Origin of the sequence: Rugamonas rubra, assembly GCF_900114705.1 — a bacterium.
Taxonomy (GTDB): Bacteria; Pseudomonadota; Gammaproteobacteria; order Burkholderiales; family Burkholderiaceae_D; genus Rugamonas; species Rugamonas rubra.
In genome coordinates this window covers 113252-224921 of the sequence record NZ_FOTW01000006.1, presented here as the reverse complement: position 1 = coordinate 224921, position 111670 = coordinate 113252, and the positions used below count along the sequence as shown (strand labels likewise).

The 111670-nt window shown below is 67.2% G+C and carries 101 protein-coding genes and 3 tRNA genes (1 of these 104 only partly in view); 55 read left to right on the top strand and 49 right to left on the bottom strand.

Annotation, left to right across the window (positions count from 1 at the left end):
- Positions 1–30: 30 nt before the first annotated feature.
- Positions 31–705, bottom strand: a complete 675-nt coding sequence (gene radC, locus BM252_RS05480) for a RadC family protein (protein WP_093384729.1) — start codon at positions 703–705, stop codon at positions 31–33.
- 104 nt (positions 706–809) lie between these two features.
- On the opposite strand from radC, the gene BM252_RS05475 reads away from it, so the two are divergent.
- From BM252_RS05475 to BM252_RS05450, 6 genes are all read left to right on the top strand, one after another.
- Positions 810–1265: an FKBP-type peptidyl-prolyl cis-trans isomerase gene (locus BM252_RS05475; RefSeq protein WP_093384726.1), complete on the top strand. Its 456-nt coding sequence runs from the start codon at positions 810–812 to the stop codon at positions 1263–1265.
- A gap of 9 nt (positions 1266–1274) precedes the next feature.
- Positions 1275–2222 carry a 4-hydroxy-3-methylbut-2-enyl diphosphate reductase gene (ispH, locus tag BM252_RS05470; protein ID WP_093384724.1) on the top strand — a complete coding sequence of 316 codons (948 nt, stop codon included), beginning with the start codon at positions 1275–1277 and terminating at the stop codon, positions 2220–2222.
- A gap of 368 nt (positions 2223–2590) precedes the next feature.
- Positions 2591–3520, top strand: coding sequence for a branched-chain amino acid ABC transporter permease (locus BM252_RS05465; protein WP_093384721.1), 930 nt, complete (start codon positions 2591–2593; stop codon positions 3518–3520).
- A gap of 31 nt (positions 3521–3551) precedes the next feature.
- Positions 3552–4769 (top strand): ABC transporter permease subunit, encoded by a 1218-nt coding sequence (locus BM252_RS05460; protein ID WP_093384718.1) that lies wholly within the window; start codon positions 3552–3554, stop codon positions 4767–4769.
- Between the two features lie 20 nt (positions 4770–4789).
- Entirely contained in the window at positions 4790–5560 is a 771-nt protein-coding gene (locus tag BM252_RS05455; RefSeq protein WP_093385157.1) for an ABC transporter ATP-binding protein, read from the top strand.
- Entirely contained in the window at positions 5560–6282 is a 723-nt protein-coding gene (locus BM252_RS05450; RefSeq protein WP_093384716.1) for an ABC transporter ATP-binding protein, read from the top strand. Before BM252_RS05455 ends, BM252_RS05450 begins: the two co-directional genes overlap by 1 nt.
- Before the next feature lie 233 nt (positions 6283–6515).
- On the opposite strand, the gene BM252_RS05445 is transcribed toward BM252_RS05450, so the two are convergent.
- Positions 6516–7076: a phasin family protein gene (locus tag BM252_RS05445; protein WP_093384714.1), complete on the bottom strand. Its 561-nt coding sequence runs from the start codon at positions 7074–7076 to the stop codon at positions 6516–6518.
- Between the two features lie 371 nt (positions 7077–7447).
- Here BM252_RS05445 and BM252_RS05440 point away from each other — a divergent pair, with 371 nt between their 5' ends.
- The 3 genes from BM252_RS05440 to pbpG all read left to right on the top strand — a co-directional run bounded on the left by BM252_RS05440 (position 7448) and on the right by pbpG (position 10313).
- Positions 7448–8374: a DMT family transporter gene (locus tag BM252_RS05440; protein WP_093384712.1), complete on the top strand. Its 927-nt coding sequence runs from the start codon at positions 7448–7450 to the stop codon at positions 8372–8374.
- Positions 8375–8380: 6 nt separating this feature from the next.
- Positions 8381–9076 (top strand): nitroreductase, encoded by a 696-nt coding sequence (locus BM252_RS05435; RefSeq protein WP_093384709.1) that lies wholly within the window; start codon positions 8381–8383, stop codon positions 9074–9076.
- A 172-nt stretch (positions 9077–9248) separates the two neighbouring features.
- Complete coding sequence (gene pbpG / locus BM252_RS05430) at positions 9249–10313, top strand: D-alanyl-D-alanine endopeptidase (RefSeq protein WP_093384707.1); 1065 nt, start codon at positions 9249–9251, stop codon at positions 10311–10313.
- On the opposite strand, the gene BM252_RS05425 is transcribed toward pbpG, so the two are convergent.
- Complete coding sequence (locus tag BM252_RS05425; protein ID WP_093384704.1) at positions 10295–11074, bottom strand: IclR family transcriptional regulator; 780 nt, start codon at positions 11072–11074, stop codon at positions 10295–10297. The two genes, pbpG and BM252_RS05425, sit on opposite strands and share 19 nt — an antisense overlap.
- Positions 11075–11222: 148 nt before the next feature.
- Between BM252_RS05425 and BM252_RS05420 the strand changes: the two genes are divergently transcribed.
- The 8 genes from BM252_RS05420 (at position 11223) to BM252_RS05385 (ending at position 18278) form a co-directional block, all read left to right on the top strand.
- Positions 11223–11606, top strand: a complete 384-nt coding sequence (locus BM252_RS05420) for a diacylglycerol kinase (RefSeq protein WP_093384702.1) — start codon at positions 11223–11225, stop codon at positions 11604–11606.
- 139 nt (positions 11607–11745) lie between these two features.
- Complete coding sequence (locus BM252_RS05415; RefSeq protein WP_093384699.1) at positions 11746–12753, top strand: sulfate ABC transporter substrate-binding protein; 1008 nt, start codon at positions 11746–11748, stop codon at positions 12751–12753.
- Positions 12754–12779: 26 nt separating this feature from the next.
- Positions 12780–13346, top strand: a complete 567-nt coding sequence (locus tag BM252_RS05410; protein WP_093384697.1) for an RBBP9/YdeN family alpha/beta hydrolase — start codon at positions 12780–12782, stop codon at positions 13344–13346.
- 116 nt (positions 13347–13462) lie between these two features.
- Positions 13463–14101 carry a peroxiredoxin gene (locus BM252_RS05405; protein WP_093384694.1) on the top strand — a complete coding sequence of 213 codons (639 nt, stop codon included), beginning with the start codon at positions 13463–13465 and terminating at the stop codon, positions 14099–14101.
- A 263-nt stretch (positions 14102–14364) separates the two neighbouring features.
- On the top strand, positions 14365–15171 hold the full coding sequence (gene cysT / locus BM252_RS05400; RefSeq protein ID WP_245774101.1) for a sulfate ABC transporter permease subunit CysT: 807 nt from the start codon (positions 14365–14367) through the stop codon (positions 15169–15171).
- Positions 15172–15175: 4 nt separating this feature from the next.
- Positions 15176–16093: a sulfate ABC transporter permease subunit CysW gene (cysW, locus tag BM252_RS05395; protein WP_093384690.1), complete on the top strand. Its 918-nt coding sequence runs from the start codon at positions 15176–15178 to the stop codon at positions 16091–16093.
- Between the two features lie 2 nt (positions 16094–16095).
- A complete protein-coding gene (locus tag BM252_RS05390) occupies positions 16096–17166 on the top strand; it encodes a sulfate/molybdate ABC transporter ATP-binding protein (RefSeq protein WP_093384688.1) in 1071 nt (356 codons plus the stop codon).
- A gap of 179 nt (positions 17167–17345) precedes the next feature.
- The gene (locus BM252_RS05385; protein ID WP_093384685.1) at positions 17346–18278 is read left to right on the top strand and encodes a CysB family HTH-type transcriptional regulator; all 933 of its coding nucleotides are present in this window, start codon (positions 17346–17348) and stop codon (positions 18276–18278) included.
- 10 nt (positions 18279–18288) lie between these two features.
- On the opposite strand, the gene BM252_RS05380 is transcribed toward BM252_RS05385, so the two are convergent.
- The 7 genes from BM252_RS05380 to BM252_RS05350 form a co-directional block, all read right to left on the bottom strand.
- On the bottom strand, positions 18289–19083 hold the full coding sequence (locus BM252_RS05380; RefSeq protein ID WP_093384683.1) for a substrate-binding periplasmic protein: 795 nt from the start codon (positions 19081–19083) through the stop codon (positions 18289–18291).
- A 232-nt stretch (positions 19084–19315) separates the two neighbouring features.
- Complete coding sequence (locus tag BM252_RS05375) at positions 19316–21700, bottom strand: TonB-dependent receptor plug domain-containing protein (protein WP_093384680.1); 2385 nt, start codon at positions 21698–21700, stop codon at positions 19316–19318.
- A 276-nt stretch (positions 21701–21976) separates the two neighbouring features.
- The gene (locus BM252_RS05370) at positions 21977–23023 is read right to left on the bottom strand and encodes an aldo/keto reductase (protein ID WP_093384677.1); all 1047 of its coding nucleotides are present in this window, start codon (positions 23021–23023) and stop codon (positions 21977–21979) included.
- 47 nt (positions 23024–23070) lie between these two features.
- Positions 23071–24111, bottom strand: coding sequence for a quinone-dependent dihydroorotate dehydrogenase (locus BM252_RS05365; protein WP_093384675.1), 1041 nt, complete (start codon positions 24109–24111; stop codon positions 23071–23073).
- 84 nt (positions 24112–24195) lie between these two features.
- The gene (locus tag BM252_RS05360) at positions 24196–24918 is read right to left on the bottom strand and encodes an arginyltransferase (RefSeq protein WP_093384672.1); all 723 of its coding nucleotides are present in this window, start codon (positions 24916–24918) and stop codon (positions 24196–24198) included.
- Positions 24919–25035: 117 nt separating this feature from the next.
- On the bottom strand, positions 25036–25764 hold the full coding sequence (gene aat, locus BM252_RS05355) for a leucyl/phenylalanyl-tRNA--protein transferase (RefSeq protein WP_093384670.1): 729 nt from the start codon (positions 25762–25764) through the stop codon (positions 25036–25038).
- Between the two features lie 7 nt (positions 25765–25771).
- Positions 25772–26344 carry an NUDIX hydrolase gene (locus BM252_RS05350; protein ID WP_093384667.1) on the bottom strand — a complete coding sequence of 191 codons (573 nt, stop codon included), beginning with the start codon at positions 26342–26344 and terminating at the stop codon, positions 25772–25774.
- A 178-nt stretch (positions 26345–26522) separates the two neighbouring features.
- Here BM252_RS05350 and BM252_RS05345 point away from each other — a divergent pair.
- The 3 genes from BM252_RS05345 (at position 26523) to BM252_RS05335 (ending at position 26995) form a co-directional block, all read left to right on the top strand.
- Positions 26523–26599 (top strand) — tRNA-Met (locus BM252_RS05345).
- 121 nt (positions 26600–26720) lie between these two features.
- A tRNA-Met gene (locus BM252_RS05340) sits at positions 26721–26797 on the top strand.
- A gap of 121 nt (positions 26798–26918) precedes the next feature.
- A tRNA-Met gene (locus BM252_RS05335) sits at positions 26919–26995 on the top strand.
- Between the two features lie 107 nt (positions 26996–27102).
- Here BM252_RS05335 and BM252_RS05330 read toward each other — a convergent pair.
- On the bottom strand, positions 27103–27312 hold the full coding sequence (locus BM252_RS05330; protein WP_093384664.1) for a hypothetical protein: 210 nt from the start codon (positions 27310–27312) through the stop codon (positions 27103–27105).
- Positions 27309–27737, bottom strand: coding sequence for a hypothetical protein (locus tag BM252_RS05325; protein ID WP_093384662.1), 429 nt, complete (start codon positions 27735–27737; stop codon positions 27309–27311). The genes BM252_RS05330 and BM252_RS05325 overlap by 4 nt, the downstream gene beginning before the upstream one ends.
- 177 nt (positions 27738–27914) lie before the next feature.
- Here BM252_RS05325 and BM252_RS05320 point away from each other — a divergent pair, with 177 nt between their 5' ends.
- A complete protein-coding gene (locus tag BM252_RS05320) occupies positions 27915–28220 on the top strand; it encodes an NIPSNAP family protein (protein ID WP_093384659.1) in 306 nt (101 codons plus the stop codon).
- A 74-nt stretch (positions 28221–28294) separates the two neighbouring features.
- Here BM252_RS05320 and BM252_RS05315 read toward each other — a convergent pair whose 3' ends face one another.
- The 4 genes from BM252_RS05315 to BM252_RS05300 form a co-directional block, all read right to left on the bottom strand.
- Complete coding sequence (locus tag BM252_RS05315; RefSeq protein ID WP_093384656.1) at positions 28295–29326, bottom strand: MerR family transcriptional regulator; 1032 nt, start codon at positions 29324–29326, stop codon at positions 28295–28297.
- Positions 29327–29406: 80 nt separating this feature from the next.
- Positions 29407–30327 (bottom strand): DNA-3-methyladenine glycosylase 2, encoded by a 921-nt coding sequence (locus tag BM252_RS05310; RefSeq protein WP_093384654.1) that lies wholly within the window; start codon positions 30325–30327, stop codon positions 29407–29409.
- Positions 30324–31229: a DMT family transporter gene (locus BM252_RS05305; RefSeq protein ID WP_093384651.1), complete on the bottom strand. Its 906-nt coding sequence runs from the start codon at positions 31227–31229 to the stop codon at positions 30324–30326. The genes BM252_RS05310 and BM252_RS05305 overlap by 4 nt, the downstream gene beginning before the upstream one ends.
- A 109-nt stretch (positions 31230–31338) precedes the next feature.
- A complete protein-coding gene (locus BM252_RS05300; RefSeq protein ID WP_093384649.1) occupies positions 31339–32355 on the bottom strand; it encodes an XdhC family protein in 1017 nt (338 codons plus the stop codon).
- A 75-nt stretch (positions 32356–32430) separates the two neighbouring features.
- On the opposite strand from BM252_RS05300, the gene BM252_RS30865 reads away from it, so the two are divergent.
- Positions 32431–32574, top strand: coding sequence for a hypothetical protein (locus BM252_RS30865; protein ID WP_174900426.1), 144 nt, complete (start codon positions 32431–32433; stop codon positions 32572–32574).
- A 21-nt stretch (positions 32575–32595) separates the two neighbouring features.
- Here the strand turns inward: BM252_RS30865 and BM252_RS05295 are convergent, their stop codons facing one another.
- The 16 genes from BM252_RS05295 to BM252_RS29930 form a co-directional block, all read right to left on the bottom strand.
- The gene (locus tag BM252_RS05295; protein ID WP_093384646.1) at positions 32596–32997 is read right to left on the bottom strand and encodes a surface-adhesin E family protein; all 402 of its coding nucleotides are present in this window, start codon (positions 32995–32997) and stop codon (positions 32596–32598) included.
- A gap of 40 nt (positions 32998–33037) precedes the next feature.
- Positions 33038–34177 carry a M48 family metallopeptidase gene (locus BM252_RS05290; RefSeq protein ID WP_245774100.1) on the bottom strand — a complete coding sequence of 380 codons (1140 nt, stop codon included), beginning with the start codon at positions 34175–34177 and terminating at the stop codon, positions 33038–33040.
- 8 nt (positions 34178–34185) lie between these two features.
- The gene (gene dut, locus BM252_RS05285) at positions 34186–34635 is read right to left on the bottom strand and encodes a dUTP diphosphatase (protein ID WP_093384641.1); all 450 of its coding nucleotides are present in this window, start codon (positions 34633–34635) and stop codon (positions 34186–34188) included.
- Positions 34636–34707: 72 nt separating this feature from the next.
- Positions 34708–35928, bottom strand: a complete 1221-nt coding sequence (gene coaBC, locus BM252_RS05280) for a bifunctional phosphopantothenoylcysteine decarboxylase/phosphopantothenate--cysteine ligase CoaBC (RefSeq protein ID WP_093384638.1) — start codon at positions 35926–35928, stop codon at positions 34708–34710.
- 50 nt (positions 35929–35978) lie between these two features.
- Positions 35979–36482 carry a signal peptidase II gene (gene lspA, locus BM252_RS05275; RefSeq protein ID WP_093384636.1) on the bottom strand — a complete coding sequence of 168 codons (504 nt, stop codon included), beginning with the start codon at positions 36480–36482 and terminating at the stop codon, positions 35979–35981.
- Positions 36483–36551: 69 nt separating this feature from the next.
- On the bottom strand, positions 36552–39446 hold the full coding sequence (gene ileS / locus BM252_RS05270) for an isoleucine--tRNA ligase (RefSeq protein ID WP_093384633.1): 2895 nt from the start codon (positions 39444–39446) through the stop codon (positions 36552–36554).
- Positions 39447–39528: 82 nt separating this feature from the next.
- Positions 39529–40500, bottom strand: a complete 972-nt coding sequence (locus BM252_RS05265) for a bifunctional riboflavin kinase/FAD synthetase (protein ID WP_093384631.1) — start codon at positions 40498–40500, stop codon at positions 39529–39531.
- Positions 40501–40703: 203 nt separating this feature from the next.
- Positions 40704–41921 (bottom strand): tetratricopeptide repeat protein, encoded by a 1218-nt coding sequence (locus BM252_RS05260; RefSeq protein WP_245774099.1) that lies wholly within the window; start codon positions 41919–41921, stop codon positions 40704–40706.
- Positions 41922–42002: 81 nt separating this feature from the next.
- Positions 42003–42431, bottom strand: a complete 429-nt coding sequence (locus tag BM252_RS05255) for an ExbD/TolR family protein (protein ID WP_174900425.1) — start codon at positions 42429–42431, stop codon at positions 42003–42005.
- A gap of 69 nt (positions 42432–42500) precedes the next feature.
- A complete protein-coding gene (locus BM252_RS05250; RefSeq protein WP_093384623.1) occupies positions 42501–42929 on the bottom strand; it encodes an ExbD/TolR family protein in 429 nt (142 codons plus the stop codon).
- 5 nt (positions 42930–42934) lie between these two features.
- A complete protein-coding gene (locus BM252_RS05245; protein WP_245774098.1) occupies positions 42935–43837 on the bottom strand; it encodes a MotA/TolQ/ExbB proton channel family protein in 903 nt (300 codons plus the stop codon).
- Positions 43838–43918: 81 nt separating this feature from the next.
- Positions 43919–44578: an energy transducer TonB gene (locus tag BM252_RS05240; RefSeq protein ID WP_093385152.1), complete on the bottom strand. Its 660-nt coding sequence runs from the start codon at positions 44576–44578 to the stop codon at positions 43919–43921.
- Between the two features lie 520 nt (positions 44579–45098).
- Entirely contained in the window at positions 45099–46637 is a 1539-nt protein-coding gene (locus BM252_RS05235; protein WP_425442260.1) for a SpoVR family protein, read from the bottom strand.
- Positions 46638–46689: 52 nt separating this feature from the next.
- The gene (locus tag BM252_RS05230) at positions 46690–47958 is read right to left on the bottom strand and encodes a YeaH/YhbH family protein (RefSeq protein ID WP_093384620.1); all 1269 of its coding nucleotides are present in this window, start codon (positions 47956–47958) and stop codon (positions 46690–46692) included.
- Between the two features lie 129 nt (positions 47959–48087).
- Entirely contained in the window at positions 48088–50010 is a 1923-nt protein-coding gene (locus BM252_RS05225; RefSeq protein WP_093384617.1) for a PrkA family serine protein kinase, read from the bottom strand.
- A gap of 333 nt (positions 50011–50343) precedes the next feature.
- Positions 50344–50598, bottom strand: coding sequence for a hypothetical protein (locus BM252_RS29930; protein ID WP_139236304.1), 255 nt, complete (start codon positions 50596–50598; stop codon positions 50344–50346).
- Here BM252_RS29930 and BM252_RS05220 point away from each other — a divergent pair.
- Both BM252_RS05220 and BM252_RS05215 read left to right on the top strand, forming a co-directional pair.
- Positions 50597–51604 carry an adenosine deaminase gene (locus BM252_RS05220; protein WP_093384614.1) on the top strand — a complete coding sequence of 336 codons (1008 nt, stop codon included), beginning with the start codon at positions 50597–50599 and terminating at the stop codon, positions 51602–51604. The genes BM252_RS29930 and BM252_RS05220 overlap by 2 nt on opposite strands.
- 174 nt (positions 51605–51778) lie before the next feature.
- Positions 51779–54358, top strand: coding sequence for an ABC transporter permease (locus BM252_RS05215; protein WP_093384612.1), 2580 nt, complete (start codon positions 51779–51781; stop codon positions 54356–54358).
- A gap of 34 nt (positions 54359–54392) precedes the next feature.
- Here the strand turns inward: BM252_RS05215 and BM252_RS05210 are convergent, their stop codons facing one another.
- Positions 54393–55403, bottom strand: coding sequence for a response regulator (locus tag BM252_RS05210; RefSeq protein WP_093384609.1), 1011 nt, complete (start codon positions 55401–55403; stop codon positions 54393–54395).
- A 7-nt stretch (positions 55404–55410) separates the two neighbouring features.
- Positions 55411–56694, bottom strand: coding sequence for a sensor histidine kinase (locus BM252_RS05205; RefSeq protein WP_093384606.1), 1284 nt, complete (start codon positions 56692–56694; stop codon positions 55411–55413).
- A gap of 161 nt (positions 56695–56855) precedes the next feature.
- Here BM252_RS05205 and cqsA point away from each other — a divergent pair, with 161 nt between their 5' ends.
- From cqsA to BM252_RS05185, 4 genes are all read left to right on the top strand, one after another.
- The gene (cqsA, locus tag BM252_RS05200) at positions 56856–58103 is read left to right on the top strand and encodes an alpha-hydroxyketone-type quorum-sensing autoinducer synthase (protein WP_093384604.1); all 1248 of its coding nucleotides are present in this window, start codon (positions 56856–56858) and stop codon (positions 58101–58103) included.
- Between the two features lie 85 nt (positions 58104–58188).
- On the top strand, positions 58189–58587 hold the full coding sequence (locus BM252_RS05195; RefSeq protein ID WP_093385149.1) for a group II truncated hemoglobin: 399 nt from the start codon (positions 58189–58191) through the stop codon (positions 58585–58587).
- 15 nt (positions 58588–58602) lie between these two features.
- On the top strand, positions 58603–59946 hold the full coding sequence (locus BM252_RS05190) for a DNA recombination protein RmuC (protein WP_093384601.1): 1344 nt from the start codon (positions 58603–58605) through the stop codon (positions 59944–59946).
- A 130-nt stretch (positions 59947–60076) separates the two neighbouring features.
- Positions 60077–62107 (top strand): acyl CoA:acetate/3-ketoacid CoA transferase, encoded by a 2031-nt coding sequence (locus BM252_RS05185; RefSeq protein ID WP_093384598.1) that lies wholly within the window; start codon positions 60077–60079, stop codon positions 62105–62107.
- Between the two features lie 19 nt (positions 62108–62126).
- Here BM252_RS05185 and moeA read toward each other — a convergent pair whose 3' ends face one another.
- The 4 genes from moeA to BM252_RS05165 form a co-directional block, all read right to left on the bottom strand.
- The gene (moeA, locus tag BM252_RS05180) at positions 62127–64025 is read right to left on the bottom strand and encodes a molybdopterin molybdotransferase MoeA (protein WP_093384595.1); all 1899 of its coding nucleotides are present in this window, start codon (positions 64023–64025) and stop codon (positions 62127–62129) included.
- A gap of 1 nt (position 64026) precedes the next feature.
- Positions 64027–65136: a GTP 3',8-cyclase MoaA gene (moaA, locus tag BM252_RS05175; RefSeq protein ID WP_093384593.1), complete on the bottom strand. Its 1110-nt coding sequence runs from the start codon at positions 65134–65136 to the stop codon at positions 64027–64029.
- 54 nt (positions 65137–65190) lie between these two features.
- Positions 65191–66531, bottom strand: coding sequence for a chromate efflux transporter (gene chrA, locus BM252_RS05170; RefSeq protein WP_093384590.1), 1341 nt, complete (start codon positions 66529–66531; stop codon positions 65191–65193).
- Between the two features lie 258 nt (positions 66532–66789).
- Complete coding sequence (locus BM252_RS05165; protein WP_093384586.1) at positions 66790–69864, bottom strand: Rne/Rng family ribonuclease; 3075 nt, start codon at positions 69862–69864, stop codon at positions 66790–66792.
- Between the two features lie 150 nt (positions 69865–70014).
- Here BM252_RS05165 and BM252_RS29925 point away from each other — a divergent pair, with 150 nt between their 5' ends.
- The 5 genes from BM252_RS29925 to BM252_RS05145 all read left to right on the top strand — a co-directional run bounded on the left by BM252_RS29925 (position 70015) and on the right by BM252_RS05145 (position 73734).
- A complete protein-coding gene (locus tag BM252_RS29925) occupies positions 70015–70386 on the top strand; it encodes a hypothetical protein (RefSeq protein WP_139236302.1) in 372 nt (123 codons plus the stop codon).
- Between the two features lie 104 nt (positions 70387–70490).
- Positions 70491–71510 (top strand): RluA family pseudouridine synthase, encoded by a 1020-nt coding sequence (locus tag BM252_RS05160; RefSeq protein ID WP_409567770.1) that lies wholly within the window; start codon positions 70491–70493, stop codon positions 71508–71510.
- Positions 71511–71621: 111 nt separating this feature from the next.
- Positions 71622–72281 carry an HAD-IIIA family hydrolase gene (locus BM252_RS05155; protein WP_093384581.1) on the top strand — a complete coding sequence of 220 codons (660 nt, stop codon included), beginning with the start codon at positions 71622–71624 and terminating at the stop codon, positions 72279–72281.
- Complete coding sequence (locus BM252_RS05150) at positions 72281–72658, top strand: Rieske (2Fe-2S) protein (RefSeq protein WP_093384578.1); 378 nt, start codon at positions 72281–72283, stop codon at positions 72656–72658. The genes BM252_RS05155 and BM252_RS05150 overlap by 1 nt, the downstream gene beginning before the upstream one ends.
- A gap of 41 nt (positions 72659–72699) precedes the next feature.
- Positions 72700–73734: a S49 family peptidase gene (locus tag BM252_RS05145; RefSeq protein ID WP_093384576.1), complete on the top strand. Its 1035-nt coding sequence runs from the start codon at positions 72700–72702 to the stop codon at positions 73732–73734.
- A 410-nt stretch (positions 73735–74144) separates the two neighbouring features.
- On the opposite strand, the gene BM252_RS05140 is transcribed toward BM252_RS05145, so the two are convergent.
- Positions 74145–74567 carry a hypothetical protein gene (locus tag BM252_RS05140; RefSeq protein ID WP_093384573.1) on the bottom strand — a complete coding sequence of 141 codons (423 nt, stop codon included), beginning with the start codon at positions 74565–74567 and terminating at the stop codon, positions 74145–74147.
- 230 nt (positions 74568–74797) lie between these two features.
- Between BM252_RS05140 and BM252_RS05135 the strand changes: the two genes are divergently transcribed.
- The 10 genes from BM252_RS05135 (at position 74798) to motD (ending at position 85500) form a co-directional block, all read left to right on the top strand.
- On the top strand, positions 74798–75520 hold the full coding sequence (locus BM252_RS05135) for a pseudouridine synthase (RefSeq protein WP_093385147.1): 723 nt from the start codon (positions 74798–74800) through the stop codon (positions 75518–75520).
- A 74-nt stretch (positions 75521–75594) separates the two neighbouring features.
- A complete protein-coding gene (locus tag BM252_RS05130) occupies positions 75595–76602 on the top strand; it encodes a fumarylacetoacetate hydrolase family protein (protein ID WP_093384571.1) in 1008 nt (335 codons plus the stop codon).
- 150 nt (positions 76603–76752) lie between these two features.
- Positions 76753–77937 carry a flagellar biosynthesis protein FlhB gene (gene flhB / locus BM252_RS05125; protein WP_093384569.1) on the top strand — a complete coding sequence of 395 codons (1185 nt, stop codon included), beginning with the start codon at positions 76753–76755 and terminating at the stop codon, positions 77935–77937.
- An 8-nt stretch (positions 77938–77945) separates the two neighbouring features.
- Positions 77946–80051: a flagellar biosynthesis protein FlhA gene (flhA, locus tag BM252_RS05120; protein ID WP_281249344.1), complete on the top strand. Its 2106-nt coding sequence runs from the start codon at positions 77946–77948 to the stop codon at positions 80049–80051.
- A gap of 116 nt (positions 80052–80167) precedes the next feature.
- Positions 80168–80824: a DUF4351 domain-containing protein gene (locus BM252_RS05115; protein ID WP_093384564.1), complete on the top strand. Its 657-nt coding sequence runs from the start codon at positions 80168–80170 to the stop codon at positions 80822–80824.
- Between the two features lie 238 nt (positions 80825–81062).
- Positions 81063–82427 (top strand): flagellar biosynthesis GTPase FlhF, encoded by a 1365-nt coding sequence (gene flhF / locus BM252_RS05110; RefSeq protein WP_093384560.1) that lies wholly within the window; start codon positions 81063–81065, stop codon positions 82425–82427.
- The gene (locus BM252_RS05105; protein ID WP_093384557.1) at positions 82420–83244 is read left to right on the top strand and encodes a MinD/ParA family ATP-binding protein; all 825 of its coding nucleotides are present in this window, start codon (positions 82420–82422) and stop codon (positions 83242–83244) included. The genes flhF and BM252_RS05105 overlap by 8 nt, the downstream gene beginning before the upstream one ends.
- 15 nt (positions 83245–83259) lie before the next feature.
- Positions 83260–83991 carry an RNA polymerase sigma factor FliA gene (locus BM252_RS05100; protein ID WP_093384554.1) on the top strand — a complete coding sequence of 244 codons (732 nt, stop codon included), beginning with the start codon at positions 83260–83262 and terminating at the stop codon, positions 83989–83991.
- Positions 83973–84719, top strand: coding sequence for a flagellar motor protein (locus tag BM252_RS05095; protein WP_093384551.1), 747 nt, complete (start codon positions 83973–83975; stop codon positions 84717–84719). The genes BM252_RS05100 and BM252_RS05095 overlap by 19 nt, the downstream gene beginning before the upstream one ends.
- Position 84720: 1 nt before the next feature.
- The gene (gene motD, locus BM252_RS05090) at positions 84721–85500 is read left to right on the top strand and encodes a flagellar motor protein MotD (protein ID WP_093384548.1); all 780 of its coding nucleotides are present in this window, start codon (positions 84721–84723) and stop codon (positions 85498–85500) included.
- A 25-nt stretch (positions 85501–85525) separates the two neighbouring features.
- On the opposite strand, the gene BM252_RS05085 is transcribed toward motD, so the two are convergent.
- Positions 85526–86161, bottom strand: coding sequence for an FMN-dependent NADH-azoreductase (locus BM252_RS05085; RefSeq protein WP_093384546.1), 636 nt, complete (start codon positions 86159–86161; stop codon positions 85526–85528).
- Between the two features lie 100 nt (positions 86162–86261).
- Here BM252_RS05085 and BM252_RS05080 point away from each other — a divergent pair, with 100 nt between their 5' ends.
- A complete protein-coding gene (locus BM252_RS05080) occupies positions 86262–87140 on the top strand; it encodes a LysR family transcriptional regulator (RefSeq protein ID WP_093384543.1) in 879 nt (292 codons plus the stop codon).
- A 102-nt stretch (positions 87141–87242) separates the two neighbouring features.
- Here BM252_RS05080 and BM252_RS05075 read toward each other — a convergent pair whose 3' ends face one another.
- The 3 genes from BM252_RS05075 to flgA all read right to left on the bottom strand — a co-directional run bounded on the left by BM252_RS05075 (position 87243) and on the right by flgA (position 88837).
- Entirely contained in the window at positions 87243–87692 is a 450-nt protein-coding gene (locus BM252_RS05075; RefSeq protein ID WP_281249343.1) for a flagella synthesis protein FlgN, read from the bottom strand.
- A gap of 25 nt (positions 87693–87717) precedes the next feature.
- Positions 87718–88023, bottom strand: coding sequence for a flagellar biosynthesis anti-sigma factor FlgM (flgM, locus tag BM252_RS05070; RefSeq protein WP_093384536.1), 306 nt, complete (start codon positions 88021–88023; stop codon positions 87718–87720).
- Positions 88024–88129: 106 nt separating this feature from the next.
- Positions 88130–88837, bottom strand: coding sequence for a flagellar basal body P-ring formation chaperone FlgA (gene flgA, locus BM252_RS05065; protein WP_093384533.1), 708 nt, complete (start codon positions 88835–88837; stop codon positions 88130–88132).
- Positions 88838–89016: 179 nt separating this feature from the next.
- On the opposite strand from flgA, the gene flgB reads away from it, so the two are divergent.
- The 11 genes from flgB (at position 89017) to flgL (ending at position 100096) form a co-directional block, all read left to right on the top strand.
- Positions 89017–89442 (top strand): flagellar basal body rod protein FlgB, encoded by a 426-nt coding sequence (gene flgB / locus BM252_RS05060; protein WP_093384531.1) that lies wholly within the window; start codon positions 89017–89019, stop codon positions 89440–89442.
- Positions 89443–89444: 2 nt separating this feature from the next.
- On the top strand, positions 89445–89852 hold the full coding sequence (gene flgC, locus BM252_RS05055; protein ID WP_093384528.1) for a flagellar basal body rod protein FlgC: 408 nt from the start codon (positions 89445–89447) through the stop codon (positions 89850–89852).
- Between the two features lie 29 nt (positions 89853–89881).
- Positions 89882–90565 carry a flagellar hook assembly protein FlgD gene (locus BM252_RS05050; RefSeq protein WP_093384525.1) on the top strand — a complete coding sequence of 228 codons (684 nt, stop codon included), beginning with the start codon at positions 89882–89884 and terminating at the stop codon, positions 90563–90565.
- Positions 90566–90616: 51 nt separating this feature from the next.
- Entirely contained in the window at positions 90617–92167 is a 1551-nt protein-coding gene (locus BM252_RS05045; RefSeq protein ID WP_093384523.1) for a flagellar hook protein FlgE, read from the top strand.
- Positions 92168–92235: 68 nt separating this feature from the next.
- Positions 92236–92976 carry a flagellar basal-body rod protein FlgF gene (gene flgF / locus BM252_RS05040; RefSeq protein WP_093384520.1) on the top strand — a complete coding sequence of 247 codons (741 nt, stop codon included), beginning with the start codon at positions 92236–92238 and terminating at the stop codon, positions 92974–92976.
- 82 nt (positions 92977–93058) lie between these two features.
- Complete coding sequence (gene flgG / locus BM252_RS05035; RefSeq protein ID WP_093384518.1) at positions 93059–93841, top strand: flagellar basal-body rod protein FlgG; 783 nt, start codon at positions 93059–93061, stop codon at positions 93839–93841.
- Between the two features lie 91 nt (positions 93842–93932).
- Complete coding sequence (locus BM252_RS05030; RefSeq protein WP_093385144.1) at positions 93933–94589, top strand: flagellar basal body L-ring protein FlgH; 657 nt, start codon at positions 93933–93935, stop codon at positions 94587–94589.
- A 65-nt stretch (positions 94590–94654) separates the two neighbouring features.
- A complete protein-coding gene (locus tag BM252_RS05025) occupies positions 94655–95752 on the top strand; it encodes a flagellar basal body P-ring protein FlgI (protein WP_093385142.1) in 1098 nt (365 codons plus the stop codon).
- 11 nt (positions 95753–95763) lie between these two features.
- Complete coding sequence (gene flgJ / locus BM252_RS05020) at positions 95764–96771, top strand: flagellar assembly peptidoglycan hydrolase FlgJ (protein WP_093384515.1); 1008 nt, start codon at positions 95764–95766, stop codon at positions 96769–96771.
- Positions 96772–96855: 84 nt separating this feature from the next.
- Positions 96856–98817, top strand: a complete 1962-nt coding sequence (flgK, locus tag BM252_RS05015; protein WP_093384512.1) for a flagellar hook-associated protein FlgK — start codon at positions 96856–96858, stop codon at positions 98815–98817.
- Positions 98818–98836: 19 nt separating this feature from the next.
- Complete coding sequence (gene flgL / locus BM252_RS05010; RefSeq protein ID WP_483880235.1) at positions 98837–100096, top strand: flagellar hook-associated protein FlgL; 1260 nt, start codon at positions 98837–98839, stop codon at positions 100094–100096.
- A 201-nt stretch (positions 100097–100297) separates the two neighbouring features.
- Here the strand turns inward: flgL and BM252_RS05005 are convergent, their stop codons facing one another.
- The 6 genes from BM252_RS05005 to fliN form a co-directional block, all read right to left on the bottom strand.
- Positions 100298–108757 carry a hypothetical protein gene (locus BM252_RS05005; protein ID WP_093384510.1) on the bottom strand — a complete coding sequence of 2820 codons (8460 nt, stop codon included), beginning with the start codon at positions 108755–108757 and terminating at the stop codon, positions 100298–100300.
- An 84-nt stretch (positions 108758–108841) separates the two neighbouring features.
- Positions 108842–109669, bottom strand: coding sequence for a flagellar biosynthetic protein FliR (gene fliR, locus BM252_RS05000; protein ID WP_093384507.1), 828 nt, complete (start codon positions 109667–109669; stop codon positions 108842–108844).
- 38 nt (positions 109670–109707) lie between these two features.
- Positions 109708–109977, bottom strand: coding sequence for a flagellar biosynthesis protein FliQ (gene fliQ, locus BM252_RS04995; protein WP_093384504.1), 270 nt, complete (start codon positions 109975–109977; stop codon positions 109708–109710).
- Between the two features lie 9 nt (positions 109978–109986).
- Positions 109987–110772 (bottom strand): flagellar type III secretion system pore protein FliP, encoded by a 786-nt coding sequence (gene fliP, locus BM252_RS04990; protein ID WP_093384502.1) that lies wholly within the window; start codon positions 110770–110772, stop codon positions 109987–109989.
- Positions 110762–111424 carry a flagellar biosynthetic protein FliO gene (gene fliO, locus BM252_RS04985; protein WP_093385137.1) on the bottom strand — a complete coding sequence of 221 codons (663 nt, stop codon included), beginning with the start codon at positions 111422–111424 and terminating at the stop codon, positions 110762–110764. Before fliO ends, fliP begins: the two co-directional genes overlap by 11 nt.
- Positions 111421–111670: the 3' portion of a flagellar motor switch protein FliN gene (fliN, locus tag BM252_RS04980; RefSeq protein ID WP_093384499.1), read on the bottom strand. 167 nt of this gene lie beyond the right edge of the window; the window shows 250 of its 417 coding nt (coding positions 168–417); its start codon lies off the right edge, out of view; its stop codon occupies positions 111421–111423. The genes fliO and fliN overlap by 4 nt, the downstream gene beginning before the upstream one ends.

Genomic DNA, 111670 nt, shown 5'->3' with positions numbered 1-111670 from the left:
TGGGCGCCCCCGGGAGCGGACGCCGGCTCGTCACAGTTGGCCGTGCTCGGCGAAGGAGTGCACCTGGTGGCCGGCGACGACAAAATGGTCGAGGATGCGCACGTCGACCAGGGCCAGGGCCTGCACCAGCGCCCGAGTCAGCAGCAAATCGGACTCGCTGGGCTCGGGCGTGCCGGACGGGTGGTTGTGCGCCAGCATGACGCTGGCGGCGTTGCAGGCCAGCGCCTCCTTGACCACCTCGCGCGGGTAGACGCTGGTGTGGGTGAGGGTGCCGCGAAACAATTCGCGCGCGGCGATCAGGCGGTTTTTGACGTCGAGGAACAAGACATGGAAGGATTCGCAGCCCTTGCCGCTGAAGGTCAGGCGCAGATACTCCTTGACCGCCTGCGGCGAACTGAGTGTGCGGCCGCTGCTGAGCTGCTCCTCGATGGCGCGGCGGGCCAGCTCCATCACCGCCTGCAGCTGGGCGAACTTGGCGGCGCCCAGGCCGGGCAGGGCGCAGAACTCGTCCAGGCCGGCGCCGAACAGGGCTTGCAGCGAGCCGAAGTGGCCGACCATGTCGCGCCCCAGCGCCACCGCGTCCTTGCCGCGCACGCCCACGCGCAGGAACACGGCGAGCAGCTCGGCGTCCGACAGCGCGGCGGCGCCGTGGCGGATCAGCCGCTCGCGCGGGCGCTGTTGCTCGGGCCAGTCGCGGATCGCCATCGCTCTCTCCTCGGGCCGCGCGGGCGGCGAATTGTTCGACAACAGGGGCGGCGGCGGCAAGGTGGCTTACAATAACGCTTTGCTCGCTCACCGAATCCCACGTCATGTCCAACGCAAACACACCCGTCGTCACCCCATCGGCTTACCTCACTCTGCATTATCGTCTGGCCACGCCGGACGGTGTTGATATCATCACAACCTTCGGCGGAAATCCGGCCACGCTGATGCTGGGCCAGGGCCAGCTGGCGCCGGTGCTGGAGGAACTGCTGATCGGCATGCCCGAGGGCACCCAGCGCACCTTCGACCTGGCCGCCGGCCAGGGCTTCGGCGAACGCAATCCGGACATGGTGCGGCACGTCACGCGCGCCACGCTGGACGAGAACTCGACGCCGGACGCCGACTACAAGATCGGCGACCTGGTCGACTTCGCCGCGCCGGGCGGCGGCCGCTTCGCCGGCGTGCTGCTCGAACTGGGCGAGGAAGCCGTGTTGTTCGACTTCAACCACCCCCTGGCCGGCAAGGCGCTGCGCTTCGAGGTGAACCTGATCTCCGTGCTGTAGGGGGCGACGATGGACAAGGAAATCCTGCTGGCCCAGCCGCGCGGCTTTTGCGCCGGCGTCGACCGGGCGATCGAGATCGTCGAACGCGCGCTGCAACAATTCGGCGCGCCCATCTATGTGCGCCACGAGATCGTCCACAACGCCTATGTGGTGGACGACCTGCGCAACAAGGGCGCGATCTTCATCGAGGAGCTCGACGACGTCCCGGCCGGCAACACCCTGGTGTTCTCCGCCCACGGCGTGTCGAAGGCGGTTCGGGCCGAGGCGGAGTCGCGCGGCCTGAGCATTTTCGACGCCACCTGTCCGCTGGTCACCAAGGTCCACATGGAGGTGGCCAAGATGCGCCGCCAGGGCTGCGAGATCGTCATGATCGGCCACGACGGCCATCCCGAGGTCGAGGGCACGATGGGCCAGACCGAGGAGGGCATGTATCTGGTGGAAACGGTGGCCGATGTCGCCACGCTGAACGTGAGCAAGCCGGACATGCTGGCCTATGTTTCCCAGACAACGTTGTCGGTTGACGACACCGCCGACATCATCGAGGCGCTGAAACTGAAATATCCGGCCATCATCGAGCCGAAGAAGGGCGACATCTGCTACGCCACCACCAACCGCCAGGAGGCCGTCAAATTCATGGCGCCGCAGGTGGAACTGGTGATCGTCGTCGGCAGCCCGAACAGCTCCAACTCCAACCGCCTGCGCGAGGTGGCCGAGAAGATGGGCACGCCGGCCTATATGGTCGACAACGCCGCGCAGATCGACCCGGCCTGGCTGGAGGGCAAGGTGCGCGTCGGTCTCACCGCCGGCGCCTCGGCACCCGAGGTGCTGGTGCAGGCCGTCATCGACCGCATAAAAGAATGCGGCGTGAAAAGCGTGCGCACCCTCGACGGCGTGCAGGAGGCGGTAACCTTCCCTTTACCTAAGGGATTGGACGGTGTCAAGCCTGCACCAAACTAGGGAGGGGCCGCTTCTACGATTTTGCAACATCTGAATTAAATTCGGCGCACCATTATTTTTTCCCCTATTAGTTTTTTCGGATACTCGGTATTATTGCCTCGCCCGAAAAAAGTTGTCGAATCTGCTTTCTTGTACCCGGGCATGAGACCCGGGGCGCGAATGGTGGCATGGCATGGGGTTTGCTTAATTGAATGCGCAGTAGATCGATGCAGAGTCGGCGGCGGGCAGATCGGGCCGGACCACAGGCGTCCAATCAACGGCGGCACTACGGGGAACTCCCCGGGTGCCGTTTTTGTTAGGGGCGCCGCCGGAGCCGGCCGGGCTGCCTGGCCGTTGCAGTACAACACAATAGAAGAGGCACAATCTCCATGGATACCCTAATCCAACAAATTATCAACGGTCTGGTGCTCGGCAGCATGTACGCGCTGGTCGCCCTCGGTTATACGATGGTGTACGGCGTGTTGAACCTGATTAACTTCGCCCACGGCGACGTGTTGATGATAGGCGCGATGGCCGGACTGACCATCCTGCGCCTGCTCAACGAGCACGCGCCCGATTTGCCCGGCTTCGTCAAGCTGGCCATCGCCATCGGCGGCGCCATTCCCGTCTGCATGCTGGTCAACGTCTTGATCGAGCGCGTCGCCTACCGCCGCCTGCGCAACGCGCCACGGCTGGCACCGCTGATCACGGCGATCGGCGTCTCCATCCTGCTGCAGACCTTCGCCATGATGATCTGGGGCCGCAACCCCTTGCCCTTCCCGACCCTGCTGTCGTCCGAGCCGATCACCATCGGCGGCGCGCTGATCTCGCAGACCCAGGTGCTGCTGCTGGTGCTGGCGGCCGCTTCGATGTTCGGCCTGGTGATGCTGGTGGAAAAAACCAAGATGGGCCGCGCCATGCGCGCCGTGGCGGAGAACCCGCGCGTCGCCGGCCTGATGGGGGTCGACTCCAACAAGGTCATCGTCGCCACCTTCGCCATCGGCGCCGCGCTGGCCGCCGTGGCCGGCGTGATGTGGGGCGCCAACTACGCCTCGATCCAGTTCGCCATGGGCTTCGTGCCCGGCCTGAAGGCCTTCTCGGCGGCGGTGCTGGGCGGCATCGGCAACATCTACGGCGCGATGATAGGCGGCATTTTGCTCGGCATCATCGAGAGCCTGGGCGCCGGCTATATCGGCGAGTTCACCGGCGGCTTCCTCGGCAGCCACTATCAGGACATCTTCGCCTTCGTTGTGCTGATCCTGGTGCTGACGGTGCGTCCGTCCGGCATCATGGGCGAGCGCGTGGCGGACCGCGCCTAAGCCGCGCCCGGATACGGATAAAGGAACAATCATGGCACTCTTCAATTTCGACGTCTCCCGCAACCCGCGCAAGGCCTACAGCAGCATGGCCGTGCTGCTGATCGGCTTGATGGTCTTCCCCTTCGTCGCCGCGCAGTTCGGCAACTCCTGGGTGCGCATCATCGACATGGCGCTGCTCTACATCATGCTGGCGCTGGGTCTGAACATCGTGGTCGGCTTCGCCGGCCTGCTCGACCTGGGCTACATCGCCTTCTACGCGGTGGGCGCCTACATGACCGGCCTGCTGGCCTCGCCGCAGTTCGCCACCCTGATCGAATCGGTGGTCAACCAGTATCCGGCGCTGGGCGACTTCCTGGTCGCCGTGCTGGGCGAGGACATCCGCGCCAACGGCATCCACCTGTCGGTCTGGCTGATCGTGCCGCTGGCCGGCGCGCTGGCCGGCCTGTTCGGCGCCCTGCTCGGCGCGCCGACCCTGAAGCTGCGCGGCGACTACCTGGCCATCGTCACGCTGGGCTTCGGCGAGATCATCCGCATCTTCATGAACAACCTGAACGAGCCGATCAATTTCACCAACGGTCCGCAGGGCATCAACCTGATCGACCCGATCCGCGTGTTCGGCGTCAACCTGGCCGGCGAGGCCGGCTCGCGCGCCAACGTGGTGGTGGGCGGCTTCTCCATGCCCTCGGTCAACGCCTACTATTTCCTCTTCCTGTTCCTGTGCATCGCCGTGGTGTTCATCACCTCGCGCCTGCAGCACTCGCGCCTGGGCCGCGCCTGGGTGGCCATCCGCGAGGACGAGATCGCCGCCAAGGCGATGGGCATCAACACCCGCAACGTCAAGCTGCTCGCCTTCACCATGGGCGCCTCCTTCGGCGGCGTGGCCGGCGCGATGTTCGCGTCCTTCCAGGGCTTCGTCTCGCCGGAATCGTTCTCGCTGACCGAGTCGATCGCCGTGCTGGCGATGGTGGTGCTGGGCGGCATCGGCCACATCCCCGGCGTGATCATGGGCGGCGCCCTGCTGGCCGCGCTGCCCGAGGTGCTGCGCCACGTCGTCGAGCCCCTGCAGGAGAAACTGTTCGGCCACGTCATCATCGAGGCCGAGGTGCTGCGCCAACTGCTGTACGGCCTGGCGATGGTGCTGATCATGCTGAACCGTCCGGCCGGCCTGTGGCCCGCGCCCAAGCATGAGGACCGCCCCGACAACGACACCGACAAACCCGAGCCGGCATCCGGCGTGATGGCGGCCTGAGGAGTAGCACCATGAGCACCATGAGCGAACAAGTTATTCTGAACATCGCCGGCGTCAACAAGCGCTTCGGCGGCCTGCAGGCGCTGACCGACGTCGGCATCAAGATCATGAAGGGCCAGATCTACGGCCTGATCGGCCCCAACGGCGCCGGCAAGACCACCTTCTTCAATGTCATCACCGGCCTCTACCAGCCGGACACCGGCACCTTCGAGCTGGCCGGCAAGCCGTATTCGCCGTCGGCGCCGCACGCGGTGGCCAAGGCCGGCATCGCCCGCACCTTCCAGAACATCCGCCTGTTCGGCGAGATGACGGCGCTGGAGAACGTCATGGTGGGGCGCCACGTGCGCTCGCACCAAGGCGTGTTCGGCGCGGTGTTCCGCCACAAGGCGGCGCGCGAGGAGGAGGCGTCGATCCGCCGCCGCTCGCAGGAGTTGCTCGACTTCGTCGGCATCGGCCAGTTCGCCAACCGCACCTCGCGCTTCCTGTCCTACGGCGACCAGCGCCGGCTGGAGATCGCCCGCGCCCTGGCCACCGACCCGCAACTGCTGGCCTTGGACGAGCCGGCCGCCGGCATGAACGCCACCGAGAAGCTGGCGCTGCGCGAGCTGCTGGTGAAGATCAAGAACGAGGGCAAGACCGTGCTGCTGATCGAGCACGACGTCAAACTGATGATGGGCCTGTGCGACCGCCTCACCGTGCTCGAGTACGGCAAGCCGATCGCCGAGGGCCTGCCGGCCGAAATTCAGAGCAACAAGGCGGTGATTGAAGCCTATCTGGGAGGATCGCACTAATGAGCGGCAATGTTCTAAAAGTATCGGGACTGAAAGTCGCGTACGGCGGCATCAAGGCCGTCAAGGGGATCGACCTGGAAGTGAACAAGGGCGAGTTGATCGCCCTGATCGGCGCCAACGGCGCCGGCAAGACCACCACCCTGAAGGCGATCACCGGCACCCTGCCGCCGTGCACGGTGGAGGGCAGCGTGTCCTACATGGGCGAATCGTTGAAGGGCAGCAAGTCTTTCCACCTGGTCGAGAAGAAGCTGGCCATGGTGCCGGAGGGGCGCGGCGTGTTCACCCGCATGTCGATCCAGGAAAACCTGATGATGGGCGCCTACACCCGCGACGACAAGGCCGGCATCGAGGCCGACATCGCGCGCTGGTTCGACGTCTTCCCGCGCCTGAAGGAGCGGGCGGCGCAAATGGCCGGCACCCTGTCCGGCGGCGAGCAGCAGATGCTGGCGATGGCGCGCGCGCTGATGTGCCACCCCAATCTGTTGCTGCTCGACGAGCCGTCGATGGGCCTGTCGCCGATCATGGTGGAGAAGATCTTCGAGGTGATCCGCAATGTGTCGAAGGAGGGCATCACCATCCTGCTGGTCGAGCAGAACGCCAAGCTGGCGCTGCAGGCGGCGGACCGAGGCTATGTGATGGACTCGGGCCTGATCACCATGACCGGCAACGCCAGCGACATGCTGGACGATCCGCGCGTCAAGGCCGCCTACCTCGGCGAGTAGGGCAGGGAATAGGTTTCACGTTGTTTGCGGGACGCTGGCCTTACCCCGCAAGCAAAGGGGTCTGACCCCGCATGGGGTCAGACCCCGGCTTCCGCGTCCCGGGGTGGGGGTAAAAAAAAGCCCCGGCGCATGGCCGGGGCTTGGAAGGACACCCGTCTGAGGAGAACACCACGGATGCCGAGGAGGTCTAAAACAGCGGGTGCTGGCGCCCGGGGGCGCCAGCGTTTCCTACATTACTTCTTCGCTGGAGCGGCCTTGGCGGCGGCTTGCGAGAACTGGTTCACGGCGCTGGCAACGTTGCTTTCGATCGACTCAACGGCTTGCTTGGCGGTTTTGCTGAACTGCTCGTAACCGGCGTTGGCGTTGCCGATTGCCGATTTCAGCAGGGCAACAGCGTTTTCGGTGCCGGCTGGGGCGTTCTTGCTGACTTCTTCCACCAGCGAGATGACTTTACGGTTGGTTTCGGCGATCTGGGTTTCGGCGGCTTTGTTGAATTCAGCCTGGGTGCCGGAAGCGATGGTGGCCAGGTGACGGCCGTAAGCGATGGCTTTCTCGGCGTTTGGCTGGGCTTGTGCGGCCGACAGCGAGAAGAATTCTTGTGGGTCTTTGGCCGACAGCAGTTGCTTAGTGGCGATCGACGACTCTTCCAGCGATGCTTTGGCAGCGGTCAGGTTCAGATCGACCAGTTTTTCAACGCCTTCGAAGGCCTTGGTGGTCAGTGCGGAGAAGATAGCGAACTGGGCTTCGAAGTTAGCCTTGGTCGCATTGGAAAATTGCTCAGGGATAGAAAACATATAACTCTCCAGAAAATTAAATAGTCGTTGATAAATACTGCTGTTAGTTACCGGTGGTACGAAGCAGATGAATCCATGTCTCAAACCGAACAACAATTGTGCAACGCAACAAACCCGATTTTACGGCCTTCAAAAATTAAGTCAAGCGATTTTTGTGCATTGCACCAAAGAAGCCAAAGTGGCCTTTGGGAACAATTTCTCATAGGCATTGGAAACCTTCCCGCCGGGCCCGTCGTGCCGTGCCGGCACTTGCCCTGCGGCCCTTGCGCCAGCTCAAAAACGCCTGCCGTGTTAGACTCGACAGGACTGGCCCGATGCGGTGCAGCAAGCCCGCGCCAGACGGCTCGATACTACTTTTGGTACTGATGCAAATGTCCAACACTCCAGCCGCCCCGGCAATCCCCCCGCTGCCCGCAGCCGCACCGGCCGCCTCCTTCCTGTCGCCGCTGCCCTTCTTTTTCGTGCTGCTGTGGAGCACCGGCTTCATCGTCGCCAAGTTCGGCCTGCCCTACGCGCCGCCGCTGACCTTCCTCTTGCTGCGCTTCGCCGGCGTGCTGCTGTTGCTGTTGCCGGCCGTGCTGTTGCTGAAGGCGCCCTGGCCGCGCGGCCAAATCCGCCAAATCGCGCTGGCCGGCCTGCTGGTGCAGGCCGGCTACCTGATCGGCGTCTGGTGCGCCATCAAGGCCGGCATGCCGGCCGGCCTGTCGGCGCTGATCGTCGGCATGCAACCCATCCTGACCGCCTTCGCCGCGCCGCTGATCGGCGAGTCGGTGCGGCCGCGCCAGTGGCTGGGCCTGCTGTTCGGCATCGTCGGCGTCGGCCTGGTGGTGGCCGCCAAGATCCGCCTGGTCGGCCTGTCGCTCGACAGCATCCTGCTGTGCCTGTTGGCGCTGCTCTCGATCACCGCCGGCACGCTGTATCAAAAACGCTACTGTCCGCAGTTCGACTTGCGCACCGGCACCGTCATCCAGTTCAGCGCCTCGCTTCTTGTCGTGTTACCGCTGGCGGTGGCGCTGGAAGGCTTGAGCTGGGACTTCGCCACGGTACAATGGACGGGTCGCTTCGTGTTTGCCCTGTTGTGGTCGGTTCTGGCCCTGTCGATAGGCGCGATCTTCCTGCTGTTCGCCCTGATCCGCCGCAGCGACGCGACCCAGGTGACCAGTCTGCTTTACCTGACGCCGCCCACCACCGCCGTCATGGCCTGGCTGGTGTTCGGCGAGGCCTTCAACGCGCTGGGCGTGGCCGGCATGGCGCTGGCGGTGCTCGGCGTGATCTTTGTAGTCAAGAAAGGCAAGTGAGGACGCATGAATTCCACGCCAGACCAACAGGCCGTTGACGCCGCCATCACCTCGCGCCGCTCGATCCGTGCCTACCTGCCCACGCCGGTGCCGCGCGCCGAGCTTGAGCAGCTGCTCGAGGTGGCGGCGCGGGCGCCGTCGGGCACCAACACGCAGCCGTGGAAGGTCTACGTGCTGAGCGGCGCCAAGCGCCGCGAGTTGTCCGAGCGCATACTCGCCGTGCACAGCGATCCGGCCCAGGCCGCCGGCTTCACCGAGGAGTACGCCTACTATCCACGGCAGTGGGTGTCGCCCTTCATCGAGCGGCGCCGCAAGGTCGGCTGGGACTTGTACGCGCTGCTCGGCCTGACGCGCGACAACAAGGCCGGCATGGCCGCCCAGCACGGCCGCAACTACGATTTCTTCGGCGCCCCGGTCGGCCTGATCTTCACCATCGACCGGGTGATGGAGCAGGGCTCCTGGCTGGACTACGGCATGTTCCTGCAAAACATCATGGTGGCGGCGCGCGGCAGGGGGCTCGACACCTGTCCGCAGGCGGCCTTCACGCAGTACCACAAGATCATCGCCGAGGTGCTCGGCCTGCCGGCCAACGAGGCGCTGGTGTGTGGCATGTCCCTCGGCTATGCCGACCATGGCAAGGTGGAAAATTCGCTGGTCACCGAGCGCGAGCCGGTGGCGAGCTTCGTCAACTTCGTCGATTGATGGACCCGGCGCGGCGCGGGTTGCGCCGCAACATGTGGAGGAGCTCAATGTTGCTTCAGACCTATTGCGATATCGCAATCAATAGTACCGGTGAAGTCAATAAGTCTTGCGCTTGCCCAGCGTTTTGCTACACTGCAACACATGCTGGCCGGTTTTTTTCCTGGGGAAATCTATGATTAAGTTAGCGTTAGGTGCGCTCATTTCGCTGTTGTTCGTGGCCGTGCCCGCCACCGCCGCGCAGGGACGGCAGGCGGCCGGAAAAACCGTGTTGGTCAAAAAGCACCACGTCAAGAAAAGCAAGGCGCTGCGCGTCAGCGTCGCCGCCACCGGCGAGCGCGTGGTCAAGCGCGTGGTCAGCGTGCGCGGCAAGCGCAAGGTGGTCTACCAGCGCATGCTGACGGCGGCGCCCGCCGTGCCGACCATGGGCGACCTGGCCGGCCTGAACCTGACGCGCGACCCGCTCGACCTGAAGTCCAGCGTCGCCCTGGTGCTCGACCAGGTCAATTCCGAAGTGTTGTTTGAAAAGAATTCCAACGTCGCCCTGCCGATCGCCTCGATCACCAAGATGATGACCGGCCTGGTTGTCGTCGAGGCGCAACAGGACATGAGCGAGATGCTGACGGTGAGCGAGGAGGACGTCGACCGCGCCAAGTTCAGCAGCTCGCGGCTGAAGGTCGGCTCGCAACTGACGCGCGCCGCCATGCTGCATATCGCGCTGATGAGTTCGGAGAACCGCGCCGCCTCCGCGCTGGGCCGCAACTATCCGGGCGGCCTGTCGGCCTTCGTCGAGGCGATGAACGCCAAGGCGCGCGGGCTGGGCATGCGCGACACCCACTATGTCGATTCGAGCGGCTTGTCGAAGATGAACGTGGCCAGCGCGCGCGATCTGGCCCGGCTGGCCCAGGCGGCCTACCAGCAGCCGCTGCTGCGCCAGTTCTCCACCGATCCGAAGGCGCAGGTCGAGGCCAACGGCCGCCTGCTGCAATTCGGCAACACCAACCACCTGGTGGCCAATCCCGGCTGGGACATCGGCCTGCAGAAGACCGGCTTCATCAACGAGGCCGGCCGTTGCCTGATGATGCAAACCATCATCGAGGGCCGTTCGGTGATCATGGTCTTCCTCGACTCCAAGGGCAAGCAGTCGCGCACCGCCGACGCCGGCCGCATGCGCAAGTGGCTGGAAGCCCTGCGGCCCGCCTCCTTGACGGGCAGCACGCCTTACTCCAACGGGATGTAACCCAGGGTGGCCGAGATCTGGTTGGCGGTCGCCACCAGATCGTCCAGCCACTCGTCCTGTAGACGGTCGGCCGGGGCGGAAATCGACAGCCCGGCGATCAGCTTGCCCGAGTCGTCGCGGATGCCGGCGGCCATGCAACGCACCCCCAGTTCCAACTCCTCGTTGTCGCGCGCGTAGCCGCGCGCCCGCACCAGGCTGAGCTCGCGCTCCAGCTTGGCCAGGTCGGTGATCGAATTCTTGTTGTGGCCGGCCAGCCCGGTGCGGGTGGCGTAGGCGCGGATCGCCTTCGGCTCGTCGACCGAGAGGAACAGCTTGCCGGTCGAGGTCAGGTGCAGCGGGCCGCGCCCGCCGATGGCGCGCACCACCTGCATGCCCGAGCGCTCGGAGAAGGCGCGGTCGATGTAGACGATCTCGTCGCCTTGGCGCACCGACAGGTTGATGGTCTGCTGGGTCTTCTTGTGCAGCGAGCGCATGAAGTCCAGCGCCGCCTCGCGCACCGACAGGCGGCTCTTCACCACGTTGCCCAGCTCCAGCAGGCGCATGCCGAGGCGGTAGGTGCCCGGTTCGATGCGGTCGACGAAGCGCGTCAGCACCATGTCGTTGAGGATGCGGTGGGCGGTCGAGGGATGCAGGCCGGACACCTTGGACAATTCCTTCAGGCTCACCGGGTCGGGATACTTGGCCAGCGCGTCGAGCAGCGCGACCATGCGCTCGATCACTTGGATCGTGGTTTTCTGCGCGGGGACGGGTTCGATTTTCATGATGTGGTTGGTGCGGTGCAGTATGCGGTGCTTCTTTATACCATAATGTGAAAAAATATGGAATTGTAGGGAGGACAAGCTCTAAAAGTGTGAACAAAGTGTCACTGAAGGGCATAATGATGCCTTGAAATACTATAAGCAGCCGGACATGGAACCAGTCAGTGAATTCAAGAGCAAGAGCGGCTTCAAGCGCATTCTTTCCGCCATGATGTACTCGATCGCCGGCCTGCAGGCCGCCTGGCGCCACGAACACGCCTTCCGCCAGGAAATGATCCTCTTGCTGGCCGGCAGCGCCGTCGCCTTGTTGCTGCGCATCTCGGCGTTTGAAAAACTGATGTTGATCGGCGTGTTGGTGCTGATCGTGATCGTCGAACTGATCAATTCCGCCATCGAGGCGGTGGTCGACCGTGTCTCGCTGGAGCGCCACCCGCTGTCAAAGAACGCCAAGGACTTCGGCAGCGCCGCCGTGTTCCTGGCCTGCCTGCTGGCCGCCGCCGCCTGGGCCGTGGTGTTGTTCAACCGCTTCTACTAGTGTCGCAACGGTAGACAGCGGCGGCGGACGGCGGTTCTATATAAGTTTTTGGTATATAAAACTGCTAAATGCTTAGTTCTCTTTCATATCAAGGCGCTTTACTCTGAAGCTTCTGAAGTGAACCACATGGGGAACCCTGATGCTGTCCAAGAAAATCATCGCCGCCGCACTCGCCGTCACCGCCTTCGCCGCCAGCGCGCCGGCCTTCGCCGCCGACATCTCGCTGCTCAACGTTTCCTACGATCCGACGCGCGAACTGTATCAGGACGTCAACACCGCCTTCGCCAAGGATTGGAAGGCGAAGACCGGCGATAACGTCAAGATCAAGCAATCGCACGGTGGTTCCGGCAAACAGGGGCGCGCCGTCATCGACGGCCTGGAGGCCGACGTGGTGACCCTGGCCCTGGCCTACGACATCGACGCCATCGGCGAACGGGGCCTGCTGAAGAAGGACTGGCAGAAACAGTTGCCGCACAATAGCTCGCCGTACACCTCGACCATCGTCTTCCTGGTGCGCAAGGGCAACCCCAAGGGCATCAAGGACTGGAACGACCTGGTCAAGCCGGGCGTGGCGGTGATCACACCGAATCCGAAGACCTCGGGCGGCGCCCGCTGGAACCACCTGGCCGCCTACGGCTACGCGCTGCGCCAGCCGGGCGGCAGCGAGGCCGGCGCGCGCGATTTCCTGAAAAAACTCTACAAGAACGTGCCGGTGCTCGATTCCGGCGCGCGCGGCGCCACCACCACCTTCGTCGAACGCGGCATCGGCGACGTGCTGATCGCCTGGGAGAACGAGGCCCTGCTGGCGATCAAGGAACTGGGCCCGGACAAGGTCGAGATCGTCGCGCCGTCGCTCAGCATTTTGGCCGAGCCGCCGGTGGCCGTGGTCGACAAGGTGGTCGACAAGCGCGGCACGCGCAAGGTGGCCGAGGCCTACCTGCGCTTCCTCTACACCGACGAGGGCCAGGAGTTGATCGCCAAGAACTACTACCGGCCGACGGTCGACAAGGCGGTGAAGAAATACGCCGCCCGGTTCCCCAACGTCAAACTGTTCACCCTGGCCCAGGTGGCCGGCGACTGGAGCACGGCGCAGAAGGCCCACTTCGCCGACGGCGGCGTGTTCGACCAGATCTACCAGCCGAAGTAAGCGCGGACCACGCAAGGGGAGGGCCTATGAGCGCCAGTTTGCTTTCGCAGTTCCGCGTGCTGGTCGCGCCCGGCCTGCACAACAGCGGCAAGGAGCATTGGCAGAGCCGCTGGCAACGCCTGTACTCCAGCTTCGAGCGGGTCGAGCAGGACGACTGGGAGCGGCCCGATCTGTTGCGCTGGTCGGCCCGGCTCGACCAGGTGCGCCGCGCCGACCGCCGCCCCACGCTGATCGTCGCGCACAGCTTCGGCAGCCTGGCCACGGCGCACAGCGTGGCGGCCGACCCGTCCGGGGTGGCCGGCGTGCTGCTGGTGGCGCCGGCCGACCCGGACAAGTTCGGCGTCGCCGCGCTGCTGCCGCAGGGGCCGCTGCCCTGTCCCTCGATCATGATCGGCAGCCGCGACGACCCGTGGATGACGGCCGAGCGTGCCGCGCTGTGGGCGGCGCGCTGGGGCAGCGACTTCATCGACGGCGGCGCCCTCGGCCACATCAACGCCGAGTCCGGTTTGGGCGACTGGCTAGACGGCCAGCGCCAGTTGCAATTGCTGGCGCAGCGCGCCCGGCAGGCGGGGAATGTTGTTCAATTTGCCTGAATTTTTCTGTTTTTGACGTTTTGCTGACGCGAGTGGCGCCCCGCCGGCCCGCTTGCGGCGATGATGACCTTGTCGGATGCGCAATACCGGCATTCTTAACCACCACGGAGCTAACGATGACCATACGCCTGGGCGACACCGCGCCCGATTTCGAGCAAGATTCCACCATTGGCAAGATCCACTTCCACGAGTGGGCCGGCAAGTCCTGGGTGGTGCTGTTTTCCCACCCGGCCGACTTCACGCCGGTCTGCACCACCGAGCTGGGCCTGACGGCCAAGCTCAAGCCCGAGTTCGACAAGCGCAACGTCAAGGTGATCGCGCTGTCGGTCGACCCGGCCGAGGCCCACCTGGAGTGGATCAAGGATATCGAGGCGACCCAGCACACGGTGGTCGGCTTCCCCATCATCGCCGACGCCGACCGCAAGGTCTCCGAGCTGTACGACATGATCCACCCGGCGCTGTCGGCCACCGCCACGGTGCGCTCGCTGTTCGTCATCGACCCGAGCAAGAAGGTGCGCCTGACCATCACCTACCCGATGAGCACCGGCCGCAACTTCGACGAGGTCCTGCGCGTCATCGACGCCTTGCAGCTGAGCGACGGCTACACCGTGGCCACGCCGGGCAACTGGCAGGACGGCGACGACGTCATCATTCCGCTGACCGTGCAGGACCCGGCGCTGATCGAGCAGAAGTATCCAAAAGGCTACAAGGCCGAGCGGCCGTATCTGCGCCTGACGCCGCAGCCGAACAAATAGACCGTTGCAGCGACACCGCCAACGCACTCCCCGGAGTGCGTTTTTTTTATGGGCGGCGCGGTCGCGGCCAAGCCCGCTTGCATGGACTAACTCTGCGGACTAGTCGATTTCAATCTAAGCAAATGACAAAAGGTTAGTTTGGTTTATAACGGCGGGATGCGAATATTCGGCCTTATAAGTCGAAAATGTAATAAGAGGGAGCATCCATGTCAGCAGCAGCACTTGCGGTTCCGGCCAAACCACGCGGCGCCCCGTTCCGGGTCATGCCGGGTTTCCGGCTGTCGCTGGGCTTCACCATCTTCTACCTGGCGCTGATCGTGCTCATCCCGCTGTCGGCGGTGTTCCTGAAGACCTTCACCATGACCTGGCCGGCCTTCTGGTCGGCCGTCACCTCGGAGCGCGTGATGGCCTCCTACCGGCTGACCTTCGGCGCCTCGCTGATCGGCGCCAGCATCAACGTGGTGTTCGGCGGCATCGTCGCCTGGGTGCTGGTGCGCTACGAATTCCCCGGCAAGCGCATCATCGACGCGCTGGTCGACCTGCCGTTCGCCCTGCCTACCGCCGTCGCCGGCATCACCCTGACGGCGCTGTACTCGTCGAACGGCTGGTTCGGCCGCTTCCTCGAGGGCACGCTGGGCCTGAAGGTGGCCTTCACCCCGCTCGGCGTGGTGGTGGCGCTGACCTTCATCGGCCTGCCCTTCGTGGTGCGCACCGTGCAACCGGTGCTCGAGGACGCCGAGCGCGAGCTCGAGGAGGCCGCCGCCAGCCTGGGCGCCAGCGCCCTGCAAACCTTCGTGCGGGTGGTGTTCCCGACCATCCTGCCGTCCTTGATGACCGGCTTCGCGCTGGCCTTCGCCCGCGCCACCGGCGAGTACGGCTCGGTGATCTTCATCGCCGGCAACATGCCGATGGTGTCGGAGATCACGCCGCTGTTCATCATCACCAAGCTCGAGCAGTACGACTACGCCGGCGCCACCGCCATCGCCGTGGTGATGTTGCTGGTGTCCTTCGTGCTGTTGTTGTCGATCAATCTGCTGCAGGCCTGGGCCCGTGGCAAGTCGGGGAAATAAGAAGATGAGTGCTGTCCTGAACCCTGTTGTCGCCGCCACGCCGCCGGCCCGCCGTGGCGAGCTGCCGTCCGCCCCTTCGGTGCTGGAGCCTTGGTGGGTGCGCGGCCTGCTGATCGGCGTCGCGCTGACCTTCCTGACGCTGTTCCTGTTCGTGCCCCTGGTGGCGGTCTTCGCCGAGGCCTTCAAGAAGGGCTGGGAGGCCTACCTGGCGTCGATCACCGAGGCCGACGCCATCTCGGCCATCAAGCTGACCCTGCTGACGGCCGTCATCGCCGTGCCGCTCAACCTAGTGTTCGGCGTCGCCGCCTCGTGGTGCATCGCCAAGTTCGAGTTCCGCGGCAAGAGCATCCTGTTGACCCTGATCGACCTGCCGTTCTCCGTCTCGCCGGTGATCTCCGGCCTGATCTACGTGCTGATGTTCGGCGCCCAGGGCTGGTTCGGCCCCTGGCTGCAGGAACACGACATCAAGATCCTGTTCGCCGTGCCGGGCATTGTGCTGGCGACGATTTTCATCACCTTCCCCTTCGTCGCGCGCGAGCTGATCCCGCTGATGCAGGCCCAGGGCAGCGAGGAGGAGGAGGCCGCCATCGTGCTGGGCGCCTCGGGCTGGAACACCTTCCGCCGCGTCACCCTGCCCAACATCAAATGGGGCCTGCTGTACGGCGTCATCCTGTGCAACGCCCGCGCCATGGGCGAGTTCGGCGCCGTCTCGGTGGTGTCCGGCCACATCCGTGGCGAGACCAACACCGTGCCGCTGCAGGTGGAAATCCTCTACAACGAATACAACTTCGCGGCCGCCTTCGCGGTGGCGTCGCTGCTGGCCCTGCTGGCCCTGGTGACGCTGGCGCTGAAGTCCTTTATCTCCTGGCGCCTGAATGAATCGATCGCCGTCGATTCCGCCTTACGTTCTACGGAGCACTGATCATGACCATCGAAGTCAGAAACATCCATAAACAGTTCGGCGATTTCACCGCCCTCAACAACGTCTCGCTGTCCTTCCCGGCCGGCGAACTGACGGCCCTGCTGGGGCCTTCCGGTTGCGGCAAGACAACGCTGCTGCGCATCATCGCCGGCCTCGAGCACCCGGACTCCGGCCAGGTGCTGCTCGACGCCCAGGACGCCTCGGCGCGCCACGTGCGCGAGCGCCAGGTCGGCTTCGTGTTCCAGCACTACGCGCTGTTCAAGCACATGACGGTGTTCGAGAACGTCGCCTTCGGCCTGCGCGTCAAGTCGCGCAGCGAGCGCCCCTCGGAAGACCAGATCCGCCGCAAGGTCAAGGACCTGCTCGAACTGGTCCAGCTCGACTGGCTGGCCGACCGCTACCCGCCGCAGCTGTCCGGCGGCCAGCGCCAGCGCATCGCCCTGGCGCGCGCGCTGGCGGTCGAGCCGCGCGTGCTGCTGCTCGACGAACCGTTCGGCGCGCTCGACGCCAAGGTGCGCAAGGAGCTGCGCCGCTGGCTGCGCCGCCTGCACGACGACCTGCACGTGACCAGCATCTTCGTCACCCACGACCAGGAGGAGGCGCTGGAGGTGGCCGACCAGGTGGTGCTGATGAACAAGGGCAACGTCGAACAGATCGGCTCGCCGGCCGAGGTCTACAACCACCCGGCCTCGCCCTTCGTCTACGGCTTCCTGGGCAACGTCAACATGTTCCACGGCCGCGTCCACGAGGGCGTGATGGCCACCGGCGACGTCAGCTTCGACGTGCCCGACCACGGCGGCGTGCAGGACAGCAAGGGCATCGCCTACGTCCGCCCGCACGACCTGGAGATCGACCGCTACACGCCGGGCGCCGAGGGCATCATCGTCAAGCTGCGCCGCGCCCACGCCATCGGCCCGCTGGCCCAGCTCGACCTGGAGCGCACCGACAACGCCGAGCTGATCGAGGCGGTGATGTCGAACGAGCGCTTCAGCCAACTGCACCTGAAGGAGGGCGAGACGCTGGTGGTGCGGCCGAAACGCCTGCACGTGTTCGTCGACCCGGCCGTGGCGTAAGGCCCCGCCGTAGGCACGCGGCGCCTGCGCGCCCACCTTAGCCGCTAGCGCTCCATCGCGTCGGCCGCCGGCCGCCCAGGCCGCCGGCGCGGGAGGGCTGCGCGCCAACGTTGCGCCGACACGCTGGCCGACGACGTCGCGTCAGCAACCTATTCGCCCTCGGGCAGCAAGGACCCACCATGAATTTCCAGCAACTGCGCTCCATCCGCGAAGCCGCCCGCCGGGGCTACAACCTGACCGAGGTGGCCAACGCCCTGTTCACCTCGCAGCCCGGGGTGAGCCGGCAGATCCGCGAGCTGGAGGACGAGCTCGGCGTCGTCATCTTCGAGCGCAACGGCAAGCGCCTGACCGGCCTGACCGACCCCGGCAAGGGCATCTTGAAGATCATCGACCGCCTGCTGATCGAGGCGGAGAACCTGCAGCAGGCCAGCCTGGAATACACCGGCCAGAACAGCGGCACGCTGAGCGTGGCGGCCACCCACACCCAGGCCCGCTACGCGCTGCCCAAGGTGGTGCAGTCCTTCCGCGCCGCCTTCCCCGAGGTGCGCATTGCGCTGCAGCAGAGCGCGCCCGAGCACATCGCCGAATGGGTCCTGTCGGGCAAGACCGACATCGGCATCGCCACCGAGGGCCTGTCGCAGTTCCCCGACCTGGTGTCCTTCCCCTGCTACCGCTGGAGCCACCTGATCGTGGTGCCGGACGGCCACCCGCTGCTGGCCCGTTCGCCGATCCGCCTGGAGGACCTGGCCGAGTTCCCCTTGATCACCTACGACATCGGCTTCACCGGACGCGGCCACATCGACGCCGCCTTCGCCAAGGCCGACGTCAAGCCCGACATCGTGCTGACGGCGATGGACTCGGACGTCATCAAGCAGTACGTCGCGCTGGGCATGGGCGTCGGCATCGTCGCCTCGATGGCCTTCGACCACGGCCGCGACAAGGGCCTGCGCGCGGTCGAGGCCTCGCACCTGTTCGCCGCCAACACCACCCGGCTGGCGGTGCGCAAGGGCGCCTACCTGCGCTCCTACGCCTACCACTTCATCCAGCAGTTCGCCCCCGAGCTGACGCGCGCCGAGATCGACGCGGCGCTGGCCGGCGGCGAACAATCCTGACGCGCCGCCGCTACGGCACCCGATCGGCCAGCGCCTTGTTCAGATAGCTCTCGAAGCGGCCGTCGGCGAATGCCTGGCGCGCCGCCTTGCGGTAGCGCTCGACCAGGCCGGCCGGCGCCAGCGGCGAGAAGACGCCGTGCAGTTCGACGCCCGGCACCGGCAACGGCAGCAGTTTCAGGCGCAGTGCGTCGCGCGCCGCGTAGTAGCGGGCGCTGGCGCAGTTGGAGAAGTAGACGCCGTCGACGCGGCCCAGTTTCAGTTTGCCCAAATTCTGCTTTTCCCAGTCGACCCCGCCCACCTCGACATAGTGGATGCGCGCATCGCGCATGAACGGCGGCAGCGCGGCGCCGACCACCCAACCTATCGTCATGTCGGCCAGGTCGGCGGCCGAGCGCAGCGCGTTCAGGCGGTGCCCCGGCTGCACCGCGACGCAGGGTTCGAACTTGATGTAGACGGCCTCGTCGAACTGGATGCCGGCGCGGTCGCGCTCGGCCGTATGGGCCAGGATGGGGCTGAACAGCACCTGGCCGGTGGCCAGGCTGTGCTCCAGCCGGGCCACGGTGAGCGGGCGCCGCCACTGGAAGCGCACGCCCATGCGCGGGGCGATCTCGCGGTCGAAGAAGTCGATCAGCGCGCCCTCCGGCCCGTCCTGGCCGGCAAACACATACGGCGCGACCGTGAACACGCCCGCAGTGACCAGTTCGCCCGCCGGCGCCTGCGCCGGCGCGGCCGCGAGCAGGGTCAGGCCGGCGAGCACGGCGGCACGAAACGGCGGCGACAGGGCGATGGTTGGCAGGCGATGCATCGGCGGCCTCGGGCGTGGCGCAATCCCTTGGGGAAATAGGCATTGCAAGCCATTGCAAGGCTAGCACAGCGGCGCGGCGGCGGCGTGGAGAATGCGCCGGCGGCGGGTATCTGTTGCGCCGGCGACGCACGCCGCCGCGCCGGACCCGGATGCGACGAGGGGCGGGCGGGATACGCTCCCGTCCGCCCCTCCCGTTGTGGCCGACCGCCGCCGTGCGGCGGCGGCGCGGCGCTTACCAGCTGTAACCGGCCTTGGCGTAGTAGTAGCGGCCGTTGAAGCCGTTCGGCGCGAAGCCGCTGTACGGCGTGGTGCCGTTGTTGTTCAGATTGCCGTTCGAGGTGATCTGGTCGGGGTAGCGGTTGGTCAGGTTGTCGATGCCGGCGCTGAGTTTCCAGTTCTTGCCCAGCTTGACGCTGCCCGACACGTCCAGCACCCATTGCGGATCATAGGTCTGGTCCAGCGTGGCGTTGTTTTGCGGCACGGTGAAGCTGCCGTAGCGGGTGACCACGGCGCGGCTGTTCCAGTTGCCGACGGTGTAGTCGCCCGACAGGCTGAACTTGTCCTTCGGCGAGCCGACGGTGAGGCGGTTGATGGTCTGGCGGTCGATCAGGGTCAGTCCGTTGGCGCTCAGCAGGGCCGGGTTGGCGGCGACGCGCTCGAGCGAGTTCTTGTTGTGGTTGTAGGCCGCCGTGAAGTCGACCTTGCCGGCCTCGGCCAGCTCCAGGCGGTAGGTGCTGACCACGTCGACGCCACGGGTGCTGGTGTCGATGGCGTTGGTGAAGTAGCGGCCGGCGCCGACCAGGATGCCCTGCTTGGCCAGCGCGTTCTTCAGGTCGGGCGACAGCGTCATGTTGGCCGACAGGGCGACACGGTCGTCGATGTCGATGCGGTAGACGTCGACCGTGGTGCTGAAGTTGCGGGTCGGTTGCAGTTGCAGGCCGAGGCTGTAGTTGCGCGCCTTCTCGGCCTTCAACTGGGTGGCGCCCAGTGCGCTGGCGGCGGCGCTGCCGACGGCGAAGGTGCCGGTCTCGATCGGCGTGTTGACGCCGTTCACCACCGAGAAGTTGGTCGTCGTGATGGTGTAGAACTGCTGCGCCAGCGACGGCGCGCGGAAGCCCGACGAGGCGGTGCCGCGCAGCGAGACGGCGTCGTTGAAGGCGTAGCGGGCCGAGCCCTTGGCCGAGGTGGTGTTGCCGAAGTCGCTATAGCGCTCGTGGCGCAAGGCCGCCGAGGCGGAGAACTTCTTGGTCAGCTCCGCTTCCAGGTTCAGGTAGATCGAGGTGTTGTGGCGGCTGTTGCTGCCGGCGTTGGCCGGACGGAAGCCGGAGAAACCCTGCGCGCCGCTGCCGGAGTAGGAGGCCAGGTCGCCTGCGCCGATTTCATACTTCTCGCGGCGCAGTTCCAGGCCGGTGGCGACCGTCAGCGGACCGCTGAAGGCGGCGAGCGGGAATTCGCGCGCCAGATCCAGGTTCAGCAGCTGCTGGTTGTTGATCAGCTTGCCGGCATGGAAATGGGTCGGGCTGGCCGCGCCCATGTCCTGGTTGACGGTGTTGTCGAGGTCGAGCTTGAACTCGTTGTTGCCGTAGTTAAAGCTGGCGTCCCAGCGCCAGCCGGCCGCTTCGCCGCGCAGGCCGGCCACCAGGGCCGAGTCGATCGAGGTGCTGTTTTCCAAGGGCAGGAAGCCCTCGGGGAACAGCGGGGTGCGCTGCGCCGTGCCGTTCAGCGCGGTGCGCCAGGTGGCGGCGGCCGAGGTGTTGCGCTGGCCGTAGTTGCCGAAGGCGTAGAAATCGATGTCGTCGTTGACGCGGTACTGGGTGTTGGCGAAGAAGGCGCGCGGATGGGTTTCCGGGTCGCCGAAGCGTTGGTTGACCTGGCCGTAGCGCGGCTCCTTCGGATTGCGGAAGTCGGCGCCGGCGCGGTTGGTGGCGTCGCGTTCGGCCACCTCCAGCGCCACACGAACCCAGCCGGCATCGCCCAGCGCGAAGCCGGTCGAGCCCTTGAAGGTCTTCTGGATGCCGTCGCGCTTCTGGTATTCGCCGAAGCCGACTTCGACGTCGCTGCCCTCGGCGCCTTTTTTCAGGATGATGTTGATGACGCCGGCGATGGCGTCCGAGCCGTACTGGGCGGCGGCGCCGTCGCGCAGCACCTCGACGTGGTCGATGGCCGACAGCGGGATGGCGTTCAGGTCGACCGGCGCCGAGCCGCGGCCCTGGGTGCCGTTGACGTTGACCACCGCCGAGGTGTGGCGGCGCTTGCCGTTGACCAGCACCAGCGTCTGGTCGGGCGACAGGCCGCGCAACTGGGCCGGACGCACGGCGTCGCTGGCGTCGGCGCCGGACGGACGGGGGAAGTTCACCGACGGCAGCAGCCGGCCCAGCACGGTGGCCAGCTCGGTCGAGCCGGTGGCCTGCAGTTCGCGCGCGCCGATGATGTCGATCGGCGACTCGGAGTCGACGGTGCGGCGGTTCTTGGCGTAGGTGCCGGTGACCACCACCGACTGCAGCTCGCCGTCCAGCGCGGCGGCTTGTTGCGCGTAGGCGGGCAGGGAGAGCGTGGCGATCAGGCTGGTGACGAGCAGGGCGCGGGCGGGATTCGGCTGGGTGTGGCGTGAACTCATGGGGGGGGCGATCTCGATGGTGGGGAATAGGAAAAAGCTTACCAGTCGGCAAGTGACTTAACCATAGACTTGTTTTTACTAATGATATATAAAAAAATGATATGGAAGCCACCAGCCCGTGATGGAACGCATATGGAACAGGGGCGCGCGCGACTTGTCTGTGGCAAGTGTCGCTAAAAAGAGACGTATGTCGAGGCGGGCATATTCGCGGGCGCCAGACGGCGGGGTCAGACCCTCAGGGTCTGACCCTCGCTTGCGCGGCAGGTGTTTTTACGGTTATTGGCCGGGGTTGGGCAGGCCGGCGTGGATCGCGTCGACCTGGGCCAGCACCTCGGGCGCCAGCTTGACGTCGAAGGCGTCGATGTTTTCCTTCAACTGGGCCAGGCTGGTGGCGCCGATGATGGTCGAGGCGACGAACCAGCGCGAATAGCACCAGGCCAGCGCCAACTGGGTCGGCGTCAGGCCGTTGGCGCGCGCCAGGGCGGCGTACTGCGCCACCGCCGCCAACACGCCGGGGCGCAGGTAGCGCGGGCTCCAGTTGGGCGGGAACAGGGTCAGCCGGCCGGCCGCCTTGGGATCGTCCAGGTACTTCGCCGTCAGCTGGCCGAAGGCCAGCGGGCTGTAGGCGAGCAGGCCGACCTGGGCGCGCAGGCAGGTTTCGTCGAGCAGGCTGGTCTCGAAGTGGCGCGCGGTCAGGTTGTACAGGTTCTGGATGCTGGCGATGCGCGGCAGGCCCTTCATCTCGGCCTGCTTGATGAACTCGCAGACGCCCCAGTTGGACTCGTTGGAGACGCCGATCTGGCCGATCTTGCCGGCCTCGACCAGCCGGCCCAGCGCGGCCAGGGTGTCCTCGATCGCCACCGAGGCCCGCTCGGCCTGCGGATTGAAGGCGTTGGCGCCGAAGATGGGCACGTTGCGGCTGGGCCAGTGCAACTGGTACAGGTCGATGCGCTCGGTTTGCAGACGGCGCAGGCTGTCCTCGACGGCGGCGCCGATGTTGGCCGCGTCGAGGTTGTTCTTGCCGCCGCGCAGCCAGTGCATGTGCGGGTTCGGCCCGGCCACCTTGGTCGCCAGCACCACCTGGTCGCGCCGGCCGCCGCGCTTGAGCCAGCTGCCGATGAAGCGCTCGGTGCTGCCCTGGGTGGCGGCGCGCGGCATCACCGGATACATCTCGGCGGTGTCGATGAAGTTGATGCCGCGTTCGAGCGCGTAGTCGAGCTGGCTGTGCGCCTCGGCCTCGCTGTTCTGCTCGCCGAAGGTCATGGTGCCCAGGCAGATCTTGCTGACGCTCAGGCCGCTGGTGCCCAGGGTGGTGTGTTGCATAGGTGGCTCTCGCGGTGGCGGTTGGCGGAAGGGGGCTGGGCTGGCGCCTAGCGGGCGCGCAGCGCGTCGGCGCAGTCGCGCACCAGGGACGGGCCGGCGTAGATCAGGCCGCTGTACAACTGCACCAGCTGGGCGCCCGCCTCGATTTTGACCTTGGCGTCGGCGCCGCGCATGATGCCGCCCACGCCGATGATCGGCAGGGCGTCGCCCAGCTCGGCCTTCAACAGGCGGATGACCGTGTTGGACAGCTCGAACACCGGCGCGCCGGACAGGCCGCCGGCCTCGCCGCCGTGCTGCATGCCCTCGACGGCGCTGCGGCTGAGCGTGGTGTTGGTGGCGATCACGCCGTCGATCTTGTGGCGCAGCAGGGCGTCGGCGATGTTCTTGACCTGCTCGCCGTCCATGTCCGGCGCGATCTTCAGCGCCAGCGGCACGTAGCGCTTGTGCTGGTCGGCCAGGCGCGACTGGGCGTCCTTGAGCTGGGCCAGCAGGCCGTCGAGCTCGGAGCCGCCCTGCAGCTGGCGCAGGTTCTTGGTGTTGGGCGAGGAGATGTTGACCGTCACGTAGCTGGCGTAGGGGTAGACCTTCTCCAGGCACTTCAGGTAGTCGTCGGCGGCGTTCTCGATCGGCGTGTCGGCGTTCTTGCCGATGTTCAGGCCCAGCACGCCCTCGCGGTTCTGGTAGAAGCGCGACGCCTGCACGTTGGCGACGAAGGCGTCGACGCCGCCGTTGTTGAAGCCCATGCGGTTGATGATGCCGTGCGCGGCCGGCAGGCGGAACATGCGCGGCTTGGGGTTGCCCGCTTGCGCGCGCGGCGTCACGGTGCCCACCTCGATCGAGCCGAAGCCCAGGTCGGCCAGCGCGTCGATGTAGGCGCCGTCCTTGTCCAGCCCGGCGGCCAGGCCGACCGGGTTCTTGAAGGTGATGCCCATCACGCTGCGCGGATCGGCGGCCGGCTGCTTGACCAGGCGGGTCAGGCCGAGGGCGGCGGCGCGCTTGAGCGCCGGCAGGGTCAGGTGGTGGGCCGCTTCGGCGTCCATCGCGAACAGCAGGGGACGGGCCAGGGAGTACAGGAAGTTTTCGGACATGGGGGCGCTCTTGAAAGGATGCGCTATTTTACCAGCGCCGGCCGCCCCCCCCGGCCGCCTCGGGCAAGATCCGGCCGGATCGCCCTAGAGCACGCTCCACTCGCCGCCGATGCGCGCCTCGAGCGGCTTGAAGTTGATCTTGTAGGACATCTTCGGGCTTTGCTCGATCCAGTAGCCCAGGTAGACATAGGGCAGCTTGAGCTCGCGCGCCTGCTCGATCTGCCACAGCACGTTGAAGGTGCCGTAGGAGGCGCCCTCGACGTCCGGGTCGAAGAAGGTGTAGACCGAGGACAGGCCGTCCGACAGCAGGTCGATGATGCTGACCATGCGCAGCACGCCGTCCGGCTGGCGGAACTCGACCAGCCGCGTGTTGACCCGGCTTTGCAGCAGGAACTGGGCGTACTGGTCGCGGCTGTCCTGGTCCATGCCGCCGCCGGCGTGGCGCTTGCTCTGGTAGCGCAGGTAGAGCTCGTAGTGCTCGTCGGAGAAGGACAGCGTGGCGACGCCGGCCTGCAGCTCGGCGTGCCTGGCCCAGGCGCGGCGCTGGCCCCGGCTGGGGCGGAAGGCGTCGGCCACCACGCGCACCGGGATGCAGGCCTGGCAGCCGTCGCAATACGGCCGGTAGGTGAAGATGCCGCTGCGGCGGAAGCCGTTCTTGACCAGCTCGGAATACACGTCGGCGTTGATCAGGTGCGACGGCGTGGCCACCTGCGAGCGGGCCTGGCGCGCGTCCAGGTAGCTGCACGGATAGGGCGCCGTGGTGTAGAACTGCAAGGTCGCGAAGGGAAGATCGTTCAGCTGCGTCATGCAGATCCTATCGGTACGGTTGCAAAGCTTGCCGGGGTTGCAAAGTTCGCGCGGCAGGCTGGCGTTCCTGCGCAAGCTGCGGCCGGGGCGCGCGCGGCGCCGGGGCTTACGCCTAGATTAATCGCCGGCGGGGAAAGGCGCAAGCGCTTCCCACGCGGTGATCTGGGGCAGCGCAATGCTGTGGCGTAGATGCGCCAGGAACTGCTGGCGCGAGATGGGCGCCGCGCCCAGCGAGGCCAGGTGGGCGGTCTCCTGTTGGCAGTCGATCATCGCCACGCCGTGGCGGCGCAGGAAGTGCACCAGGTAGGCCAGCGCGATCTTCGAGCCGTCGGTGACGCGGGCGAACATCGACTCGCCGTAGAACATGCGGCCGATCGAGACGCCGTAGGCGCCGCCGACCAGTTCGCCGTCCAGCCACAGCTCGGCCGAGTGGGCGTAGCCCATCCGGTGCAGCCCGCTGTAGCCGGCGATGATGTCCTCCGAGATCCAGGTGCCGGGGCCGTCCTTGCGCGGCGCCGCGCAGGCCCGCATGACGGCCTCGAAGTCGCCGTCGAAGCGCACCTGCCAGCGGCCGTCGCCGGCGGCGCTGCGCGCCACCTTGCGCAGCGTCTTTTGCAGGCTGGCGGAGACGCGGAACTGCTCGGTCATCAGCACCATGCGCGGGTCGGTGCTCCACCACAGGATCGGCTGGCCCTCGGAGAACCAGGGGAAGATGCCGCGCTGGTAGGCCGCCAGCAGGCGCTGCGGCGACAGGTCGGCGCCGGCCGCCAGCAGGCCGGGGGCGTCGCTGGTGAGCGCCTGGGCGACATCGGGGAAGGGGGTGTGCGCCTCGAGCCAGGGGATCATGGGGCGCTCAGAGGTCGCTGCGCATGGGCCGGTTGATGTCGAGCGTGTGGAAGCCGTACTCGCCGCCCTCGCGCACCCGCCGGTGGTCGGCCAGGAACAGCTCGAGCGTGGTGCGGGTGGTGGGGAAGGCCAGGTCGTCCCAGGGGATCTGCGCCTCGCTGAACATTTGCACGTCCAGGCTTTCCTCGCCGGGGGCGAAGTCGAGGTCGCGCAGCGTGGCCAGGTAGAACATGTGCACCTGGTGCACGCGCGCCACGTTGAGCAGGGAGAACAAGGGGCCGAGCACGATGTTGGCGCCGGCCTCCTCGACCGTTTCGCGGATGGCCGCCTCGGCCGTGGTTTCGTTGTTTTCCATGAAGCCGGCCGGCAAGGTCCAATAGCCGCGGCGCGGTTCGATGGCCCGCTTGCACAGCAATATTTTCAGTTCGCCATCGCTTTCCCAGACGGGCAGCGTGCCGAGCACCATTTTCGGGTTCTGGTAGTGGATGGTCGCGCAGCTGGCGCAGACATAGCGCGGACGGTTGTCGCCGGCCGGGACGGCCAGTTCGACGGGGTGGGCGCATTCGGAACAAAATTTCATAGGGGATAGCTCATTCGGTTTTTTCTTACTTTACACCGATTGGGCCGCTTGCGGCGTACCGGCGCGGGGAGTTTGCGCTGGCTATAGAGCGGCGTGGCGCATGCATGAATGCTATCACACGGCAAGTGGGGATTAAGTTTGCCTAAATTGCCGATCCACCCTATAATATTGGCACAGACGCGGGGTGGAGCAGTCTGGCAGCTCGTCGGGCTCATAACCCGAAGGTCACAGGTTCAAATCCTGTCCCCGCAACCAGATTTTAAGCCGTTGATTTCTTGAAAGAGAGTCGGCGGCTTTTTTGTTTTCGTTTGCATTGTTTTATCGGATTGTGAAATTAGGCATTGTGCGACGCAGCAGCCATGGGATATAATTCGGCTGCGGGGTGGAGCAGTCTGGCAGCTCGTCGGGCTCATAACCCGAAGGTCACAGGTTCAAATCCTGTCCCCGCAACCAATTTCAAGGCCGTTGATTTCCTGAAAAGGAATCAGCGGCTTTTTCGTTTCCGGCGGCATTGTTTTACCGGATTGTGAAATTAGGCATTGTGCGACGCAGCAGCCATGGGATATAATTCGTCTGCGGGGTGGAGCAGTCTGGCAGCTCGTCGGGCTCATAACCCGAAGGTCACAGGTTCAAATCCTGTCCCCGCAACCAGAATAGCAAGCCGCTGATTTTCGCAAGAGAATCAGCGGCTTTCGCTTTTTCCGGCCGCCGTTCTGGCGGCGCGGGCCGGCTGGCCCTTGCGGACGTCAAGAACGCGGTTACAGGAGTAGGTGTTCTTTGATTTGGTTCAACAATTTCACTCGCTCGGCCGTGGTTCTGTTTCGAAACTTGTCAATCTGCTTCAAGACATCGGTGTCGGCGCCGAAGCGTTGGCTCTCGGGAGCGCGAAGCAGCCAGCCAACCGCAAGCTTTGCCAGTAGCACGCCCACGAGCGGAAGGAGGGCAAGTACGATCAATGTCGTCATCATCGCAGAATCCTCGCTTTCATTTCCGTAAGTGCTATTCCAATTACATACAATCCGCAGGCCCATGTCAAGCTCGACGGGAATCCCTGTATCCCGATGTTTGGAATACTAGATTGGATGTCCGGTTTCATGGCCAATGCGGTCAATGTGAGCCACAGCAGCAGTCCAAGGAAGAAGAACAGCAAAGCAAACGTAGAAACCAGTCGCAGCGCTTTTTGTTGTACGAGAGTCAATGTCATCAAAATTCTTGTTGGCAGGTCATTGACAATGATCGCCACAAGGAAGCCAAGGCTGGCCGAAACGATGGCAATGGGCAGGAAATTGAACGGATCTTTTTGCCCCACAATATTTCGCAGCAAGTACTCTATCCCGCAAAGGATGAACGCGAGAAGGTAAAGCGGAAGTCGAAGAAGGGATTCCTGAGCCATTTGGTGGCGGCCTCATGCTTTACACGACGAAATGGCGTTCCGCAGACAAACGTAGATTTCTTGATCCATTGTGATGTTGGGGGACTAGAGCGCAGTTCGCCTTGTGGTACATCACGCGGATGCCAGTGAGATACACTTGCTGGTCGCCTATGGCCACGATGGAAAAGAGGAGAAACGATGGTAACGATTTACCTGCGCTATATGATCGATCCGTACAAGCTGGCCGAGTTCGAGCATTACGGAAAACTGTGGATACCGCTGGTCGAGCGCTTCGGCGGCCAGCACCACGGCTACTTCATGCCGTCCGAGGGCGCCAGCAACATCGCGCTGGCGCTGTTCAGCTTTGCCAGCCTGGCCGAGTACGAGCGCTACCGCGCCGCCAGCGTCGAGGACGCCGAATGCCAGGCGGCGTTCCTCTACGCCGAGCAGACGCGCTGCATCGTCAGCTACGAGCGCAGTTTCTTTCGGCCGGTGTTCGAGTAGACCACAGCATCAACAAAGTGCCGGCGGCGCCCGCCACGGCGTGCCGTCCGCCGCCGGCGGGAGCGCGCTGGTGACTATGCCTGGCCAGGCGCCCGCAGCGTGGCGGCCGACTGGCGAATGAAGGCAAGCATCTCGTCGCTCATCCAAGTACCCGTGCGCAGGATGGGCTCCTGCTCGGTGGCGTTGCGGATCTTCAGCATGGTGGCGGGATTGTCGCCGGCGAAGTCGCGGAACAGTTCGAACCATTGGCGCGTCAAGGCCTGCACGGCCGGTGCGTCGGGCGCGGCGCCGGCCTCCATTTGCTGCTGCACGGCGGCGATCAGCGGCGGCCACTCGGCGGCGCGCTTGCCGCTGTTCTCGCGCATGTGGCGCATCTCGTCCTCGTCCAGATACTTGGCGTAGACGCCTTGCCGGCGCGCCGAGAAGGCGCGCATCACGTACTGGCGCAACTCGGGCGTGATGCCGGTCTGCTGCTGCGCCGCCGCGTCCTGCGTTAGCAGCGCGTCGATGCGGCGGACGAAGTCGGGGTTGGCGGCGGTGTCGCGCTCGAGCATGATCATCCAGTGCTCGGCCAGCTTTTGCGCGTCGGCGTGGTCGGCGGCGAAGCCGCCGTCGATCAGCGCGCGCACCTGCGCCACCAGCGCGGCCCATTCGGCCTGGCTCTTGGCGCCGTTGCTGTAGAAGGGCAGGCGGTTCAGTTCTTCTTGCGTGAAGATTTTATCGTACATGGTCATCAACTCCAAAGTGGTTAGCCAATCGGCCAAGCCGGGCTCCTCGCCGTTCGCCAGTTGATGGTGCAGGGTGGCCAGCTGCGCGCGCAGTTGGCCGGCCTGCTCGATCTGGCGGCCCAGCGCCGCTATCTGCTGGGCCACGATGGACGAGAACGGGGTGTCCGGCTTGGCCAGGAAGGTGCCGATCTCGGTCAACGACATGCCAAAGCGACGCAAGGCCTGGATCTGCTGCAGGCGGGCGATGTCGTCGCGTTGGTAGAGCCGGTAACCGCTGTCGGAACGCGCCGAAGGCGAGAGCAGGCCGATGCTGTCGTAGTGGTGCAAGGTGCGCACGGTCAGGCCGGAACGCTTGGCCAGTTCTCCCACTTTCAACATATCGGTTTGCTCCTTTGTTCGAACGTGCGACCAGATTGCGGCCTCACGCCACGTTAGGGTCAAGCACTTTGGGGAGTTGTTTAGTCGTCGGCGCGCGGATGCAGGCTGGCCCACAAATGCGCCGCCGCCATCGTGCGGTGCGGCGCGTAGCGCGCCAGGATCTGCTCGGTGCGCGCCATGTCCGGCTTGCTGTCCTCGCCGAGCAGCGGCTGCAGCGCGGCGCGGACGGCGACGTCGCCGTGCAGCGAGCAGTCGGCGTAGCCGTAGCCGCGCAGCAGGCCGTAGTTGACTGTCCACGGGCCGATACCCTTGAGCGCCAGCAGCGCGGCCGACACCTGTTCGATGTCTTGGCCGGCCGACAGCTCCAGCTGCAGCGCGCCTTCGGCCACCCGGCGCGCCAGCAACAGCAGGGTCTCCGCCTTGGCGCGGGAGAATTTGCGGCTGGTCAGTTGTTCCGCGTTCAACGCCGCCACGTCGGCCGCCTCGGGGTAGCACCACAGGCCGCTGCTATGCTGGCGGCCGGCCTGCTGGATGAAGGTGCGGCGCAGCGCGATGGCGAACGACAGGTTGATCTGCTGGCCGATGACGGCCCAGGTCAGCGCCTCGAACACCGAGGCCGACTGCACCACGCGCAGGCCCGGTTGGGCGCGCACCAGCGCGCCGAGCAGGGCGTCGTCGCGGGCGAAGTCGATGAAGGGCTGCGGGTCGATGCGCAGGCCGAGGATGTTGAGCAGCGCCTCGTGCGCGCGCTGGCGCTGCGGCGCCGTCAGCGCGGCGTCGGCCAGCACGGCGCAGTCGGCGCGGGCGGTGCCGGGCGCTTGGCGGCGCGCACGGGCCAGGTCGACGTCGAGCAGCACCGGAACGCCGTCGATCAAGATACCCTTGCGCAGGCGCGCCTCGTCGACCTGCTCGGCGACGCTTTCCGTGTCGCGCCGGTGGAAGGCCAGCACGTCCTGCAGCCGGTAGTCGTCCGGCAGCGCTAGCGTCAGGCGCGGACTCATGCCGTGCCGGCGCCGCCGCGCGCCAGCCGCTTCAACCAGCCGATATCGGGCTTGAAGCCGGTCACCAGCGCGGTGCCGAGGATGACGATGGCGGCACCGGCGAAGGTGTACCAGCCGACGATCTCCTGGAGGAACAAGGTGCCCCAGAGGATGCCGAACAGGGGACTGATGAAGGTCACCGTTAGCGCCGAGGTGGCGCCGACGTCCTGGATCAGGCGGAAGTACAGCAGGTAGGCGATGCCGCTGCAGACCACGCCGAGCGCCAGCGCGGCGGCCATGATGCCGGCCGTGGCCTGGCCGGGCGCGGGGAAGAAGGCCAGCGCCGGAATCACCAGCAGGGTCGAGGCCCACATGCTGCCGTGGGCGTTGGCGAAGGGTTCGACCGGGACGGCCGTGCGGGTGTAGGTGCTGGCGATGCCGTAGCAGAAGGAGGCGCTGAGCACGGCGGCGATGGCCAGGCCGGCGCCGGGCCGCGCGCTGACGTGGTCGAAGCCGACCAGCAGCGCCACGCCGGAGACGCCCAGCAGCAGGCCGACGACGACGCGGGCCGACACCATGTGGCGGCTCCAGACGGCGCCGATCAGCGCGCCCCAGATCGGCGTGGTGGCGTTGAGCACGGCCAGCACCGAGGCCGACAAGGTGCGCGCGGCGAAGGCGAACAGCAGGAAGGGCAGGGCGGAGTTGAACAGGCCGAGTATCAGGTAGTGCTTCCAGTGGGCGCGCCAGTGCAGCGGCTTTTTCAGCAGCAGGGCGATGGCGCCGAGGAACAGGGCGGCGAACAGCACGCGGTACTGGATCAGCACGGCCGGCCCCAGCACCGGCGCGGCGATGCGCATGAACATGAAGGAGCCGCCCCAGATGGCGGCCAGCAGGAAAAGTCGGAGTAGGTTGGCGGTGCTCATGCGGTGTTCCTGTTTGCGGGCCTGTATGCTGCCACGGCGGTGTATGCCGCGCCAGCCGTTTCTTGCGCTTGAATGGTTGTGCTGGAAGCCGACCGCGCCGCGCCTGCGTTCACGACAGCTCGACCAGGCAGGCGTTGCCGCCCGGCGGCGTCAGCGCGGCGGCGTGCTGGATCTGCAGCTCGGCCGGCACGCCGTTCTTCACGGCGGTCATTTCGGCCAGGATGGAGATGGCGATTTCGGCCGGCGTTTTGCTGCCGATGTACAGGCCGATCGGGCCGTGCAGCCGGGCCAGTTGCGCCGCGCTGACGTCGAACTGCAGCAGGCGCTCGCGCCGCTTGCTGTTGTTGAGCCGCGAGCCGATGGCGCCGACGTAGAAGGCCTCCGATTTGAGCGCCTCCATCAGCGCCAGGTCGTCCAGCTTGGGGTCGTGGGTCAGCGCGACGACGGCGCTGCGGTGGTCCAGCTTGAGCTCCAACACCAGGTCGTCCGGCATGGCGTGCACCAGCTCGACGCCGTCGACCTGCCAGCCGGCGCGGTATTCCTCGCGCGGGTCGCAGACGACGACGTGGTAGTCCATGGCGATGGCGATCTGCGCCAGGAAGCGCGACAGCTGGCCGGCGCCGATGATCAGCAGGCGCCAGCGCGGGCCGTGCAGCGTGGTCATGCTGTGCTCGCCCACGCTGAGCACGGCGCCGGCCGGCGCCTTGGCCAGCGTGACGGCGCCGCTGCGCAGGTCGAGGCGGCGCTCGACCAGTTCGTGCTGTTCCAGCCGCTGCAGCAGCTCGGCGATGCGGCTGTGCGCGCCCAGCGGCTCGATGGCCAGTTCGATGGTGCCGCCGCAGGGCAGGCCGAAGCGGTGCGCCTCGTCGGCGCTGATGCCGTAGCTGACGATCTCGGGCGCGCTGCGCACGATGCCGTGGACGCGCACGCGCTCGATCAGGTCGTCCTCGATGCAGCCGCCGGAGACCGAGCCGACCACCCGGCCGTCGTCGCAGATGGCCAGCGTGGCGCCGATCGGGCGCGGGCTGGAGCCCCAGGTCTTGATGACGGTGACCAGTTCGCAGCGGTGGCCGGCGGCGATCCAGCCGGCGCTGGTCTTGAGTACTTCGAGGTCGATGCTGTCCATGGATTCCAGGCTGCGGCGTGAGGGGGAAGCGATAGAATATACTACGCGTTCCCAAAGTTTGCAGGACGACCCCACATGACCGACCCATCCAAGAACGAAGACGACGGCAATCCGAAGTTCGGCCGCCTGTTGATCGTGTTGTTCGCCGCCGTGCTGGTGTGTGTCGCCCTGACCTGGGTGATGGGAACCTGGTTCCCCAACTTCCCCAGCATAGGCTAGGCCGCCGCGCTCGGTGAGCCGCTAGGGCCGTTTGCACACCACCGTCAGCGCGCTGTCGTAGGCGCTGTCGGGCACGATGTCCTCGGGGGCGAAGCGCTCGTACTTGAAGTTGCCGACCGGCTCGCCCTTGCCCATCGCGTCCGGGTAGTAGACCTGCGACAGCAGGGTGGTGGTGCGGTCGTCGCAGGAGTACAGGTGCAGCTCCTTGAGCGAGCGGTAGGCCTTGCCGTCCGGCGTGCTCTGCTCCTTGCCGAAGGACTGCATGGTCCACACCTTGCGCAGGGTGTCGACCTTGGTGACGCTGCTCTTGTCGATGTAGAAGGTCTTGCCGGCGCCGCCGCTGAGGCGGGCCCATTGCGCCGCCTGGCCCAGCGCGGGCAGGGTCGCCAGGGCCAGCAGCAGGCAAAATCGAAACGGTTTCATGACGCTTCCTTTTTGCCAGACGGCTGGCGGCTGGCGACAATTACGGCAGTTGTGGCACCAGCGGCTTGTTGGCCGCCTGGCGGGCCTTGATTTCGACCACGGTGCGGTCGATCGCGGCCAGACGGTAGGCGAGGGCCGGGTGTGTCGCATTGTAGCCGTTTAGCACGGTGGCGGGATACTGCGTGGCCAGCCGCTGCCAAAAGGCGTGGACGTGCTCGATGTTGTAGTTGGCGCGCGCCAGCAGGTACAGCGCCAGCCGGTCGGCCGCCGCGTCGAGCTCCTGCGGCACCGGCTTGACGCCCGCGCTGCCGATCAGCATCGACAGGTCGGGCCGCACGCCGACCAGGTTGTCGATGATGCCGCCGATGGTGGCCGAGGAGCGCAGCGTGCCGGCGTGCCCCAGCACGTTGTGGGCGATGTCCTTGGCCAGCACGAAGGCGATCGCCTCGTCGCTCTGGGCGAAGTTGATCATGCCACGGGTGATCAGCACGCGCTGGCCGTCGGCGTAGGAATTGATGTTGTCGGCGTTGCCCAGGTCGACCTTGAAGGCGCAGGCGCGCGTCACCGGTATGTTGAGCACCTGGTTGGCGCCGCCGCGCCAGACCGTCAGGTTGAGCGTGGCGCGGCTGCCCACCAACGGGCCGAACATGGCGGCCGCCAGCGTCTCGGCGTTCTGCCCGACGGGCAGGTTCTTGCCTTCGATGGCCATCAGCGTGTCGCCCCGGCGCAGGCCGGCGCGCGCCGCGCCGCTGCCGGCCAGCACGCCGGAGACCTGCAGGCGGTCGCCGTAGCCCAGCACGGCCTGGGCCGCGTCGACGAATTCGCCGGGGTAGGAGTATTTGTTCTTGGCGGTGAAGCCGAGCAGGTTGCGCGCCTGCGTGCGGCACAGGTCGGCGTTGTTGATCAGCAGTGGCGCGGCAACGCGGTACAGGCGGTCCTGCAGTGTCACCATCTGGCCCAGCGCCTCCTGGGCGGCGATCATTTTCGCCGTCACCACCGGGGTCTCGTCAATTGGCGCGCCACGGGCGGGCGCCGGCGCCGGCGCGCTGGGCGCCGGGCTGAAGGTGGAACAGGCGGCCAGGGCCAGCAGCGCCGTCGCGGCGACGATGGTCTTGACTTTGGCCAGGGCCACGGCCTTGGCCTTGGCCTTGCGGGCGCACTGCATGACGATTGCTGGCATAGCCTTCCTTATTGTTTGCCGGTGCTGCCGAAACCGCCGGCACCGCGTTCGCTGCTGTCGAATTCCTCGACCACGTTAAAACCGACCTGCAGCACCGGAACGATGATCAGCTGCGCCAGGCGCTCCATCGGGTTGAGCGTGAAGGCGGCGTGGCCACGGTTCCAGGTCGAGACCATCAACTGGCCCTGGTAGTCGGAGTCGATCAAGCCTACCAGATTACCCAGCACGATGCCGTTCTTGTGGCCCATGCCGCTGCGCGGCAGGATCATCGCGGCGTAGCCGGGATCGGCCAGGTGGATCGCCAGGCCGGTCGGAATCAGCACGGTCTGGCCGGCTTCGATGACGATGGGCGCATCGATGCAGGCGCGCAGGTCGAGGCCGGCGCTGCCCGGCGTGGCGTAGGCCGGCAGTTGTTCCTTCATGCGCGGGTCGAGGATCTTGATGTCGATAGTTTTCATTGCGTCGTTTCTGTGTTGCGTAAGGCGCTTATTCGATATTGGACTTACTGGTGGTAATGCGGAGGGAGGCGCTCACTGGAACAGCGAGTACTTGTCGAGCCGCTTGGAGATTTCGCACACCAGCTGGCGCGCCAGGCTCAATTTGTCGGCGCGCGGCAGGATGGTGTGGCCGTTTTCGTCGAACAGGATGATGGTGTTGTCGTCCTGGCCGAAGGTGTGGTGGCCGATGTTGCCGACCAACAGGGGGATGCCCTTCTTCTCGCGCTTGGCGGCGCCGAAGGCCAGCAGGTTCTCCGACTCGGCGGCGAAGCCGACGCAGTAGGGATAGCCGGCCAGGCTGGTGCGCGCCGCCACGGTGGCGAGGATGTCCGGGTTTTGTTCGAACTTCAGGTCGGGCACCGAGCCGTCGTCCTTCTTTTTCATCTTCTGCTCGCTGGCGTTGGCGACGCGCCAGTCGGCCACCGCCGCCACGGCGATGAAGACGTGCTGGCCGTCGACGGCCGCCATGACGGCGTCGTGCATCTGCTGGGCGCTTTGCACGTTGATGCGCTGCACGCCGTGCGGCGCGGCCAGCGCGGTCGGGCCGGAGATCAGCAGCACCTCGGCGCCGGCCTCGCGGGCGGCGCGCGCGACGGCGTAGCCCATCTTGCCCGAGGAGAGGTTGGTGATGCCGCGCACCGGGTCGATCGCCTCGAAGGTGGGGCCGGCGGTGATCAAAATGCGCTTGCCGGCCAAGACCTTCGGCTGGAAGGCGGCGATCAGCTCCTCGAGCAGCTGCTGCGCTTCGAGCATGCGGCCCAGGCCGACCTCGCCGCAGGCCTGCGCGCCGGCGGCCGGGCCGAAGAACACCACGCCGTCCTCGCGCAGCTGGGCGACGTTGCGCTGGGTGGCCGGGTTCTGCCACATCTCCACGTTCATCGCCGGCGCCACCAACAGCGGCAGCATGCGCGGCTTGGCCAGGCACAGGGTCGACAGCAGGTCGTCGCAGGCGCCGTGCGCCAGCTTGCGCAGGAAGTCGGCCGAGCAGGGCGCGATGAGAATCGCGTCGGCCTGGCGGGTGATGTCGATGTGCGCCATGTTGTTGTCGACGCGCGGGTCCCACTGGCTGCTGAACACCGGCTGGCCGGACAGCGCCTGCATGGTGACGGCGGTGATGAAGTGGCTGGCGGCGTCGGTCATCACCACCTGCACCGAGGCGCCGGCCTTGCTCAGGGCGCGGCACAGTTCGGCCGCCTTGTAGCAGGCCACGCCGCCGGTCAGGCCGAGGACGATTTTTTTACCGGTCAGATCCATGTTGATACTCCAGCGTGCGGCAAGTTGGTCGGCAAATCAGCGAATGGCGCTCAGCGGTTGACGCGGCGCAGTTCGTCGATGATGAACAGGCCGGCGCCGATGCAGATGGCGGAGTCGGCGATGTTGAAGGCCGGGAAATGGCCGAAGGCCTTGATGTGGAAATCGAGGAAGTCGATGACGTGGCCGTAGGCCATGCGGTCGATGACGTTGCCGAGGGCGCCGCCGAGGATCAGCGCCAGGGCCCAGCAGAACATGCGCTGGCCGCCGTGCTTTTTGAGCAGCAGGACGATGTACAGCGCGACGCCGATGGCGAGGGCGCTGAGGAAGTAGCGCTGCCAGCCGCTCTCGTTCGACAGGAAGCTGAAGGCGGCGCCCTTGTTGTAGGCCAGCACCAGGTTGAAGAAGGAGGTGACGACCTTTTCCTCGCCCAGGTGGAACAGCTTGGTGATGGTGATCTTGGACAGTTGGTCGAACAGGATGACGATGGCGGCAATGCCCAGCCATGGCATCAGGTTGGAGCGGGGTTGCGTCGAGAAGCGGTTCTTAGTGGCCATGGAGTGTCGAAAGGGGTGGGTGGACGCCGCCGCGCCGGGGCGCGGCGGCGGATCGTGTACCTATGCGTATCAGGCGAACTTGCGCTTTTCGCCGGCGCCGAACAGATTGCTGTGGCAGCGGCCGCACAGGGTCGGATGGTCGGCGTGGCTGCCGACGTCGGCGCGGTAGTGCCAGCAGCGCTCGCACTTGGCGGCGGCCGAGGCGGCCACTTCGACGGCCTCGTCGGCTTCCGTTTCGACTTCGACGGCCTGCGCCTGCGAGGTGATGAAGACGAACTTCAGGTCCTCGTCCAGGCTGGCCAGCAGGCGGTACTTGTCGCCGGCCGCCTTGATGGTCAGTTCGGCCTGCAGCGAGGAGCCGATGGCGCCCGAGGTGCGCAGGTCTTCCAGCTGCTTGGTGACGCCGGTGCGCACGGCGCGCAGGGCGCCGTACTTCTCCATCAGCGCGGCGCTGTCGGCCGGCTGCGGCAGCTGCCACCAGGTTTGCGTGAAGATGGTCTCGTCGCTGGCCTTATACGCCTCGGCGCCGGCGAAGATGGCCCAGGCCTCCTCGGCGGTGAACGACAGCGCCGGCGCCATCAGGCGCAGCAGGCTTTGCGTGATGTGCCACAGCGCGGTCTGCGCCGAGCGGCGCGCCGGCGAACCGATGGCGCTGGTGTACAGGCGGTCCTTGAGGATGTCCAGGTAGAAGCCGCCCAGGTCCTCGGAGCAGAAGTTCTGCAGCTTCGACACCACCGGCTGGAACTCGTACTGGTCGTAGTGGGCCACCATGTCGGCCTGCAGCGCGGCCATGTTGGCCAGCGCGTAGCGGTCGATCTCGAACAGCTGGTCCACCGGCACGGCCTGGCTGGCGTGGTCGAAGTCGGAGATGTTGGCCAGCAGGAAGCGCAGCGTGTTGCGGATGCGGCGGTAGGCCTCGGTGACGCGCTTGAGGATCTCGTCGGAGATCGACAGCTCGCCGGTGTAGTCGGTCGAGGCGATCCACAGGCGCAGGATGTCGGCGCCCAGGGTGTCGGAGATCTTCTGCGGCGCCAGCGTGTTGCCCAGCGATTTGGACATCTTCTTGCCCTCGCCGTCGACGGTGAAGCCGTGCGTCAGCAGCGCCTTGTAGGGCGGCCGGCCGTTGAGCATCGAGGAGGTCAACAGGGACGAGTGGAACCAGCCGCGGTGTTGGTCGGAACCCTCCAGGTACAGGTCGGCCGGGAAGGCGGACTGCTCCTTGTGCGAACCGCGCAGCACGGTCTGGTGGGTGGTGCCGGAGTCGAACCAGACATCCAGCGTGTCCTTGTTCTTGAGGTACATGGCCGCCTCGTCGCCGAGCAGGTCCTGCAGGTCCAGCGCCAGCCAGGCGTCGATGCCGCTCTTCTCGATCAGCTGGGCGACTTGTTCCAGCAGCTCGGGCGTGCGCGGATGCAGCTCGCCGGTTTCCTTGTGGACGATGAAGGCCATCGGCACGCCCCATTGGCGTTGACGCGACAAGGTCCAGTCGGGACGGTTGGCGATCATGCCGTGCAGGCGGGCCTGGCCCCAGTCCGGGTAGAACTTGGTGTCGGCGATGCCTTGCAGGGCGCTCTGGCGCAGGGTCGGGCCGCCGTCCTTCGGCGTCACGTCCATGCCGGCGAACCACTGCGAGGTGGCGCGGTAGATGATCGGCGTCTTGTGGCGCCAGCAGTGCATATAGCTGTGGGCGAACATCTTCACCTCGAACAGGGCGCCGGCCTCGGTCAGCGCGCTGCAGATCGGCTTGGAGGCCTCCCAGATGGTCATGCCGCCGAACAGCGGCAGGGTCGAGACGAACTTACCGTCGCCCATCACCGGGGTCAGGATGGCGTCGTCCTGCATGCCGTGCGCCTTGCAGGAGATGAAGTCGTCCTGGCCGTAGGCGGGTGCCGAGTGGACCACGCCGGTGCCGCTCTCGGTGGTGACGTAGTCGGCCTGGTACATCGGCGACAGGCGGTCGTAGAAGGCGTCGCTGGCGTGCAGCGGGTGGCGGAAGCCGATGCCGGCCAGGGCGGCGCCGTCGCAGGTGGCGATGGTGCTGCCTTCGAGCTTGTAGCGGGCCAGGCAGGATTCGGCCAAATCCTGCGCCAGGATCAGCAGCAGCGGGGCGCCGTCGCGCTCGGTCTGCACCAGCGCGTACTTGATCTCCGGGTGGACGTTGAGCGCCTGGTTGGACGGGATGGTCCACGGCGTGGTGGTCCAGATGACGATGAAGCCGTTCTCCGTCGGCAGCGACGGCAGGCCGAAGGCGGCCGCCAGCTTGGCGTGCTCGGCGAACTTGAAGCCGACGTCGATCGCCGGGTCGCGCTTGTCCTGGTATTCCACTTCGGCCTCGGCCAGGGCGGAACCGCAGTCGAAGCACCAGTTGACCGGCTTCAGGCCGCGATACACATAGCCCTTTTCCAGCAGCTGGCCGAGGGCGCGCAGCTCGTCGGCCTCGTTCGAGTAGTTCATGGTCAAGTAGGGGTTTTCCCACTCGCCCAGCACGCCCAGGCGGATGAAGTCCTTGCGCTGGCGGTCGACCTGCTCGAGCGCGTAGGCGCGCGCCTTGGTCAGCACCTCGGCGGTCGGCAGGTTCTTGCCGTATTGTTTTTCGATCTGGATCTCGATCGGCATGCCGTGGCAGTCCCAGCCCGGCACGTAGGGCGCGTCGAAGCCGGCCAGGGTGCGCGACTTGACCACCATGTCCTTGAGGATCTTGTTGACGGCGTGGCCGAGGTGGATGTCGCCGTTGGCGTAGGGCGGGCCGTCGTGCAGGATGAATTTCGGCCGGCCGGCGGCGGCCTTGCGGATGCGCTGGTAGATCTTCTTCTCTTGCCAGTCCTTGACCCATTGCGGCTCGCGCTTGGCCATGTCGCCGCGCATCGGGAACGGGGTTTCGGTCATGTTGACCGGGTATTTGCTCTCGGGCTTCTTGCCCTGCTTGGCTTCTTTCGGCGCTGCTGGTTTGCTGGTATCGGACATGTTTATCTTTAAGGTGGATATGCTGTTTGGATCGTGTGTTCGGGGTGGTCGAAAATGGCCGGCGCGCGTGGCTGCTGCGCGGTCAAATTCGGTCGGTCGCGGTGACGGCGCCGGCGCGCTGTTCGAAGTACTCGCGCGCCATGTTCGAGTCGCGTTCGATGGCGGCGGTCAGCGTCGCCAGGTCGTGGTACTTCTCCTCGTCGCGCAGCTTGTGCAGGAATTCGACGCGCACCTGCTTGCCGTAGCAGTTGGCGTTGAAGTCGAACAGGTGCACCTCGAGCAGCACGCGGCCGCTGTCGTCGACGGTGGGGCGCACGCCCAGGCTGGCGACGGCCGCCAGCGGCGCGGCGGCCAGGCCGTGCACCTGGACGATGAAGATGCCGGCCAGGGCGGGGCGGTGCGGCACGCGCAGGTTGAGGGTCGGGAAGCCCAGCGTGCGGCCCAGTTTCTGGCCGTGGATCACATGGCCGGAGATGGCGTAGGGGTGGCCCAGCAGCTGCTCGGCGTGGCCGAAGTCGCCGGCCGCCAACGCGGCGCGCACGGCCGACGAGGAGACGCGGTCGCCGCCGTTCATCACGGTGGGCAGCGTCTCGACGTGGAAGCCGTAGTGGCGGCCGGCCTCCTGCAGCATGGCGACGTTGCCGGCGCGCCGGGCGCCGTAGCAGAAGTCGTCGCCGACCATCAGCCATTTGACGTGCAGGCCCTCGACCAGCACCTGCTCGGTGAACTGCTGCGGCGTCAGCGCGGCGAAGTGGGCCGAGAAGTGCTCGACGATGACGCGGTCGATGCCGTTGTCGGCCAGCGACTGCAGCTTGTCGCGCAGGTTGGCGATGCGCGGCGGCGCCTTCGACAGGTCGCCGGCGCGCTGGGCGAAGAATTCGCGCGGGTGCGGCTCGAAGGTCATCACGGCGGCCTCCAGGCCGAGCGCGTCGGCGGCGCCACGGACGCGGCCGAGCAGCGCCTGGTGGCCGAGATGGACACCGTCGAAGTTGCCGATGGTGAGCGCGCAGGGCGCGCGCGCCGCTGCATTGGGGAGACCGCGGAATACCTTCATGGGAATCTTGGGGGGAAACTGTCGCTAAATGGTGGATTATACGGTCTGTTCGGCCGGAGCACACCCGCAAAGGGGCCGGCGCGGCGTTTCGGGCCCCATTTGCGGCCCGAAAAGCTGAAAAAGCGCGGTCTGCGCTAGGCAGACCGCGCTTCGGCGGTGCGACGTCCCCGTGCCGGCGGGCCGGAGCGGGGGCGGGCGGACGCTTACATCGGGTGGTTGATTTGCAGCGTCCAGTAGCGCGCCAGGTCGGCCGCGCCGTCGCTGCCCTTGACGCTCTTCAGCGTCGCCAGGGCGGCCGGTTTCTTGCCGGCCTGCGCCTGGGCGATGCCCAGGTGCAGCTTCAAATCGTCCGGATGCTTGGCGCCGTCCATCTTGGTCGCCTGGGTCATCAGCTCCAGGCCCTTGTCGGTCTTGCCGGCGCTGGCCAGGGCGAAGCCCAGGTTGCTCAGGCCGTCGGCGTCCTTGTTTTTCAACAGTTCGGCTTCCAGCTTGGCGGCGTGGGCCTCGCCCTCGGCGGCGGTCTTCACGGCCAGGTCCTTCAGGCGCTGGTGGCGCGCGGCGTCCGAGCCGACGCCCAGGACGCCTTTTTTGTAGCCCTGGTCGATGATCTTCAGCGCCTCGGCGCCGTTGCCGGACTGCAGCGACAGCTGGCTCATCTCCATGTACTCGCCCGGCTTGCTGAGCAGGCCGTTGGCCAGTTTCAGGCGCAGCACGTCGAGCGACAGGGTGCCGGAGAAGCCCGGTTTGCCGGTGACGCGGTTGAGCAGGTCGGCCCAGTAGCTGGTCTTCGGATAGGAGCCGGCCAGTTTTTCCAGGGTCTGCACGTAGCCGGCCTTGTCGTTCTGTTTCAGCTGGATGTTGGCCAGCATTTGCAGCTGGGCCTCGCTGTTGCCCTTGCCCTGCAGTTCCTTGGCGGCCTCGGCGTACTTGCCGCTGATGTAGTAGGTCTGGATCAGCAGTTCGCGCATTTGCGGGTTCTCGCCGTCCTTCAGCGAGCGCTGGATCCAGGTGATGGCCTTCGGATAGTCCTTGGCGCGGTAGTAGATGCCGGCCAGGGCCTGGGTGAACTTCGGTGCCTCGGCGGCGGACAGCTTGCCGGAGTTGATCACCGCTTCGAAGGCGTGGGCGGCGGCGTCGTTGTCGCCGGCCGCGGCGGCGGCCGAGGCGCGGGTGCGCTCGATCAGGTAGACCTCGTTGGGCGACTTGCCGCCGACGGCGTCCGCTTCCTTCAGCTTGGCCAGCGCTTCCTTGTTCTTGCCTGCCTGTGCCAGTTTCTGTGCTTCCTGCAGTGGCTTGCCTACTTCGGCGCGCACCGCGTCGGCGGCGTGGGCGAGCGAACCCAGGCCGACCAGCGGGGCGGCGGCGGTGAAACCAATGGCGGCCATTACCAGGCCGAGATGAGCGAGACGAAACTTGGACATGGGGAAGTTTTCTTTCATCAAAATGCGAAATAGGCAGGACTATCCTGCCTATCGTTCAAATAAAGGGACGCAGCTGCGGTCTTATTGGAACTGTTCGTTGCCGACCAGGCCAATCTTGGTCACACCCAGGCGCTGGGCCGAAGCCATGACGCCCGCGACGACCTTGTACGACACCAGCTTGTTCGGACGCAGATGCACCTCCGGCTGGTCCGCTTGCGCGGCGACGTCGACCAGTTTGGCTTCCAGGGCGGCACGGCTAGGAATCACCGCGTTGTCCCACAGAATCGTACCGTCGAAGTCCACGTCGATGGTCACCACGACCGGATCCTTGGTCGGTGGCGGCGGGGTGCCGACCGGCATGTTCAAGTTCACCGAATGGTTGGCCTTAGGAATCGTAATGATCAACATGATAATCAGCACCAGCATCACGTCGATGAGGGGCGTCATATTCATTTCCATCATTGGTTCCGGATCGCCGCCTGCGGCGGGAGAACCGACATTCATACTCATGGTGTTTCCTTTTAAGAAGGGGGCTGGCTGCGCCCCCGGGCCGATGGCTTGGCCGGGGACGCACGGGGATCAACCCCGGTCAGGCGGTTCGGTGATGAAGCCGACCTTCTGGATGCCAGCGCGCTGGGTAGTGTAAATGACCTTGCCGATGGACTCGTAGCGTGTTTCCTGGTCGCCACGTACGTGCACTTCCGGCTGAGGCAACTTGACTGCTTCCACCTTCAGAAAATCGAACAACTCATTGGTGTCCTTCATTTTCTTCTGATTCCAGTAGATGTCGCCATCCTTGTTTACAACGATGTTGACATCTTCCGGTTTGGTCTGAATCACCTGGTTGGTCTCTTCCGGCAGCTTGATTTTCTGCAGTTTGAGAACGACCGGGCTCGTGATCAGGAAGATAATCAGCAGAACCAACATGATGTCGACGAGCGGCGTCGTGTTGATTTCCGACATGACTTGATCTTCGTCTCCGCTATCGGAGCCTACGGACATCGACATGGCAATTATCCGATCTTTTTAGCGCCGGCTGCACGGCCAGCTTCGCTGGTCGACATGGCGCCGGAGATCAGGACCGAGTGGACGTCGGCGCTGAAGGAGCGAACATCTTCCATCGCCGATTTGTTGCGACGCACCAGCCAGTTGTAACCCAGCACGGCAGGAACGGCGACGAACAGGCCGAAGGCGGTCATGATCAGCGCTTCGCCGACCGGGCCGGCGACCTTGTCGATCGAGGCGTTACCGGTCATGCCGATGTTGATCAGCGCGTTGTAGATACCCCAAACGGTACCGAACAGACCGATGAACGGTGCGGTCGAACCGACGGTGGCCAGGAAGGACAGGCCGTCTTGCAGACGCGACTGGACTTTGTCCACGGCGCGCTGGATCGACATGGTGACCCAGGTCGACAGGTCGATTTGTTCCAGCAGGGCGCCGTCGTGGTGCACGGTGGCCTTGGTGCCGCTTTCAGCGATGAAGCGGAAAGGCGAGCCTTCTTTCAGGGCTGCCGAACCGGCGGCGATCGACGGGGCTTTCCAGAACTTGGCCGAGGTTTCTTTCGACTGTTTGAAGATCTTCATCTGGTCGATCAGCTTGGTGACGATGATGTACCACGAACCCATCGACATCAGCGACAGGATGATCAGCGTGCCGCGCGAGACGAAACCACCGTTCCACACCGCTTCGAAGCCGAACGGGTTTTCCACTTCTTCTTTTTCCGTGTGGGCGGCTGGCGCCGACGCTTCCGGTGCTGCTGCTGCCGCATCCGCTGCCGGAGCGGCTGCTGGGGCCGAAGCGGCTGCCGCGGCTGGCGCGTCAGCGAAGGCTGGGGCGCTTACCAGGGCGGTGGCTGCGGTCACCGAAAACAGCACAGCGGCCAGTACAGCGGACAAACGGGTATTCTTAAACATGCTTCCTCCAAATTAATAAAATAATCAGATCGCTGAATGTAGGTTGACAACGAACTTAGGTGAGACGGGGTGTGCCTCGGTTTATTCCAGCGTCCAAACGTATTGCACTTGCGTAACCGACTGTTCTGCCTTGCCGTCGGTCATGCCCGGCTTGAATTTGCATTTGCTAATCCCTGCCGCTGCCGCCTTGTCCAGGTCGCGGAAGCCACTCGACTTCAGTACTTTGGATTCGAGCACGTGGCCGTCGACGCCGACCACGAATTGCAGGGTTACCGTACCGGTTTCTTCGTTGCGCAGCGATGACTTAGGCCATTCTGGTTTCGCGCAGGCGTTGAAATCGTACACCGCCGGAACGTGCACCGATTTGGCCGGGCCTGGAGGGGCTGCCGGCTGAGCTGGTGGCGTTTTCTGCAGTTCGTTCGACGCCGGTTTCACGTTGGTCGCGTTGGCGATCGTGTTTTGTGGCGGCGGCGGCTGCTGCACATTCACCTCAACTGGCGGGATGAACGGCGGCGGAGGTGCCTTCATCTCTGGCGGTGGCGGTGGCGGCGGCAACTCCTTCGGTGGAGGTGGTTTCACCTCCTCGATGATCTTGGTCTCAACCGGTTCGATCATCTTGCTGACCAAGCGTTTGCCCAAGCCTGTCACGATCCCATAAGCGACCAGGAGGTGCAACAAAACGACAATGGTAATGCCTGTAAAGTTCTTCCCGGTGCTTTTCTCGTTGTGCGTGAAATTCATGCCTGCTTTCTCCAATACCAACTCTTTTTTGTTGCTACTAAACCCCAAAATGGCGACGCAAAACAACAGCCGCATCCGGGACGTCGGCGAATTATACATACGAATTCTTGATTTTACATAGAATTTTAATCCCTAAAACCGGTTAAATTTCATGCGTTTAGCCCGTGTAAGACCAATTATTCTGCGGGCCATCTGCACCGTTCTAGAACAAAAAGCAAGACTAATCGGCACGTTTTTGGGGCGGCCTCGACGAGAGTGACGCTTAGTTTTCCGATATCGCAAAACGCGGAATTATGTCAATGTCATTTTGCAAAACGCAATGGAAAATTTGGTGCAAAGTGTTGCATTGGCGAAATTTCTACCGAACATACTGCGGCCTCCGGAGCCGAAAAAAGTTGACGCGGCGGGCCGAGCATGCATACCAGCGCGACGCCAAGCGGCGCCGCGGCGCCGACTTGCATATATATAGGATGTAAACGAGGGGGCGCCGCCGCGCGGCGGCGCCGGTGGCGGGGCCGGATCAGCCGTTGCGGTTGCGCTTTTCGCGCTTGCATTCGATGGTGCTGAGCACCTCGCCGTCCGGCGCCACCGTGTCGAGGTGGACGTCGAAGCCCCACAGCCGGGCGACGTGCTTGAGCACCTCGTTGGCCTGCTGGTTCAAGGGCCGGCGCTGGAACTGCGTGTGGCGCAGCGTCAGCGCGCGGTCGTCGCGGGTGTTGACCGACCAGACCTGGATGTTGGGCTCGCGATTGCCAAGGTTATACTGCTCGGCCAGTTGCTGGCGCACGTAACGATAACCGAGCTCGTCGTGGATGGCCGAGATGGTCAGCTTCTCGTTGTTGTCGTCGTCGAGCACGGCGAACAGGTGGAACTCGCGGATCAGCTTGGGCGACAGGTACTGGGCGATGAAGCTCTCGTCCTTGAAGTTGCGCATGGCGAAGTCGAGCGCCTTGCGCCAGTCGCTGCCGGCGATGGCGGGGAACCATTCGCGGTCCTCGTCGGTGGGGTGCTCGCAGATGCGGCGGATGTCCGTCATCATGGCGAAGCCCAGCGCGTAGGGGTTGATGCCGCTGTAGTGGGGGCTGTTGACGGGCGGCTGGTAGACCACGTTGGTGTGGCTCTTGAGGAACTCCATCATGAAGCCGTCGCCCACCACGCCCTCGTCGTACAGCTGGTTCAATATGGTGTAGTGCCAGAAGGTGGCCCAGCCCTCGTTCATCACCTGGGTCTGGCGCTGCGGGTAGAAGTACTGGCTGATCTTGCGCACGATGCGCACCATCTCGCGCTGCCAGGGCTCGAGCAGGGGCGCGTACTTCTCGATGAAGTACAGCAGGTTCTCCTCCGGCTCGGGCGGAAAGCGCGGTTGCAGGCGGTTGACCTCCTCCTCCTCGCGGCGCGGCAGGGTGCGCCACAGCTCGTTGATCTGCGACTGCATGTAGGCCTCGCGCTCCTTCTGCCGCGCGTTCTCCTGCGCCAGCGACAGCTTGGCCGGCCGCTTGTAGCGGTCGACGCCGTAGTTCTGGATGGCGTGGCAGGAGTCGAGCAGCAGCTCGACGGCGTCGATGCCGTGGCGCTGCTCGCATTCGCTGATGTAGTTCTTGGCGAACACCATGTAGTCGACGATGGCCTCGGCGTCGGTCCAGGTGCGGAACAGGTAGTTGCCCTTGAAGAAGGAGTTGTGGCCGTAGGCGGCGTGGGCGATCACCAGCGCCTGCATGGTCAGGCTGTTCTCCTCCATCAGGTAGGCGATGCAGGGGTTGGAGTTGATGACGATCTCGTAGGCCAGGCCCATCTGGCCGCGCTTGTAGCCCTTCTCGGTGGACAGGAAGTGCTTGCCGAACGACCAGTGGTTGTAGGACACCGGCATGCCGACCGAGGTGTAGGCGTCCATCATCTGCTCGGCGGTGATGATCTCGAGCTGGTTGGGGTAGGTGTCCAGGCCGAAGGCCTCGGCGACGCGGCGGATCTCCTCGTGGGCCTGCTCGATCAGTTCGAAGGTCCACTCGGACTGTTCCGGCAGGGCGCGCGGGTGGCGCGGCTTTTTGAGCATCTGGTTCATGGCGGGACTCGCTTATTGGATGCTGGGCGCGGGATGGTGGGGCCGGGCCGGGCTACTTCGGCTGCTTTTTGAACAGCTCGCGGAACACCGGGTAGATGTCGGCCGGCGTGACGATCTTCTGCATGGCGAAATGCGGGTGGTGCTCGCCCACCTGCGAATACTGCTCCCACAGGTTCTGCGGCGGGCCGTCGGTGATCTCGACATAGGTGTAGTACTGCACCTTGGGCATGATGGTGTTGATGAGCAACTGGCGGCACAGCACCGAGTCGTTGTCCCAGTTGTCGCCGTCGGAGGCCTGGGCGACGTAGCTGTTCCACTGGCCGGCGCCGTAGCGCTCCTCGATGATCTTGTCGAGCAGGTGCAGGGCCGAGGAGACCACGGTGCCGCCCGACTCGCGCGAATGGAAGAACTCCTCCTCGTTGACCTCGGCGGCGGCGGTGTGGTGGCGGATGAAGACCACCTCGATCTTGTCGTAGGCGCGCTTGAGGAACAGGTAGAGCAGGATGAAGAAGCGCTTGGCGGTGTCCTTGCGCGTCTCGTCCATCGAGCCCGAGACGTCCATGATGCAGAACATCACCGCCTGGGTCATCGGCTTGGGCACCTTGACGCGGTTGCTGTAGCGCAGGTCGAAGGGGTCGATGAAGGGGATCGCCAGCAGCCGCGTGTGCAGATGGTGGATCAGCTTTTTGAGCTCGATGACGCGCGGGTCCTCCAGCGGCGCGCCGGCCAGCAGCAGCACCTCCAGCTCGGTCTCGGCCTCGAGCACGCGCTTGCGCGAGCTGCCGCCGACGGCGATGCGGCGGCCCAGGGCGCCGCGCAGCGAGCGCAGCACGTGGATGTTGGACGGCGTGCCCGACATGTTGTAGCCGGCGCGCTGGTTCTTGAACTCGGTGGTGGCGGTCAGCTGCGTCTTGATCATGTGCGGCAGCTCGAGGTCCTCGAAGAAGTAGTTCATGAACTCTTCGCGCGACAGCTCGAAGATGAAGTCGTCCTCGCTCATCTGCTCGCTGTTGCCGGCCTTGCCGCGGCCGGCGCCGGCGCCGCCCTTGGGCCGGTTGATCAGGTCGCCCTTCTGGTATTCCTCGTTGCCCGGGTTGATGGTCTCCCACACGCCGCCGTGGGCGTGGCCGAAGGAGGGCTCGCCGACGTCCTTGACGGGGATCGAGACCTTCTCGCCGTTCTCGATGTCGGTGATCGAGCGGCCCTTGATGGCGCGGCCGACGGCGTCCTTGATCTGCGCCTTGTAGCGGCGCAGGAAACGCTCGCGGTTGACGGCAGACTTGTTTTTGCCCTGCAAACGACGGTCGATGAGGTAAGTCAAAAGATGCCTCCTGCTGCGATTGGTGCGGCGCCCGGGTTGGCCCGGCCGCGCCGCCGATGCGCTAGCGCCGCGCCCGCCGCGCCGCCCTGGCCGGGGCGGCGCGCGGCGGCGCCGGCGCGCGCTGCCTCCTCACGACGATTTGCGCACCCGCAGATACCATTCGCACAACAGGCGCACCTGCTTGGCCGTGTAGCCCTTCTCGACCATGCGGGCGACGAAGTCGGCGTGCTTGTTGGCGTCCTCGGCGCTGGCCTTGGCGTTGAACGAGATCACCGGCAGCAACTCCTCGGTGTTGGAGAACATCTTCTTCTCGATCACCGTGCGGAACTTCTCGTAGCTGGTCCAGGACGGGTTCTTGCCGCCGTTGTTGGCGCGCGCGCGCAGCCCGAAGTTGACGATCTCGTTGCGGAAGTCCTTCGGGTTGGAGATGCCGGCCGGCTTCTCGATCTTCTCGAGCTCGTTGTTGAGCGACTCGCGGTCGAAGCTCTCGCCGGTGTCCGGGTCGCGGAACTCCTGGTCCTGGATCCAGAAGTCGGCGAAGGTGACGTAGCGGTCGAAGATGTTCTGGCCGTACTCGGAATAGCTCTCCAGATACGCCGTCTGGATCTCCTTGCCGATGAACTCGACGTACTTCTGCGCCAGGTGCTCTTTTATATAGGAGAAGTATTTCTGCTCCGTCTCGGGCGGGAACTGCTCGCGCTCGACCTGCTGCTCGAGCACGTAGAGCAGGTGGACCGGGTTGGCGGCCACCTCGGTGTTGTCGAAGTTGAACACCTTGGACAGGATCTTGAAGGCGAAGCGGGTCGACAGCCCGTTCATGCCCTCGTCGACGCCGGCGTAGTCGACGTACTCGTGCATCGACTTGGCCTTGGGGTCGGTGTCCTTCAGGTTCTCGCCGTCGTACACCAGCATCTTGCTGAAGATGCTGGAGTTCTCCGGGTCCTTCAGGCGCGACAGGATGGCGAACTGGGCCATCATCTTCAGCGTGCCGGGGGCGCAGGGCGCCTGGTACAGCGAGGAGTTGGCCACCAGCTTGTCGTAGATCTTGATCTCGTCGGTGACGCGCAGGCAGTAGGGCACCTTGACGATGTAGATGCGGTCGAGGAAGGCCTCGTTGTTGCGGTTGTTCTTGAAGGTCTTCCACTCCGACTCGTTGGAGTGGGCCAGGATGATGCCGTCGAAGGGGATGGCGCCGAAGCCCTCGGTGCCCTTGTAGTTGCCCTCCTGGGTGGCGGTGAGCAGCGGGTGCAGCACCTTGATGGGCGCCTTGAACATCTCGACGAACTCCATCAGGCCCTGGTTGGCCAGGCACAGGCCGCCGGAATAGCTGTAGGCGTCCGGGTCGTCCTGCGAGTAGTCCTCGAGCTTGCGGATGTCGACCTTGCCGACCAGCGAGGAGATGTCCTGGTTGTTCTCGTCGCCCGGCTCGGTCTTGGAGATGGCGATCTGCTTGAGCACGGACGGATAGCGGCGCACCACGCGGAACTGGTTGATGTCGCCGTTGAACTCGTGCAGGCGCTTGACCGCCCAGGGGCTGGGGATGTTGCGCAGGTAGCGCCGCGGGATGCCGTAGTCTTCCTCCAGCAGCACGCCGTCCTCCTCCTCGTTGAACAGGCCGAGCGGCGACTCGTTGACCGGCGAGCCCTTCAGGCAATAGAAGGGCACGTGCTCCATCAGCGACTTGAGCTTCTCGGCGATCGAGGACTTGCCGCCGCCGACCGGGCCGAGCAGGTAGAGGATCTGCTTGCGCTCCTCCAGCCCCTGGGCGGCGTGGCGGAAGTAGGAGACCACCTGCTCGATCACCTCCTCGGTGCCGTAGAACTCGCGGAAGGCGGGGTAGATCTTGATGACCTTGTTGGCGAAGATGCGCGACAGCCGGGTGTCGTTGCGGGTGTCGACCAGGGTCGGTTCGCCGATCGCGGCGAGCATGCGCTCGGGGGCGCTGGCGTAGGTGAGATGGTCCTTCTTGCACAGGGCAAGATACTCGGACATGGACATCTCTTCTTCCTTGGTGCGTTCGTAACGGGCGGCGTAGTTGTCAAAAATGGTCATTTGAATGTCCTTTAATGTGAACCTACAAGTCACTGTATCGTTGGCAGTCCCGTACGCCGGCTTGCCTTGCCTCTAGTCTGTTGACCCTGCTGTCGCTGTTATTTTTATGGTGTTATTTGTATGCTGCCCGCTTCCCCGTGGTGGACCGGATTGCCCGGCCCGTGGAGCTGACATTTATGACCGGCGCTGGATGTTTGCCGGCTCTTTGTGTGTTCGTCGAAACGCATCTTACGTCAATGAAATTTATTATTGCTCTATTAGTTCAGGAAGTCAAAAGATATGTCGCAATATCGTTAATACTGTAATGTAAGTTATTGATTGTAAAGGGTAAATTTAGTATTTTTTGTGGAAAACACTGCTTGAATTCAAGCCCGTTCCGACGTCCATGCACCACATTAGCACGCCTGCCGCCGGCCTGCCGGAAAGGGCGCAAACGGCGCCGTTCGCCTGTGGCGAAAAAGTGCGCGGCGGCGCCGGCGGCAGCGCGCCGCGCGCTGGCGTCGATATGCCTTCATAATGGCGGCTACCAAGCGGCGCCGGCATGCCGGCGCCGCCACCAGATAAATAGATGAGGAAAGAGAAAACCATGCTGAACGATCAATTGCGCGCCGCGCTGCAACACATGCCCAAGGCCGAATTGCACATCCACATCGAGGGTTCGCTGGAGCCGGAACTGATCTTCGCGCTGGCCGAGCGCAACGGCGTGGCGCTCAACTACGCCTCGGTCGAGGAACTGCGCGCCGCCTACGCCTTCACCGACCTGCAATCCTTCCTCGACATCTACTACGCCGGCGCCAGCGTGCTGCTGCAGGAGCAGGACTTCTACGACATGACGGCGGCCTACCTGGCGCGCGCCGAGGCCGACAACGTGCGCCACTGCGAGATCTTCTTCGACCCGCAGACCCACACGGCGCGCGGCGTGCCGATGCGCACGGTGATCGACGGCATCCACCGCGCCTGCCAGGACAGCCCGGTCAGCGCCACGCTGATCCTCAGCTTTCTGCGCCACCTGTCGGAGGAGGACGCCTTCGCCACCCTGGAGGCGGCGCTGCCGCTGCGCGACAAGTACATCGGCATCGGCCTCGACTCGTCCGAGGTGGGCAACCCGCCGGAGAAGTTCGCCCGTGTCTTCGCCCGCTGCAAGGAGCTCGGCTTCCACCTGGTCGCCCACGCCGGCGAGGAGGGCCCGCCGGCCTACATCAGCACCGCGCTCGACGTGCTCAAGGTCGAGCGCATCGACCACGGCGTGCGCTGCCTGGAGGACGCCGCCTTGACCGCGCGGCTGGCGCGCGAGCAGATCGCGCTGACGGTGTGCCCGCTGTCGAACGTCAAGCTGCGCGTGTTCGACAAAATGGAACAGCACAACCTGCTGGCCCTGCTCGACGCCGGCCTGGCGGTGACCGTCAACTCGGACGACCCGGCCTACTTCGGCGGCTACATGAACGACAACTTCATCGCCACCTTCGAGGCGCTGCCGCTGGGCCTGTCGCACGCGCAGCGGCTGGCGCGCAACAGCTTCGCCGCCGCTTTTCTGCCGGCCGGGCAGAAGCAGAAGTACCTCGACGAGGTGGACGCCTTCTTCGCCGCGCTGTAAGGCGGCGCCGCTCGCCCAAGGTGCCGGCGGCGCCAACACCACCCAAAGGCGCAGAGCCAGGGTCAGACCCTAGGGTCTGACCCTAGATCTTCGCCCGTGGGCTTTCTTAATGTAGCTGCATTGCCGTAAGAGTAAGACGGCCGCGCGCCGGCCCGTCGATTTTTTGAGAGAGCCATGTTCAAACAAGCCGTGAGAATGACCGCGCGCGACTGGCGCGCCGGCCAGTTGCGTTTCCTGTTGGTGGCCTTGACGGTGGCGGTGGCCGCCCTGTCGGCCGCCGGCTTCTTCATCGACCGCCTGCGCACCGGGCTCGAGCGCGATGCCCACCAGCTGCTCGGCGCCGACCTGGTGGTCAACGCCGACCAGCCGCTGCCGGCCGCCTGGCGCGCCGAGGCGCTGCGCCGCGGCCTGCGCTTGACCGACACGGCGACCTTCCCCAGCATGGCGCAGGCCGGCGCGGGCGAGCGGTCGCACGGCCTGCTGGCCTCGGTCAAGGCGGTCGGCGAGGGCTATCCGCTGCGCGGCACGCTGAAGACCACGCGCGACGCCGGCCAGGCCGAGCAAAGCCTGGGCGAGGCGGCCGGCGGCATCCCCGCGCCGGGCACGGTGTGGGTCGACGCCGGCCTGCTGGGCGGCCTGCACATCGCGCTGGGCGAACAGCTGCGCCTGGGCGACGCCAGCTTCACGGTGACGCGGCTGATCGCCTCCGAGCCGGACCGTGGCGCCTCCTTCATGAACTTCGCGCCGCGCCTGATGCTGCCGCTGGCCGACCTGGCGTCGACCGGGCTGCTGCAGCCGGGCGCGCGGCTGACCTACCGCCTGCTGCTGGCGGCGCCCACCGAGCAGCTGGCCGGCCAGGTGGCGGCCTATGAACAGTGGCTGCAGGCGGCCATCCGCGCCGGCGCCGTCAAGGGCGTGCGGATCGACTCGCTGGAGTCGGGCCGGCCGGAGATGCGCGCCACGCTGGAGCGGGCCGACCGCTTCCTGTCGCTGGTCGGCCTGCTGTCGGCGCTGCTGGCGGCGGTGGCCGTGGCGATGGCGGCGCGCCGCTTCATGCTGCGCCACCTCGACGCCTGCGCCATGCTGCGCTGCCTGGGGCTGACGCAGAACCAGGTGGCGCGCATGTACCTGATCGAATTCACCCTGGTCGGGCTGGCCGGCAGCGTGCTCGGCGTGGCGCTCGGCTTCGCCGGCCACTACGTGCTGCTGGAGGTGCTGGGCAAGCTGGTCAGCGCCGAGCTGCCGGCGCCCAGCCTGCTGCCGGCGCTGCAGGGCGTGGCCACCGGCATGCTGCTGCTGGTCGGCTTCGCCCTGCCGCCGGTGCTGCAACTGCGCAACGTGCCGCACAACCGGGTGATCCGCCGCGAGCAGGACGCGCCGCGGCCGCTGGCGCTGGCCACCTACGGCCTGGGCCTGGCCAGCTTCGTCGCGCTGCTGTTGTGGCAGGCCGGCGACGTGCGCCTGGCGCTGGCCACCGCGCTCGGCTTCCTGGCCGCCTTCGGCCTGTTCGCGCTGGCCGGCCGGCTGGCGCTGGCGGCCTTGAAGCGTGCCCGTGGCGCCGTCGACAACCAGAGCTGGCGCTTCGCCGTCACCTCGCTGCAGCGCCGGCCCGGCGCCACGGTGGTGCAGATCGTCTCGCTGGCGCTGGGCCTGATGGCCCTGCTGCTGCTGACGGTGGTGCGCGGCGACCTGATGACGGCCTGGCGCAACGCCACGCCGGCCGACGCGCCGAACCGCTTCATCATCAACATCCAACCGGAGCAGAAGGCGGCCATCGCGGCGCGGCTGGAGCGCGCCGGCGCGCCGGGCGCGCCGCTGTATCCGATGATACGCGGCCGCCTGACGGCGCTGAACGGCGCCGCCGTCACCAGCGACACCTATGCCGACGAGCGCGCGCGCAACCTGGCCGAGCGCGAGTTCAACCTGTCGACCATGGCGACCATGCAGGCGGAGAACAAGATCGTCGCCGGGCGCTGGTTCGGCGCCGCCGCCGCGCCCGCATCGGCCGCTGCGGTGGCCGATGCGGCCAGCGCGGCCGAGCCGCTGGCCGAGGCCTCGGTGGAGGAGGGCATCGCCAAGACGCTGCGCCTGAAGCTGGGCGACACGATGCGCTTCGACATCGCCGGGCAGACGGTGGAGGCGCGCATCACCAGCCTGCGCAAGCTGGAGTGGGGTTCGATGCGGGTCAACTTCTTCGTCATCATCAGCCCGGCGGCGATGGCCGGCATGCCGCAGACCTGGATCACCGCCTTCCACCTGCCGCGCCAGCGCGGCGCGGAAATGGACGCCTTGACGCGCGACTATCCGAACCTGACCATCGTCGACGTCGGCGGCGTGCTGCGCCAGGTGCAGGCGGTGCTCGAGCAGGTGGTGACGGCGGTCGAGTTCCTGTTCGCCTTCACGCTGGTGTCCGGCCTGCTGGTGCTGTATGCGGCCTTGATGGGATCGCAGGACGAGCGCACCCGCGAGGCCGGCCTGCTGCGCGCGCTGGGGGCGACGCGGCGCCAGCTGTCGCGGGCGCAGTTGATCGAGTTCGCCCTGGTCGGCGCGTTGGCCGGACTGCTCGCCGCCAGCGGCGCTGCGGCCATGGGTTGGGCCTTGGCGACCTACCAATTCCAGTTCGCCTGGGCCTTCGCGCCGACGGTGTGGCTGGTCGGCCTGGCGGCCGGCGCGCTGTGCGCCATCGCCGGCGGCTGGCTGGGGCTGCGCAACGTGCTGCGCCAGCCACCGTTGCAAACGTTGCGGGAAGGTTGACGCGGCGCCGGCTGCGGACCACGGCGCCGCCGCGCTAGGCGGCGACTTCGCCCGCCACGTTGTGCTCCTGCAGGAACCGGGCGTAGGAGTGCAGCGGCGCGCCGAAGTAGTGCGCCGGCAGCTCGAACAGCGCCCAGAAGTACATCTCGCGGCCGTGGCAGACCTGCGGCGCGGCGCAGTAGCGGTGCCAGTTGTCGCCCACCGCGCGCGAGTACATGCCGTCGCCGTCGGCGTCGGAGAAGAACGGCAGCACGCGGCGCTCGAGCAGGGCGGCCAGCAGCGAGGGCGGGGCGTCGCTGTCGCGCGCGATCTCGTACTGGGCGCACATGCCCTGCTCGGTCTCGACCATCATCAGCATGGTCTTGCCGTGCTTGTCGATGAAGACGATGCCGGTCGGGTTGGGGAAGATGTAGTGCTCGACGAAGCCCATCTTGCGGCTCAGCTCCTGCACCACGGCGGCCAGCGCCGGGTCTTGCAGGAAGTGGTAGTTGTGCAGCACCACCAGGTCCCGCAGCGTCTCCGACTGCTCGGCGAAGTAGGCCTTTTGCAGGCAGGCGATCTCGCTTTCCAGCAGGTCCAGCGCCTGGTCGTCGCTCTTCTTGATGTAGCGGTCGATCAGGCCCCGGTTGAAGGCGGTGACGGCGATCTTCTCGTCGGCCGCGCCGGTGAACAGGATCTTTTTGCAGGGCAGGTGCTGCACCGCCTGGCAGAACTCCAGCCCGTTCATCTGCGGCATCGAGTAGTCGACCACCAGCACCGACGGCGTGGCGAAGCGCTGCGGCCGCTCGCTGATGCGGTAGATGCGCTCCAGGTCGAGCGCCACGTTGCACTGGTCGGGCGCCTCGTTCTGCGTGTCGAAGTTGACGTGCAGCGGCACCTCGTCGCGGCGCACGCTGTCGCGCAGCCAGGCCAGGGCGGCGCTGGTGTCGTGGAAGGTCTTGTTGGCCAACATCGGGTCGAGCTGGAAGGACATGCTGCGCAGGAAGGAGTCGCTGTCGTCGACCAGCACGGTCAGGGTCGGGTGGGAGTAGACGGGTAGTTGCATGGGGCACCTATGGCAAACGGGCTGAGGGCTGTGGAGGGAATTCGAGGACGAAGACGGCGTAGGCGTCCTCGCGCGAGACGCAGCGGATGCTGGCGTCCCAGGCCTGCATGATCTCCCGGCACAGGGCCAGGCCGATGCCGGTGCCGTTGTGCGCGGGGTAGGAGTAGAAGCGGCGGAAGATCAGCGGCAGGCGGCTGGGCGCGACGCCGCAGGCGGTGTCGATGAACAGCAGGCGCGGCGTGGCGCGGGCGCCGTCGACGACGATGCGCACGCGGCCCTTGCCGGCGCGGTGGATCGCCTTGAGGGCGTTGCGCAGCAGGTTGAGCAGGATCACCACCGACAGCTCGGCCTGGCCGGCGAAGGCGAAGTCGGCGCGCACCTCGACGGCCACGCTGCGCTGCTGGGCGGCGCCGGCGAAGGGGTAGCGCCGCAGCACCGATTCGACCACCGCCGCCATCGACACCGTCTCGGTCGGCCGCAGGTTGCGGTTGACCGCCGTCGCGCTGAGCAGGAACAGGTCGATCATGTGGTTCATGTGGCGCACCTCGAACTGGATGCGGGTGAGCGCGTCGAGCGTCTGCAGGCGGTCCTCGCGCTGGGCGCCGGCGGCGTCGTGGGCCAGGCGCAGCAGGCCGCGCACGTTGGCGTCGACGCTGGTGAGCGGGGTGCGCAGTTCGTGCGCCACGGTGGCCAGGCCGGCGCCCAGGCCGGCCAGCTTGGCCTGCGCCAGCACCTCGCGGCTGACCTTGGCCACCGACAGCGCGGCGATGGTGAACAGGTGGATCGGCAGCTGCTGCAGCACCTGCGGGCGCAGCAGCACGGCGGCCTCGCCCAGCACGGCGGCGGCGGCGCAGGCCAGCGCGGTGCCGATCAGGTAGGCGCGGCAGGCCAGGCCGGTGTCGAAGTGGAACAGCACCACCAGGCCGATCAGCAGCGACTCGCCCCACACGCCCGAGGCGTGGTTCATCAGGAACATGAAGGTGAAGAAGAAGGGGAAGGTGTAGCTCAGCGTGACGAGCAGGTACAGGTCGAGCACGGGCTTGCTGAAGCGCTCGGCGAACAGGCCGGCGCTGCACAGCACGATGCCGACCAGGCGCAGCGGCACCGACTCGTAGTCCTGCGGGAAGAAGTTGTGCCACACCACGTAGTACAGCGGCATGCCGACCGTGCCGATGGCCGCCAGCAGCAACACGCGGGCGGTGGCGTGGTCTTCGCGGCCATGGTAGTGCAGCAAGGATTGGAGCAGATCCTGCTGAAACCATTTCCAGCGTTCGGATAGTCCTTGGCTCATGGCTACTGTTGACAATTATCAAGGTGCCATGATCCCCTCAATTGCCGGGCTGTTGATTGCAATCGATAGCACTGTTGATCCGTATCAATCTCCCTTGTTTTTTTTGCCTCAAGGTCTTGGGCGTAGTTCTCTAAAAAACAACCACTCCTGAAGGGGGAATCATGTCCAACGCTATCGCCACCACCTTGCCGCGTCCGCGCGGTGCCGAACATGCCATGCCCGATTTCGTCGTCCGCCGCATGGATGAACACTATGTGACCCGGATCGAAAAACTGTTGGGCGGCGAGCATCCGCACGCCTGGCAGCCGACGCCGGCCGACGCGATTTTTCTAGCCGGCAACGACTACCTGTGCCTGGCCGGCGAGCCGGCGCTGGTGCAGGCGCAGCTGCGCGCGCTGCAAAACAGCCAGGGCGAGCTGCTGATGTCGGCCGTGTATCTGCAGGCGGGCAGCGCCCAGCACCGGCTGGAGCGCAAGTTCGCCGCCTTCATGGGCGCCGAGGACGCCATCCTGGCGCAGTCCGGCTGGGCCGCCAACGTCGGCCTGGTGCAGTGCCTGGCCGGCCCCGGCATTCCGGTCTACCTGGACATGCAGGCGCACGCCTCGTTGTGGGAGGGCGCGCAGTCGGCCGGCGCGCCGGCCGTCTCCTTCCTGCACAACGACATGGCGCACCTGCGGCGCCAGCTGGCCAAGCACGGCCGCGGCATCATCGTCGTCGATTCGCTCTACAGCACCAACGGCAGCCTGGCGCCGCTGGCCGAGCTGGCCGAGCTGGCCGAGCGCAGCGGCAGCATTCTGATCGTCGACGAGTCGCATTCGCTGGGCACGCACGGCCCGGGCGGCGCCGGCCTGGTGGCGCAGTGGGGGCTGGGCGAGCGGGTGCACTTCCGCACCGCCTCGCTGGCCAAGGCCTTCGCCGGGCGCGCCGGTATTATTAGTTGTTCGAGCAAGTTCAAGGGCTACTTCCTGTCCGAGTCGCGCCCGGCCATCTTCAGCTCCTGCCTGCTGAGCCACGAGCTGGCCTGGTTCGACGCCGCCCTCGACTTCGTCGCCGGCGCCGACGGCCGCCGCGCCGCGCTGCACCGGCAGACCCGCCTGATCCGCGACAGCCTGCGCCAGCTGGGCTACAACGTCGACGACGGCAGCGAGCAGATCATCGCGCTGGAGGCCGGGCCGGAGCCGAAGACGCTGGCGCTGCGCAAGGCGCTGGAGCGGCACGGCGTCTACGGCGCCATGTTCTGCGCGCCGGCCACGCCGAAGAACCGCTCGCTGGTGCGGCTGACGCTGAACGCCGGCCTCAAGCCGGCCCAGGTCAAGCAGTTGCTGGCGGCCTGCGCGGACATCCGCGACGAGGTCGGGCTGGAGGGCTGGTCGTCGACCCGGCGGCTGCGCCGGCTGGCGCTGGTCTAAGGGCAGGTCGGGCCGGCGCGGCGGCTCGACGCGGCGCGGCGCGGGCGCCGGATGGCGGCGACGGCCGGGCCGGCCTTGCGCTATGATGGCGGCTATGACAGAACCTCAATCCCTCTATGAAGTGATCGGCGGCGAGACGCGCGTGCGCGAGATGGTCGACCGTTTTTATGACCTGATGGAACTGGAGCCGGAGTTCGCGCTGCTGCGCTCGGCGCACCCGCCGACCCTGGACAACGCGCGCGACCGCCTGTTCTGGTTCCTCACCGGTTGGATGGGCGGGCCGGACGCCTACGTCGAGCGCTTCGGCCACCCGCGCCTGCGCGCCCGCCACATGCCCTTCGCCATCGGCACGCAGGAGCGCGACCAGTGGCTGCGCGCGATGGCCTGGGCGATGGAGGACGTCGGCGTGGCCGAGGACCTGCGGCTGCGTCTGATGGAGTCCTTCTACCAGACCGCCGACTGGATGCGCAACAAGCCGGACTAACCCTGCCCCCTCCATATGAACCAAATCGAATTCTATGTCCTGCTGACCGTGGCCGTGGTGGTGCTGGCGCTGCAGATCGTCGCGCTGCTGCGCGGGCGCCAGGGCGGCGGCGGCGCCGAGCTGTTCGAACGCATCGAGCGGGTCGAGCGCGAGGTGCGCATGCAGTTGCAGGCCACCGCCCAGGCGACCCGGCAGGAAATGGGGCAGAGCCTGGCGCAGGCCCACGCCGCCACCGTGCAGCAGCTCGACGGCATGCGCCGGCAGATCGAAACCCAGGGCCAGAGCGGCCGCGAGGAACAGGCCGCCAGCCTGAAGCGCTTCGGCGAGACCATGCGGCAGACCCTGGCCGGCCTGACCGAGTCCAACGCGGCGCGGCTGCTGGAGGTGCGCGCCACCCTTGAAACCAAGATCCGCGAGCTGCAGAGCGACAACGGCGCGCGGCTCGAGGAGATGCGCAAGACCGTCGACGAGAAGCTGCACGCGACCCTGGAGACGCGCTTGAGCGAATCGTTCAAACAGGTCTCCGAGCGGCTCGAGCGGGTGCACCAGGGCCTGGGCGAGATGCAGCAGCTGGCGCTCGGCGTCGGCGATTTGAAGCGGGTGCTGACCAATGTGAAGACGCGCGGCACCTGGGGCGAGGTGCAGCTGGAGATGCTGCTCGAGCAGGTGCTCACGCCCGAGCAGTACGGCAAGAATATCGAGACCATCGCCGGCAGCGGCGCGCGCGTCGAGTTCGCGCTCAAGCTGCCCGGCCATGTCGACGGCGGCGCGCCGGTGTGGATGCCGATCGACGCCAAGTTCCCCAAGGAGCAGTACGAGCGCCTGCTCGACGCCGCCGACCGGGCCGACGCCGACGGCGTGGCGCTGGCCGGCCGCGAGCTGGAACGCGCCGTGCGCGGCGAGGCCAAGACCATCGCCGAGAAGTATCTGTCGCCGCCGCACACCACCGATTTCGCCATCCTGTTCCTGCCCACCGAGGGCCTGTACGCCGAGGTGATGCGCCGGCCCGGCCTGGCCGACGACCTGCAGCGCGAACAGCGCGTCAGCATCGCCGGGCCGTCGACCCTGTCGGCGCTGCTCAACAGCCTGCAAATGGGCTTCCGCACGCTGGCGCTGGAAAAGCGCTCGTCGGAGGTGTGGCAGGTGCTGGGCGCGGTCAAGACCGAGTTTTCCAAGTTCGGCGACGTGCTGGCCGCCACCAAGACCACGCTGGAACGGGCCGCCAAGAACATCGAGTCGGCCGAGGTGCGCAGCCGGCAGATGGCGCGCAAGCTGAAGTCGGTGGAGGCGCTGCCGAGCGAGGCGGCGCAGCTGCTGCTGGGACCGGAGATGGACGCCGCCGACCTGGAACTGAACTAGACCGGCGCCGGCCGCTGCACGAACCGCTGCAGGAAGCACAGCAAGACACTGAACGAACTACCGCAAGACGCCGCACGAGTACCACGCACAAACAGAGCTGCATCAACGTAGCCATTTAGCGGAGACCATCATGCCCAGTCGTAGCTTCGATTTCTCGTCCAGCGGCATGCCCGCTGTCCAGCGCAACAAGATCGTCAGCGCGGCCGACGCGGTCGGCTTGATCCGCGACGGCGACACCATCGCCACCGGCGGCTTCGTCGGCGTCGGCTTCGCCGAGAACATCGCGGTGGCGCTGGAGCAGCGCTTCCTGGCGGCCGAGGGCGGCGGCCATCCGCGCGGGCTGACCCTGATCTACGCGGCCGGGCAGGGCGACGGCAAGCATCGCGGCCTGAACCACCTGGCCCACGCCGGCATGCTCAAGCGCGTCGTCGGCGGCCACTGGGGCCTGGTGCCGGGCCTGCAGAAGCTGGCCACGGCCAACCAGATCGAGGCCTACAACCTGCCGCAGGGCGTGATCAGCCAGCTGTTCCGCGACATCGCCGCCGGCAAGCCCGGCCTGCTGACCCACGTCGGCCTGGACACCTTCGTCGACCCGCGCCACGGCGGCGGCAAGGTCAACGCGCGCACCACCGAGGAGCTGGTCGAGCTGACCACGCTGGGCGGCCGCGAACAGCTGTTCTACAAGGCCCAGCCGATCCACGTCGGCATCGTCCGTGGCACCACGGCGGACGCCAACGGCAACGTGACCATGGAGCGCGAGGCGCTGACCCTGGAGGCGCTGGCCATCGCCATGGCGGCGCACAACTCGGGCGGCATCGTCATCGTCCAGGTCGAGCGCATCGCCGAACGGGGCACGCTCAATCCGCGCCAGGTGAAGATCCCCGGCATCCTGGTCGATTGCGTGGTGGTGGCGGAGAAGCCGGAGTACCACATGCAGACCTTCGCCGAGCCGTACAGCGCGGCCTTCGCCGGCGAGCTGCGCGTGCCGCTGCACGCGCTGGCGCCGATGGCGCTGAGCGAGCGCAAGATCATCGCCCGCCGCGCGCTGATGGAGCTGCGCCCCAACAGCGTGGTCAACCTGGGCATCGGCATGCCGGAGGGGATCGCGGCGGTGGCGGCCGAGGAGAAGCTGCTCGACCTGCTGACCCTGACGGCGGAGCCGGGCGTGATCGGCGGCCTGCCGGCCGGCGGCTTGAACTTCGGCGCCGCCAGCAACGCCGACGCCATCATCGACCAGCCCTCGCAGTTCGACTTCTACGACGGAGGCGGGCTCGACGTGGCCTTCCTCGGCCTGGCGCAGGCCGACCGGCACGGCAATCTGAACGTCAGCAAGTTCGGCGAGCGGCTGGCCGGCGCGGGCGGCTTCATCAACATCAGCCAGAACGCCAAGAAGGTGGTCTTCGTCGGCACCTTTACCGCCGGCGGCTTGAAGGTGGCGGTGCGCGGCGGCCAGTTGCGCATCGTGCAGGAGGGCCGCTCGATCAAGTTCGTCGACGAGGTCGAGCACCGCACCTACAGCGGCGCCTATGCGCTCAAGCGCGGCCAGAGCGCCTTGTACATCACCGAGCGCTGCGTGTTCCGCCTGATGGAGCAGGGGCTCGAGCTGGTCGAGGTGGCGCCGGGCGTCGACCTGGAGCGCGACATCTTCGCGCGGATGGGCTTCCGGCCGCTGCTCAGCGCGCAGTTGAAGACGATGGACGCGCGCATCTTCGCGCCGGCGCCGATGGGCTGGCGCGTCAACTTCCTGGCCCAGCCGCTGGCGCAGCGGCTGTTGTACGATCCGCGCCAGCAGGTCTTCTTCGTCAACTTCTCCGGCTTCGAGGTGGCCGACGTGGCCGCCATCGAGGCGATCCGGCAGAAGGTGGCGGCGCTGCTCGAGCCGCTCGGCCACAAGGTGCCGGCGGTGATCAACTACGACCACTTCTCGATCACGCCGGAGCTGATGGACGACTATGTGGCGATGGTCAACGGCCTGACCGAGCGCTTCTACAGCAAGGTGACGCGCTACACCCACAGCACCTTCATGCGCGCCTGCCTGGGCAACGCCTTCCGCCGCATCGAGAAGGACCCGGCGCTGTTCGCCAGCGCGGCCGAGGCGATGTCGCGCCTGCGCGGGCAGGCCGACGGCGAGGGCGGCGGGGCGGAGCGCGGCGACGGTTGAGGCGCGCCGCCGTCCGGCCTTAGACCAGGCCGTCGAACAGCACCACGTCGACCAGGTCGCCGGCGGCGACGTTGCCCTGCTCGTCGTGCAGCACCACCATGCAGTTGGCCTCCGACATCGAGCGCAAAATGCCCGAGCCCTGCGAGCCGGTGATGCCGACCTGCGGCCGGCCGTCGGCGTCGGTGCCGAGGATGCCGCGCTGGTACTCGGTGCGGCCGGGCTTCTTGCGGATCGCCGTGCTGGAACGCACGCGCAGCAGCGGCAGCGGCGCCTCGGCGCCCATCATGCGCAGCAGCGCGGCGCGGGCGAAGAAGTAGAACGACACCATCACCGCGACCGGGTTGCCGGGCAGGCCGAACAGGAAGGCGCTGTGCTGGTTCGAGTGGATCTTGCCGAAGGCCAGCGGGCGGCCGGGCCGCATGCCGATCTTCCAGAAGGTGACGTCGCCCAGCGCCGCCATGATCTGCTTGGTGTAGTCGGCGGCGCCGACCGAGACGCCGCCGGAGGTGACGATGGCGTCGGCGTTCTCGCAGGCGCTGCGCAACGCCGCCTCCAGCGCCGCCGGGTCGTCCTTGACGATGCCCATGTCGATCACCTCGCAGCCGAGGCGCTGCAGCATGCCGTAGATGGTGTAGCGGTTGCTGTCGTAGACGCAGCCGGCGGCTAGCGGCTGGCCGATCGAGCGCAGCTCGTCGCCGGTGGAGAAGAAGGCCACGCGCAGGCGGCGCCGCACGGCCACCTCGGCCAGGCCGAGCGAGGCGATCAGGCCCAGGTCGGCCGGGCGGATGATCTTGCCCCGTTTCAGCGCGGGCGTGCCGGCCATCAGGTCCTCGCCCTTGAAGCGGCGGTTGTCGCCGGCGCGGATCACGCCGGGCGCGATGGTCACGCCGGCGTCGTTGATCAGCGCGGCTAGTTCCTGCGGCAGCACGGTGTCGCAACCGTCCGGCATCACGCCGCCGGTCATGATGCGCACGCACTGGCCGGGGCCGACCGTCAGCGCGTGCGGCCGGCCGGCCAGGATGGTGCCGACCACGCTGTAGGTGACGGGCGCGTCGCCCGGCAGGTCGGCGCCGCGCAGGGCGTAGCCGTCCATCGCCGAGTTGTCGTGCGCCGGCACGCTGATCGGCGAGACGATGTCGGCCGCCAGCACGCGGTCGAGCGCGCTGCGCAGGGCCAGCTGCTCGACCGCCTCGATCGGCGTGATGAACTCGCCGATGATGCGTTGGGCGTGGCGCACCGGCAGCGCCTCCGGGTCGTAGTCGGCCAGGCAGCCGACCACCTGGGCCAGCGTCGGCGCGTTGGCCGGCGCGCCGTGCTCGTACTGCTGCAGCTCGCCCAAGGTGTTGATGTTGCGGAAGGCGGCGGCGTCGTCGAACAGCACCTCGGCGACGCGGATCGCGCCGTACCAGCCGTCCATGCGGCGGTTGCCGCTGTCGAGGTAGGCGCTGAGCTGGGGCAGCAGGCTGGTCTTGAGCAGGCTGAACACCGGATGCACCTGGCGCCGCAGCTGGCCGGACTCGTCCACCTCCATGGTGACGGCGACGGCCAGGTCGGCGTCCTGTTCGCTCAGCGCCTGGTGCAGCCGGGCCGCCAGGTCGTCGGGCAGGAAGGGCGAGTCGCAGGGCACGGTGAGCAGCAGCGGCGTGTCACAGTGGCGCAGGCCGGTCTGCAGGCCGGCCAGCGGGCCTTCGAAGCCGCTCAGCTCGTCCGGCCAGACGGGCGTGCAGTAGCTCTCGTAGGCCGGCAGGTTGCGGTTGGCGTTGATGGCCACGCCGGCCACCTGCGGCGCCAGCCGTTGCAGCACGTGGGCGACCATGGCCATGCCACGGAAGGGTTGCAGGCCTTTGTCGACGCGGCCCATGCGGGTGGCGCGGCCGCCGGCCAGGATCAGGCCGCTGACGGTGTGTTTGAATGACAAGCTATCCCCCGATGTAAGACATTTCGACTTTGTTGGCGCGGCCGGACAGGCCGCTGGTATTGATGGTGCGTAGTTCCGAATAGCGGTCGGCGCGGCCGCGCCACAGGCCGGCCAGCACGCTGCTGATTTCGGCGTCGTTGTTGCCGCCGCGCAGCAGGGCGCGCAGGTCGTGGCCGCGGCTGGCGAACAGGCAGGTGTACAGCTTGCCCTCGGTCGACAGGCGGGCGCGCGAGCAGTCCTTGCAGAAGGCCTGGGTGACGCTGGAGATCAGGCCGATCTCGCCGCCGCCGTCGAGGTAGCGCCAGCGCGCCGCCGTCTCGCCGGTGTAGTTGGCGCCCAGAGGTTCGAGCGGCAACTCGGCGTGGATGCGCCGCGCCACCTCGGCCGAGGGGACCACCTCGGCCATGTTCCAGCCGTTCGAGGCGCCGACGTCCATGTACTCGATGAAGCGCAGGATGTAGGGCGAGCCTTTGAAGTGGCGCGCCATCGGCACGATCTCCTGGTCGTTCATGCCGCCCTTGACCACCATGTTGATCTTGATCGGGCCGAGGCCGACCTGGTGGGCCATGTCTATGCCCTTGAGCACGTCGGCGACGGCGAAGTCGACGTCGTTCATGCGCTTGAAGGTGGCGTCGTCGAGCGAGTCGAGCGAGACGGTGACGCGGCGCAGGCCGGCGTCCTTGAGCGACTGCGCCTTTTGCGCCAGTAGCGAGGCGTTGGTGGTCAGGGTCAGGTCGAGCGGGCGGCCGTGCACGGTCTTCAGCTCGGCCAGCATGCCGACCAGCCTTTCGATGTTCTTGCGCAGCAGCGGCTCGCCGCCGGTCAGGCGGATCTTTTCGACGCCGTGGGCGATGAACAGGCGCGCCAGGCGGGTGATCTCCTCGAAGGACAGCAGGGCGCCGTGCGGCAGGTAGGCGTAGTCCTTGTCGAACAGCGCCTTGGGCATGCAATAGACGCAGCGGAAGTTGCAGCGGTCGGTGACGGAGATGCGCAGGTCGTGCAGCGGCCGGGCGAGCTGGTCCTCGACGCGTCCGGTCGGTGCCTCCAGGATCGCGGGAACGGCCGGCGCCAGGGCGCGGCCGTCGGACACTATGATGATTTTTTCAGCCATGAATTCGCAATGTTACCGCTTGGAACGTACAAATGGAAAGCCCGGATATCAAGCCTAAGTTGAATACGATAGCACGAGGCCAGCCAGCGCACAGGCCAGCAATAGTTTGATGGTGCCGACCTTGAAGCGCAACAGGGCGACGCAGGCGGCCGCGCCGATGGCGACGGCGGCGAGGTCCCAACGCGGCGCCGGGGTTTCCAGCCGGAACACGTGCTCGCCGAAGAACAGCGCCAGGCTGACGATGACGCCGACCACGGCGGCCGAGATGGCGGTCAGCGGCGCCGTCATGCGGATGTTGTCGCGGCTGGCCTCGACCAGCGGGCCGCCGGCCAAAATGAAGACGAAGGACGGCAGGAAGGTGAAGAAGGCGGCCACCGCCGCGCCGGCCGCGCCGGCCAGGCCGAGCACGGCGCCGGGCGCGGCCTGGCCCCAGGCGCCGACGAAGCCGACAAAGGCGACGATCATGATCAGCGGGCCGGGCGTGCTTTCGCCCAGCGCCAGGCCGTCGATCATCTGCGGCCCGCTCAGCCATTGGAAATGGTCGACCGCGCCCTGGTAGACGTAGGGCAGGACCGCGTAGGCGCCGCCGAAGGTCAGCAGGGCGGCCTTGGTGAAGAACCAGCCCATCTGCGCCAGCACCTGGCGCGGCCCGTACAGTCCGGCCAGCAGCAGCCAGGGGGCCAGCCCCAGCGCGGCGCCGGCCAAGGCGACGCGGACCAGGCCGGCCCAGGAAAAGCGGGCGTGGGCCGGCGTCGGCGTGTCGTCGTCGATGATGGCCGGGCCGTAGGAGGTCTTGCGCTCGGGATGCTGGCCGCCGATCTGGAAATAGCGCGGCCAGAACTTGCCGCCGACCAGGCCGAGCAGGGCGGCACCGAGCACGATGGCGGGAAATGGCAGGTGTAGCACGGCGATGGCGACGAACGAGGCCACGGCAATGCCGGCCAGGGCGGCGTTCCTCAGCGTGCGCGAGCCGATGCGCCAGGCCGCCGCCAGCACGATGGCGACCACCGCCGGCTTGATCCCGTAGAGGACTGCGGCGACGGCGGGAACGCTGCCGAATGCCATGTAGATCCACGACAAAGCGATCAGGATCAGCAGAGATGGCAGCACGAACAGCACGCCGGCAACAATCGCGCCGGGTGTGCGGTGGAGCAGCCAGCCGATGTAGACGGCCAACTGGGTCGCCTCCGGGCCGGGCAGCAGCATGCAGTAGTTGAGGGCGTGCAGGAAGCGTTGTTCGGAGATCCAGCGGCGCTTTTCCACCAGTTCGCTGTGCATCATGGCGATTTGGCCGGCCGGGCCGCCAAAGCTGATGAAGCCGAGTTTGAGCCAATACCAGAAGGCGGTGCGCAGGGAGACGGGGGCGGGGCGTTGCGGCGGCGGAGCCTGGCTCATGGTAGCTTGTTGTTGGAGGAAGAGCGCCGGTGGGCGGATGCGGCCAGTGTAGCGTGGATGCCCCGGCCTGACAAACGTTCGCCACCGGCTTGAGGTATGTTCCTATCCCGATGTTCGTTGGCGGAAAAACGGGGCGTTCAGTGACGCTTTGGCTGCGGGATGCGCGAAGTTTATGGCCGGAACGAAAAAAGGGGAAGCACCTGGCTTCCCCTTTTCATTGCGCCGGCCGGGACGGACCCGGCCGGCTAGTCCGCTGGCTTAATTGCGGGTGTTGATTTGCACCAAAGGCTCTTCCGCTTGCTGTGGCAGCGGCTTGCGTTCGCGTGGAACGCGGGCCGGTGCGACTGCCTTGGCGGCGGCTTCCTGCGCGGCGCGCAGTTTGGCCGGGTCGGTCGCCGCCAGGGTCAGGCCGGCGGAGCCGAGCACTGCCTGCAGGTCGATCGGTGCCGACGGCGCCACTGGGGCGGCAGTGGCGACTGGAGCGGCGACGGGGGCGGCAACCGGTGCTGCTGGTGCCGCGGCAACTGCGGGGGCCGGAGCTGCGACGACGGCTGCCACTGGGGCGGCTTCGACGACCACCGGGGCCGCCTCGGCAACGACTGCAGCCGCTTCCTCGACAACTACTGGGGCTTCGACCACGGCTTCGACCACGGCTTCGACCACAACCGGTGCCACCACCACGGCGGCAACTGGCTCGGCTACCGGGGCGGCGGCTTCGACTGCGGCCTCGACCACGGCCTCGACAAGCGGCGCGGCTTCCACTTTGGTTTCCGCAACGACTGCTGGCTTCTCGGCAACTACGGCTTCGACCGGCGCAGCGGCTTGCTCGGCGACGGCTTCCACCACCACGGCCGGTGCTTCGGCCGCTGCGGCTGGCGCGCTTGCCTCGTTGGCTTCCGTTGCGACGGCTTCGACGGCCGGGGCGACGGTGAAGCTGATCACGGGAGCGTTGTCGCCGGCTTCGCCAGCTTCATGCGCTTCACCGTTGACGCCGCCTTCTTGGCCTTCTTCGCCGCCTTCGCGTTCGCGACGGTTACGGTTGCGACCGCCACGACGACGACGACGGCGTGGCTCGTCGCCTTCGCCCGCTTCGCCATCTTCGCCTTCAGGGCCGACGTTGGCGGCCGGCTTCAGGGTCACTTCGATAGTCTCGCCGACCGCAGCGACGACAGGTGCGCTCGGCGCCACGTCGGCGCCGACGGCAACGGCAACGGCCGTCAATGCCAGCTCTTCGGTCTTGACTTCGCCTAGCGGCTTGTCGCCACGCGGTTCGCGCGGTGGGCGCGGCGTGCGTTCGGCGCGCTCGGGACGTTCAGGGCGCTCGGCGCGTTCGCGTGGTGCCTGGCCTTCGACGGCCTGGCCTTCACGTGGCTCGCGCGGTTCGCGCGGTGGGCGCGGCGGACGGGCCGGACGGCCGTTGGCGTCGACCGGCTTGGCGGCCTCGTCGGCGGCAGGGCGGACGGCGCCCGGTTCGCCTTCGCGACCCGGTTTGCCGTTGCGGCTGCGGCCGCGCGGGCCACGGCCGTTGCGGTCGCCACGGTCGGCGGCGGCGCCGGCTGGCGGCGCCTTGACCACGATGGTCGGGGCGGTCGGCATGGCCGGGCTGCTCGGCTTGGCGCGGAAGAAGCTGAACAGTTTCTCGATGAAACCTTGTTCGGCGACAACAGGCGCGGCGACCGGCGCGGCCTTGACCGTCTCGGCCGGCTTGCGCTCGACCAGCGGGGCCGGCTGGTCAGGGGTGATGGTCTTGACCATGGCTTCCTGGCGCGGCTTGGCTTCTTCCTTCTGGCGCTTGCTGTAAGCCATGTCGGTCTCGGCCTGCTCGGCCAGGGTGTAGCTGGCCTGGCTGTCTTCCAGACGCGGGTCGTCGTGCTTGATGCGTTCGAGTTTGTAATGCGGCGTGTCGAGGTGCTTGTTGGGGATCAGGATCACGCTGATGCGGTGGCGGTTCTCGATCTTCAGCACTTCGCCGCGCTTCTCGTTGAGCAGGAAGGCGGCCACGTCGACCGGTACTTGGACGTGGATGGTGGCCGAGTTTTCCTTCATCGCCTCTTCCTGGATGATGCGCAGGACTTGCAGGGCGGACGATTCGGTGTCGCGGATGTGGCCGGTGCCGGAGCAGCGCGGGCAGGTCACGTGCGAACCTTCGGACAGCGAAGGACGCAGGCGCTGGCGCGACAGTTCCATCAGGCCGAAGCGCGAGATCTTGCCCATTTGCACGCGGGCGCGGTCGTGGTGCAGCGCGTCCTTCAGGCGCTGTTCGACTTCGCGCTGGTTCTTCGCCACTTCCATGTCGATGAAGTCGATGACGATCAGGCCGCCCAAGTCGCGCAGGCGCAGCTGGCGCGCCACTTCCTCGGCGGCTTCACAGTTGGTGTTGAAGGCGGTGGTCTCGATGTCCGAGCCACGGGTGGCGCGCGCCGAGTTGACGTCGACCGAAACCAGGGCCTCGGTGTGGTCGATGACGATGGCGCCGCCCGATGGCAGCGGCACGGTGCGCGAGTAGGCCGTTTCGATCTGGTGTTCGATCTGGAAGCGCGAGAACAGCGGCACGTCGTCGCTGTAGCGTTTCACACGGTGCACCATGTCGGGCATCACGTGGCTCATGAACTGGTGAGCTTGTTCGTAGATGTCGTCGGTGTCGATCAGGATCTCGCCGATGTCGGGCTGGAAGTAATCGCGGATGGCGCGGATCACCAGCGACGATTCCTGGTAGATCAGGAAGGCGCCGGAGGCCGACTTGCCGGCACCCTCGATGGCGCGCCACAGTTGCATCAGGTAGTTCAAGTCCCACTGCAGCTCGTCGACGTTGCGGCCGATGCCGGCGGTGCGGGCGATCACGGACATGCCGGCGGGCAAGTCCAGCTTGTCCATGGTTTCGCGCAGTTCCTGGCGCTCCTCGCCCTCGACGCGGCGCGACACGCCGCCGCCGCGCGGGTTGTTCGGCATCAAGACCAGGTAGCGGCCGGCCAGCGAGACGAAGGAGGTCAGCGCCGCGCCCTTGTTGCCGCGCTCTTCCTTCTCGACCTGGACCATGATCTCCTGGCCTTCGCGCAGGGCTTCCTTGACGGAGGCGGTGCGCACGTCGACGCCTTCACGGAAGTACGTGCGGGCAACTTCTTTGAAGGGGAGGAAGCCGTGGCGGTCTTCGCCGTAGCTGACGAAGCAGGCTTCGAGGGAGGGTTCGATGCGGGTGATGACACCCTTGTAGATATTGGACTTGCGCTGTTCGCGTCCGGCGGTTTCGATGTCGATGTCGATCAATTTCTGACCGTCGACAATCGCTACGCGCAGTTCCTCTTGCTGCGTAGCATTAAACAACATGCGTTTCATTTTTTTAACTCCGCGACCCGGGGGCCATCTCAATGCCGCCCCCGTGGGAGCGGCGAAGTACAGGGATATACGCGAGAATTAAAATGGTTGCGGTGGGTATGCCCTGATGTGCGGCGCAGCGACGCGGAGGTCGCGGCCGCAACTGGGCGCATGAGGTCGATCGACATGCCGAGTGCACGCATCACCTGCGACTCATCCATGCAGCCCGAAAAGGTCGGGGCGGAGAATGCAGGCGGTGAGCAAATCGATGAGCCAAAACCTGGCCAGGCTTACATATTACAACTTCGACAACTAGGCTTGTTTCAGCCCTCCGTCATTAGCTTGCAACAAAGCATGGGGTTTGGCGAAAACGGCAAGCGTTATCAACTTCATCAACCAGCGAGCACGGCTCTTGACCGTGCTTGCCGGACTTATCCTTACAATCCAAACATTCTAATCCAGCACTCTTGCCCGCAATCCGATTACAACAACGGTGCAACCTTGATTCGCGCAGGGGTGGTGCGTATACATTTTTTCCTCTGAATTTGCAATTTGGCGAGGCCAGTGGAGACGCCCCTGTGTAAAATGTGCTTTTATTCTTACACTTGCCGCAGCTAGAACCGCAGCAAAACAATTATATATTCAAAATGAAGGACTTAGAGAGATTTTCTGGGAAGACAGAGCAAATGAAGATGCAAAACGATGTTGTTCCCCCTTCAACTGTAGTTCAGCCGCAAGCGCAGTTCGTCACTATCACTGAAGAAGAGGCCGGTCAGCGGATCGATAACTACCTGTTGCGTATATGCAAAGGCGTGCCGAAAAGCCACGTCTACCGCATCCTGCGCTCGGGCGAGGTGCGTGTCAACAAGGGCCGCATCGACCAATTGTACCGCTTGGTACAAGGCGATGTGGTGCGCATTCCGCCCGTGCGCATCGCCGAAAAGGCCGAGGTCAACGTGCCGGCCGCCGAATTCAAGATCATCTTCGAGGACAGCCACCTGCTGGTCATCGATAAGCCGGCCGGCGTCGCCGTGCACGGCGGTTCCGGCGTGTCCTTCGGCGTCATCGAGCAGCTGCGCGCCTCGCGGCCGGACGCCAAGTTCCTCGAGCTGGTGCACCGGCTCGACCGCGACACCTCCGGCCTGTTGTTGCTGGCCAAGAAACGCTCGGCCTTGACCAATCTGCACGAGCAGATGCGCGACGGTCTGACCGACAAGCGCTACCTGACCCTGGTGGCGGGCGACTGGAAGAACGCGCGCCAGCACGTCAAGCTGCCGCTGCACAAGTACACCACGGCCGAGGGCGAGCGCCGCGTCGCCGTGCAGGCCGACGGCCTGCCGTCGCACACGGTGTTCTCGCTGTTGCGCAAGTTCGCCCAGTTCGCCCTGCTCGAGGCCGAGCTGAAGACGGGGCGCACGCACCAGATCCGCGTCCACCTGTCCTCGTCCGGCTTCGCCATCGCCGGCGACGACAAGTACGGCGACTTCGCGCTCAACCGCGCCCTGCTCAAGGCCGACGCCACCCGCGGCGCGCTCAAGCGGATGTTCCTGCACGCCCACCAGATCACCTTCACCCACCCCGACACGGGCAAGAGCATGACGCTGAACGCGCCTTTGGCCGCCGAATGTGAGCGTTTCTTGTTAAGCTTGGGGAAACCGATCAATTAATACTATTGGACGGGCGGGCCGCCGCAGGCAGATTGTTGCCAAATGGAAAATCGCGCCCGCCCCGTCCAGCCCAGACAACTAAGGAGCCGGCGGCGCTAGCCGTCGGGAAACATGGCAAGAAAGCAATTCGATCTCATCGTTTTCGATTGGGACGGCACCCTGATGGACAGCACCTCGACCATCGTCAAATGCATCCAGGCGGCGGCCAAGGACCTCGGCCTGCCGATTCCGGCCGACCATGCGGCCGCCCACGTCATCGGCCTCGGCCTGGCCGAGGCGATGCAGGCGGTGATGCCCGACATCGATCCGAAGTACTATCCGCGCATGGTGGAGCGCTACCGCTACCACTATTTGTCGCGCGACCACGAGCTGACCCTGTTCGACGGCGTGCGCGAGATGCTCGACGAGCTGTCGCAGCAGGCCTATTTCCTCGCCGTGGCGACCGGCAAGAGCCGCGTCGGCCTGAACCGCGCGTTGAACGCGGCCAAGCTGCTGTCGATGTTCGACGCCACCCGCTGCGCCGACGAGACCTTCAGCAAGCCCCATCCGGCCATGCTGCAGGAGCTGACCCGCGAGCTGGGCCAGGACCTGAAGCGCACCGTGATGATCGGCGACACCAGCCACGACCTGCTGATGGCCAACAACGCCGGCGCCGCCGGCGTCGCCGTGCAGTACGGCGCCCATCCGGCCGAGCAGCTGGCGGCCTGCCAGCCGCTGTACTCGGCGGCCAGCGTGGCCGAGCTGCGCGCCTGGCTCAACGAGCACGCCTGATGGCCGACGCCGCCGACGCCATCCTGGTCTGCGCCGCCGACGCCGTGCTCGAGGGCGGACGCGGCGTGCGCTTCCCCGTCAGCGCCGGCGGCGAGGACGGCACCGGCTTCGTGGTGCGCTACGGCGGCCGGGTGTTCGGCTATTTGAACCGCTGCGCCCACGTGCCCATCGAACTCGACTGGGCCGAGGGCGAATTTTTCGAATCGAGCGGCCTGTATTTGATGTGTTCGACCCACGGCGCGATCTACGTGCCGGAGAGCGGCTTTTGCGCCGGCGGCCCCTGCAAGGGCGGCCGCCTGCGCCCGATCGCCGTCGAGGAGCGCGAACAGAACATATATTGGCAGCCCGACGACTATGTGCGGCCCGTGCGCGCCTGAGCGCCGGCCGTGCCGAACCGACCAACCACTAGAAGCGACTTATGAGTGATAACACGAGCGACAGCGCCGGCGCCAACCCGGCCAACGAACACCAGCCGGCCGCCGCCGGCGCGCCGGGCCAGCCGGCCAAGGCGGCCGCCGTCTGGGAGCGCGAGGTGCTGGAGAAGCTGGTGTTCGCCACCCTCAGCGAACAGCGCGCGCAGCGCCGCTGGGGCATCTTCTTCAAGGCGCTGACCCTGCTGGTGATCATGTTCGGCCTGGCCGCCTACTTCGACTTCAGCCTGAGCGGCACCGACGCCGAGGCGCTCGGCCGCCACACCGCGCTGATCGAGATCGACGGCGCCATCGAGGCCGAGGGCAGCGGCGCGGCCGCCGTGGTGATCCCGGCGCTGAACAAGGCCTTCTCCGACAGCGGCTCGGTGGCGGTGGTGCTGCATATTAATAGCCCGGGCGGCAGCCCGGTGCAGGCCGGCATGATCGTCGACGAGATGAACCGCCTGCGCAAGGGCTATCCGGGCAAGCCGCTGTACGTGGTGGTCGACGAGATCTGCGCCTCCGGCGGCTACTACATCGCCGCCGCCGCCGACCGCATCTACGTCAACCAGGCCAGCATCGTCGGCTCGATCGGCGTGTTGATGGACGGCTTCGGCTTCACCGGCATCATGGACAAGGTCGGCGTCGAGCGGCGCCTGTTGACGGCCGGCGAGAACAAGGGCTTCATGGACCCGTTCAGCCCGCAGTCGGACAAGCACAAGCAGCACGCCCAGGCGATGCTCAACGAGATCCACCAGCAGTTCATCCACGTCGTGCGCGCCGGTCGCGGCAAGCGTCTGAAGGAAACGCCGGAGATGTTCTCCGGCCTGTTCTGGAGCGGCGCCAAGGCGGTCGACATGGGCCTGGCCGACGCCTTCGGCAGCGTCGACAGCGTGGCGCGCGACATCGTCCACGCCGAGGACATCATCGACTACACCCAGCACGAGGGTCTGCCCGAGCGCGTGTTGAAGAAATTCGGCGCCGCCATGGGCGCCGGCGCCTTCAAGTCGGCCTACCAGGCCGCCAAGCCGCGCCTGCAGTAAGCGGCTGCGGCGGGCCGCGCCGGCCGCCACGGCGTCCGGCCGCGCGGGCGGCGCGTCACCGTCGCATTTATATTGCAATCGGCGCCGCGACGGCGGTGCGCGGCCGTCAATAGTGGCGGCGCCTTAACATTATCAGGATGGCCTCGATGGCCCTTGTATATTCCGCAGGGTGGACTATAGTGGTTTTGTAGTTCTTTCCAAGGGAGGCCGATATAAACAGTTTATCTTGTTGTCAGCACGATCTTGAAGTCAGTCAGACGGAACTACTCAACCTCATCATTGATGCGGAGTAGAGAGAATTTCGATTCCTCGTAATGCGTCCCGCAATGGGACGGAAGACAGCGGCCATGCCGCTGTCTTCCTTTGCGCGCGCGCTTTGCGCGGCGCGGCGGCGAGGAGGGCGGGGGCGTTCAGGCGCCGTCGACACAGCTCAGTTCGGGTGGCGCCGGCTTGCGCAGCAGGGCCTTGTTGGCTTGCGGCGCCGGCTTGGCGCCCGCCAAGTCCGCCGGATTCCCCGGGCCCGCCAGGTTCTCCAGGCCTTCCACGTGCTCGGGCGGGTGGGCGGCGAAGCCGCCGGCCGCCAGCCAGGCGCAAAAATTGCGCTGGGTGTTGGCATGCCATTGGGTTTGGCGCGGCGCCAGCGTGGTCGCCACGCTCAGTTCGACCGGGGTGTTGCCGGCGCGCCAACGCGCCAATGCCAGGCTGGCCAGATGCAGCGCCGCCTGTTCGGTGGCCAATTGCCGATGCTGGTCCTGCGCCTCGCGCGCCTCGTGCGACGGTGGTTCGCGGCCGTCCGCGCAGTCGGCGCAGCAGCTGTGTGGTTTGCTCTTCATACGGCACCCTTTGAAATCCAGCTTCAATGATTCCTATGCCCAACTTCATGTATTCCCAACGGGCGTTAGGCCGATTCCTAATGAAGTTTCAGTCTAACAATAAAAAACCTCAGGTACTTGATGTGCGTCAATGAAAAGCATGCATGCGGGGCGATCCCGGCGTCGCCCCGGCCCGCGCCGCGCCGCCGCTGCGCCTTCACGCTCGCGGCGCCATCTGTTACAGTCTCGCCATGAGTAAATTATCCCTAGACCGCATCCTGCAATCGCAGGGCTTTGGCACCCGCAAGTACTGCCGCGCCCTGATCGACGACGGCGAAGTGAGCATCGCCGGCGTCACGCAAACCAACTACCGCAGCACCGTCGACACCGAGGGCCTGGTGCTCAACGTCTTCGACGAGGACTGGGTGTACCGCGAACACCTGTACCTGGCGCTGAACAAACCGGCCAATTTCGAGTGCTCGCGCAAGCCCAGCCACCACCCCGGCGTGTTGACTCTGCTGCCCGAGCAATTCACCTGGCGCGAGGTGCAGCCGGTCGGCCGGCTCGACCACGACACCACCGGCATGCTGCTGATGTCCGACGACGGCCCCTTCATCCACGCCCAGTCCTCGCCCAAGCGCCACGTGCCCAAGGTCTACCAGGCCACCACCCAGGAGCCGGTGACGGCCGAGCTGGTGGCCAAGTTGCTGGCCGGCGTGCAGTTGCACGACGAGCCGGCGCCGCTGGCGGCGCTGGTCTGCGTGCCGCGCGGCGAGCACCAGCTGGAGATCGTGCTGGAGCAGGGCAAGTACCACCAGGTCAAGCGCATGCTGGCCGCCGCCGACAACCATTGCAGCGCGCTGCACCGCTCGGCCATCGGCGGCCTGACCCTGGAGTCGCTAGGCCTGGCCGAGGGCGAATGGTGCTACTTGACGCCGGAGCAACTGGCGCTGCTGGCGCCGGCAGCCGGCTAGCGGGCCACCGGCGCCTCAACTTGGCGGCATTGCCGCCGCCCGGCGCCGCGTTTCCTTTCTGAACTGAATCCCATATGAAACTTGCAACAATCAAGGACGGCAGCCGCGACGGCCAGCTGGCCGTGGTGTCACGCGACCTGAAAACGGCCCAGCTGGCCGACGGCATCGCGCCGACCCTGCGGCGCGCGCTGGACGACTGGGCCTTCATCGCGCCGCAGCTGGAACAGTTGTACCGCGAGCTGAACCAGGGGCGCGGCCGGCGCGTCTTCGACTTCGATCCGGCCCACTGCATGGCGCCGCTGCCGCGCCCCTGCCAGTGGGTCGAGGCCGCGGCCTATCCCAGCCACGTCGAGCTGGAGCGCAGCGGCCGTGGCGCCGCCTTGCCCGAGGCGCCGGGCGACGAGCCGCCGATGGGCCAGGGCGGCGGCGAGCCGCTCGGGCCGCGCGACGACATCGCCCTGCTGCACGAGGAATGGGGCATCGACTTCGGCGCCGGCCTCGCCGTCATCAGCGACGACCTCGGCATGGGTGCCACGGCGGACCAGGCGCACCAGCAGATCCGCCTGCTGATGCTGGTCAACCAGGTGGCGCTGCGCAATGTGCTGCCGGACGAGCTGGCCGGGGGCCTCGGTCCGCTGCAGTCCCGGCCGGCCGGCGCCTGCTCGCCGGTGGCGCTGACGCCCGACGAGCTGGGCGACGCCTGGCAGGGCGGCAAGGTGCACCTGGCGCTGCGCGCGAGCTGGAACGGCAAGCTGGTCGGCCAGGCCCAGGCCGGCGTCGACATGGCCTTCAACTTCGCGCAACTGCTGGCCCACCTGGCCAGGACGCGCCAGGTGCGCGCCGGCGCCGTGCTGGCCGGCGGCGTGGTGTCGAACCGGGGCGGCAAGCGCGGCTACTCCTGCATCGCCGAGCAGCGCGCCCTGGAGCTCGCCGCCAAGGGCCGCGCCGCCACGCCCTACCTGGCGTTCGGCGACAGCATCCGCATCGAGATGCTCGACGGCGACGGCAAGTCGCTGTTCGGCGCCATCGAGCAGAACGTGGCGCAGGCCGTGGCGCCGGTCGACGCGCGCCGCGGCCGTTGACGGCGCCGGCCGGCGCGCCCGACGGCCCCGGGCCGTTTGCCTTATTTCCAACAGGAAATTGCGAGCAGGCCGGGAAAAGGTCGCGTATTCGCCCGATGGCGGCGCGCCGCGCCGGCCGATAATGGCTGCTAACGAATCGAGGAGCAGTTGATGGCTGAAGACAGCGACGCCGAAAAGACCGAACCCGCGTCAGCGAAGCGCCTCGAGCAGGCGCGCGAAGAGGGCGACGTGCCGCGCTCGCGCGAGGTGGCCACCTTCACCGTGTTGATGACGGCCGGCGCCGGCCTGTGGATGACCGGCGGCGACATGGTGCGCCAGCTCAGCTCGGCCCTGGTGTCCGGCCTGGCGCTGGACCGCGAACAAGTCTTCAATTTCGACGTGCTGGGCACGCGCATCCTGACCGACGTCACCCGCGTTCTGCTGGCCTGCCTGCCGCTGGGCGCGGCCGTCATGCTGGTGGCGCTGGCCTCGCCGCTGCTGGTCGGCGGCTGGCTGTTCAGCGGCAAGGCGGTGGCCCCCAACCTGATGAAGCTGAACCCGATGCGCGGCCTGGGCAACATGGTCTCGACCAACGCCCTGGTCGAGTTGCTCAAGGCGATCGCCAAGACCCTGGTGGTCGGCCTGGTCGCCTGGCTGGTGGTGCTGGCGCAGAAGGAGGCCGTGCTGGGCCTGATGGTCGAGCCGCTCAAGCTGGGCACCGTGCACATCCTGGACATGATCGGCAGCAGCTTCCTGTTCATCGTCGGCGCGCTCGGCCTGATCGCCGCCATCGACGGCCCCTACCAGATGTGGCACTACGCCAACAAGTTGAAGATGACCCGCCAGGAGGTGATCCAGGAGTCCAAGGAGGCCGACGGCAATCCCCAGGTCAAGGCCAAGATCCGCCAGTTGCAGCGCGAGATGGCCAAGCGCCGCATGATGGCCGACGTGCCCACCGCCGACGTGGTGGTGACCAACCCGACCCACTACGCCGTCGCGCTGAAGTACGCCGACGGCGCGCGCGGCGCGCCGCGCGTGGTGGCCAAGGGCAGCGACGAGGTGGCCGCGAAGATCCGCGAGATCGCCAAGGAAAACAATGTCGCGCTGCTGGAGGCGCCGGCGCTGGCGCGGGCGCTGCACAAGCACACCGAGATCGGCGACGAGATCCCCGAGGCGTTGTACGCCGCCGTGGCCGAGGTGCTGGCCTACGTCTTCCAACTGCGCAGCTTCAGCAAGAACGGCGGCCACAAGCCCGACAAGCCGGCCAAACTCGAAGTGCCGCCCGAGCTCGATCCGCTCAACCCGGCCGCCCAAAAGGCGCGCGACGACATGAATAACCAGGGAACCAGACCATGAACAGCTTTATGAGCAGCATCCGCCTGCCGTCCTGGATGGGCGGCATGTCCGGCGCCGCCAGCAAGAGCGTGGCCGCGCCCATCCTGATCATCATGCTGCTGGCGATGATGGTGTTGCCGCTGCCGGCCTTCATCCTCGACATTTTCTTCAGCTTCAACATCGCGCTGGCCATCGTGGTGCTGCTGACCAGCCTGTACACGGTCAAGCCGCTCGACTTCATGGCCTTCCCGACCATCCTGCTGATCTCGACCATGCTGCGCCTGTCGCTCAACGTCGCCTCGACCCGCGTCGTGCTGACCGAGGGCCACAACGGCCCCGACGCGGCCGGCAAGGTGATCGAGGCCTTCGGCCACTTCCTCATCGGCGGCAACTACACGGTCGGTATCGTGGTGTTCATCATCCTGACCATCATCAACTTCACCGTCGTCACCAAGGGTGCCGGCCGGATCGCCGAGGTGGGCGCCCGCTTCGCCCTGGACGCCATGCCGGGCAAGCAGATGGCCATCGACGCCGACCTCAACGCCGGCCTGATCGGCGAGGCCGAGGCGCGCAAGCGGCGCAGCGAGACGGCGCAGGAGGCCGAGTTCTACGGCGCCATGGACGGTGCCAGCAAGTACGTGCGCGGCGACGCCGTGGCCGGCATTCTGGTCACCGTCATCAACGTCGTCGGCGGCCTGCTGGTCGGCCTGCTGCAGCACGACATGGCCTTCGCCGACGCGCTGAAGAACTACACCCTGCTGGCCATTGGCGACGGCCTGGTGGCGCAGATCCCCTCGCTGGTGATCTCGACGGCGGCCGGTATCGTCGTCTCGCGCGTGGCCAGCGAGCAGGACATCGGCACCCAGGTGATCGGCCAGCTGTTCGCCAAGCCGCAGGTGCTCTACATCACCGCCGCCATCGTCGGCGGCATGGGCCTGATCCCCGGCATGCCGAACCTGGTGTTCCTGCTGCTGGCCGGCGTGCTGGCCGGCTCGGCCTACCTGATGTCGCGCAAGGCGGGCAGCGCCGCCGCCGCCGCCGCCGATCCCGCCGCCGAGGCGCCGCCGGCGGCCGCGCCGGAGCAGGAGGAGGCCAGCTGGCAGGACATCATGCCGGTCGACACGCTGGGGCTGGAGGTCGGCTACCGCCTGATCCCGCTGGTCGACAAGACCCAGGGCGGCGAGCTGCTCAAGCGCATCAAGGGCATCCGCAAGAAGTTCGCCCAGGAGGTCGGCTTCCTGGCGCCGCCGGTGCACATCCGCGACAACCTGGAGTTGAAGCCGTCGGCCTACCGCATCACGCTCAAGGGCGTCGAGGTGGGCAACGGCGAGGCCTTCAACGGCCAGTTCCTCGCCATCAACCCGGGCATGGCCAGCGGCACGCTGCCCGGCCTGGTGACCACCGACCCGGCCTTCGGCCTGCCCGCCACCTGGATCGACGCCGCGCTGCGCGACCAGGCCCAGGGCATGGGTTACACCGTGGTCGACGCCGGCACCGTGGTGGCGACCCATTTGAACCACCTGATCACCAGCCACGCCTCCGAGCTGCTCGGCCGCGCCGAGGTGCAGTCGCTGCTCGACCACCTGGGCAAGGACGCGCCGAAACTGGTCGAGGACCTGGTGCCCAAGCTGGTGTCGCTGTCGACCCTGCAGAAGGTGCTGCAGAACCTGCTTGCCGAGGGCGTGCACATCCGCGACATGCGCTCGATCATCGAGACCCTGGCCGAGCACGCCGTGCACATCCAGGACCCCAACGAGCTGACCGCGCTGGTGCGCATCTCGCTCGGCCGGGCCATCGTGCAGCAGCTGTTCCCCGGCGCCGCCGAGTTGTCGGTGATGACCCTGGACAACCGCCTGGAGCGGCTGCTGATGCAGGCGCTGGCCGCCAGCGGCGCCGACGGCGCCGGCATCGAGCCGGGCCTGGCCGACACCATCGCCCAGCAGGCCCAGCAGGCCGCCGCGCAGCAGGAGGCGCTGGGCTTGACGCCGGTGCTGCTGGTGCCCGGTCCGCTGCGCGCCCTGCTGTCGCGCTTCCTGCGCCGTGCCCTGCCGCAGTTGAAGGTGCTGTCGCACGCCGAGATCCCGGAGAGCAAGACCATCCGCGTCACCGCGCTGGTCGGCGCCCAGCCGGCCTGATCCGGCCGGCCCGCCGCGCCGCCGCGCCCGGCCTTGCGCCAGGCCGGCGCGGGGCGGCCTTCGCCGAGCGCATCTTTTGCTACAACTACCGCGTCTACGACCGCTACCGGCGGCCGGTGGCCAGCCTGGTGCTGCTGGCCGACCAAGCGGCGCGCTGGCGGCCGGGTTCCTTTTCCTATCGCTTGTTCGGCTGCCGGGTGGGGATCGACTTTCCGGTGGTGAAGCTGATGGACTATGCGGATCGCATCGAGCAGCTGTTGTGCGATGCCAACCCCTTCGCCTTGCTCACGGCGGCCCATCTGTTGACGCGCCAAACCAAGGGGCAGGCGCATCGCCGGCGCGCGGCGAAATGGCGGCTGACCAAGCTGCTGTATCAGCGCCAGTGGGACAGGCAGCGTATCATCGACCTATATAGCGTGATTGACTGGTTGATGCGTCTGCCGCCGGACATGGAAGCGCGCTTGTGGCGGGGTATTGTTCAGATGGAGAGGAGAGAGGCCATGCCTTACATCACTTATGCTGAAAGAATCGGTCGCAAGATCGGTCTACAGGAAGGATTGCAGGAAGGGCGGCAGGAAGGACTGCAGGAAGGGTTGCAGCTGGGCCAGCGCCAAATGGTCGAACTGCTGGCGCGCCAACTGAACAAGCGCTTCGGCACCTTGCCGCCACAGTTAGGCGAGCGCCTGGTAGTGGCCGACAGTGAACAACTGGGCCGCTGGGCCATGGCCCTGCTCGACGCGGCCAGCCTCGACGAGGTCTTCGGCGACAAATAGTTCCCCGCCGCCGCGCCCTGTTCTGGCGGCCCCGGCGCCGGGGCGGCGAAATGCGGCCCCTTTCCGGTCCTGTTCCAGCGATCGTTTCCCACGTGCATCGTCAATAATCGAACCATCAGAGTGCACCGTGTCCCCATGTAGAGGGCGCGGCGCTCAAGTAACAGGAGTAGATGATGGCCACTTATTTCGATGCCGGCACGCCGGACACCTGCGCAACCCAGAGCCTGGGAGGCCGGCCATGAACGTCAAAAAATTCACCGCGCCGACCTCGCGCGAAGCGCTGCGCAAGGTGCGCGAGGCGCTCGGCCCGGACGCCGTGATCCTGTCGAACCGCCAGGCCGACGGCATCGTCGAGATCCTGGCGCTGGCCAACGACGACGCCGCCTCGCTGGCGATGCCATCGCCGAACTCGCCGATGGCCCAGCCGCGTCCGCAGCCGGACATGGCCGCCGCGTCGAGCTACAGCGCGCAGCAGCTGTCGGCGCCGCCGGGCGCCATGCCGGCCCAGCCGCGCCGCGCCGCCCAGCCGCAGGCCGCGGCGGCCCCGGCCCAGGCCGGACCGGCCGCCGGCGCGCTCGACCTGGCGCGCATTTCCGAACTGGTGGCCGCCGCCGTCGCCGGCGCCAAGCAGAGCGCCGCCGCCGAGATGAGCGGCATGATGAGCGAGATCCGCGCCATGCGCGGCATGATGGAGACCCAACTGGCCGAAATCGCCTGGGGCTCGACCCAGCAGCGCGAGCCGCAGAAGGCCGCCGTGCTGCGCGAGATGCTGGCGGCCGGCTTCTCGGCCAGCCTGGCGCGCTACCTGATCGACAAGCTGCCGGCCGGCCGCGACGCCGCCGAGTCGATGCGCTGGATCCGCACCGTCCTGACCCGCAACATCAGCGCGATGCGCGACGAGGACGCCCTGATCGACCAGGGCGGCGTGTTCGCCCTGGTCGGCCCGACCGGCGTCGGCAAGACCACCAGCACCGCCAAGCTGGCGGCGCGCTGCGTGATGCGCCACGGCCCGGACAAGCTGGCCCTGATCACCACCGACGCCTACCGCATCGGCGGCCACGAGCAGCTGCGCATCTACGGCAAGATCCTCGGCGTGATGGTGCACTCGGTGAAGGACGAGGCCGACCTGCGCATCGCCCTGAAGGAATTGAAGAACAAGCACACGGTGCTGATCGACACGGTCGGCGTCAGCCAGCGCGACCAGATGGTGACCGAGCAGGTGGCCATGCTGGCCGGCGCCGGCGCCGACGTCAAGCGCCTGCTCTGCCTGAATTCCACGGCGACCCAGGAGACGCTCAACGAGGTGGTGCGCGCCTACCAGGGCAGCGGCCTGGCCGGCTGCATCATGACCAAACTCGACGAGGCGGCCTCGATCGGCAACGTGCTCGACGTGGTGATCCGCCAAAAGCTCAACCTGTTCTACGTCTCCAACGGCCAGCGCGTGCCGGAGGACCTGCACCTGGCCGACCCGGCCTACCTGATCGACCGCGCCTTCAAGCTCAAACGCGACAGCGCCGCCAGCCAGTACCTCGACGCCGAGCTGCCGCTGCTGATGGCCGCCGCCGGCAACGACGCCAACCTGCGCGAGGTGCACCTTGGCTAACTTCGACTTCGACCAGGCCGAAGGCCTGCGCCGCATGCTGGCCGGCCCGGCGCCGCGCATCGTCACCTTCCTTTCCGCCACGCCGCAGGACGACAAGGGCGCCATGCTGGTCAACCTGGGCGCCTCGCTGGCGCGCGCCGGCGACGACGTGCTGCTGGTCGACGCCTGCGCCAGCGCGCACGGCGTGGCCAGCCGCCTCGGCCTGGACGGCGGCGACAGCCTGCTCGACGTGGCGCGCCAGGAGCGCGCCCTGAACCAGGTGGTGCACCAGGTGCCGCAGGGCTTCGCTGTGGCGTCGATGACACGCGGCGCGCCGCGCTGCGGCCCCGACGAGGCGCGCCGCCTGGCCAAGACCTTCGACGTGCTGGTCAAGCGCAGCGGCGTGGTCATCGTCGACGGCGAATTCGACGGCGAGGCCTTCCCGGTGCCGGTCATGGCCAGCTCGGAGATCGTGGTGCAGGTCTCGGCCAGCGCCACCTCGATCAAGGCCGCCTACAGCATGATCAAGCGCCTGAACCTGGAGTTGGGCCGGCGTCCGTTCGGAATTCTGGTCACCGGGGCTTCCGAATCGGAAGCAAAGGTGGTATACGATAATATGGCACAGGCGGCGAGCCGGTATTTGGCCGTCAACCTGGTTTCCATGGGGTCGGTGCCGGCCGACGAATACCTGCATCGTGCCGCGCGTCTGGGGCGCGCGGTGGTCGACGCGTTTCCGCTGGCCGGCGCCTCGGTCGCGTTTCGACAGCTGGCCGGGCGCTTCGCGCTGGCCGGAACGCCATCTTTGCACACGGGGAGTAGCAACCATTTTAGCGCTTAACGAACAATAGACTTTATGTATACGGTCAAAGGGAAAGCGGACAAGGACTCACTGCTGACGGAGCACATCCCGTTGGTCAAGCGTCTGGCGCATCACATGAAGGCCAAGCTGCCACCCAGCGTGGAGGTGGACGACCTGGTGCAGGCCGGCATGATCGGCCTGCTCGACGCCATCAGCCGCTACGAGGAAACCCACGGCGCGCAGTTCGAGACGTACGCGGTGCTGCGCATCCGCGGCGCCATGCTCGACGAGCTGCGCAACAGCGACTGGCTGCCGCGCAGCATGCGGCAGAACATGCGCAAGATCGAGACGGCGATGAGCACACTGCAGCAGCGCCTCGGCCATCCGCCGAGCGAATCGGAGGTCGCCAAGATGCTCAAGCTGTCGCTGGCCGACTACCAGGAGATGCTGTCGGACGGCGGCGGCCACCAGCTGGTCTACTACGAGGACTTCCACGACGACGACGGCAACGACAGCTTCCTCGACCGCTACTGCTCGGACGAGGAGAGCGACCCGTTGCGCTCGCTGCTCGACGGCGACTTCCGCCAGGCGGTGATCGACGCCATCGACGCGCTGCCGCCGCGCGAGAAGATGCTGATGGGCCTTTACTACGAAGAGGAACTCAACTTGAAAGAAATCGGCGCCGTGATGGGCGTGTCGGAATCGCGCGTGTCGCAGCTGCACACGCAGGCCGTGGCGCGCCTGCGCGCATCGTTACGGGAGCAGGCATGGACTGGGCCAGCGTAGCCGGGGTGCTGCTGGCGCTGGCCGGCATCATCGTCGGCCAGGGCATGGAGGGCGGCAAGCTCGGCTCGCTGCTGCAGCCGGCCGCCTTCGCCATCGTGGTGGTCGGCACGCTCGGCGCGGTGCTGCTGCAGACCCGCCTGCCGACCTTCCTGCGCGGCCTGCGCATGCTGCGCTGGGTGTTCGCGCCGCCCAAGGACTCGCGCGCCGCGCTGGCGCGCGACATCAACGCCTGGGCGCTGGCGGCGCGCCGCGACGGCCTGCTCTCGCTCGAGCGCCACATGCTCGCCTCGAAGGACAAGTTCAACACCAAGGGCCTGCGCCTGGTGGTCGACGGCATCAACCCGGACAAGCTGCGCCAGCTGCTCGACACCGAGATCACCGCCTACGAGACCGAGGAGCGGCAGGCCGTGCGCATCTGGGAATCGGCGGCCGGCTACTCGCCCACCATCGGCATCCTCGGCGCGGTGCTCGGCCTGATCCACGTGATGGAGAACCTGACCGACCCGAGCAAGCTCGGTTCCGGCATCGCCGTGGCCTTCGTCTCGACCATCTACGGCGTCGGCCTGGCCAACCTGTTCTTCTACCCGATCGCCAACAAGCTCAAGGCCATCGTGACGCAGGCCGTGCACCAGCAGGAGATCGCCGCCGCCGTGTTCTACGACATCGCCAGCGGCGACCACTCGCGCGTCATCGACGAGCGGGTCGCCACGCTGCTGCGGGAGCACTGACATGCAGTACCGCCGCGCGCGCAGGAAGTTCGACGACGAGGTCGAGAACCACGAGCGCTGGCTGATCTCCTACGCCGACTTCATCACCCTGCTGTTCGCCTTCTTCGTGGTGATGTACGCCATCTCCTCGGTCAACATCGGCAAGTACAAGGTGTTCTCCGACGCCCTCGGCGACGCCTTCGGCGGCGCCGGCGCGGCCCAGCCGATCAACACCCAGGTGCCCAACCTGCCGATCCCCAATCCCGGCCTGCGCCGCCGCACCGAGCTGCTGCGCAAGGAGAAGGAGCACATGACCAAGCTGGCGCAGGACCTGTTGTCGACGCTGGCGCCGCTGGTCAAGGAGGGCAAGGTGAGGGTGACGCAGAACAGCCGCGGCGTCAGCGTCGAGATCAACGCCAGCGTGCTGTTCGACCCGGGCGAGGCGCGCCTGACCAGCGAGTCGACCGAGGCGCTGAGCGCCGTGGCCGTGCTGCTCAAGGACGACAGCCACGAGGTGCAGGTCGAGGGCCACACCGACAACCAGCCGATCCGCAACGTGCTGTTCCCGTCCAACTGGGAACTGTCGGCGGTGCGCGCCAGCAGCGTGGTGCGCCTGTTCATCGGCGCCGGCGTGGCGCCCGAGCGGCTCACCGCCGTGGGCAAGAGCTCCAACGTGCCGGTGGCCTCCAACGAGCAGCCCGAGGGGCGGGCGCGCAACCGCCGCGTCGCCGTCACCATCCTGTCCGGCCTGCCCGACAAGGTCACCGAGCTGCCGTCGCCGCAACTGCCGCCGCCGCAATAGCCGCCGCAATAGCCGCCGCGCGGCCCTACATCGCCGCCGCCAAGCGGCGCGCCTCGGCCTTGGCCGCGTCGCGCGCGGCGGTGTCGACCTCGCTTCCCATCAGGGTCTTCTCGACCACCAGCGCGTGCACCTCCTCGACGCCGACAAAGCGCAGCCACGCCTCGACATACGGCTTCTGGAAATCGAAGTCGCGCGCCGGCGTGCCCGACGCGGCGGAAAAGTCCAGGCCGCGGGCGTAGGCGACGACAGCGCGCTTGTCGCGCAGCAGGCCGCTCAGGCCGCTCTCCGGATCGAAGGAGAACAGGATGTCCTTTTGCGACACCAGGTCGATGAACTGCTTGAGCTTGTACGGAATGCTGAAATTCCACAGCGGCACCGACAACACCAGCACGTCGGCCCGGTGCATGCGCTCGGCCAGCGCGCGCAGCGTGGCCCAGGCGCTTTCCTGTTGCGGGCTCAGCGGCGTGCCGTTCAAGCCGGCGTACTTCGCCGCCATCGCGTGGGCGTCGAACTCGGGCAGCGCGCCGTCCCACAGCTCGAGCGTGTCCACTCGTGCGCCCGGCTGGGCCGTGCGGTAGGCGTCGATGTAGGCGAGGGCGACTTCGCGCGAGGCGGAACGCTCTTGGCGCGGCGAGCAGGCGATGTGGAGCAATGTGGTCATGCTGAGTCCTTGGTGGCGTGGTTGAAGACGCCATTTGAACATATATCATTTCAAAGTATAAATTGAGTTATTATTGATAATTCAGTTCATTTCGCGATATATGTTCGATACGCTCCTGCTCAACACCTTTGTCGCCGTGGTCGACGAGGGCGGCTTCGGCCGCGCCGCCGCGCGCCTGCACCTGACCCAATCGGCCGTCAGCGGCCACCTGCGCCGGCTCGAGGAGCAGGTCGGCAAGCCGCTGCTCAAGCGCACCACCCGTTCGCTCGAACTGAGCGCCGACGGCGCGCGCCTGATCGGTTACGCCCGCGCCATCCTGGCGCTGAACCGCGACGCCGCCGCGCAGCTGGCCGGCAGCCACTACCGGGGCCGGGCGCGCATCGGCATCGCCGAGGATTTCGCCGAAACGGCCCTGCTGCGCGCGCTGCGCGGCTTCGCCGACGCCTACCCCGGCATCGAGCTCGAGGTGCAGGTCGGCATACCCGGCGACTTGTTGCGGCAAATGAAGGAGGGCGCGCTCGACATCGTGGTCGGTTCGCAATGCGGCGGGCCGGCGCGCGGCCGCCTGCTGTGGCGCGAGCCGCTGGTGTGGGCGCGCGCGGCGCAGGCCAGCGTGACGCTGCCGTCGCCGCTGCCGCTGGCGCTGTTCCCGGAACCGTGCCCCTACCGCGAGGCGGCGCTGGCCAGCCTGGCCCGCTGCGGCATGGCCCAGCGCACCGTGATGGTCTGCAACAGCAGCGCCGGCCTGCGCGCGGCGGCGCTGTCCGGTTTCGCGCTGGTGCCGCTGCCCGCCAGCCGCCTGGGCGACGGCCTGGTGGCGACGGCGCAGGGCTTGCCGCCGCTGCCCGACGCCGAGTTCATGCTGTTCCTCGCGGCGGGTGGCGACCAGGCGATGCTGGCGGCGCTGGCCGAACGCATCGTCGACAGTTGCCGCGGCCTTGGCGCGACGTCGCACGAAGGCGAGGCAATGCCGCGCTGATGGACTTGGGCGCGCCGCCGCGTGCCGGCGCAATCGGCGGACGCGGCTCGGCGTCCGGCAAAACCTGGCCGGCGGCGGGCGTGCAGAAAAATGCGGGGAAACTTAGCCGACGATGAAGCCGCGGCTGGGACTGATGCTGGTGGCGTGGCCGCTCGGGCCGTAGAAATTGGTGGCCTGCGACTGCGGCCGCAAAATGTTCAGCGCGCCCTGGGTGCGGCTCATGTGTTTGTTGATCAGTATGCCGTTGACGCGGTTCAGCTCCTTGGCCTCGTGCGTCATCTCCAGCAACTGCTGCCACAGCGTGCTCGCCTGCGCTTCGCCGCTGGCGGCGATCCAGCCGTCCATGGCGCTGTCCTGGGTGCCGAAGCCGGCGGCGCCGAGGGCGCCGTGGCGCTGGCTGGCCAGCACGGCCATCTGGTTGACCAGGGTCGATTTCTCCGTCGTCAGCGCCACCAGGGCGTCGATATCGGCCGCCACCAGGTGCTGCTGCTCTTGTTTGAGCAGGTCGAGCAGGGTGGTCATGGCTTGCTGCTCTTGAAGCAGACTCGACATTGGCGTGACGGCGGGCATGGTGATCCTATCGTTTTCTGGAGTGCAGCAGATCCTTGACCGTGTCTAACAGTCCGTCCGCCACTTTTTCCGAGTTGACTTGGAACTGGCCATCGGCGATGGCCAGCTTGATGCGCTCGACTTTTTTCGTGTCGAACACGGCGTTGCCGCCGCCGGCGGCGCTGGCGGCGAGCGCCTGGCCTTGCGGCGACAGGCGCACATTGTCGGTCTGCACCGGCGTCGCCACCGTCTTCTCGGCGCCGCGCGCGGTCGAAGTGGTGGTGGGCGAGGTCGGCAAGCCGGGGTTGCTCTTGATTGTATCGTTGATTTTCACAGCATCATCCTCGTCTGTTTGGAGCCTGGCACTCCGGGATATAAGTCATTAACGGCGCGGCCGGCGCAAACTTTAGCACCGCCCCGCCGAAGACCCGCGTTCCCGCTCAAAACGCCACCTCCACCAGACCTCCCGCCTTGGCCACGCCGTTGACCTGTTGGCCGCCGGCCGTCCTGACCTGCACCACCTGGCCCTCGGTGGCGTTGCCGAGCGCGCGCGCCTCGGCCGAGACGCTGAAGCCGGCGCCGGCCGAGACCAGCCGCACCAGCTGGCCCTGCGCCACCACGGTCTTGCCGCGCAGCGTGTCGAGGCGCATCGGCGTGCCGGGCGGCAGCGACGCCGTGGTGCTGCGGCCGACCACCTGGGCCATGTCGGTGGCTATCCCCGCCGGCAATGTTGTCAGATCGCCCTGCAGGATCGCCAGCTGGCTCGCCTCGATGGCCTGGCCCTGGGCCAGCGGCACCGCGCTGGCGACGTAGCCGGCGCGCACCGAGACGGTGGCCTGGATGTAGATGGTCCACGGCGTCGGCGCGGTGCAGCGCAGGCCCACCGTGGTGCGGCCCCAGGCGCGCGCGCCGGGCATCAGGAAGGCCTCCGGCGCGGCGCAGGCGTTGAGTTGCAGGCGCGGGTCGATCGCCCCGACCTTCACCGTGACCTGGCCGGGCAGGCCGGCCGTCTGCACCTGGAGGAACTGTTCGACGCTCTGGCGCAGCGCGGCGGCGTCCTGCCGCGCCGGCTGGGCCGGCGGCGGGAGGGACTGGGCCAGCGCCGCCTGGGACAGGCAGAGCAGGGCGAGGAGGGGGCGCAGGGTCATGGTGTCAGAGTCCTTGGAATGTTGCCATGATAGCGGGCGCGGGGCGGGCTGAAGCGTCGAATAGGACGCGAAAGCGCGTTCTTCTCAGCCGATCGGCGCGCCGGGGGCGGCCGTATCATCGCTGCTGTGATAACCAGTTCGTCCGCCCATCCGGGAGCGGACGGCGCCAGGAGCTAGCTATGTTAGGGAAACTCGACGATTACCTGCGCTTCAACGAGGCCGCGCTGAGCCTGCGCTCGCAGCGCCAGACCGTGCTCGCCTCGAACATCGCCAACGCCGACACGCCCAACTACAAGGCCCGCGACATCGATTTCTCCAGCGCGCTGCAGGGCGCGTTGGCGCGCAGCAGCGGCAGCGCCACCGGCCCGCTGCGCACCACCGCCGCCAAGCATTTCCCCACCCCCCCGCAACCAGGTGGCACGCTGCCCGACGGCACGGCGCTGCTGTACCGCGGCGTGGTACAGGGCGCGGTCGACGGCAACACGGTCGACATGGATGTCGAACGCAACCAATTCGCCGACAACGCCTTGCGCTACGAGGCCGGCATCACCCTGATCAACGCCCAGATCAAAAGCATGATGGCGGCGATCCAAGGAGGTAGTTAACCATGTCCCTATTCAATATCTTCAACGTCTCGGGCTCGGCCATGAGCGCCCAGGCGCAGCGCCTCAACGTGGTGGCCAGCAACCTGGCCAACGCCGACAGCGCCACCTCGGCCAGCGGCGAGGCCTACCGTGCCAAGCAGGTGGTGTTCGAGGCCACCCCGGCCAAGGACGGCGGCGCCTCGACCGGGGTGCGGGTCAAGCAGGTGGTGGAGGACCCGTCGCCGCTCAAGCAGGTGTACGACCCCAAGCACCCGATGGCCGACGACAAGGGCTATGTGGCCATGCCCAACGTTAACGTGGTCGACGAGATGGTCAACATGCTGTCGGCCTCGCGCTCCTACCAGACCAACGTCGAGACCATGAACGCAGCCAAGACCATGCTGCTCAAAACCCTGACCCTGGGCCAGTAAGCGCCCAGCCGACCCGATAAGAGGCCACCATGTCCACCACCGTAGATACCAGCAGCACCTCGCCCTCCGCCGCGCTGCTCAACACCGTCAACAGCAAGCCGAAGGTCGCCACCGACAGCGTCAAGGCCGACACCGACAAGTTCATGACCCTGCTGGTGACCCAGCTTAAGAACCAGGACCCGCTGAACCCGCTCGACAACGCGCAGATCACCAGCCAGCTGGCGCAGTTGTCGACGGTGACCGGCGTCAACAAGCTGAACACCACGCTGGAGTCGCTGAAGGCCAGCTACCAGTCGAGCGAGTCGATGGCCGCGACCAACCTGATCAACCACGGCGTGCTGGCCAAGGGCAACACGTTGGCGCTGACCGGCGGCAAGGGCATCTTCGGCGTCAACCTGGCCTCGCCGGCCGACAAGGTGCAGGTCGACCTGAAGAACGAGAGCGGCAAGGTGGTGCACAGCATCAGCATGCAGGGTGTCGACGCCGGTACCCTGCCGCTGGTGTGGGACGGCAAGGACGCCGACGGCAAGGTTCTGCCGGACGGCAAGTACACCGTCGCCGTCAGCGCCACCCTGGCCGGCAAGGAGCTGAAGGACGCCATCCCGCTGACCTTCGGCACCGTGGCCAGCGTGTCGACCGGCGCCGGCGGCGTGAAAATGAATGTACCGACCATCGGCCAACTGACCATGGCCGACCTGTATCAAGTGCTGTAACCCAGCTCCACGAACGCAATTTGTAGTCACCTCAATCGATAGGGGAATACCATGTTCCAACAAGGACTTAGCGGCCTGAACGGCGCGGCGAAATCGCTCGACATCATCGGCAACAACATTGCCAACGCCAGCACGGTCGGCTTCAAGGGATCGCAAGCCCAGTTCGCCGACCTGTACGCCAACTCGCTCAACGGCGTCAGCGGCAACAACGCCGGCATCGGCGTGTCGGTGGCGCGCATCGCCCAGCAGTTCACGCAAGGCAACATCGAGACCAGCGCCAACCCGCTCGACATTTCGATCAACGGCGGCGGCTTCTTCCGCACCGTGGTCAACGGCGCCACCCAGTACTCGCGCAACGGCCAGTTCCAGCTCGACAAGACCGGCGGCCTGATCAACGCCCAGGGCGCCCAGCTGACCGGCTACCTGACCAACACCGACGGCGTCATCCTGCAGGGTTCGCCGGTGCCCATCGTCATCGACTCGTCCGACCTGAAGCCGATCGAGACCACCAAGGCGGGCTTCAAGCTGAACCTGTCGTCGACCTCGGTGGCGCCGACCAAGATTCCGTTCAACGCCATGGACCCGACCACCTACAACAAGCAGACCGTGCTGGAGGTGTTCGACAGCCTGGGTGGTTCGCACACGATGGGCATGTACTACGTCAAGACCACCGGCGGCACGTGGGACGTTTACGCCTCCAACGACGGCATCGCGATCGAGGCGAAGGCAGCGGCGCAGGTCATGTTGAACGACGCCGGCGTCAAGACCGCGCGCGCCGACTATTTGGCCAAGATTCATGAGTCGCCGGCACCGCTGCCGGCCGACGTGGTGGCGGTGCAGCAGGCGTATTCGGCCGCCGCCGGCCAGGCGCTGTATGACGCGGCAGTGGCCGCCGGCGCTAGTCAGGAGCAATTGGACCATCTGGCGACGCTGTACGGGCCAGTTCCGGGCGATGTCGGCGCGATCGCCGGCAATAGTCCCGACCTGATCGACGCCGCGCTGACCGCCGGCCTGACCCTGCCTGCCGTCAAGGTCGGCACGCTGGTGTTCAACACCAGCGGCGAGCTGAGCGTGGCCGACATGGCGGCGCTGGTGCCGACGCAAACGCTGCCGTTCAACATCACGCTGCCCATCTTCCCGGACAACGGCTCCAAGCTGAACCTGAACATTGCCACCGACTTCACCGGCTCGACCCAGTACACCGGCACCACCAGCGAGCGGCCGTCGAGCCAGAACGGCCAGTCGTCCGGCCACCTGGAGCGTTTCGCCGCCGGTTCCGACGGCGTCATCCTGGGCCAGTACAGCAACGGCAAGTCGCGGCCGCTGGCGCAGATTGTGCTGGCCAACTTCGCCAGCGTCGACGGCCTGACCCCGCTGGGCAACAACGCCTGGGCCGAGAGCGCGGACTCGGGGCCGCCGCAAATCGGCGCGCCCGGCGACGGCAAGATGGGCAAGCTGCGCTCGCAGTCGGTCGAGGTGTCCAACGTCGACCTGACGGCCGAGCTGGTCAACATGATCACCGCGCAGCGGGTCTACCAGGCCAACGCGCAGACTATCAAGACCCAGGACTCGGTGATGCAGACCCTGGTCAACCTGCGCTAAGCGCGGCAAGCACGCCCTGAGCCGGGCCGGCGTTCGCGCCGGCCCGCTGCGCGGGGCAGGAGAACACGATGGATCGTTTAGTCTATACCGCCATGACCGGCGCGCGGCATATCCTGGAGCAGCAGGCCAGCACCGCCAACAACCTGGCCAACGCCACCACCACCGGCTTTCGCGCCCAGCTCGACTCGTTTCGCGCCGTGCCGGTGGTGTCCGAGGGCCTGCCGACGCGCACCTTCGTGGTCGACTCGACCGTCGGCGCCGACCTGCGCGCCGGCCCGATCCAGACCACCGGGCGCAACCTCGACGTCGCCCTGCGCGGCGAGGGCTGGATCGCCGTGCAGTCGGCCGACGGCTCGGAGGCCTACACCCGCAACGGCAGCCTGCGGGTCAACCAGAACGGCCTGCTGGAAACCACCAGCGGCCAGACGCTGCAGGGCGACGGCGGGCCGATCGCCATCCCGCCCGAGAGCAACGTCACCATCGGCGGCGACGGCACCGTCTCGGTCATCTCGACCGACACCAAGCCGGGGCCGTCGAACGTGCTCGGCCGCATCAAGCTGGTCAACCCGGACGGCAAGTCGCTGGTGCGCGGCGACGACGGCCTGTTCCGCCTGAAAAGCGGCGTGGCGGCCGAGAACGACCCGGCCGTGCGCCTGGTCGACGGCGCGCTCGAGGGCAGCAACGTCAACCCGGTCGACGCCATGGTCAACATGATCAGCCTGGCGCGCTCCTTCGAAACGCAAATGAGCCTGCTCAAGAACGCCGAGAACAACGCGGCAAAGGCCAGCCAGATCCTCGCTTTGAATTGATGCCCGCTCCAGCATAATGATCGTGTGGGAGGTGCCGTGGCCGTGTTGGCCGGCGCCGCCGTCGCGATAAGGGAGAGGCAGCATGATACGTTCACTTTGGATCGCCAAGACTGGCATGGAAGCGCAGCAGACGCAGATGGACGTGGTGTCCAACAATCTGGCCAACGTCAGCACCAACGGCTTCAAGAAATCGCGCGCGGTGTTCGAGGACCTGCTGTACCAGACCGTGCGGCAACCGGGCGGGCAGTCCTCGCAGCAGACCAACCTGCCTTCCGGCATGCAACTCGGCACCGGCGTGCGGCCCGTGGCGGTCGAGCGCATCTTCACCCAGGGCAACCCGCAGTCGACCGGCAACGACAAGGACCTGATGGTCAACGGCAACGGCTTCTTCAACGTGCTGCTGCCCGACGGCACCACCGCCTACACCCGCGACGGCTCCTTCCAGCGCGACAGCAACGGCCAGATGGTCACCTCCAGCGGCTTCGTGCTGCAGCCGGCCATCACCATCCCGATCAACGCGCAGAGCATCACCGTGGGCCGCGACGGCACCGTCTCGGTGACCCTGCCGGGCCAGGTGGCGCCGGCGCAGATCGGCAGCATCCAGCTGTCGACCTTCATCAACCCGACCGGCCTGGAGTCCAAGGGCGAGAACCTGTACGTCGAGACCGGCGCCTCCGGCAACGCCCAGACCAACACGCCGGGCACCAACGGCACCGGCGTGCTGATGCAGGGCTATGTCGAGACCTCCAACGTCAACGTGGTCGAGGAGATGGTCAACATGATCCAGACCCAGCGCGCCTACGAGATCAACAGCAAGGCCATCACCACCTCCGACCAGATGCTGCAGAAACTGTCGCAGATGTAAGCGCCTTGCCGCGGCGGGCGCCGCCGGCAAGCAACACCGCAACACCATATTGAACAACGGCCGCCGGCATCCGCGCGGCGGGGAGTACGCCATGAAGATCTTGTCCTTAGTCGCCGTTCCGCTGGTCCTGTCGGCCCTGTCGGCCTGCTCGGCCATCCCCAGCTCCATCGTGCAGACGCCGACCACGGCGCGCCCGTTGACGCTGCCGCAGGCGGCGCCGAACAACGGCGCGATCTACCAGGCCAGCGCCTTCCGCCCAGTGTTCGAGGACCGCCGCGCGCGCCACGTCGGCGACCTGCTGACCATCGTCATCACCGAGAAGACCGCCGCCGTCAAGGCCGGCGCCAGCTCGGGCAGCAAGTCCGGCAGCGTCAGCGCCTCGATCCCGCATCCGTTGCAGGGCACCTTCGGCGCCACCGCCTCGGCCAACACCGCCAACAAGTTCGCCGACGCCGACAACCAGTCGGCCAGCAACACCTTCACCGGCACCATGGGCGTGACGGTGGTCGAGGTGCTGCCGAACGGCAACCTGATCGTCGCCGGCGAGAAGCAGATCGCCATGAACAAGGGCGTCGAGTTCATCCGCTTCTCCGGCATGATCAACCCCGACAACATCGCCACCGGCAACACGGTGTCCTCGACCGCCGTGGCCGACGCCCGCGTCGAGTACCGCACCAACAGCCAGATCGACCGCGCCGAGATGACCTCGATGGCCTCGCGCTTCTTCCAAAGCTTGTTACCGTTCTGATCATGGCCATTCCAACCCCCGCCCCATTCATGCGCCTGGGCCGCGCCGCCGCCCTGGCCCCGGCCATGGCCATGGCCTTGGCCCTTACCTTGCCGCTGCTGCTGGCCAGCGCGCCGGCCGGCGCCGAGCGCATCAAGGACCTCGCCTCGATCGCCGGCGTGCGGCAGAACCAGCTGCTCGGCTACGGCCTGGTGGTCGGCCTCGACGGCAGCGGCGACCAGACCACGCAGACCCCGTTCACGGTGCAGAGCGTCGTCTCGATGTTGCAGCAACTGGGCGTCAACTTGCCGCAGGGCACCAGCCTGCAACTGAAGAACGTCGCGGCGGTGATGGTGACGGCCTCGCTGCCGGCCTTCGCCCAACCGGGCCAGACGCTCGACATCACCGTCTCGTCGATGGGCAACGCCAAGAGCCTGCGCGGCGGCACCCTGCTGATGACGCCGCTCAAGGGCGCCGACGGCCAGGTCTACGGCATGGCCCAGGGCAACGTGCTGGTCGGCGGCGTTGGCGTGGCCGCCGGCGGCAGCTCGCTGCAGGTCAACCACCTGAGCGTGGGCAAGATCTCCGGCGGCGCCACGGTCGAGCGCGCCGTCGCCTCGGCGCTGGGCGAAAACAACCTCATCAAGCTGGAACTCAACACCACCGACTTCGCCACCGCCAGCCGGGTGGTCGAGGCGATCAACGACAAGTACGGCAGCGGCATCGCCTACGCGCTGGACGGCCGCGTCATCCGCGTGCAGTCGCCCAGCAGCAGCGACCAGCGCGTCGCCTTCATCGGCAGCCTGGAGGACATCGACGTCAAGCCGGCGCGCCAGGCCGCCAAGGTGATCATGAACGCGCGCACCGGCTCGGTGGTGATGAACCAGACTGTCACGCTCGACACCTGCGCCATCTCGCACGGCAACCTGTCGATCTCGGTCAGCAGCGAGCCGCAGGTGAGCCAGCCCAACCCGCTGTCGGGCGGGCGCACGGTGGTGACGCAGAACAGCCAGGTCGACATCAAAAAGGACGGCGGCAAGGTGATGCTGGTCAAGGGCGGCGCCTCGCTGGCCGAGGTGGTCAAGGCGCTCAACGCCATCGGCGCCACGCCGCAAGATTTGCTGGCCATCCTGCAGGCGATGAAGGCGGCCGGTTCGCTGCGCGCCGAGCTGGAAATCATTTAAGGAGCGGCGCGATGATCAGCCAAAACGACCTGTCGAGCAAACTGGCGATCGACGCCAAGAGCATGGGCGAGCTGCGCCAGTCGGCCAAGGCCGGCGCGCCGGAGGCGCTGAAGGGCGCGGCGACCCAGTTCGAGGCGATGTTCATCAACATGATGATGAAGAGCATGCGCGACGCCACGCCGCAGGACGGCATGATGGACAGCCAGCAGAGCAAGATGTTTACCACCATGCTGGACCAGCAGACCAGCCAGAACCTGGCCAAGAAGGGCATCGGCCTGGCCGACGTGCTGATCCGCCAACTGTCGCAGACGGCCAGCGCGCAGGCGCTGGCGATCGGCGGCGACGCCGCGGCCGGCGCCGGCGCGGTGGACGGCCTGGCCGGCGGCGCCAACGCCGGCGCGGCCGGCGCCGGCGGCGTGGGCCGGCTGCTCGACGCGGCCATGCTGCAGCGCTCGATCAACGCGGCCGGCGGCGCCGCCCCCCTGAGCGGCGCGGCGCTGGCCACCGGCGCCTCGGCGGCCGGCACGGCGGCGACGGCGGCGGCCAAGGCGGCCCAGGCGCCGCACGTGCGCAACTTCCAGGAGAAACTGGGCAGCCACGCCGACGAGGCCAGCCGCGCCACCGGCATCCCGGCCAAGTTCATGCTGGGCCAGGCGGCCCTGGAGAGCGGCTGGGGCAAGCGCGAGATCAAGGGGCGCGACGGCAGCAACAGCCACAACCTGTTCGGCATCAAGGCCGGCCCGGGGTGGAAGGGCAAGGTGGCCGAGGCGGTCACCACCGAGTTCGTCAACGGCAAGGCGCAGACCCGGGTCGAGAAGTTCCGCGCCTACGACTCCTATGCCGACAGTTTCAAGGACTACGCCAAGCTGATCACCACCAACCCGCGCTACGAGAAGGTGTTGGCCAGCGCCGGCGACGCCAGCAGCTTCGCCCAGGGCCTGCAGCGGGCCGGCTACGCCACCGACCCGCAGTACGCCAGCAAGCTGACCCGCATCATCAAACATTCGCTGGTCGGCTGAGCCGGGCCGCCGCCGCCGGCCGGGGAGGGGTCAAGTTTCCCGCTTTCCCGCCGATAACAGAACACATAGAGCGTTAGAAAAACCATGTCCAATCTACTCAGCATCGGCAAGACCGGCCTCCTGGCGGCGCAAGTGGGCCTGTCGACCACCGGCCACAACATCGCCAACGCCAACGTGCCCGGCTACAGCCGCCAGGTGGCGATCCAGTCGACCACGCCCGGCCAGGACATCGGCGTCGGCTTCATCGGCACCGGCACCGAGGTGGCGCAGATCAAGCGCCACTACGACGACTTCCTCAACAGCCAGGTGCGCGGCGCCGAGACCACCCAGGCCGCGCTGACCAGCTACTACAGCCAGATCAGCCAGATCGACAACATGCTGGCCGACACCACCAGCGGCCTGTCGCCGGCGCTGCAGGACTTCTTCAAGGGCGTGCAGGACGCCAGCTCGAACCCGGCCTCGGCCGCCTCGCGCCAGGCCATGCTGTCGACCGCCAGCTCGCTGGCCTCGCGCTTCCAGGGCATCAGCGCGCGCCTCAACGAGATCGGCACCGGCGTCAACAGCCAGATCAGCACCACCGTCACGCAGATCAACTCCTACGCCAGCAAGCTCGCCGAACTGAACCATTCGATCGCCGCGCTCAGCACCGACCCCTCGATCGCGCCGAACGACCTGCTCGACCAGCGCGACCAGGTGCTCACCGAGCTCAACAAGCTGGTCAAGACCAACGTCACGCCCGGCGAGAACCACACCATCAACGTCTCGATCGGCACCGGCCAGCCGCTGGTGGTCAACAACCGCAACTTCGAGCTGGCGGCGATTCCCTCGCCGACCGACGTCAACCGGCTGCAGGTCGGCTATTCGACGGCCGGCCAGACCATTCCGCTGCCCGAGAGCGTGCTGACCGGCGGCGCCCTGGGCGGCCTGCTGGAGTTCCGCAGCAACGCGCTGGACCACGCGCAGAACGCGCTGGGCCAGATCGCCGCCGGGCTGGCGGTCAGCTTCAACGCCCAGCACAAGCTGGGCCAGGATCAGAACGGCGCGCCCGGGGTCGACTTCTTCGGCCCGATCAACGCCCAGGTGGGCCGCAACTCGCTCAACTCCCTGGGCAGCACGGCGGCGGTCACGGCCGTGGTCACCGACGCCACCGCGCTGACCTCGAGCGACTACAACGTCGACTACGACGGCGCCAACTTCATCGTCACCCGCCAGTCCGACGGCAAGAAGACCACCATCACCCCCTTCCCGCAGGCGGTGCCGCAGACCATCGACGGGGTCGACTACACGATCAGCGGCACGCCGATGACGAACGACAACTTCCTCGTCCGTCCCACCGTCAACGCCGCCGCCGACTTCCAGCTGATGCAAAAGGACCCGGCCAAGCTGGCGCTGGCGGCGCCGATCAGCACCGCCGCGCCGCTGAGCAACACCGGCAACGGCAAGATCACGCCGGGCAGCGTCGACGCCGGCTACCTGGCGCCGGGCAACGCCCTGGCGGCGCCGGTGACCCTGCTCTACGACAAGGCGACGGCCTCCTTCTCCGGCTTCCCGCCGGCGCAGGACGTGACGGTGACGGTCAACGGCGTGCCGACGGTGTACCCGGCCGGCACGCCGTCGATCCCCTACACGGACGGCGCGGCGATCAGCTTCGGCGGCATCAAGCTGAGCATTTCCGGCACGCCGGGCGACACCGACAGCTTCACCGTCGGCCCCAACACCAGCGGCGTCGGCGACAGCCGCAACGGCGTGCTGCTGGGCGCGCTGCAGACCAAGAACGTGCTCAACAACGGCAACGCCAACTTCCAGACCGGCTACGCGCAGATGGTCAACTACATCGGCAACAAGACGCGCGAGGCGCAGATCGGCGGCCTGGCCGCCGACGCCGCCGTGCAACAGGCGCAGAACGCCCAGCAGACCGTGTCCGGCGTCAACCTCGACGAGGAGGCCGCCAACCTGCTGCGCTACCAGCAGGCCTACCAGGCCTCCGGCAAGGTGATGCAGATCGCCAGCCAGATGTTCGACGTGCTGGTGTCGCTGGGCCGCTAAGAATTTTTGGAGAAAGAGCATGATGAGGATCAGTTCGAAGACCGTGTACGACGTCGGCGTCAACCAGCTGGGCACGCTGCAGAGCTCGCTGGCGCGCACCCAGCAGCAGCTCTCGACCGGGCGCAAGAACCTGACGGCGGCCGACGACCCGATCGCCAGCGCGCGCGCGCTGGAGGTGACCCAGTCGCAGTCGGTCAACACCCAGCTGGCGACCAACCGGCAGAACGCCAAGACCTCGCTGTCGCAGGAGGAGGTGGCGCTGGCCGCGACCACCTCGCTGCTGCAGGACGTCAAGACGCTGACCGTCAACGCCGGCGACGGCTCGATGACCAAGAAGGACCGCGAATCGCTGGCCATCGAGCTGGAGGGCCGGCTGGCCGACCTGCTGGGCCTGGCCAACACCTCGGACGGCGTCGGCGGCTACCAGTTCTCCGGCTACAAGTCGACCACCCTGCCGTTCACCCAGACCGCCACCGGCGCCGCCTACCAGGGCGACCAGGGCCAGCGCGAGCTGCTGGTCGGCTCGACCCGCCAGCTGCCGATCAGCGACTCGGGCAGCGCCGTGTTCGAGAACAACATCACCGGCAACGGCACCTTCCAGACCGGCGCCGACCCGGCCAACTACGGCCGCGGTGGCAGCGGCATCATCGCGCCCGGCTCGGTCAAGGACGCCACCCTGCTGACCGGCCACCAGTACGAGATCAACTTCGCCGTGGTGCCGGCCACGCCGGGCGTGCCCAAGGTGACCACCTACACGGTGATGGACCTGACCCTGAACCAGCCGGTGCCGCCCAATCCGGTGCCGCCCGACCCGATCCCCTACGCGACCGGGCAGAACATCACCTTCGACGGCCTGCAGTTCGACATCAAGGGCGATCCGGCCGACCTCGACCGCTTCACCGTGCAGCCGAGCCAGAAGCAGTCGGTGTTCACCACCCTGACCGACCTGATCGGCGCGCTGCGCGCGCCGGGCGACCTCGCCGCCGGCCAGGCCAGCCTGAGCAACAAGCTCAACCAGGCCCACTCGAACATCGACAGCGCGCTCGACAACGTGTTGTCGATCCGCGCCGAGGTCGGCTCGCGCCTGAAGGAGCTCGACTACCTCGACGGCGCCGGCGACGACACCAACCTGCAGTACGCCACCACGCTGGTGGGCTTGCAGGACGTCGACGTGGTCAAGGCCATCTCGCTGTTCTCGCAGCAGCAGGTGACGCTGGAGGCGGCGCAGAAGTCCTACAAGACGCTGACCGGCCTGTCGCTGTTCAACTACATCGGCTAGGCGCCGGCGCCAAGCCAGGCCAACGCCAAAGAAACAGCCCGTCGCGCTAGCGCGCGACGGGCTGTTTTTTTGCCCCGCACCCCGCAACACCCGGCGGGGCGGGCCGGCGTCCCGGGCGGCGGTGATTGCTGCGCCGCATAAAAAAGGCCCGCCCCACGCGAGTGGGGCGGGCCTTTTTGCCGGCCGGCCGGGCGGGCCGCGCTAGCGGGCCGCCAGGATGCCGGCCTGTTCCAGCCGGCGGCGCCACTCCTCGCCCTGGCCGGCGGCCGACTCGGCCGGGCGGCCGGCGGCGTCGGCCTGGAACTGCTGCAACTGCCGGCCCAGCGCGGCGACGCTGCCGGCCAGACCGCCGGCGGCGCCGGCCGCGGCCGCCGCCGTGGCGGCCGTGGCGGCCGGTTCGGCCGTCCAGGCCAGGCCGGCGCCGGCGCCGGCGCCGGCCTGCCGGCCGAAGTCGGCGATGGCCTGGCTCAGGCCGCCGACCTTGGCGCTCAACGGCGCGCCCTGCGCCGCCGACCGCTCGGCCAGGAACCAGACGTCGGCCATCTGGCCCTGCAGGCCGTCGGAGGTGGTGAAGGCGCCGCGCAGGGCGATCCAGTTGTCGTTGTCGCGCTCGTCGACCCGGCGCGCCGCCACGTCCAACTGGGTGATGCGCAGCTCGGCCAGCGTCTTCAGCTCGGCCGCCTGGCTGACGCCGTCGGCGTTGCCGTCGACCCAGACGCGCAGCTCGCCGAAGCGGGCGTCGCGCTGGTCGACGACGCCGTCGCCGTTGCCGTCGAGCTCGCCGAGGGCGGCGAAGCCGTCGGCCGTCTTGCCGCCGGCGGCGGCGGCGGTGGCGGTGCCGAACAGCTCGCCGCCATCGTTGATCAGGCCGTCATGGTTGCGGTCCAGCGCCAGCAGGCCGTCGCCGCCGCCGACCCAGCCGGTGCCGGTCTTCTGGCCGTCGCCGTACAGGTCGAAGCGCACGCCGGCCGCCAGCGCCAGGGTGCGGATGCCGTTGCCGTCCAGGTCGAGGATCAGCGGGCTGCCGGCCGGCAGCTGGCCCTGCTGGTCGGCGCTCAGCGCGGTCAGTTGCGTCGCCGTCAGCGCGCACACCTGGGTCGAGCTGAACGCGGCCAGCTGCGGGTTGGTCAGGGCGGCCAGCTGGTCGGCCGTCAGGGCGCGGATCTGCGGCGTCTTCAGGGCGCGGATCTGGCCGCTGCCGAGTACGGCGATCTGGCTGGCGTTGAACTGGCTGATCTGCAGGGTCGACAGCGACGACAGCTGGCTGGTGCGCAGCGCCGCCAGCTCGGTGTCGGACAAGGCGTGCAGCTGGTCGGCGCTGAGCGCCAGCAGGGCGCGGGTGCTGAAGGCGACAATCTGCGTGGTGCTCAGCGCGGCCAGCTGGCTGGTGGCGATGCCGGCCACCTGGGTCGCGCCCAGGCCGGCGATCTGGCTGGTGCGCAGGGTGCCGAGCAGGCCGTCGGCCAGCGTGCTGACCTGGCTCGAGGTGAGCCCGACCAGCTGGTTGGTGCCGAAGGCGGCCAGGCTGCCGAGGGCGCCGAACTGGTCGCTGCTGAGGGCGCGGATCTGGTTGCTGCCGAGGGTGGCGAGCATGCGTGTCGACAGGGTGCCGAGCTGGTCGGTGGTGATCGCGCCGATCTGCTCGCTGCGCAGCGCCAGCACCTGCACGCTGGAGAACGCGCCCAGGTCGGCCGGATTGAGGGCGGCGATCTGCTCGGTGCCCAGCGCGCGGACCGCGCTGACGCTGAGGGCGCGCGCCTGCGCCGTGCTCAGGTTGTACAACTGGCTGCTGGTCAGCGCCACCACCTGGCGGCTGCTCAGCGCGGCGATCTGCGCGGTGCGCAGCGTGGCCAGGTGGGCCAGGTCGACGGCCTGCAGCTGCTCGATCGACAGGGCGCCGATCTGCACCGTGTTGAGCGGCGCCAGCGAGCTGAGCGCGCCGAGTTGGTCGAGCGACAGCGAGACCAGCTGGCGCGTGCTCAGCGCGGCGATCTCCTGGGTGGTCAGCCAGGTCATTTGCTCGGTGCTGAGGAAGGCCAGCTGGTCGGTGCTGAGCGAGACCAGCTGGGCGGTGCGCAGGGCGCGCAGGTCGTCGTACTCGATGACGGCGAACTGGTCGACCGTCAGGCCGGCCAAGGCGGCGTTGCTGAGGGCGCGGAACTGGGCCGTGCCGAGGGCGATGATCTGGTCCGGCGTCAGCACGCTGAGCTGGCTGCTGCGCAGCGTGGCGATGGCCGAGGTGCGCAGCGTGGCCAGGTGGTCGACGTCGATGCCGACCAGTTGGTCGCTGCTGAGCGCCTGGATCTGGTCGCTGTTGATGCCGGCCAGGGTGTTCAGGCCGGCCAGCTGCTCCAGGCTGAGGGCGCGCAGCTGGGCGCTGGTCAGCGCGCCGACCTCGGCCGTGGTGAGGGCGAACATCTGCTCGGTGCTCAGCGCGGCGATCTGCGCCGTCTTGAAGGCGGCGATCTGGCTGGTCTTGAGCGCGGCCAGGTCGTCCAGCGCCAGGCCGGCGATCTGGTCGGTGGTCAGGGCGCGCAGCGCGGCGGTGGTGAAGGCGCGCCACTGCGCCGTGCTCAGCGTCTGCAGCTGGTGGGTGTCGAAGGCCGGCATCTGGCGGCTGCTCAGGCCGGCGATCTGGCTGGTCTTGAGCTGGCCCAGGCGGGTGTCGTCGAGGGCGGCGATGCGCTCGGTCGGCAGGCCGCCGATCTGGTTCGGCGTGAGCGAGGTCAGTGGGCCGAGCAGCAGGAACTGGTCGGGCGTGAAGGCCTCCATCTGCCGGCTGCTGAGGGCGGCCAGCTCGGCCGTGGTGAGGGCGACCAGCTGGTCGGTGGTCATGCCGACCAGCTGGTCGGTGGTGAAGGCGCGCACCTGGTCGCTGCGCATGGCGGCCAGGTCGCCCGGCTCGATGGCGGCGAACTGGGTCGGCGTCAGCCGGGCGATGGCCTTGGTGCTGAGCGCGCGCACCTGGCCGGTGCTCAGGGCGGCGAGCTGGTCGAGGCTGAGCTGGTCGAGCTGGGCGTTGTTCAGGCTGGCGATGACGCCGGTGCTCAGCGCGACGATCTGGTCGCTGCTGATGGCGGCGATCTGGTCGCTGTTGAACGCCTGGAACTGGCTCGAGCGCAGCGCCGCCAAGTCGGCCAGCTCGATGGCGCCGATCTGCGTGGCGTCCAGCGCGCCGAGCGCCTTGCTTGACAGCGAGGCGAACTGGGCCGTCAGCAGGGCGACGATCTGGTCGGTGGTGAGGAAGGGCGTCTGGCTGTTGCTCAGCGCGGCGATCTGGCTGGTCTTCAGCGTTTGCAGCTTGTCGAGCGGCAGCGCGGCGATCTGCACGCTGTTGAGCGCGCGCACCTGGGCCGTGCCCAGCGCGCGCGGCGCGTTCAGCGCGGCGATCTGCTCCGCGCTCATCGCCTGCACCTGGGCCAGCCGCAGCGCGGCCGTGTCGGCGCTGGTCAGCGCGCCGATCTGGTCGGTGTTGAGCATGACGATCTGCTCGGTCGACAGCGCGACCACCTGGGCGGTGCGCAGGTTGGCGATCTCGTCGGGCGTCAAATAGGTGATCTGGTCGGTCGTCAGGCCGGCCACCGCCTTGGTCGACAGGGCGGCCACCTGGCCCGGCAGCAGCGCCGCCAGCTGGTCGCTGTCGAGCACGCGCACCTGGACCACCGTCAGCGCGGCGATCTGCTTGCTGGTCATGGTCTGCAGCTCGTCGGTGCCGAGCGCGGCGATGCGCGTGGTCGACATGGCGGCGATCTGGTTGGTGGTGTAGTCGGCCAGGTTGCCCAGCGCGCTGATCTGCGCCGGCGTCAGCACGGCCAGCTGGGCCACCGTCAGCGCGGCGATCTCGGCGTTGCTCAGGGCGTGCAGCTGGTTGGTGGTCAGCGCCACCATCTGGTCGGTGGTCAGCGCCTGGATCTGGGCCGTGCTCAGGGTCGGCATGTCGGCCACCTCGATGGCGGCGATCTGGTCGGTGCTGAAGCGGGCCAGGCTCTGCGGCGCCAGCGCGCGCAGCTGGGCCGACGACAGCAGCACCACCTGGTCGGTGCTCAGGCCGGCGATCTGGCGGCTGCCCATGGCGGCGATCTGGCGCGTCTTCAGCGCGGCCAGGTCGGCCGCCACCAGGCCGGCCACCTGGTCGGAGCCGAGCGCGGCGATCTGCGCCGAACCCAGCGAGGCCAGGCTGGCCAGGGCGTCGATCTGACTGCTCGTCAGGTAGCCGATCTGGCGCGTGCTCAGCGCGGCGATCTCTTGCGAGCTCAAGGCGCCGTACTGGGTCAGCGTCAGCGCGGCCAGCTGGTCGCTGGTCAGCGCGCCGACCTGGGCGCTGCGCAGCGCCGCCAGGTCGGCCAGCTCGATGGCGGCCACCTGGTCGGTGCTCAGGGCCGCCAGCACGGGATTCGACAGGGCGCGGATCTGGCCGGTGGTCAGGGCGACGATCTGGTCGGTGCTGAGGTAGCCGATCTGCAGCGTGCTGAAGGCGGCCACCTGGGCGGTCTTCAGCGCGGCGATCTGGGCCGGCGTCAGCGAGGCGATCTGGTCGCTCGACAGGCCGACGATCTGCCGGCTGCTCAGGCCGGCCAGCGAGCCGAGCGCGGCGATCTGCGCGGTGCTCATGGCGCCCAGCTGGCGCGAGGTCAGCGCGCCGACCTCCTGCGAGGTCAGCACGCCGAGCTGGGCCAGCGTCAGCGCCGCCACCTGGTCGGTGTTGAGGGCGGCGATCTGGTTGGTCTTCATCACGGCCAGGTCGGCCAGCTCGATGGCGACGATCTGGTCGGTGCTCAGGGCGGCCAGGGTGGCGTTGGTCAGGCTGCGGATCTGCGCGCTGCTCAGGGCGACGATCTGGTCGCTGCTCAGCGCGCCCACCTGGGCGCTGGTCAGGCCGGCGATCTGGCTGGTCTTCAGGGTCGGGATCTTGGCCAGCGACAGGCTGGCGATCTGCTCGCTGGTCATGGCGGCGATCTGCCGGCTGGTCAGCGGCGCCAGGCTGGCGAAGCTGGCGATCTGGCCGGTCGACAGGGAGGCGATCTGGCGCGTCGTCAGCGCGGCGATGTCGGCCGTGCTCAGCGTGGCGAACTGGTCGCTGGTGAGCGCCGCCAGCTGGGCGGTGGCCAACGCGGCGACCTGGGCGGTGCGCAGCGCGGCGATGTCGACCAGCTCGATGGCGGCGACCTGGTCGGTGGTCAGCGCGGCCAGGTCGGCGCCGCTGATGGCGCGGATCTGCGCGGTGCTCAGGGCGACGATCTGGTCGGTGGTCAGGGCGCTGGTCTGGGCGGTGGTCAGCGCGGCGATCTGGCGCGTGCTCAGCGTGGCCAGCAGCGCCAGCGACAAGGTGGCGATCTGGTCGGTGGTGAGGGCGGCGACGGCCGCCGTGGTGAAGGAGTTCAGCGAGCTCAGCGCGCCGAGCTGGGCGCTGCTCAGCGCCGCCTTCTGGGCCGGCGTCAGCGCGGCGATCTCCTGCGTCGTCAGGGCGGTGATCTGCGCCGTGCCGAGGGCGCCGATCTGCTCGCTGGTGAACTGGGTCAGCTGGTTGGTGCGCAGCGCCGCCAGGTCGGCCAGCGAGATGGCGGCCACCTGGTCGGTGCTCAGCGCGGCGATGGCCAGCGAGTTCAGGCCGCGGATCTGCGCCGTGCCCAGCACGCTGATCTGGTCGGTGCTCAGGGCGCGCGCCTGGTCGCTGTTGAGGACGGCGATCTGGGCGCTCTTGAGCGTCAGCAGGTCGTTGGTCGACATGCCGGCCAGCTGGTCGGTGGTGAGGGCGGCGATCTGGCCGCTGGCCAGCACGTCGAGGCGGCTCAGCGCGTCGAGCTGGGCGTTGCCCAGGCTGGCGAGCTGCGCCGCCGTCAGGGCGCGCAGCTCGGCCGTGGTCAGCGCCGCCAGCTGGGCGCTGCGCATGGTGTCGAGCTGGGCGGTGGTGAGGGCGGCGATCTGCCGCGTGCTCATCTGCACCAGGTCGTTCAGCGCGATGGCGTTGACCTGGTCGCTGCTGAAGCTGCTCAGGGCCTGCGTCGAGATGGCCCGCACCTGGGCCGTGCCCAGGCCGATGATCTGGTCCGAGTTCAGCGCGGCCACCTGGTCGCTGCCCAGCGCGGCGATCTGCGCGGTGCTCAGCGCGGCCAGGTCCTGGGTGTCGAAGTTGCCCAGCTGCTCGCTGGTGAGGGCGCCGATCTGCCGCGTGCTGAAGCCGGCGAAGCCGCTCAGCGCCGAGATTTGCTGGCTGCCCAGCGCGCGGATCTGCTCGCTGTTGAGGGCGCGCACCTCGGCCGTGGTCAGGGCGGCGATCTGGGCGGTGCCCAGGGCGACGATCTGGTCGGTGCTCAGCTTGCCGATCTGCAGCGTGCGCAGGCCGGGCAGGTCGCGCGTCTCGATCGCCACGATGTGGTCGGTGTTGAGCGCCATCAGCGCCGCCGAGCTGAGCGCGCGCAGCTGGGCGCTGCCCATGGCGACGATCTGGTCGGTGGTCAGGGCGTGCGCCTGGTCGCTGCCCAGCGCGGCGATCTGGCTGGTCCTCAGGCCGGCCAGGTCGGCCGTGCCCAGCGTGGCGATCTGGTCGGTGGTGAGGGCGGCGACCTGGCGCGTGGTCAGCGTGGTCAGCGTCAGCGCGTCGAGCTGGCTGCTGCTCAGCGCGGCGACCTGGTCGGTGGTCAACGCCACCGTCTCGGCCGAGGTCAGCGCCGCCGTCTGGGTGGTGCTGAGGGCGGCGATCTGGTCGGTGCTGAGCTTGTTGATCTGGCTCGGCAGCAGGGCGGCGATGTCGCGCGTCTCGATGAAGCCGATCTGGTCGGTGGTGAGGGCGGCGACGGTGTCGCTGTTGAGGGCGCGGAACTGCGCCGTGCTCAGCGCGACGATGTGGTCGCTACCCAGCGCCTGCACCTGGTCGGAGGTCAGCGCGCCGAGCTGGCTGGCGGCCAGGCTGGCCAGGCTGCGCGTGGTCAACTGGGCGATCTGGTCGGTGGTGAAGGAGGCGATCTGGCGCGAGGACATGCCGTTCAGCGTGGCCATCGCGGCGATCTGGGCGCTGGTGAGCACGCTGATCTGCTCGGTCAGCAGGGCGCCGACGGCCTTGCTCGACAGGGCGGTGAATTGCTGCGTGCTCAGCGACGTCAAATGTGCGCTGTCGAGCGCCACCACCTGGGCCGTGCCGAGGGCGGCGATGTCGCGCGTTTCGATGTAGGCGAGCTGGTCGGTGGTCAGCAGGTTCAGCGCGGCCGTCGTCAGCGCGGCGTACTGGGCGGTGCCCAGCGCGATCAGCTGGTCGCTGCCCAGCGCCACCATGTCGTCGGCGTTGAGGGCGGCCAGTTGGGCGCTGCTCAGGGCGGCGACGTCGCGCGTTTCCAGCGTGGCCACCTGGTCGGTGCTGAGCGAGGCGACCTGCAGCGTGGTCAGCGCCGCCAGCGACAGCCAGCCGGCGATCTGCTCGCTGTTCAGCACGGCCAGCTGGTCGGGCCGCAGCGCCGCCTGGGCCGCGCTGTTCATCGCCGCCATCTGGGCGGTGCGCAGGGCGGCGACCTGGTTGACGTCGAGCGCGAGGATCTGGCGCGAGCCGAGCAGGGCGAAGTCGCGCGTCTCCAGCGCCGCCACCTGGTCGGTGCTCAGCAGGGCCAGGATGGTGGTGCTCAGCGCGCCGACCTGGTCGCTGCCCAGGGCGACGATCTGGTCGGTGGTGAAGGCGTTCAGCTGGTAGTCCTGCAGGGCGCCGAGCTGGCGGCTGCTCAGCGCGGCCACGTCGCGCGTCTCCAGGCTGGCGATCTGCTGGGTCAGCAGGGCGGAGACCTGCAGCGTGCTGAGCGAGACCAGCGAGCCCAGCGCGGCGATCTGGTCGCTGCTCAGCAGGGGGATCTGGTCGACGCTCAGGCCGGCCATGGCGGTGCTGCGCAGGGCCTTCATTTGCGTGGTGGTCAGGGCGGCGACCTGGTCGGCGTTGAGGACGCCGACCTGGGCGCTGCTGAGCACGGCGATGTCGCGCGTCTCGATGGCGGCCACCTGGTCGGTGCTGAGCAGGGCCAGGCTGTCGCTCGACAGGCCGGCGATCTGGGCGGTGTTCAGGCCGACCATCTGGTCGGTCGACAGGGCCAGGAACTGGCCGGCGGTGAAGGCGTTGACCTGGCTGCTGGTCAGGGTGGCCAGCGTGGCGGTGGCCAGCGAGGCGATCTGCTCGGTCAGCAGGGCGGCGACGGCGGCGCTGTTGAGGGCGCGCAGTTGCACGCTGCCCAGGCTGGCCAGCTGGTCGCTGCCCAGGCCGGCGGCCTGGTCGGCGCCCAGCGCGCCCATCTGGGCGGTGCTGAGGGCGCGCAGCTCGGTGCTGCTGAGGGCGGCGACCTGCTGCGACTGCAGCGAGGCCAGCTGGTCGCTGCGCAGCGCGCGCATGGCGGCCGTGCTCAGCACGCCCACCTGGTCGGTGGTCAGGGCGGCGCTCTGGCCGGTGGTCAGCAGGGCGATCTGGCGGGTGCTCAGCGAGACGATCTGGTCGGTGGTGAAGGCGGCCACGTCCTCGGCGTCCATGGCGCGCAGCTGCTGGGAGGCGAGCGCGCGCAGCTGGGCGGTGCTCAGATAGGCGATCTGGTCGGTGGTAAAGGCCTGCATGTCCTCCGTCGTCAGCAGGGCGACCTGGTCGGTGCGCAGGGCGATGATCTGGTCGGAGGTGAAGGCTGATACGATCGAGGTCATGCGCGGTTCTCCCAGTGGCCTCCATGATACGCTTAAAATTGCCTCATGGAAACCAAATCTACGTGTTTCGGCTATTAAATTTCCCTATCGGTCGGCGCGCGGCGCTGGTCGAAGCGGCAAGCTTGCCCGCTCCGACCAGGTGCGCGGCATCAGCCGGGTACGTTCTATGCCGTCCAAAAACAGTTGTTGCAACGGTGTCGCCAGGTAAGGGAGCGACATGGCCAACACCAGCAGGCCGACGCCCAGCGTGATCGGGAAACCGATCCCGAACAGGTTGAGCGCCGGCGCCGCGCGGGTCAAAATGCCCAGCGCGACGTTGGTGATCAGCAGCGCCGCCACAATCGGCAGCGACAACTGGACACCGGTACTGAAAATCTTGCCGCCCCAGTCGGCCAGCTGCTTGAAGCCGCCGCCGTAGAGCGGCTGGGCCGACACCGGCAGGCTGCTGAAGCTTTCCACCAGCACCGACAGCAGCACCAGGTGGGTATTGGTGGCCAGGAAGGCCATGGTCGCCATCAGCGCCAGGAACTGGCTGATCGCCGACGAGCGCCCCTGGGTGTTCGGATCGAAGAAGGTGGCGAAACCCAGGCCCATGGTCAGGCTGCCGATCTCGCCGGCCATTTCGACGGCGGCGAAGACGATGCGCATCGAAAAGCCCATCGCCAGGCCGACCAGCGCCTCCTGCAGCAGGATCAGCAGGCCGGCCAGCGACAGCGGGTCGGCGCCCGGCAGGGCCGGCACGGTCGGCGCGATGATCAGCGCCAACAGCACGCCGAGCGCGACCTTGACGGTGACCGGCACGCTGCCGTTGCCGAACAGCGGCGCGGCGGCGATCAGGCCGAGGATGCGCGTGAGCGGCCACAGCAATGCCGCGATCCATAGGTTGATATCGGCAGTGGAGAGCGTAATCATGAGCCCCCGTTACAATTTAGTTGCGTTACCGCAAGCATCTAGCCGACCAGGCCCGGAATGCCGCCGAACACCTCGCGCATATAGTCGAGCATCACCGACAGCATCCACGGCCCGGCCACCACCAACGCGACGAAGATGCCGACCAGCTTGGGGATGAAGGACAGGGTGCTTTCGTTGATCTGGGTGGCGGCCTGGAAGATGCTCACCACCAGGCCGATCACCAGCGCCACCAGCAACATCGGCGCGGCCACCATCAGCGTGATCTCCATCGCGTGGCGGCCCATCGTCATGACGCTTTCCGGGGTCATCGCGCGCTCCTAGTAGAAACTCTGCGACAGCGAGCCGAGCAGCAGCTGCCAGCCGTCGACCAGGACGAACAGCATCAGCTTGAAGGGCAGCGAAATGACCGCCGGCGACATCATCATCATGCCCATCGACATCAGCACCGAGGCCACCACCATGTCGATGATGAGGAAGGGGATGAAGATGGCGAAGCCGATCTGGAAGGCGGTCTTGAGCTCGCTGGTGACGAAGGCGGGGATCAGGATGCGCAGCGGCACGTCCTCCGGCCCCTGCAACGCCGGGCTGCGCGAGATCTTGACGAACAGCGCCAGGTCGGCCTGGCGGGTCTGCTTCATCATGAAGGTTTTTAATGGGGCGACGCCTTTTTCCATCGCCACGCTCATGGTGATCTTGTTTTCCTGCAAAGGCAGGTAGGCCTCGGTGTAGATCTTGTCGAACACCGGGCCCATGACGAACAGGGTCAGGAACAGGGCCAGGCCGACCATCACCTGGTTGGGCGGCGCCGACTGCGTGCCGATCGCCTGGCGCAGCAGCGACAGCACGATGATGATGCGGGTGAAGCTGGTCATCATCAGCAGCGCGGCCGGCAGGAAGGACAGCGCCGTCATCAGCAGCAGGGTCTGGATCGGCAGCGTGTAGTTGGTGCCGCCGCCGACGGCCGGCACGCTGTTGAACGCCGGAATGCCCGGCTCGGCCAGGGCCCACAGCGGCAGCGCCAAGGCGGCCAGCGCGAGTAAGCACTTACCAATCGTGCCGGCCGCAGGGGGGGGAGCCCAACGGGCGGACGATTTATTTACCATTGCGCTTTTCTATCGTTTGTTTGAACCACTCGGCGAAATTGGCCCCGGCCAGGCCCGGCTGGGGATGGTCGGCGATCTCCTCCTGCTGCTGGCGCGGCATGGTGGCCAGCGCGTTCATGCGGCCCGGCGAGGCGCCGACGACGATCCACTGTTCGCCGACCTCGACTACCAGGATGCGCTCGCGCGTGCCGACGCTGAGCGAGCCGACCAGGCGCACGGCGCTGCTGCTGCCCATCGATTTCGGGCCGTAGCGCTTGAGCAGCCAGGCCAGGCCGACCAGCAGGGCCAGCACGAAGGCCAGCGCCAGCGTGGTCTGCAGCAGGCTGCCGGCCGAGGACGGGGAGGACGAGGCGGACGGCAGCGCCTGGGCGGCGGCCGGCAGCGCCGTGGCCGGCAGCACCATGGCCGAGCCGGTCTTGGCGGCGGCCGCCGGCTGGGCGGCGCCGGCAAGGGCCGGGACGGCGCCGCCGGCCGGCGGCGCCATAGTGGCGGACTGTGCCGTTGCGGCGGCCGCGACGGCCGGCGCGCTGGCCGGCAGCGCCGCCGCGGCGCCCGGCGCCGGGGCGATGGTGCCGGAGGCGCTGTGCTGGGCCGAGGCCGGCAACGCGGCGGCGGCCAGCAGCAGTGTGGTGAAAAGAACAGCAGGTTTCATTTATTCAATTTTCGAATGCGTTCGGACGGCGTGATGATGTCGGTCAGACGGATACCGAACTTGTCGTTGACCACCACCACCTCGCCCTGGGCGATCAGGCAGCCGTTGACCAGCACGTCCATCGGCTCGCCGGCCAGGCCGTCGAGCTCGACCACCGAGCCCTGCGCCAACTGCAGCAGGTTCTTGATGGCGATCTTGGTGCGGCCCAGCTCCACCGTCAGCTGGACCGGGATGTCGAGGATGAAG

Excerpts from the sequence above, each read along its gene's own strand:
- BM252_RS05150 (WP_093384578.1), top strand. The coding sequence starts at position 72,281 with ATGGCCGACGCCGCCGACGCCATCCTGGTCTGCGCCGCCGACGCCGTG.
- fliQ (WP_093384504.1), bottom strand. The coding sequence starts at position 109,977 with ATGACCCCGGAAAGCGTCATGACGATGGGCCGCCACGCGATGGAGATC.
- BM252_RS05320 (WP_093384659.1), top strand. The coding sequence starts at position 27,915 with ATGGTAACGATTTACCTGCGCTATATGATCGATCCGTACAAGCTGGCC.
- BM252_RS05465 (WP_093384721.1), top strand. The coding sequence starts at position 2,591 with ATGGATACCCTAATCCAACAAATTATCAACGGTCTGGTGCTCGGCAGC.
- lspA (WP_093384636.1), bottom strand. The coding sequence starts at position 36,482 with ATGGCCACTAAGAACCGCTTCTCGACGCAACCCCGCTCCAACCTGATG.
- BM252_RS05370 (WP_093384677.1), bottom strand. The coding sequence starts at position 23,023 with ATGCAACACACCACCCTGGGCACCAGCGGCCTGAGCGTCAGCAAGATC.
- BM252_RS05460 (WP_093384718.1), top strand. The coding sequence starts at position 3,552 with ATGGCACTCTTCAATTTCGACGTCTCCCGCAACCCGCGCAAGGCCTAC.
- BM252_RS05195 (WP_093385149.1), top strand. The coding sequence starts at position 58,189 with ATGGCGGCTATGACAGAACCTCAATCCCTCTATGAAGTGATCGGCGGC.
- BM252_RS05215 (WP_093384612.1), top strand. The coding sequence starts at position 51,779 with ATGTTCAAACAAGCCGTGAGAATGACCGCGCGCGACTGGCGCGCCGGC.
- BM252_RS29925 (WP_139236302.1), top strand. The coding sequence starts at position 70,015 with ATGAGGTCGATCGACATGCCGAGTGCACGCATCACCTGCGACTCATCC.
- BM252_RS05210 (WP_093384609.1), bottom strand. The coding sequence starts at position 55,403 with ATGCAACTACCCGTCTACTCCCACCCGACCCTGACCGTGCTGGTCGAC.
- BM252_RS05260 (WP_245774099.1), bottom strand. The coding sequence starts at position 41,921 with ATGTCCAAGTTTCGTCTCGCTCATCTCGGCCTGGTAATGGCCGCCATT.
- flgF (WP_093384520.1), top strand. The coding sequence starts at position 92,236 with ATGGATCGTTTAGTCTATACCGCCATGACCGGCGCGCGGCATATCCTG.
- BM252_RS05080 (WP_093384543.1), top strand. The coding sequence starts at position 86,262 with ATGTTCGATACGCTCCTGCTCAACACCTTTGTCGCCGTGGTCGACGAG.
- BM252_RS05050 (WP_093384525.1), top strand. The coding sequence starts at position 89,882 with ATGTCCACCACCGTAGATACCAGCAGCACCTCGCCCTCCGCCGCGCTG.
- BM252_RS05310 (WP_093384654.1), bottom strand. The coding sequence starts at position 30,327 with ATGAGTCCGCGCCTGACGCTAGCGCTGCCGGACGACTACCGGCTGCAG.
- BM252_RS05025 (WP_093385142.1), top strand. The coding sequence starts at position 94,655 with ATGGCCATGGCCTTGGCCCTTACCTTGCCGCTGCTGCTGGCCAGCGCG.
- BM252_RS05030 (WP_093385144.1), top strand. The coding sequence starts at position 93,933 with ATGAAGATCTTGTCCTTAGTCGCCGTTCCGCTGGTCCTGTCGGCCCTG.
- BM252_RS05455 (WP_093385157.1), top strand. The coding sequence starts at position 4,790 with ATGAGCGAACAAGTTATTCTGAACATCGCCGGCGTCAACAAGCGCTTC.
- BM252_RS05245 (WP_245774098.1), bottom strand. The coding sequence starts at position 43,837 with ATGTTTAAGAATACCCGTTTGTCCGCTGTACTGGCCGCTGTGCTGTTT.
- moaA (WP_093384593.1), bottom strand. The coding sequence starts at position 65,136 with ATGGCTGAAAAAATCATCATAGTGTCCGACGGCCGCGCCCTGGCGCCG.
- BM252_RS05145 (WP_093384576.1), top strand. The coding sequence starts at position 72,700 with ATGAGTGATAACACGAGCGACAGCGCCGGCGCCAACCCGGCCAACGAA.
- BM252_RS05315 (WP_093384656.1), bottom strand. The coding sequence starts at position 29,326 with ATGTTGAAAGTGGGAGAACTGGCCAAGCGTTCCGGCCTGACCGTGCGC.
- BM252_RS05190 (WP_093384601.1), top strand. The coding sequence starts at position 58,603 with ATGAACCAAATCGAATTCTATGTCCTGCTGACCGTGGCCGTGGTGGTG.
- BM252_RS05435 (WP_093384709.1), top strand. The coding sequence starts at position 8,381 with ATGAATTCCACGCCAGACCAACAGGCCGTTGACGCCGCCATCACCTCG.
- fliR (WP_093384507.1), bottom strand. The coding sequence starts at position 109,669 with ATGATTACGCTCTCCACTGCCGATATCAACCTATGGATCGCGGCATTG.
- chrA (WP_093384590.1), bottom strand. The coding sequence starts at position 66,531 with ATGAGCCAGGCTCCGCCGCCGCAACGCCCCGCCCCCGTCTCCCTGCGC.
- cqsA (WP_093384604.1), top strand. The coding sequence starts at position 56,856 with ATGTCCAACGCTATCGCCACCACCTTGCCGCGTCCGCGCGGTGCCGAA.
- BM252_RS05385 (WP_093384685.1), top strand. The coding sequence starts at position 17,346 with ATGAATTTCCAGCAACTGCGCTCCATCCGCGAAGCCGCCCGCCGGGGC.
- flhB (WP_093384569.1), top strand. The coding sequence starts at position 76,753 with ATGGCTGAAGACAGCGACGCCGAAAAGACCGAACCCGCGTCAGCGAAG.
- fliP (WP_093384502.1), bottom strand. The coding sequence starts at position 110,772 with ATGGTAAATAAATCGTCCGCCCGTTGGGCTCCCCCCCCTGCGGCCGGC.
- pbpG (WP_093384707.1), top strand. The coding sequence starts at position 9,249 with ATGATTAAGTTAGCGTTAGGTGCGCTCATTTCGCTGTTGTTCGTGGCC.
- BM252_RS05415 (WP_093384699.1), top strand. The coding sequence starts at position 11,746 with ATGCTGTCCAAGAAAATCATCGCCGCCGCACTCGCCGTCACCGCCTTC.
- flgK (WP_093384512.1), top strand. The coding sequence starts at position 96,856 with ATGTCCAATCTACTCAGCATCGGCAAGACCGGCCTCCTGGCGGCGCAA.
- BM252_RS30865 (WP_174900426.1), top strand. The coding sequence starts at position 32,431 with ATGACCGACCCATCCAAGAACGAAGACGACGGCAATCCGAAGTTCGGC.
- BM252_RS05350 (WP_093384667.1), bottom strand. The coding sequence starts at position 26,344 with ATGAAATTTTGTTCCGAATGCGCCCACCCCGTCGAACTGGCCGTCCCG.
- BM252_RS05235 (WP_425442260.1), bottom strand. The coding sequence starts at position 46,637 with ATGAACCAGATGCTCAAAAAGCCGCGCCACCCGCGCGCCCTGCCGGAA.
- BM252_RS05185 (WP_093384598.1), top strand. The coding sequence starts at position 60,077 with ATGCCCAGTCGTAGCTTCGATTTCTCGTCCAGCGGCATGCCCGCTGTC.
- BM252_RS05250 (WP_093384623.1), bottom strand. The coding sequence starts at position 42,929 with ATGTCGATGTCCGTAGGCTCCGATAGCGGAGACGAAGATCAAGTCATG.
- aat (WP_093384670.1), bottom strand. The coding sequence starts at position 25,764 with ATGATCCCCTGGCTCGAGGCGCACACCCCCTTCCCCGATGTCGCCCAG.
- radC (WP_093384729.1), bottom strand. The coding sequence starts at position 705 with ATGGCGATCCGCGACTGGCCCGAGCAACAGCGCCCGCGCGAGCGGCTG.
- BM252_RS05445 (WP_093384714.1), bottom strand. The coding sequence starts at position 7,076 with ATGTTTTCTATCCCTGAGCAATTTTCCAATGCGACCAAGGCTAACTTC.
- ileS (WP_093384633.1), bottom strand. The coding sequence starts at position 39,446 with ATGTCCGATACCAGCAAACCAGCAGCGCCGAAAGAAGCCAAGCAGGGC.
- BM252_RS05140 (WP_093384573.1), bottom strand. The coding sequence starts at position 74,567 with ATGAAGAGCAAACCACACAGCTGCTGCGCCGACTGCGCGGACGGCCGC.
- ispH (WP_093384724.1), top strand. The coding sequence starts at position 1,275 with ATGGACAAGGAAATCCTGCTGGCCCAGCCGCGCGGCTTTTGCGCCGGC.
- BM252_RS05325 (WP_093384662.1), bottom strand. The coding sequence starts at position 27,737 with ATGGCTCAGGAATCCCTTCTTCGACTTCCGCTTTACCTTCTCGCGTTC.
- flgG (WP_093384518.1), top strand. The coding sequence starts at position 93,059 with ATGATACGTTCACTTTGGATCGCCAAGACTGGCATGGAAGCGCAGCAG.
- BM252_RS05205 (WP_093384606.1), bottom strand. The coding sequence starts at position 56,694 with ATGAGCCAAGGACTATCCGAACGCTGGAAATGGTTTCAGCAGGATCTG.
- BM252_RS05265 (WP_093384631.1), bottom strand. The coding sequence starts at position 40,500 with ATGAAGGTATTCCGCGGTCTCCCCAATGCAGCGGCGCGCGCGCCCTGC.
- BM252_RS05130 (WP_093384571.1), top strand. The coding sequence starts at position 75,595 with ATGAAACTTGCAACAATCAAGGACGGCAGCCGCGACGGCCAGCTGGCC.
- BM252_RS05100 (WP_093384554.1), top strand. The coding sequence starts at position 83,260 with ATGTATACGGTCAAAGGGAAAGCGGACAAGGACTCACTGCTGACGGAG.
- flgL (WP_483880235.1), top strand. The coding sequence starts at position 98,837 with ATGATGAGGATCAGTTCGAAGACCGTGTACGACGTCGGCGTCAACCAG.
- BM252_RS05425 (WP_093384704.1), bottom strand. The coding sequence starts at position 11,074 with ATGAAAATCGAACCCGTCCCCGCGCAGAAAACCACGATCCAAGTGATC.
- BM252_RS05005 (WP_093384510.1), bottom strand. The coding sequence starts at position 108,757 with ATGACCTCGATCGTATCAGCCTTCACCTCCGACCAGATCATCGCCCTG.
- cysW (WP_093384690.1), top strand. The coding sequence starts at position 15,176 with ATGAGTGCTGTCCTGAACCCTGTTGTCGCCGCCACGCCGCCGGCCCGC.
- flgB (WP_093384531.1), top strand. The coding sequence starts at position 89,017 with ATGTTAGGGAAACTCGACGATTACCTGCGCTTCAACGAGGCCGCGCTG.
- motD (WP_093384548.1), top strand. The coding sequence starts at position 84,721 with ATGCAGTACCGCCGCGCGCGCAGGAAGTTCGACGACGAGGTCGAGAAC.
- BM252_RS05155 (WP_093384581.1), top strand. The coding sequence starts at position 71,622 with ATGGCAAGAAAGCAATTCGATCTCATCGTTTTCGATTGGGACGGCACC.
- BM252_RS05160 (WP_409567770.1), top strand. The coding sequence starts at position 70,491 with ATGAAGGACTTAGAGAGATTTTCTGGGAAGACAGAGCAAATGAAGATG.
- BM252_RS05095 (WP_093384551.1), top strand. The coding sequence starts at position 83,973 with ATGGACTGGGCCAGCGTAGCCGGGGTGCTGCTGGCGCTGGCCGGCATC.
- BM252_RS05330 (WP_093384664.1), bottom strand. The coding sequence starts at position 27,312 with ATGATGACGACATTGATCGTACTTGCCCTCCTTCCGCTCGTGGGCGTG.
- BM252_RS05135 (WP_093385147.1), top strand. The coding sequence starts at position 74,798 with ATGAGTAAATTATCCCTAGACCGCATCCTGCAATCGCAGGGCTTTGGC.
- BM252_RS05255 (WP_174900425.1), bottom strand. The coding sequence starts at position 42,431 with ATGAGTATGAATGTCGGTTCTCCCGCCGCAGGCGGCGATCCGGAACCA.
- BM252_RS05450 (WP_093384716.1), top strand. The coding sequence starts at position 5,560 with ATGAGCGGCAATGTTCTAAAAGTATCGGGACTGAAAGTCGCGTACGGC.
- BM252_RS05375 (WP_093384680.1), bottom strand. The coding sequence starts at position 21,700 with ATGAGTTCACGCCACACCCAGCCGAATCCCGCCCGCGCCCTGCTCGTC.
- BM252_RS05405 (WP_093384694.1), top strand. The coding sequence starts at position 13,463 with ATGACCATACGCCTGGGCGACACCGCGCCCGATTTCGAGCAAGATTCC.
- BM252_RS05225 (WP_093384617.1), bottom strand. The coding sequence starts at position 50,010 with ATGACCATTTTTGACAACTACGCCGCCCGTTACGAACGCACCAAGGAA.
- cysT (WP_245774101.1), top strand. The coding sequence starts at position 14,365 with ATGCCGGGTTTCCGGCTGTCGCTGGGCTTCACCATCTTCTACCTGGCG.
- BM252_RS05075 (WP_281249343.1), bottom strand. The coding sequence starts at position 87,692 with ATGTCGAGTCTGCTTCAAGAGCAGCAAGCCATGACCACCCTGCTCGAC.
- BM252_RS05240 (WP_093385152.1), bottom strand. The coding sequence starts at position 44,578 with ATGAATTTCACGCACAACGAGAAAAGCACCGGGAAGAACTTTACAGGC.
- BM252_RS05410 (WP_093384697.1), top strand. The coding sequence starts at position 12,780 with ATGAGCGCCAGTTTGCTTTCGCAGTTCCGCGTGCTGGTCGCGCCCGGC.
- BM252_RS05165 (WP_093384586.1), bottom strand. The coding sequence starts at position 69,864 with ATGAAACGCATGTTGTTTAATGCTACGCAGCAAGAGGAACTGCGCGTA.
- BM252_RS05295 (WP_093384646.1), bottom strand. The coding sequence starts at position 32,997 with ATGAAACCGTTTCGATTTTGCCTGCTGCTGGCCCTGGCGACCCTGCCC.
- BM252_RS05305 (WP_093384651.1), bottom strand. The coding sequence starts at position 31,229 with ATGAGCACCGCCAACCTACTCCGACTTTTCCTGCTGGCCGCCATCTGG.
- BM252_RS05380 (WP_093384683.1), bottom strand. The coding sequence starts at position 19,083 with ATGCATCGCCTGCCAACCATCGCCCTGTCGCCGCCGTTTCGTGCCGCC.
- BM252_RS05475 (WP_093384726.1), top strand. The coding sequence starts at position 810 with ATGTCCAACGCAAACACACCCGTCGTCACCCCATCGGCTTACCTCACT.
- BM252_RS05390 (WP_093384688.1), top strand. The coding sequence starts at position 16,096 with ATGACCATCGAAGTCAGAAACATCCATAAACAGTTCGGCGATTTCACC.
- coaBC (WP_093384638.1), bottom strand. The coding sequence starts at position 35,928 with ATGGATCTGACCGGTAAAAAAATCGTCCTCGGCCTGACCGGCGGCGTG.
- dut (WP_093384641.1), bottom strand. The coding sequence starts at position 34,635 with ATGAAAACTATCGACATCAAGATCCTCGACCCGCGCATGAAGGAACAA.
- BM252_RS05220 (WP_093384614.1), top strand. The coding sequence starts at position 50,597 with ATGCTGAACGATCAATTGCGCGCCGCGCTGCAACACATGCCCAAGGCC.
- BM252_RS05085 (WP_093384546.1), bottom strand. The coding sequence starts at position 86,161 with ATGACCACATTGCTCCACATCGCCTGCTCGCCGCGCCAAGAGCGTTCC.
- flgC (WP_093384528.1), top strand. The coding sequence starts at position 89,445 with ATGTCCCTATTCAATATCTTCAACGTCTCGGGCTCGGCCATGAGCGCC.
- fliO (WP_093385137.1), bottom strand. The coding sequence starts at position 111,424 with ATGAAACCTGCTGTTCTTTTCACCACACTGCTGCTGGCCGCCGCCGCG.
- BM252_RS05440 (WP_093384712.1), top strand. The coding sequence starts at position 7,448 with ATGTCCAACACTCCAGCCGCCCCGGCAATCCCCCCGCTGCCCGCAGCC.
- BM252_RS05360 (WP_093384672.1), bottom strand. The coding sequence starts at position 24,918 with ATGACGCAGCTGAACGATCTTCCCTTCGCGACCTTGCAGTTCTACACC.
- flhF (WP_093384560.1), top strand. The coding sequence starts at position 81,063 with ATGAACGTCAAAAAATTCACCGCGCCGACCTCGCGCGAAGCGCTGCGC.
- BM252_RS05365 (WP_093384675.1), bottom strand. The coding sequence starts at position 24,111 with ATGTCCGAAAACTTCCTGTACTCCCTGGCCCGTCCCCTGCTGTTCGCG.
- BM252_RS05300 (WP_093384649.1), bottom strand. The coding sequence starts at position 32,355 with ATGGACAGCATCGACCTCGAAGTACTCAAGACCAGCGCCGGCTGGATC.
- BM252_RS05420 (WP_093384702.1), top strand. The coding sequence starts at position 11,223 with ATGGAACCAGTCAGTGAATTCAAGAGCAAGAGCGGCTTCAAGCGCATT.
- flgJ (WP_093384515.1), top strand. The coding sequence starts at position 95,764 with ATGATCAGCCAAAACGACCTGTCGAGCAAACTGGCGATCGACGCCAAG.
- BM252_RS05290 (WP_245774100.1), bottom strand. The coding sequence starts at position 34,177 with ATGCCAGCAATCGTCATGCAGTGCGCCCGCAAGGCCAAGGCCAAGGCC.
- flgA (WP_093384533.1), bottom strand. The coding sequence starts at position 88,837 with ATGACCCTGCGCCCCCTCCTCGCCCTGCTCTGCCTGTCCCAGGCGGCG.
- BM252_RS05045 (WP_093384523.1), top strand. The coding sequence starts at position 90,617 with ATGTTCCAACAAGGACTTAGCGGCCTGAACGGCGCGGCGAAATCGCTC.
- BM252_RS29930 (WP_139236304.1), bottom strand. The coding sequence starts at position 50,598 with ATGGTTTTCTCTTTCCTCATCTATTTATCTGGTGGCGGCGCCGGCATG.
- flhA (WP_281249344.1), top strand. The coding sequence starts at position 77,946 with ATGAGCAGCATCCGCCTGCCGTCCTGGATGGGCGGCATGTCCGGCGCC.